Raw genomic sequence first — 115,343 nt, 5'->3', positions numbered from 1 at the left:
GGGCCGCCACGGGGCCAGTTCCGGCGCACTCTTCAGCAGATCGTCGACCCTCACATAGAGTGCGGTTGCGAGGGTGTCCAGTTCGGTCGTCACAACCCGAGAATGGGCATCCTCGCCCTATCTCCGCAGCTATGCCTTGGACTCATTCATCTAGTCGGGGGAGCGCAGCAGCATTGCCTCCACCTCGGAACCGGCGTCGGCCGTGCAGACGTACGTGGGCTTGCCGGTCGCCGGATCGACGCAGTACAGGGTCGCCCGCTTGCCGCACTTCGAGCACCAGGCGTCAGGCCCGCCACCGAGCTCGGCCAGGCCGACCTTGATCTCTGGGATAACAAAAGCCATGCGGGCAGCGTAGGTCGGCCTGGTCAGGACTTCCGTGGTGACAGCGCGTCTTGCGGAATCCATGCCCGTAGATTGTTCGACGCGGGGGTGACGGGCGCGGTGGTGGTGAGGAGGAACCGGCCTGTGGGCCCGCCGTAGGCGCGGGCGCCCCCTGCCGGCGAGCGTCGCGGGTTCCAGGGTGCGTCCGGCGTTCAACGGGGGCGCTGACGGTCCGCCGGAGGTCGGTCGCGTCGGGTGGGTCCGATTCAGCGGCGGCGCCTCCTCATGGCCACTCGCCTGCTCCTGCTTGCTTCTGCCGTCGTCAGCAATACTCGGCGATTGTCTGCTGCCGGAATTCTTTTTCCGAGATCTTCGCCCCACTGGGGGCTGCCACCAGATCCGTGCCGCTCATTTCCGTTGGCGCCGCACCGAACAGGAAACCCTGCCCGATCGGGGCGCCGCTCGTCACCTGCACGTCAACGCTGATATTGGCCGGCAGGGGCGACAACAACGGCGACTCTTCCGTCGTGAACCCTTGCGCGTCACCCAAGGTGATCGATCCTTCGCGTTCTGCCGATCGGGTCGGCTGCGAAACCTGCCACACGAGCTGTTCGGTCTGATGATCCTGCACCTCGAACGAGAGGACGTTCTCTCCCCCGCAGAGCGGCACGACGAACCTGAACCGGCCGTCGTCGGTGCGCCCGATGGCCAAGGGGCGAGGCGCGGAATCACCGTGCGGCGCCAGGTTGCAGCCGGAGAGCGCGAACATGACGATCACGGCGAGGATCGAAGGAGAGCATAGGTGGCGTCGGCGACGGTACGTGACTCTGTTCATCACAGGCCTCTCGGCAACGGTGGAGATCGCCCTGCTGGTCCGCCTTCTGCTCGGAGACGCCATCGCACGGAGCCTCACGTGCCGGCCTCCGGTCGGGAAGTGGACGCCCGGCTTGAGCCCGTCGCAAATCATGAATCCAGCCGGACCATTCAAGCCACACCAGCCGCGCCCGGATGAGGATCCCATGGGGAGGGACGTGAAGCCATCGCTGAGTAATGACGTGGACGGATGATTCAGAGTTGGATTTTGGCGCGGCGATCCGATTCTCGCAAGCCCGGAAACCCGTGGATGGGCTTCGCGCCCGGCCCACTCGGGAGGCAAAGAGATGCGGTGTTGGTCCCAGGTCTTGACGATTGCTCTTGGCCGGTGCTCACCTGAGTGTGTTCTCCTTCCCGAGTGTGAGGAGTTTCCCGCGATGAAGATCCGCCGATTACCTTCCGTTGCACTCGCCCTGGCGCTGAGCGCCGGCGTCCTGGCTGGTGCCGCACCCGCGTCCGCCGCAACCCAGACCAGTGCATCCGTGGCCACCGCGGGCTGGCCGACACCGGACTGGTACCTGCAGGGCCCGTACTCGACCCTGGCCGCCTGCGACGTCGCCTACGAGGACGCGGCGCAGAACGGCCAATACACCGGGCTCGTCTACTGCCACTGGTTCCGCGGCGGCGGCCCTTACCTGCCGGGCTTCTACTACGAGGTGTACATTCCCTGATCAACGGACGTAGTGGGCGGCGATCCGCACGTTGCGTTAGGCGCAGCCGAGCGACCCGCGGCGCGGCCCCCTGCAACGCGCCGCTCAGCATGCCCGCCGGGACGGTGTGGCACGGAGAAGGGCGCGGCATGGCCGGTAGCGGGTGCGGCTTGGCGGCGCTGATCGCCGCCCATTCATCTCTACCGGCCCCGACAACCCGATCGCCGTCCAGGCATGCGAAAGTTCCGCTCGCGACGGCTTCAGGTGCCGGGGCCGGTCAACGGTGGGTTCTTGTCAGAGGTAGGTGCCGTACAGGTCTACGGTGGGCCAGGTTGTCACCGCGTTGGCGGCCTTGTGGAGGGCCGGGTCGATGTCGGCGTAGTTCAGGCCGGAGGCGTCGTCGCGCTGGTTGAAGAGGGCGGCCCAGGTCAGCCCGTCATACCGCCGCACCAGGATGGTGTAGGTGCCGGGGAGGCTGCCGGTGTGCCAGGTGTTGCGGCCGCCGGTGACGTTGCGGACCGACCAGCCGCAGCCGTACCACCAGCCGTCGCCGTTGACGCCGGTCTCGGGTTGGGCGAAGGCCCGGGAGATCGACGTCGAGGTGAGCACTGAGCCGGCGGCGTCGAAGATCCCGGCGAAGCGCACCAGGTCGACCGCCGTTCCCAGCCAGCCGCCGTGCGCGTCCATGTTCTCCAGGTTGAACGAACCGTACGGAGCCGGTACGGAGGTGCCGGAGGCGTCGAACACCGTCTTTCCCGTGTACTTCGAGGCGTACGGCACCTCGCCGGTCACGGCGTTGGCCTTGAGCGTGCGTCCGAGCCTCGTCCGGGTGATCCCGCGCGGCCCGAGGATCTTCTGCTGCACGTACGCGCCGTACGGCATGCCGCTGACCTTCTCGATGATCCGGCCGAGCAGCAGGTAGTCGTAGTTGGCGTAGGCGTAGGTGCTGCCGGGGTCGTGGTCCAGGGGGAGGCCGCTGGCGTACCGCATGATGTCGGCCTGGCGGACGGGCAGCGCCGAGCCGAGCGCCCTGGAGATCGCCAGGTCGCTGAACATCGGATCGGCGGTGATGGACGAGTCCCAGCCGCCCAGGTGCTGCAGCAACCTGAGGACGGTCACGTCCTTCAGCCGCGGATCCACCGTCTTGCCGGACGGCGGCGTCAGGGGGAGCAGGTCGGGCAGCCGGTCGGTGAGCTTCAGCTTGCCGTCCTGCACCAGCTTGAGTATGGCCGCGCCGGTGATGGGCTTGCTCAGGCTGGCGATCCGGAACAGCGAGGTCGGCTGGGTCTTCAGGGTGGTGCTGGTCGTCCACGTGTAGCCGCGGGCCAGTACGAGCTTGCCCTTGCGGGCCACGGCGAGCGATCCGCAGGACAGGTTCCGGGCCTGCATGAAAGCCTTCATCGTGCTGTCGAAACTGCCCAGCCCGGCTGGCAGGGTGCCGGTGGTCTTCCACGTCGCGGCGGCGGCGTGTGCCCGGCCCGGCTGACCGGCGACGAGCCCGGCGCCGGCCAATCCGAGCCCGGCCAGGCCCATCGTCCGGCCGAAATCGCGTCGGGTCAGCCTGTCAGGCATCTGTCGTCCTCCTTGATCGAACAAAACATCACGGGGCAAACTATCTGAAACTTCGTCGCTGGTGGCGCAGACCGCCCGAGCTTGCGGGGGCACGGCAGTCCGCGCTTCGTGCCGTGGTCAGGAAGTTCGGGGCTCGGTAGGGCAGTCCCCACCAGCCGGAGACCGGGCGGCATGATCGATTCCGGCGGTCGGCAGCCACAGGATGGGCACATCACCTCGTCCAAGGGAGTCGCCGGAAACATGCGTAGGTATCTTGCCGCAGCTGCGGCCGCCGTCGTCCTGCTGGGTGCCGCGTCGCCGGCTCTGGCCGCGGCCAAGCCGTCGGCACCCACTCCGCAACAGCAGGTTGACCGGCTGACCCAGCAGGACGGGTTGGCAGGTGCGTTGGTGTCTACTCCAACACTAACTACCTGGTGGCCGGCATGCTCATCCAGAAGGTCACCGGCAAGGACTTCAGGACGGTCACCCGACAGGGCGTCCTGAAGAACCTGCGGCACACGTACTGGCCGCGTCAGCACGAGCTGGACATCCGCGGCAGGCACGCCCACACCTACGGCGTGAACCCGTTCGATCCGAAGAGCCAGGGCAAGGTGGTCGACACGACCCTGGAGCCCGGCCGCCTCTTCGGCGCCTCGGGCGGCCTGATCTCCACCCCCGACGACCTGAACCGCTTCTGGCAGTCCCTCGCCACCTCCACGATCAAGGCCATGCTCGCCCGGACCGTCCCCGCCAACGACCCGCCGAAGGCCGACTACGGCCTGGGCGTCTACTCCTACCCGTTCGCCTGCGGCCCCGCCTGGATGCACGACGGCGGCCTGCCCGGCACCCGCGTCCTCAGCGGCCGAGACCGCTCCGGCCGCGCGGTCACCCTCTACGTGACCGGCACCCCGAAGAACGACGCCCACATCTTCGAGGCCTTCGGCACCGTCCTGTGCGGTGAACAGCCAGGCCCATCGGGGGAGCCGTCACGGCACGGGAGCCTGAGGCTCAGTTCGGGTCGGCTGCCTCCTCCACCCCGCACCACCGGCGTCAACGGCGCAGCAGCAGGCGCAGCAGGCGGAGCGCTCGGGACCGGCGCCCTGAGTCGGCCGAGAACATGTAGATCATGGCGGGCAGTGTCACCAACGCGGCGCCTGCCACGGCCAGTGCGGCGAGGTGGGGCAGCATCATCATGGAGCTTCCCTTCGGGAGTTCGGCAGCACCTCGACCGATGCCGAGGGCGCGATATCAGGATGTGGCGCGCCGAAGGGCCGTTGACGATCTGCGCCAAGGTCTTACGCGATCCGATGAACCCGTACGTCGGCTGACAGAAACTGACAGCGCCCGGCCCGGATGGCGATGTGAACAGATCCGTCACAGGTGGGTTTTGCGTGCTCCGGGATTCTGGAATCCTGACATCACCATGTCTCCGCGAGCCCCCATGCCGGAGGATCCCCTTGCCGTTCTCCGTGAACGCCTGCGGGACCTGCATCTCCACGCGGGCGAGCCCAGCAGCCGGGCTCTGGCCAAGCAGACGGGAGCGATGAGCCACTCCACCGCGCACGGGGTGATCCGCTGCGTCAGCCTGCCTCGATGGGGCAACCTGGAGCTCGTGGTGGAGGCGTTGAAGGGCGACGTCATGGAGTTCAAGGCTCTGTGGATCGCCGCCCACAACATGCGCTCGCAGCGCGGCCGCCCGCCGGATTCCGAGACCCGGCTCATGGTCCAGGACGCTCAAAAGCTTGATCCACTGCCGGAGCAAGAGGAACTGTACCGGCCGGTGGATGAGGCGAAGGCGGAAGGCCACTCCGGCGCCGTCTGGTCGGTGGCCTTCCATCCGGACGGACGCATCCTGGCCAGCGGCGGCGGCGACGGGACCGTGCGGCTGTGGGACGCGGTGACGGGGCAGCCGTGGCGGGAGCCTCTGCTGGGCCATGCGGGTGCCGTCGTGGCGGTGGCCTTCCACCCCGACGGGGATCTGGTGGCCAGTGGCGGCAGCGACAAGACGGTACGCCTGTGGACGATCGACGGGCTGCAACCGGTGGGGGAACCGTTGCACGGCCATGCCGGCACCGTCTGGTCGGTGGCCTTCCATCCGAACGGACACATTCTGGCCAGCGGCGGCATAGACGGGACCGTGAGGTTGTGGGACACCAGTACGGGAAGGCCGTTGAGGGGTCCGCTGACCGACCTCGACGGCGCCGGCTGGGCCCTAGCCTTCAACCTCGACGGACACCTGCTGGCCAACGGCGGGGACGACGGCATGGTGCGGTTGTGGAACACGACGTCCGGGCAGCCGGTCAGTGAGCCGTTGGCGGGTCACAGCGGCGCGGTCGTCACGGTGGCCTTCCATCCCGACGGGCACATCCTGGCCAGCGGCGGCGACGACGAAACGGTGCGGTTGTGGGACCCCGTATCGGGACGCGCCACGGCGGACCCCTTCGTCGGCCACATCGGCCCAGTCCGGTCGGTGGCCTTCCACCCGGGAGCGGACCTGGTGGCCAGCGCCGGTGATGACGGGTTGGTCCGGTTGTGGCATCTCGATTCCGGAGAACAGGCGGGGCGGCCTCTCGACGGCCACACCGGTCCCGTCCGGGCCATCGCCTTCCACCCGCACGGCCATCTGCTGGCTACCGCAGGCGCCGACAGGAAGGTGCGGTTGTGGAGGAGCACTCAACCGCCCGACCACCAGGTGCTGTACCGGCGCATCGACAACCTGCACGCCCGATTACGCGGGTCGAATCCATGGAGGCGGTCGCTGTCCACGTCGCCGGACGAGCCGGGCGGCTGGGGGTGATCATTCGTCTCTGATCACGGCGGCGAGGAATCGCATGTCCAGCATGCTCCGGGAGAAGGCGACGCCGGTGACCTTCTTCGCCAGCGCGAATGATCGCTGGAAGGGGGCGTGGAGGCCCGGACCCTCCCAGTCGTGGTTGGGATCCAGCCCTACCTCCCACATCTCGAGAAACAATCGGTCGGGCTCACTGCCCATGCGTGCGTGAGGAGAGAGTTGGTTGAAGTGGGTGATCAGTTCGCCGTCGATCGCATAGGTGAAGTAGTCGTCGGCGTGGCGGTTACGGTAGATCGACACGACTTCGGTCCCCTCGGAGAGACTCGGGAGCAGGCGGTCGAAGCCGCCTGCTCCCGTCCAGAGCCGGACGAGCACCGTCCAGCCCGCCGTCTCGAGTGCGCCCACGTAGTCACTGCGCAGGTTGTCGACGTCGATGCACTCCATCGTTCGTTCCTGGAGACCGTCGAAGGTCACTTGCTCGATGTCGTCGGGCCCTGCGCCGAGGCGGGTCAGCGCTTCGCGAGGGGTGAGGGATCGGGCGAAGGACACACACGAGACGTCATAGAACGGGCCGTACGTGGCCAGCCAGTCGAACTCCTTGCAGGCGTCTGTCACTTCAACACTCCCGTGATCATCTGAGTCGCTCCGTACGGTCCGGCCTCGCCCCCAAGCCGCAGAAGAATCGCCCCACCGTCAGCAGACCCTCGACGTCGAGGAGCACCCGACGCGCCGCCCTGCTGCGGGGAGCTGGGAGCAGGTACAGAAAGGGCCGTTGCGGGTGACAGGTGGCGGCATCGGTGCGACTGTGAAGGCAGGGCGACCTGCTGGAGGAGATCGTGGAACACCCCCAACTGACCACGGACATGGTTCTCGCCGCCGTCCGGGACCACGGATTCGCGGCCTACGACGTCCTGGTCAAGGACTTTCCGTCGGACGTGGTGGTCGCGGAGTTCACGAAGGCGGCCAGGTCGGGATTCACCAGCTTCGGCGTGGGAGTGCACCTGGCGTCGTTGACGGACAAGGGGCGGGAGCGTCTCGGTTAGGCATAGTTCGCGGAGTTCTCCGGGGCGCCGGATACCGGGTCGACGGCACAGCGGAGCATCGGGAGGGGGAGTACTTACGCGGGGCGTGATGGCGGCGCTCGCGGGCGCCGCCATCACGGCCGTCACGCGCCCCCGGCCGTCGAGAGCACCCGCGTCAGGCGGGGGCGCGACGGCGGAAGAGCGTGATCACGTGCTCCGGGCCAGTGGCTCCTGACCGGTCTCCGTGACGATCGCGACGTTGCCGCCGGAGAGGACCGCGACGACGGGTCCCGGCGGCAGGTGCGCCCGGTGGGTGAGGTAGGCGGCGGTGGCCACCGCGCCGCTGGGTTCGGCGCGTTCCCCCAGCTCCCGCTGGAGCAGGCCGGCGGCGGCGTCGATGGCGTCCTCGGTCACGGTCACCATGTCGTCCACGTACCGGTGGATGTGCTCCCAGGCCAGGGCGCCCAGCACCGGCGCGCGCAGTCCGTCGGCCCGCGTGCGGTAGGTCAGTTCCACCGGCCACGCCGTGCGCGTGCCCGACCGGAAGCTGGCCGTCCCGTCGGCGGCCAGCTCGGGCTCGACGCCGATCACCCGGATCGCCGGGTCGGCGGCCTTGACCGCCACCGCGATCCCGGCCAGCAGGCCGCCGTTGCAGACGGGCACCAGGACGGCCCCCGCGTCCGGCAGGTCCAGGCAGATCTCGGTCCCGGCGCTGCCGTGCCCGGCGATGACGTCGAACGCGTCGGAGCCGATCACCGTCGCGCCGAACCGGTCGGCCAGCGCCAGGCACGCCTCCTCCCGCAGTGCGGGCGGGACGATCACCACCTCGGCGCCGAGCCGGCGCGCGGCGCGGACCTTCAGCTCCGGCGCCGTGTCCGGCAGGACGACGGTCGCCCGCACCCCGTGTTCGGCGGCGGCGTAGGCGATGGCCTGGGCGTGGTTGCCCGACGACTGCGCGACCACGTGCCGGACGCCGCGCCCGGCCAGCCGGCCCACGGCGTTGGCCGCGCCGCGTACCTTGAACGAGCGGGTGGGCTGCCGGTTCTCCGGTTTGACCCAGAGCCGTTCGCCGGGCAGCCGCAGCAGCGGCGTGCGCCGGACGTACGGCGCGATGCGCTCACCGGCCGCCCGGACGTCGGCGGCGGTGACAAGCCGCGCCCCCGCCACCCCCTCCGCGCCCAGACGCCCAGCGCCGTCGTCCATGAGTTCAGCACTCTCGTTCATGCGCTCAGCACCCTCTCCTGGATGGCGTCCAGGTCGGCCGCGGCCTCCGAGGGCGGGGCGGCGTCGGGGACGAGGTCCTCCAGGTGATGCAGCGGCCGGTGCCGCAGCCCCAGCAGCCCCCACAGCACCAGGAACACGCCGCTGGCGAGCAGCACCAACCCCGCGCCCCCGCCGGGCCCGCCGGCGAACCGTCCGGCCCAGTCCGCCAGCGGGCCGGCGGAGAGGAAGCCGATCGGCTGCATGGCCGTGGCGATCATGATGTTCACCGCGAGCACCCGCCCCTGCAGCTCCGGACCCACCTTGACCTGGATGATCGACAGCCAGTGGGCGTTGCCGATGCTCATGCACGCCAGCCGGACGAACAACCCGGCCGCGACCAGCCACACGACCGGCCACACGCCCATCAGCACCACGCCGAGCCCGGACCCGACGACGAAGCCGATCATGCCGGTGGCCCGCCGCCGGGTGCCGCCCCACACCAGCACCACGCCGGTGCCCACGGCCGCGCCGACGCCGCCGACGGCGGTCACCGCGCCGAGGTCCGCCGAGTCGCCGATGGCCAGCACGACCGGGGTGACCAGCACCCACATCAGCGCGGTGCAGAAGTTCACCACCGCGAAGTAGAGCGCCATCACCAGCAGCGGACGCCGCCGGCGCAGGAACCGCCACCCGCCGGTGAGCGCCGCCATGAACGTCTCCTCGCGCCGGTGGAACAGCCGGTCGGGGAAGCGCACCAGCACCAGCGTCAGGACGCCGACCGCGAACGTGGCCACGTCCACGGCCACCACCGCCGACAGCCCGAACAGGCCGATCAGCGCGCCGCCCGCGAGCGGCGCGACCACGTTGCCCGCGCCGAAGCCCACGTTGGCCAGCGCGTTCGCCTGCGGCAGGTACGGTTTGGGCACCAGCTGTGCGATGGCCGCCAGCCAGGCGGGCTGCTGGAACGCCGACACGACCGAGGTCACGCCCACGATGAGGCAGACGTTCCAGAACTCCAGCCGATCGGTGGTCAGCAGCAGCACCAGCGCCACCATGGCCAGCCCGGACAGCGCGTCGCAGGCCAGCATGATCTTGCGCCGGTCCACCCGGTCGGCCAGCGCGCCGCCCAGCGGGGTGAGCAGCACGGCCGGGATCTGCGCCAGCATCGTGACCAGCGCCAGATCCAGGATCTCGCCGCTGCGCTGGTAGGCCCACACGCCGAGCGCGAACGAGCTGAGCGCCGTGCCCAGCGCCGAGACGATCTGCCCGCCCGCGACGGTGTAGAAGGACCCCAGCTTCGTGCGTTCGGGCGGGCGCACCGGATCGGGCAGCGTTCCGGCCGCCCAGCGGGTCAGGTGCGCCAGCACGACGGCGGCCAGCGGCTCGGCCTGGTGGCGCAGGAAGTAGTGGCCGGCCCTGGGCAGCACGGCCCGCTCCACCCGCGGCGCGAACGCCGCCCACTCGGTGTAGCGCTCCTCGTGCAGCTCGGTGGCGCGGTCGCGTTCCCCGACCAGGCTCAGGATCGGGGCGCGCAGCGGCGTGCCGTCGCCGGCCAGCTCCTGGCCGAACCACTCCTGCGCCTGGTCGGCGTCGTGCCGCATGGCGCGTACGGCGGTGCGCTTGGCGGCCTCGTCCATGTCGTCGAGCAGCCCGCCGGAGGCGCGCAGCGCGTCGCGGAACATCCGGTCGGACACCCAGCGGTCGCCGCCGAACAGCCGCCTGACCATTCCGGGCAGCTGTGCGGCAGGGAAGCTGGCGGCGGCGATCACGCCCAGCACGGGCACGCCGTCCGCCTCCAGCCGCCGGGCCAGCGCGACGGCGGGCGCGGAGCCCACGCAGTGGCCGTAGATCGCCACCGGGCCCGACGCGGTCGCCGCCACCTCGGCGGCCAGCACGTCCACCAGCTCCTCCAGCGGCAGCGGCAGCTCGTCGGGGCGGGCGGGGTCGTGGCCGGGCAGCTCGGCGGAGAGCACCTCCACCCGGTCGCCCAGCGCCTGGGCCAGCGGCTGGTACACCGCCGCCGACCCGCCGCCGTACGGCACGCACACCAGCGTGAACTCGGCGGCCCGGCCGCCGCCCAGGCGGTGCAGCAGCCCGCCGCCGTCCTCGCGGCCCAGGTACGCGGCCAGCTCGGCCACGGCGGGCCGGGTGAACAGGTCGATCACCCGCAGCCCGCGGCCGATCTCCTTGACCGCGCGCACCGCGGCGAACGAGTCGCCGCCGAGGGCGAAGAAGTCGTCGCCCGCCCCGACCCGCTCCACACCGAGCACCCGGGCGAAGGCCCCGGCGACCAGCTCCTCGTTCGGCGTCGAGGGCGCCGCGTACGCGGCCTGCTCGGCCACCGGCTCGGGCAGGGCGGCCCGGTCGATCTTCCCGTTCGGGTTGAGTGGAAGCCGGTCGAGGGCCACGACGTGCGCCGGGACCATGTAGTCGGGCAGCCGCTCACGCAGCGCCGAGCGCACGGCCGCGGCCTCCACGGTCGCGGGCGTCACCCACGCGGCGAGCTGCCTGGCCTTGCCCTCGCCGACGGGCAGCACCACGGCCTCGGCGACCTGTGGCAGCGCCCGCAGCGCGGTGGTGACCTCGCCCAGCTCCACGCGGTAGCCGCGCACCTTGACCTGGTCGTCCACCCGGCCGCGGAACTCGATCCGCCCGTCGGAGGTGACGCGCAGCAGGTCGCCGCTGCGGTAGCAGCGTCCCTGCCCGGTCAGCGGGTCGGGGACGAACCGCTCGGCGGTCAGCTCGGGCCGGCCGATGTAGCCGCGGGTGACCCCGGGGCCGCCGACCACCAGTTCGCCGGGCACGCCGGGCGGCACCGGCCGCAGCTCGGCGTCCACCAGGTGCCCGTACACGCCGGGCAGCGGACGGCCCAGCGGCACGATGCCGGTCCGCCGGTCGGCGGGGATCTCCTCGGTGTCGCACACCAGGCAGATCATCGTGGACTCGGTGTGGCCGTAGTGGCTCTGGATCCTGAGCGCGGGCCGGGCGGCCCGCGCTCGCTCCACCAGGTCCCACGGGCACGCCTCGCCCGCCAGGATCAGCAGCGCGCGCGGCAGCACGGCGGCCAGGTCGCCGCCCGAGGCCAGCAGCTCCAGGTGGCTCGGGACGCACTTGACGACGTCCACCCGGTGCTCGGCCAGGTATCCGGCGAACGCGGCCGGGTCCATCGCGGTCTCGCGCGGCACCAGGTGCACCGTCCCGCCGGTGGTCAGCGCGCCGAACACGCAGGTCAGGCCGAAGTCGGCGGCGGGCGTGGAGACCACCGCGAACGACCCGCCGGGCACGCCGATGCGCGGCAGCATGCCGCCCAGGTAGTTCAGGACGCCACGGTGCTCGGCGGCCACCGCCTTGGGCGTGCCGGTGGACCCCGACGTGAAGATCACGTGGTGCAGGTGCTCCGGCAGCACCTCGACCCGGGGCCGGGTGTCCGGCAGGGACGGCGGCCGGTCCAGCGCCAGCACCCGCCTGCCGTCCCCGATCAGGGGCGCGAACTCGCTCACCGTGACCACGGCGCGCACCCCGGCGGCCTCCAGCATCGCGGCGATCCGCGCCGCCGGGTACGCGGGGTCCATCGGCAGGTAGCCGCCGCCCGACTTCTGGATGCCGAACAACGCGCACGCCAGGTCCGCGCCCGGCTCCAGCAGCACGCCGACCGGCTCGTCGGCGCTCACCCCCGCCTCCAGCAGCCAGTGGGCGATCCGGTTCGCGGCCGCCTCCAGCTCCGCGTAGGTCAGGGCACGGTCGGCGCCCACCACGGCCGGCGCGCCGGGAGTCTGGTCCACCCAGCGTTCGATCAGGTGGTGCACCGCCCCGGCGGGCGGCTCCGGCGGCGGCCCGCCGGCCACCGCCGGGCCGGTCACCGGCTCCAGCGGCACCGCGCCCACCGGCGCGTCCAGGTCGGTGAGCAGCCCGTCGAGCAGGGCGGCGTACCAGCGGGTCAGCTTGGCCGCGGTGCCCGGTTCGAACAGGTCCGTCCGGTAGGCGAGCCCGCCGCGCAGCGGCGCGCCCGGCCCGTCGTCCACGACGTGCCAGCTCAGGTCGAACTTGGTGGTCAGCTCCGGCAGGTGGATCTCGGACGCCTCCAGGCCGGGCAGCTCCGCCCCGGCCACGCCGGGGACGTAGTTGAGCATCACCTGGAACAGCGGCGTGGCCGCCAGGTTCCGTTCCGGCCGCAGCCGGTCCACCACCCGGTCGAACGGCGTGCCCGCGTGCGCGAGCGCGCCCAGCGCGGACTCCCGAGCGCGGGCCAGCAGGTCGCGCCCGGTCGGGTCGCCGCCCACGTCGGTCCGCACCACCACGGTGTTGAGGAAGCAGCCCACCACGCCTTCGGTGTCCGGGTGGTCGCGTCCGGAGACCGGCACGCCGACCGCGATGTCCGCGCTCGCCGACAGCCGGGCCAGCAGCGCCTGCAACCCGGCCAGCAGCACGATGAACGGCGTGGACCGGTAGGCGGCGGCCACCGCCCTGACCCGCTCGCTCAGCTCCGCCGGGAGCTCCAGGTCGAGCGCGGCTCCGCCCGGGTCGGGCATCGCGGGGCGCGGCCGGTCGGTGGGCAGGTCGAGCACCGGCGGCAGGCCGTCCAGGTGCCCGGCCCACCAGTCCAGGTCGGCCGGGTCGGGGACCGGCGACACCTCGGCGTACTGCGCCGGGGGCGGGTCGAGCGGCGGGCGCAGGCCGAGGCGGGCGGCGTACAGGCCGGACAGCTCCGACAGCAGCAGGCCGCGCGTCCAGGCGTCGGTGGCGATGTGGTGGAAGGTGAGCGAGAGCACGTGCTCGTCGTCGTCCCCAGGATCGCCGACGGCGAGCAGCACCGCCCGCATCGGCGGCTCGCGGTCCAGTGCGAACGGCGTCGCCAGGTGCCCGGCCAGCACGTTCTCGACCTCGGACCGGTCAACGCGCGCGGTGGAGACGGGCACCTCGGCGGCGTCCCGCACCACCATCACCGGCTCGGGGCCGGAGTCGTCGACCACGCCGCGCAGCACGTGGTGCCGTCCGGCCAGGTCACGTACCGCGTCCAGCAGCGCCTCCGCGCGCAGCGGGCCGCGCAGCCGCAGCGCCACCGGCACGTTGTAGGCGCTGCTGTCCGGTTCGAGCTGCGCCAGGAACCACAGCCTGGCCTGCACCCCGGACAGCGGCACCGGCCCGTCCACCGGCGCGCGCCGCACGCGCGCGGCGGCGGCCGGACGGGGGAGCGCGGCGGCCAGGTCGGCCAGCACCGGGTGCTCGAACAGCAGCCGCACCGGCACCGCCGCGCCCAGCCGCTCCCGCAGCCGCCCGGCCACCCGGGTCGCCGCGAACGAGTGCCCACCCAGGGCGAAGAAGTCGTCGTCCGCCCACACCTCCGCGAGTTCGAGCACGTCGGCCCAGACCTCGCCGACCAGGCGCTCGGCGGGTGTCCCGAGCGGCACCCGGACCGCGGGCCCCGCCTCGGGCACCGGCAGCGCCGCCCGGTCCACCTTGCCGTTCGGGGTCAGCGGCAACGCCTCCAGCACGCCGATCGCGGCCGGCACCATGTAGTCGGGCAGCCGCTCGCGCAGCGCCGACCGCACCTGCGCCACGTCCACCGTCGCGGGCGTCACCCAGGCGGCCAGGCGGCGCTCCAGGCCGTCGCCGACCGGCTGCACGTACGCCTCCGCGACCTGCGGCAGGGCCCGCAACGCTGCGGCGACCTCGCCCAGCTCGACGCGGAAGCCGCGCACCTTCACCTGGTCGTCGATCCGCCCCAGGAACTCGATCAGCCCGTCCGCGGTCACCCGGACCCGGTCGCCGGTGCGGTACCAGCCGCCGGTGAAACGTTCTGCGGTGAGGTCGGGACGGCCCAGGTAGCCGCGGGCCACGCTCGGCCCGCCGATCCACAGCTCACCGGGCACGCCTGGTGGCAGCGCCCGTCCGGACGGGTCGGCCACCCGGCACACCACGTCGGCCAGCGGCCGGCCCAGCGGCGCCCGGCCCGGTCCGAGCTCGGCCAGGGCCTCGCCCGCGTCGCAGGCCAGCACCGACACCGTGGTCTCGGTGGGGCCGTAGTGGATCTGCACCTCCAGGTCCGGCCGTGCCGCCCGGACCCGCGCCACCAGGTCCGCCGGCACCGCCTCGCCGGCCAGGATCAGCAGCTTGCCGGGCAGCGCGGCCGTGCCGAGGAGTTCGAGCTGGCTGGGCACCATCTTGATCGCGTCCACCGGGTGCGCCGCCAGGCGGGCGGCGAACGCGGCCGGGTCGGTGGCCGTCTCGTGGTCGATCAGGTGCAGGGTGGCGCCCGTGGTCAGCGCGCACCACACGTTCGTCATGCCCAGGTCGGCGGCGGCGGTGGAGACCAGCGCGAACGACGTCATCCCCGCGGGGACGACCTCGGCCACCGCGCCGAGGTAGTGCGTGATGTGCCGGTGCTCGACCGCGACGCCCTTCGGCCGCCCGGTCGAGCCCGAGGTGTAGATCACGTACGCCAGGTGCTCCGGCCGCACCGCCACGCCGGGACGCTCGCCGGACGCCTCCGCCGCGGCGGCGAGCTCGGTGCCCGTGACCACGATCCGCGCTCCGGCGTCGGCCACCACCGCCTGGTTGCGCCGCTCCGGGTAGACCGGGTCGAGCGGCAGGTAGGCGGCGCCCGCCTTGAGCACGCCGAGCATGGCGACCACCAGCTCGGGCCGCCGCTCCAGCAGCACGCCGACCGGCTCCTGCGGCCGCACCCCGCTCTCCAGCAGCCAGTGGGCCACCTGGTTGGCGCGGCGGTCCAGCTCCGCGTAGCTGAGCGAGCCGACCGCGACCGCGTCCGGGCGGGCGTCGGCCATCCGCTCGACCAGCGTGTGCAGCGGCACGTCCACGGGCAGGGCGGCGTCCGGACCGCGCAGGTCGTCGCCGGCCGGCAGCCGCACCGGCGCGCCGGGGTCGGTGAGCATGCCGTCCAGCAGCTCCAGGTACCAGCCGGCGAGCCGGCGCACGGTGGCCTCGTCGAACAGGTCCGTGCGGAAGCGCAACTCGCCCGAGAAGCGGGTGCCGTCGTCGCCCAGCTCCAGGTTCAGGTCGAACTTGGCGGTCGGCGCGGGCGGCGACCCGGCCTCGACCTCCAGCCCCGGCAGCGACAGCGGCGCGCCGGTGTCGTAGACGTTGAGCATCACCTGGAACAGCGGCGTGACCGCGAGGTTCCGCTCCGGTTGCAGGCGCTCCACGACCCGCTCGAACGGCGTGCCGGCGTGCGCGAACGCGTCCAGCGCCGCCGTGCGCGCCCGTGCCAGCAGTTCGGCGCCGGTCGGGTCGCCCGCGGTGTCGCCGCGCACCACCAGCGTGTTGATGAAACAGCCGACGACCCGCTCGGCGTCGGGGTGGTGGCGGCCCGCGTGCGGCACGCCGACGGCGATGTCGTCGACGCCGGACAGGCGGCTCAGCAGCGCCTGCAGCCCGGCCAGGAACACCATGAACGGCGACGTCCCGGCCACCGCGCGCACCTTCGCCGACAGCGCCTCGGGCACCTCCACCGCGACCGCCGCCCCCTCCCACGTGGGGACGGCCGGGCGCGGGCGGGCGAGCGGCAGGTCGAGCACCGGCGGCAGGCCCGCCAGCTGACCGGCCCACCAGTCGAGGTCGGCGTCGGGCCGCCCGGCCTCCCACGCGGCCACGTCCGCGTACTGCAGGGCGGGGGGAGCGGGGGGCGGCTCCAGGCCGAGGCGGGCGGCGTACAGGTGGGCGAGATCGTCCAGCAGCACGCGTTCCGACCAGGCGTCGGTGGCGATGTGGTGCAGGGCGAGCGCGAGCACGCACTCCTCGTCGCCGAGCCGGAACACCGTGGCCCGCAGGGGCGGCTCGGCGTCCAGCCGGAACGGCCGCCAGGCGTGTTCGGCCAGCTCCCGCTCCAGCTCCGCCGGGCCGGCGGCCGCCATGTCGACCACCGGCACCGGCACGGCGGCGACCGGCCGCACGCGTCCGTCGTCGATGACGCCGCGCAGGATCCAGTGCCGCTCCGCCAGGTCCGCCACCGCGCCGGTGAGGGCGGCGACGTCCACCGGGCCGCGCAGCCGCAGCGTCAGCGGCACGTTGTAGGTGGGCGTGCCGGGCTCCAGCTGGGCCAGGAACCACAGCCGCTCCTGCGCCGGCGACAGCGGCATGTCCGCGGCCGACGTCGCCGGGATCCGCGGGACGGCGGCCTGCTCCTTCTGCTTCAGGGCGGCGGCGAGCCTGGACCGGACGAGTTCGGCGATCCGGTCCTCACGTACCTCGGTCATCCCTCGATCCCCTCCATCAGGTCGGCGGCCAGCAGTTCCTCCAGCGCGGCGGCGAAGTCGGCCAGCACCGGCCGGTCGAACACCAACCGCACGGGCACGGTGACCTGCAACATCTCGCGCAGGCGGGCGGCCACCCTGGTCGCGGCGAACGAGGCTCCGCCGAGGGCGAAGAAGTCGTCACCGGCCCAGACCTCGGGCCGTTCGAGCACCTCGGCCCAGACGGCGGCCACCAGGAGCTCGGCCTCGGTGGCCGGTTCGACCCGCGCCGGGGCCGGGCCGGTGTCCGGCTCGGGCAGCGCGTGGCGGTCGACCTTGCCGCTGGGCAGCATGGGCAGGGCAGGCAGCGCGACCCAGCGGCGCGGCACCATGTGGCCGGGCAGCCGGGACCGGGCGTGCCGCTCGACCGCGGCCAGGTCCGCCGTCTCCGGCGCGACGTAGCCGACCAGGTGGGCCTGCGCGTCCGTGCCCGCCACGGTCACCGCGGCCTCGGCGATCTCGCGCAGCACGGCCTCGATCTCGCCCAGCTCGATCCGGTAACCGCGGACCTTCACCTGGTGGTCGCGGCGGCCGTGGAACTCCAGCGTCCCGTCCGGCCGCCAGCGCGCCAGGTCACCGGTGCGGTAGCAGCGGCCGTCCGGCGTGAACGGGTCGGCCACGAAGGCGGTCGCGGTCAGGTCAGGACGGCCCCGGTAGCCGCGGGCCACCCCGGCGCCGCCCAGCAGCAGCTCGCCGACCGCGCCCGGCGGCACCAGCCGCAGCCGCGCGTCGACCACGTACGCCCGCTCGCCCGGCATCGGCGACCCGATCGGCACCCGGTCGCCCTCGTGCGCGCGCACCCGGTGCAGCGTCGAGGTGACGGTGGTCTCGGTGGGCCCGTAGGCGTTCCACAACTCGCCGACGCGCAGCAGGATCTGCTCGGCCAGCGCCGGGTCCAGCGCCTCCCCGCCGGCGACGGCGCGCAGCGCCGGGTCACCCGCCCACCCGGCCGCGACCAGCATCCGGTACGCGGTCGGCACCAGGTCGATCACCGTGGCCGCGCTCGTGCTGATCAGCTCCGCCAGCGCGTGCCCGTCGGTGGCCGTGGCCCTGTCCACCACCACCGACGTGCCGCCGGCGGCCAGGACGCTCCACAGCTCGGAGGCCGAGGCGTCGAAGCTCAGCGGCGCGACCGCGGGCTGCACGTCGGCCGGGCCGAGACGGAGCGTCGAGATCATCCCGGCCACGAGGGCGGCCAGGGCGCCGTGGGTGACCTCGACCCCCTTGGGGGCGCCGGTGGAGCCGGAGGTGTAGGTGACGTACGCCAGGTCCGCGGCGTGCACCTCGGGCAGGTCCGCGCGAGGGCCCGCGGCGAGCCGGTCCGCGTCGAGCGTCACCGGCCCGTCCTTGCCGGGTGCCGTCTCCAGGGGCGTCCCGCCGCGGGTGAGGACCACGCGGGCGCCCGCGTCCACGGCCAGCAGGCGCAGCCGCCCGGCCGGGTGTTCCGGGTCCAGCGGCAGGTATGCCGCCCCCGCCCGCCACACGCCCAGCAGCACCACGGGCAACATCTCGTCCCGCGGCACGTGGACGCCGACCACGTCGCCGCGCGACACCCCGTGCGCCAGCAGGCCGGCCGCGATCCGGTCGGCGCGGTCGTTCAGCTCGGCGTGGCTCAGGGCGGTGCCGTCCGGGCCGACCACCGCGGTGCCCGCCGTGCCACCCGCGTTCGCCGCGAGCGACAGCGGCACCGGCGGCAGGTCGTCCGGCAGCCGCGGTCCGGCCGCGCGGGCCAGCAGCGCGGCGCGCTCGTCCGGGGTGATCGGCTCGAACGTGGCGATCGCCAGGTCCGGCTCGGCCACCACGCGGCGCAGCAGCCACAGCAGCCGGTCCAGGTACGCCCCGGCCGCCTCCCGGCCGAGCAGCGCGACCGCGTACTCCAGGTGCAGCTCGGCGCCGGCGGCCGTGCGGTTGACGAGCACGCTGAACTCGTGCACCGCCGCGCCGGGGCCGATCTCGGTCAGCAGTTCGAGGCAGCCGGCGCGCACCGGCACCTCGGCGTGCTGCATGGCCAGCAGCACCGGGGCGCGGGGCACGTCGGCGGGCGGGACCTCCTGGTGGACCAGCGCCCGCGTGGCGGCCTGCCCGGCCTGCCGGACCAGGTCGCGGAAGGTCGGCGCGGCGTCCGGCCGCAGCCGTACCGGCACCGTGTCGATCAGCGGCCCGACGACCCGGGCCAGCTCCGGCCGGGCGCGCCGCGCCGCGACCATGCCGACCAGCGTGTCCGGCTCCCCGGCGGCCAGGGCGAGCGCGGCCAGGTACACCGCGAACGGGGTCGCCCCGCACGCGCGGGCCAGCGCGGCCACGCCGTCCGTGAGCTCCTCGGTCAGCGGCCTGATCACCCGGCACGTCGTCAGGTCGCCGGGCGGCGGCCCCGCCACCGGCGCGCCCGCCAGCTCGCCGCGCCAGAACTCCCGCAGCCGCGCGAGGTCGGGCCGGTCCTCCTGCTCGCGCACCGCGACGTCGCCGAGCTGCACCGCCGGCTCGGGGACGGGCTCACCCGCCAGCTCGGCGGCCAGCTCGTCCATCAGCACGCCGGTCGAACCGCCGTCGAAGGCGATGTGGTCCGTCACGAGCACCAGCTCTGCCACGCCCTCTCCGACGGGGCACAGGCTCGCGCGCAGCAACGGCACCTCGGTCGTCACGTCGAACACGTGCTCCACCGCGGCGCGGGCCACCTTCACCGGGTCCGCGCCCGCCGGATGCTCGACCAGGGGGACGGCGACGGGCGGGTGCACGACCGCGTAAGGGACGCCGTCCTCGCCGGCGGAGATCGTGCTGCGCAGGGCCTCGTGCCGGCGCAGGACCGCGTCCAGCGCCCGGCGCAGCGGCGCGCTCCCGCTCAGGCCGCGCACGCGCAGCCGGATCGACACGGTGGTGACCGGGCTGTGCGGGTGGAGCTGGCGCAACGTCCAGAACTCGCGTTGCGCGGCGGTGAGCGGGTGCCGGGTCCGGCCGGTCCGCCGCACCGGGGCCGATCCCGGCTCACGCAGGTGCGCCGCCAGCCCGGCGGCGGTCGGCTCGGTCAGGAACGTCGCCAGGGGCACGGTGTGCCCGAGCCGCCGGGACAGTTCGGTCACCACCCGGGCGGCGGCCAGCGAGTGCCCGCCCAGGTCGGCGAACCGGTCGTGCACGCCCACCTCCGGCAGGCCCAGCACGTCCGCGATCACCTCGGCCACCTGGCGCTCGTCGTCCGTCCGGGGCGCGACGGGCGCCGCGCTCCCCGTCCGGGCGGCGCCCAGCTTGGGCAGGGCCGCGCGGTCCACCTTGCCGGTGGGGGCGATCGGCAGGTCGCCGGTCACGCCGATCCTGGCCGGGACCAGGTGGTCGGGCAGCCGGTCACGCAGCCAGTCGCGCAGCTCGGGCTCGGTCACGCCGGAGGCGGCCACGTGCGCGACGAGGTAGGCGATGCCGTCGTCGTCGGTGTGCGCCAGGACGACGGCGCGGCGCACCGCGGGATGGCGGTCCAGCGCCGACTCGACCTCGCCCAGCTCCACCCGGTAGCCGCGGATCTTGACCTGGTCGTCGGCGCGGCCCACGTAGCGCAGCTCGCCGTCCACCCAGCGGACCAGGTCGCCGGTGCGGTAGACGCGGGTGCCGTCCGGGTCGGTGCCGAACGCCTGCGAGTCGTGGCCCAGGTAGCCGCGGGTCACGTTGGGCCCGCCGATCCACAACTCGCCGACCTCTCCGTCCGGGACCGGGCCGCCGGCGGCGTCGCGCACGCTGAGCAGCGCGCCCGCCATCGGCCCGCCCAGCGGCGGGTCGCCCTGGTGGTCGCGGCTCACCTCGAACAGGGTGGAGCCGGTGGTGCACTCGGTGGGGCCGTACATGTTGAGCACGCGGCGCACGCCCGGGTTGGCGTACACCCGCGCCACCAGCGCGGCGGTCAGCCGCTCGCCGCCGGACAGCACCATGCGCACGCCGTCCGGCAGCGGCTCGCGCAGCAGCACCGACAGCGCGGACGGGACCCCGAAGACCGTGCGCACCTCGTCGCGGGCCGGCAGCGTCGGCAGCGCCAGCACGTTGTCCGCCATGATCACGGTCCCGCCCGCGAACAGCGGCGTGAAGATCTGGGTGATCGAGGCGTCGAAGCAGATGGAGGAGCCGGCGAGCATGCCGCTCAGCTCCTCGGCGGTGTAGGCGGACGCCTCCCAGCGCACCAGGTTCAGGGTGTTGCGGTGCTCCACGACCACGCCCTTGGGACGGCCGGTGGAGCCGGAGGTGTAGATCAGGTACGCGGCGTCGCCCGGCTCGCCGGGCACCTCGGGCCCGTGCGCGGCGGGCGTCACGTCGTCGACGAGCACGGAGTCCGCGCCGGTCGGCGCCGCGGTCTGGCGCCGCGCCGCCGAGGTGACCACCGCGCTCATGGCGGCGTCCTCGGCCATGAAACGTAAGCGTTCCGCCGGATAGGCCGGGTCCAGCGGCACGTAGGCCGCGCCCGCCTTGAGCACCCCGATCAGCGCGGGCACCAGCCACTCGTCGCGGTCGAGGCAGATCCCCACCAGGTCGCCGCGTCCCACACCCCGCGCGGCCAGGGCGTTGGCGATCCCGTTGGCCCTGCGGTGGAGCTCGGCGTAGGTCATCCGGCTCGTGCCCGCGACGACGGCGAGGCGATCGGGCGTCCGCCGGCACTGCGCCTCCAGGGCCTCGTGGAGGCGGCCCGGCGAGTCGGTGAGAGGGCGGTTCGCGCCCGTCACATCCGTATTCATGTGTCCTCTTTCCAGCAAAGGTCAAACGTGCCCGGGTGGGCGGTCGGGAACAGCCCGTTCCTCGGGGACGGCACGCGGGCCCGGGCGAGGTCGTCGCTGGGCGCGTGGGGTCGTGCGGGGTCGTGCGGGCGGTTCAGTGTCGCGCGGTCGGCGGGTGTGGCGGGGGGCGTTCGCGGCACATGTCATGTTCTGCGGTTACGTGCTCCTTTCGCCCACAGTCGTCCGCACAACAGCATCGGCGACCCGGCTTGCCGCTGACTTGGAACCTGCCATGATCTTGCTTGCAGGAGGGCGCGTCATCGGCCGATCGGCGCGGGACGGCTTGGCAGGCGGTCAGCGACGTCCCGGCGCCCAGCGTCGGCCGGAGCGCGCGAACCTCCTGGACCGGCGACAGGCAAACCCCGGGCTCCGGACGTGGGCGAGGAGTGCGGCCTCGCCACTGCTCCGGAACGCCACGCTGACATGATCCTCTTCGCCGGGGCCGTCTCGCAAACGGGGTCGAGAGGCGCAAAAGGGGGCGGAACGTAGGGGAGTCGCTCGTCAACCCAGCGCAACGGAAAGCGCGGACGGGCAAGCACATCCGGCGCGGGACGGTGACGTCGGGAGCGCGACGGGAAAGGCCCGGTCCTCGGACGTCGGCGCAGAGGATGGCTCGTAAAAAAGAAGCCCCCGCCGGGGTCGGACCCCGGCGGGGGAGGGGCGGCGTCACGGACGCCGTGCCGTGCGTGGTCAGGGACGGCGTCGCCGCCCCGCTCGCCGCCCGCACGTGGCACCGCGGCGTCCGGGCCCTGCTCCTGCCGGCGATGGCCAGGCCGCTGACGCGACCGGCGGGCGGGAGAGGAGGGACGTCACGCGGCGGCGACGTGTCGTGATCAGCCGGTGTAGCGCGGCTTGACGGCGACCGGCTCCTTCGGCCCCGCCGTCCGCTCGACCGTGGGCCGGCCTTCCGCGGGCACCGGGGAGGGCGCCGCGGAGGGGACCGCGGCGGGCACTGCGGCGGGCACTGCGGCGGGCTTCTTGGGCTCGGCCGCGGCCGTCCCCGAGAACCCGGCGAGGCCGGCCGCGAGGGCCAGCGCCGCGCCGGCGCCGACGAGCATGGTTCTGATCTTCATAGGGTTCCTCTCATCCTTCGAGCAGGGCCTCAGCCCTTGACGACGACCGGAGTGCCGATCGCCAGGTTCTTCGCCATCCAGGTGATGTCGTCGTTGCCGACCCGGACGCAGCCGTGGCTGGCCCGCGTGCCGATGGCGGAAGGCTTGTTCGTCCCGTGGATCGCCAGCTGGCCGGGGCCGCCGGCGAAGCTCTTCAGCACCGGCGAGAAGCCGCTCAGCCCGAAGGCGTAGGCGCCGTAGGCCCCGCCGTCACCGGTGGGCCTCACCAGTTCGGTGAAGAAGTAGCGGCCCGGAGGCGTCGGCGTCCCGGCCTCGCCGGTCGCGACCTTGCCCGTCCTGACGGGCCGGTCGCCGTCGTAGACCGTGAAGCGGAACGCCCCGCGGTCGATCTCCACGCGGTGGGAGGTCTCGGCGAGCGTCACGTCGGCGGCCTTGATCCAGCCCTTGCTGCCGTTCGGCCGGATCGGCAGCAGCACCTGGAGCCAGTCGCCCTCGTCGCGTTCCACCAGGAAGACGCGCGTCGTGCCGTAGTCGTTGGGACTGGTGATCGTCCTCTGGGCCGCGCCCTGCCTGTCCCGGTAGATCGTGATCCGGGCCCCCTTGACGCTCGCGATCTTCGATCTGGCGGTGCCCGCCGGGGTGTTCGACCGGGTGTTCGCCGGGTCGGGGCGTACGGCACCGTCTGCGCTGCCCGCGCAGCCCGCCAGCAGGAGGGCGAGTGCCGTCGCCGCGGCCGTACGAAGCAGGTTGGTTCTCACCCGGCGCAGCCTGGCGGCAGAATGTGTGGAACCTGTTTGCCTGTCATGCGGATCCCGTATGCACTCGTGGAGTGCGCATAACCTCGGGCCATGTGCGCGTACGTACTGGTCGCCGAGGACGACCCCAAGCAGGCCGAACTGCTCAGGCGCTACCTGGAGCGGGAGGGCCACGAGGTCCGCGTCGTGCACGACGGACGTTCGGCGATCGATGAGGCCCGGCAGGGAGATCCCGGCCTGGTGCTGCTCGACGTGATGATGCCGAAGGTCGACGGACTGGACGTCTGCCGGGTGCTGCGCGCCGAGTCCGACCTGCCGATCCTGATGCTGACGGCCAGGTCCACCGAGGACGACCTGCTGCTCGGGCTCGACCTCGGCGCCGACGACTACATGACCAAGCCGTACAGCCCGCGTGAGCTGATGGCCCGCGTGCGGACGCTGCTGCGCCGTACGGGCAGGTCGCCGGAGGCGGGCCGGCTGTTCCGGGCGGGCGACCTCGTCGTCGACCCGGTCAGGCACACCGTCACCGTGGCGGGCACGCCGGCCGACTGCACGCTCGCCGAGTTCCGGATCATCGAGACGCTGGCCGCCGAGCCGGAACGGGTGTTCACCAGGAAGCAGCTGCTGGAGCGCATCCACGGCTTCGACCGGTTCATCACCGAACGCACGGTCGACGTGCACGTGATGAACCTGCGCAAGAAGATCGAGCCCGACCCGCGCCGCCCGTCCCGGCTGTTGACCGTGTACGGCGTCGGCTACAAGCTGACCCAGGCATGAGATCGCTGTTCGTCAGGCTGCTCACGAGCTCGGCCGTCGTGGCGGTCTGCTCGATCACGGCGACGGCGTGGCTGGCCGCCAACAGCACCTCCGGTGCGATCCAGCGCGAGCAGGGCCAGACGCTGGCCAGCGACGCCCAGATCAACAACAGCCTGCTCGGTTACGCCTCCCGCCACCCCGACTGGTCCGGCGTCGCCGCCACCGTACGTGACCTCGCCGCCGCCAACAGCCGCCGCATCGCGCTGACCACCGAGAAGGGCGCCCTCATCGCGGACTCGGCGGCCGCCGGGACCCCGCTGCCCGCCAGGGTGTCGGCCGTCGTCGATCCGCTGGCCGTGGACGTGACCCTGGTGCCGGGGGCGGCCGAGGACCGCATCGATCCGCGCGCGGTGGGCCCCTTCCTGCTGCCCGACCGTGATCGTGTCCGGCTGGGGAAGGCCGCCGACGCCTACGCCGTCTGCATGAGACGTACCGGGCAGGCCGTACGGACGACGGTCTCCCACACCGGCAGGCCCTTCGTGACGACGACCGGCGAGGGTGTCCCGCAGGAGCCGAGCCCGGCACCGGCGGTGACGGCCCCCTGCGACGCCGTCACCTTCAACACGCCGACGCGCACCGAGAAGTCCGCGTTGAAGCAGCTCAACCTCCTGGTCGCCAGATGCCTGAAGGGCAAGAGCACGGAACGCGGCTCGGTCGGCCTCGACTTCACCTGGATCTCCAAGGAGAAGCGGCCGGTGTCGTCGGCCGCCGAACCCGGCCAGACGATCTCCTCCTGCATCGTCACCGCCCGCAAGGAACAGCTCGATCCCTACGTCGCCCCCGCCGCCTACCTGTACATCGGATCGCCCGCCGAGGCCACCGGCCCGCGCATCCCGCTGCCCTCGATCGCCGGCGCCGCCCTCCTCGTGCTCGTGCTGACCGTCGGCGTCAGCGTCATGGCGGCCCGACGCCTGGTCGGCCCGGTCAACGCGCTCACCCACGCCGCCCGGCGGATGCGCGACGGGGACAGCTCCGCCCGCGTCCAGGTCAGGACGACCGGCGAGATCAGCGAGCTCGCCACGGCGTTCAACGAGATGTCCGAGCACCTCCAGCGCATGGAGGAGCAGCGCAAGGCCATGGTCAGCGACGTCTCCCACGAGTTGCGCACCCCGCTGAGCAACCTCAGAGGCTGGCTGGAGGCGGCACAGGACGGCGTCGCCGAGCTGGACCCCGCGCTGATCGCCTCCCTGGTCGAGGAGCTCCTGCTGCTGCAGCACATCGTGGACGACCTCCAGGACCTCGCCCTCGCCGACGCGGGCAAGCTCCGCCTGCACCTCGAACCCGTGCACCTCGGCGACCTCCTCGACCAGGTGGCCACCGCCCACCGAGGCCGCGCCGAGGCCGCCGGGCTCACCCTGACCACCGGCATCACCGGCGCCCCCACCCTGACCGCCGACCCCGTACGACTCCGCCAGGCCATCGGCAACCTCGTCACCAACTCCCTGCGCTACACGCCGACCGGCGGGCACATCACGCTGGGCGCCCGCCAGGACGGCGACCACGTGGTCATCGAGGTGACCGACACGGGGATCGGCATCCGCGCCGAGCACCTTCCGCACGTCTTCGACCGGTTCTGGCGGGCGGAGAAATCCCGCAACCGCCGCACCGGCGGCAGCGGCCTCGGCCTCGCCATCGTCCGCGACCTGGCCGAGGCGCACGGCGGCATCGCCACGGCCGCCAGCACCCCGGGCGTCCGCACCACCTTCGCCTTGCGCCTTCCGGCACGGCCGTGATCGGGTGAGGGCACGTCCTGAGGGGTGACGGGGATGACGGGATCGGCGGTGGGCGTGCGGACGCAGGAGCGGATGCGGCAGCGGAACCTGAGCGAGGTGCTGCGGCGCGTCCACAACGACGGGGCGGTGTCACGGGCCGCGCTCGGCCGCCGGATGGGGCTCAACCGCAGCACCATCATGGACCTGACCGCCGAACTCGCCGCCGCCGGGCTGGTCCGCGAGGGCGTGCCCGCCGGGCGGGGCCGGGCGGGGCGGCCGTCCATCGTCGTCATGCCCGAGCAGGGGACGGTGTACGGGCTCGCGTTCGACGTCGCCGTGGACCGGCTGATCGCGGCCCGTGTCGGGCTGGGCGGCCGGGTCCTCGACCGCAGGGAGGGCGTCCGCGCCCGCGCGGGGGTCGACCTGGAGGACGTCGTCGGGGTCCTGGCCGCCTTCGGCCGCGAGCTGGTCGCCGGGGCCGGGCCGGGCTCGTTGTGCGTGGGGGTCGGCGCCTCGTACTGCGGGTTGATCAGGCGGGCCGACGGCACCGTGCGGTACGGGCCGCACCTCGGCTGGGTGGACCAGGCGTTCGGCGCGGAACTCGGCGCCGGGCTCGGCCTCGGGCTGCCCGTCGAGGTGGGCAACGAGGCGCACCTGGGTGCGATCGCCGAGCACGTGCGCGGCGCGGGACGAGACGCCGACAACCTCGTCTACCTGCACGGGGACGTCGGCGTCGGCGGCGGGATCATCGTCGGCGGCGAACTCCTGGACGGCGACACGGGCTACGGCTGCGAACTCGGGCACATGCTGGTCAACCCGTTCGACGGGCGGCCCTGCCTGTGCGGGTCGCGCGGCTGCCTGGAGGCCGAGGTGGGGGAGGAGGCGCTGCTCGACTACGCGGGACGGTCCGGCGACCTCGTCGGCCGCGACGGCATCCGGTCCGTCGTGGCCCTCGCCGGGGCCGGTGACGCCAGGGCGCGGGACGCCCTCGACCGCGTCGGCGACTGGCTCGGCGTCGGCGTCGTCAACCTCATCAACCTGTTCAACCCGGCGCTCGTGGTCTTCGGCGGGATGTTGCGCGATGTCTACCCGGGCGCCGAGTCACGCGTGCGTGCCCGGATCGACGCGCATGTGCTGCCGGTGTCGCGGGAACGGGTCCGCCTGGCCGTGACGGCCCTGGGCGACGACACCACGCTCGCCGGAGCCGCCGAACTCGCCTTCGCCGGCCTCCTGGACAACCCCCTCACCACCCTGGCCGCCCTTCGCTGAGACGGCCTGCCGGCTCCGGAAGAACCGGCCGGGCAGCGACTCCTTTCCGCGGCGAGTGGTGTCTGACCATTCGAGAGGGACCCACGAAAGGAGCCGACATGCGAGGGACCCCGTCGTCCTGGGGGACCGGCAACCCGGATCATGACCGGCGCACGGCCGGGGACCTGCTGGCGTCGGCCCGCGCCGGGGACGGGGAGGCGTTCCGCGGCCTGGTCGAGCCGTACCGTCATGAGCTCCAGGTGCACTGCTACCGCATCCTCGGCTCCGTGCACGACGCCGAGGATCTGCTGCAGGAGACACTGCTGGCGGCCTGGCGCGGGATCGGCGGCTTCGAGGAGCGTGCGTCGTTACGCACGTGGCTCTACCGGATCGCCACCAACCGTTGCCTCAACGCACTGCGTGCCGGCGCCCGCCGTCCGCACGAGCACGCGGCCTACCGAGCGGAGATCCCGATGCCCGAGCCGTCGCGTCGCCGCGAGGAACCGAGCTGGCTGGAGCCGTACCCCGACGCGCTGCTCGCCGAGATCCCCGACGACGTGCCGGGGCCGGAAGCCCGGTACGAGGCCAGGGAGTCGGTGTCGCTGGCCTTCCTCGCGGCGCTGCAACGACTGCCGCCCAGGCAGCGTGCCGTGCTGGTGCTGCGGGACGTCCTGGGATTCCGGGCCGCCGAGGTGGCGACCGTCCTCGGCGCGACCGGGAACGCCGTGACCACGGCGCTGAGACGCGCACGGGCCGCGCTGGCACGCGATCTTCCCGGTCCCGGCCGGGAGAGTGCTCCGCTGCCGGACTCACCGCGGGAACGCCGGATCGCGGCCGACTTCAGCCGCGCGTTCGAGGCCGGGGACGTCGCCGCGATCGTGGCCGTCCTGACGGACGACGCGTGGCTGACCATGCCGCCGCTGCCGCTCGAATACCAGGGCCCGGACGCGATCGGGCACTTCCTGACCACGGTCGCGCTGCGTGACGGGCGCCGGTACGTGCTGGTCCCGACGCGGGCGAACGGCCAGCCGGCCTTCGGCTGCTACCTGCGCGACCCGCGGACGCCGATCCTGCACGCACACGGGTTGCTCGTCCTGACCCTGACCGGGGAGCGCGTCTCCGCGCTGACCCGGTTCCACGACAACTCCCTCCTGCCGGGGTTCGGGCTCCCGCGCTCGCTGCGGCCCTGATCGCCCGTGCGGGAGAAGACACGCGTAGAAGGAGAACGATGAGCACCGACGAGGGAAGGATGACGTCCGGCCAGGCATGGGTGCTGGCGCTCGCGTCACTGGCGTCGTTCATGATGGCCCTGGACAGCCTGGTCGTCACGACGGCGCTGAGCACGATCCGGCGCGACCTGACGGCCTCGATCGAAGCACTTGAGTGGACCGTCAACGCCTACAACTTGACGTTCGCGGTGCTGCTGCTGACCGGGGCGGCGCTGGGTGACCGGTTCGGCCGCCGCCGGATGTTCACGGCCGGGCTGGCGGTCTTCACGGTCGCGTCGGCCGCCTGCGCGTCCTCCCCGGACATCGGCACGCTGATCGTGTCGCGGGCGTTGCAGGGCGCCGGTGCCGCGATGGTGCTGCCGCTGTCGCTCACTCTCATCAGCACGGCGTTCCCGCCGCACCAGCGGGGCCGGGCGATGGGGCTGTACCTGGGCATCACCGGGCTGGCGACGTTCACCGGCCCGTTCGTCGGCGGCGCCGTCGCCGAGGGGCTGGCCTGGCAGTGGATCTTCTGGCTGAACCTGCCGATCGGCCTGGTCGCGATCCTGCTCACGGCGCGGCGCGTCGGCGAGAGCCATGGCCCTGGCAACCGGTTCGACCTGGGCGGGGTCGTGCTCGTGACCGCGGGCGCGCTGGGCCTCGTCTGGGGTCTGGTCCGCGGGAACGCGGCGGGCTGGGGCAGTGTGGAGGTGCTGGGCGCGCTGGTGCTCGGCGTCGCTCTGGTGACCGCCTTCGTGCTCTGGGAGCGACGTGCGAAGGCGCCGATGCTCCCCATGCGGTTCTTCCGGTCGAGGGTGTTCGCCACCGCCAACCCGGCGAACTTCCTCGTGTTCGCCTCGCTGTACGGCACGATGTTCTTCCTCGCCCAGTACTTCCAGGTCGTGCGCGGTGACGGGCCGCTCATGGCCGGCCTGCGGCTGATGCCGTGGACAGGGACGTTGATGGTGTGCGCGCCGATCGCCGGCCGGTTGGTCGACAGAGTCGGCGAGCGGACGTTCGTCGCGGGCGGACTGCTGCTCCAGACCGTCGGCATGGGCTGGATCGCCCTGGTCGCCGGCCCCGGCACCGGCTATCTCGAACTGCTGCCCGCGCTGGTCATCGGGTCGGCCGGGGTCACCATGGCCATGCCGGCGGCGCAGAAGGCGGTGGTCGGCGCCGTGCGGCCGCAGGAGATCGGCCAGGCGTCCGGCGTCTTCATGATGTTGCGCATCTTCGGCGGGGTGTTCGGCGTCGCGGTCACGGTCGCGGTGTTCGGCGCCGCCGGGGGCTACGCGTCCGCCGAGGAGTTCAGTGCGGGTTTTGCGGCGGGCATGGGCGCGGTCGCCGTGTTCGCGTTCGTCGGCGTGCTGGTCGCGCTCGGCATGCCGGGCGGACGACGGACCTCCGTGACCGCGCCTCCGCAGGCGAGCGCCGCCTCGCCGCGGACCGGAACCCCGACGACGCGCTCATGACCCGGTAGGCGCACGCGCCCCCGGTTCGTTTCGCGGGCCCGGGGGCGCGTGCGTCTCACGGGGTCACGCGTAGAGGAAGTAGTAGCTGTACTTGCTCTCCCACTGGCATGAATAGTCGTCCCACCAGTTCTGGTCGATGCCCTTGGTGCCGATCCGCTCGCACTCCGCGTGCTCCTTGAAGACGCCGGCCAGTTTCTCGGCGTTCGCCGGGGCGGCGCCGATCGTCAGCGACACTCCAAGGACCATGACGGCCGAGACGAGAACAGCGCGTGCCTTTCGCATTCGTCCTCCTGCGACTGGGGAGATCATGTCGGTGGACATTATCACTCACGGCACCGGCGGGATTGTCGCGGCGGAATCGGCGGCCGCCAGGTCATGAAACTTTCATCGGCGTGAAAGACGCCGTCGGGGTGTATCCGACCGCCTGTGCATGCCATGGATGATCTGGGGCCGTCTCCGTGCCTTACGCCCCCAAAGTACGATTTATGCCGCTTTCCCGTTTTACTGGAAACGAAACTACGAAAACTTTGACCATCGTCGCGTAGGTGTCATATCGTCTCCCCGCCCATATCGATGTGAGCCGCGACACTCGAACAGGACGTTGTTCTCACAGGCGCTACAGGTCGGCGTGCTCATCACGGCCGCCCTGCCATCGAACGAGACACGGACGGCCACCCGGGGAAGCGGCGACCATCCGACCAACCGGAGTCGCACCATGCAAGCTCGAATCCGCACGGCCGCCGTCGGCTTGGCGATGACCGTGCTGGCCGCCGTCGGTGTGCCGGCGGCCTTCGCGCCGCCGGCACACGCGACGCAGACGATCACCGACATCGCCTACGCGCCCGCACAACCGGCCGGCAGCAGAGGGCATCTGCTGGATCTCCACCTGCCCGCCACCGGCATCACGCCCCGCCCCCTGATCATCTGGCACACCGGCTCGGCGTGGAGCAGCGACGACGGCAAGGCCGGCGCGGACGCCATCGCCGCGATCTTCAATCCCCTGGGCTTCGCCGTGGCCGGCGTCAGCGTCCGCTCCAGCGCCCAGGCGATCTTCCCGGCCCAGGTGCACGACATCAAGGCGGCGATCCGCTGGCTGCGCGCGAACGCCGCCACGTACCAGCTCGACCCCAACCGATTCGCGATCATGGGCGACTCCTCGGGCGGCTGGCTGACGGAGATGGCCACACTGTCCGGCGGCGTGTCGGCGCTGGAGGGCACCCTCGGCACGACCGGCGTCTCCAGCGCCGTGCAGACCGGGCTCGCCTTCTACAGCCCGACCGACTTCCTGCAGATGAACGCCCAGAACCTGCCGACCGGCGGCCTGGACCACAACTCGCCGGCCTCGCCGGAGTCCCTCCTGGTCGGCTGTCCCATCCAGACCTGCCCGGCCACGGTGGCCCAGGCCAACCCGATGACGTACGTCGACGGCAACGACCCGCCGCTGATGTTCCTGCACGGCCAGGCCGACTTCCTGGTGCCGCACGGGCAGAGCGTCCTGCTCTACAACAAGATCAAGGCCCAGTGCGGGTCCGCCACCTTCGTCTCGGTGCCCGGCGCCGACCACATGATGCCCCAGATCATGGACCCCGCCCATTACGGCACGCAGACCGTCCGCACCACCAAGAACTGCGGCGAGACCGTCGGCACCGGCACCCTGGACCCCACCTGGCCCAACTTCACGACCTTCCTGCGCGGCGGGCTCAAGATGGGCACCTCCTGCGAGGTCACCTACGCCACCGAGGTCTGGAGCGGCGCGTTCAACGGCCATCTGACCATCAGGAACACCGGCACGACCCCCATCTACGGCTGGACCGCCACGTGGGCCTGGTCGGGCAACCAGCAGATCACCTACGCCTGGGACACCGCGGTGACCCAGACCGGCACGCAGGTGACCGCCCGCGACGCCGGCACCAACTCCTACATCGGCCCGGGCTCCAGCCAGAGCCTGGGCTTCTCGGCGACCGTCACCGGGACGAACGACATTCCCGCCCAGTTCAAGCTCAACAACCTCGTCTGCACGAGAGTGCCCTGAGACGACGCGCGCCGGGACGGAACCGAATGGCGACGGCCCGGCGCGGTTCTCCCCGCCGCCGGATCCCAGAATTTTATTCGGCAATCCGGGCGGATTCCCGAATGTTATTCGGCGAATCCTCGGCGGTGAGCTGAATAGCGGCTTTCCCTTATTGCGACACGTTCCGTCGAACGTCGGTCACGGAAGGTCGCGGACCGCGATATTGCTTTATTCGGCGGGCCGCCCCTATCCTTACCCGGGACGGCCCGCCGGCTCATTTCACGTCGTTTCTCCCGACCGGCCGGGGGCCACATGACTCCTGGCCTGAAATAAATCGGATAAGCGCTTTTCCCTGTCGAAGGCCGTTGTCCGGGATTCGTCGATGAGTTAGGAGGCGTGTGCGTACACCCAACATGTTCGTCAGGAGCCTGGGCGTTTACGTGCCTGACAGCGTGAGCGTCGAGCAGGCCGTCCGCGAGGGCTGGTACCCGGCCGCGGACGCCGAGAAGTTCCGGCAGATCGGCGCGGCGGTGGCCGGCGACATGCCGGCGCCGGAGATGGCGCGGCTCGCGGTCCTGGACGCGTACGAGCGGTGGGGCGAGTCCTCCCCGCGCGATCTCGACCTGCTGCTCTACCCGTCGGTCTGGCACCAGGGCCCCAACGGCTGGCAGCCCCAGCACTACCTGCAGATGCACCTCCTCGGCGGCGGCGTGCCGGCGTTCGAGATCCGCAGCGGCTGCGTGGGGATGATCAGCTCCCTGGAGCTGGCGGCGAGCTACCTCCAGGCCACCGCGGACCGGGAGACGGCCATGGTGGTCTCCTCCGACAACCACGGCACGCCGCTGGTGGACCGCTGGCGGATGACGCCCGGGGCGCTGATCGGCGACGCCGCGGCCGCGCTCGTCCTCGGCAAGGACTACGGCATGGCCGAGCTGCTGTCGGTGAACATGACGGTGATCCCGGAGGCCGACGCGGTCAACGACGGCGCCTACCCGCTCTTCCCCCCGGACGCCACCGTCGGCAGGGGGCTGAGCTTCGGGGACCGGCACGAGGAGTTCCGCCAGCGGCTGCTCAAGGCGCAGGGCACCGGCATCCACCTGACGATCCAGAAGACGATGATGCAGCAGGTCGAGCAGACCCTGGACGAGGCCGGCATCGGCTTCGCCGACATCACCCGGGTGGCGTTCCCGCACGGCCGCCGCGAGGACCTGGACGGGCAGATGTCCTGGCTGGGCATCGACGAGGACCAGACGACCTGGGACTACGGCCGGCGCGTCGGCCACTGCGGCGCGGTCGACCAGTTCATCGCCTTCGAGCACCTGATCGCGACCGGCGGGCTCGTGCCCGGCGACCACCTGCTCATGGTCGGCTTCGGCTCCGGCACGTCGGTCGCCGCGGCGGCGTTCCGCGTCCTGTCCACCGCTCCCGTCACGAGAGGGGCACAGGCGTGAGCGACGACATCACGCGGCGGCTGGTCGACTTCATCCAGGACAACCTCGTCCTGGACGGCGACGACGTCAAGGTCGACGAGACCACCCCGCTCCTCGTGTCGGGCCTCCTGGACTCCCTGCGCACGGCGCGGCTGGTGAACTTCCTCCGCAAGGACGTCGGCGTCCGGATCACCGCCGCCATGCTCGACCCCGAGAACTTCAGGGACGTCGCGACCATCGTGACGATGGTCAGACAACTCCAATCCGCATAGCCGGGACGAGGACAGAAGTCATGCGGTACGCGGACACCTACATCAGCGGCGTCGGAACCTACCTGCCCCGGACCGTCGTCAGCGTCGGGAAGGCCGTCGCCAAGGGCTGGTACCCGGCGGAGGAAGCGGAGCTGCACAACCTGGCCGGGACGGTGGTCGCCGGCGACGTGCCGGCCCCGGAGATGGCCCTGCACGCGGCGCGCAGCGCGATCAAGCGCAGCGGCCGGGCGCCGGACGACCTCGATCTGCTCCTGTACGCCTCGACCTGGCACCAGGGCCCGGACGGCTGGCCTCCGCACTCCTACCTGCAACGTCATCTCGTCGGCGGGGACGTCCTGGCCACCGAGATCCGGCAGGGCTGCAACGGGATGTTCATCGCCCTGGAACTGGCGGCCGGTCACCTGGCCGCCGCTCCCGCCAGGCAGGCCGCCCTGCTGGTCGCCGCCGACAACTACGGCACCCCGCTGATGGACCGGTGGCGGATGGGCCCCGGCTACATCGGCGGGGACGCCGCCGCCGCGCTCGTCCTCACCAAGGACCACGGATTCGCCCGCCTGGCGTCGGTCTGCACGACGACGGTGGCCGAGGCCGAGGAACTGCACCGGGGCAGCGAACCGCTGTTCCCGCCGGGCGTCACGGTCGGGCGCCGGATGAGCTTCGCGGCCCGCAACGAGCAGTTCCGGCAGCAGGTCATGCCCAAGGGCGAGACCACCGCGGCGTTGTTCAACATCCAGCGGGCGCTGGTGGAGATCGTCGAGCGCGTGCTGGACGAGAGCGGGATCGAGGCCCGCGACCTCACCCGGGTGGCGTTCATGAACTACTCCGAGGAGATCGTCGAACAGCGGTGCATGGCCGTGGTCGACCTGCCCATGTCCCGCTCCACCTGGGACTACGGCCGCACCATCGGCCACTGCGGGGCCGGCGACCAGGTTCTCTCCCTCGACCACCTGCTCGCGACCGGGCAGCTGGGCCCCGGCGACCACCTGCTCATGCTCGGCACCGGGCCCGGGGTGACCGTCTCCGGCGCCGTGCTCGAAATCCTCGAAACTCCTCATTGGGCCTGACATCGAAGGGAAACGAACGCAGATGGTCGACACTCCGCGCGGAGCCCGGGTGGAACCAGTCGCGGTGGTCGGGATCGGATGCCGTCTTCCCGGCGACGTCCACTCACCGGACGAGTTCTGGGACCTGCTGTGCGCCGGCCGCAACACGACCGGGCCGCTGCCCGCCGAACGCTGGCGCCGGTACGAGACCCGGAGCCCCGAAGACGCCGCCGCGCTGCGCGACGCCGTACGGCACGGCAGTTTCCTGAGCGACATCGAAGGCTTCGACGCGGAGTTCTTCGGCCTGTCGCCCCGCGAGGCCGAGCTGATGGACCCGCAGCAGCGGATCCTGATGGAGACCGCGTGGGAGGCCCTGGAGCACGCCGGCCTGCCGCCGCACGAGCTGGCCGGGACCGACGCCGGGGTGTTCGTCGGCGTCTGCACGGCCGACTACGGCGGCCGGCTGCTGGAGGACCTGCCCCGGATCGAGGCCTGGACCGGGATCGGCGCCGCGACCTGCGCCGTGGCCAACCGCATCTCCTACTCCCTCGACCTGCGCGGCCCCAGCATGGCGATCGACACCGCCTGCTCGGCGTCGCTGGTCGCGCTGCACCTGGCCGCGCAGAGCCTGCGGCTCGGCGAGAGCGACGTCGCCCTCGCCGGCGGCGTCAACCTGCTGGTCACCCCCGGCCAGACCCTCACGCTCGGCACCGCCGGAGCCCTGGCGCCCGACGGCCGGTCGAAGTCGTTCGACGCGGCGGCCGACGGGTACGGCCGCGGCGAGGGATGCGGCGTGGTCGTGCTCAAGCGCCTGTCCGACGCGCAGCGCGACGGCGACCGCGTGCTCGCGCTGGTCATCGGCAGCGCCGTGAACCAGGACGGGCACACCAACGGCATCATGGCGCCGTGCGGCGAGGCCCAGGAACACGTGATGGCGCGGGCCTGCAGGCAGGCGGGCGTCGCGCCGTCCACCGTCGACTACGTCGAGGCGCACGGCACCGGGACCCGGCTGGGCGACCCGCTGGAGGCGGGCGCGCTGTCCTCGGTGTACGGCGCGGGGCGGCCCTCCGGAGACCCGTGCCTGATCGGCTCGGTCAAGTCCAACATCGGCCACCTCGAAGGCGCCGCCGGCATCGCCGGCGTCATCAAGGCGGTGCTCGCCCTCGACCGCGGGGAGATCCCGCCGAGCGTGCTGTCCGCCCTCAACCCGGCCGTCCCGTGGGAGTCCTCGGGCCTGCGGGTGGTGACGCGGCCGTCGGCCTGGCCGGAGCGCGACCACCCGCGCCGGGCGGGGGTCTCCAGCTTCGGGTACGGGGGCACGGTCGCGCACATCGTGCTCGAACAGGCCCCTCCGGCCCGGCACGCGCCCGCGGAAGAGGAGAGGCCCCCTCGGGCGGAGCGGCTGTTCCCGCTGTCGGCCGCGTCGGAGCAGGCCCTTCGGCAGTACGCGGGCCGGCTCGCCGATCACCTCGGGACGGGCGTCGACCCGGCGTCGGCGGGGCACACGCTGGCGCTGCGGCGCACCCATCTGGCCCGTCGCGCCGTCGTGATCGGGACGGACTGCGACGAGCTGGCGGCCCACCTGCGCAGGCTCGCCGAGGACGTGTCGGCCGAGGCGGTCCTCACCGGCGACGTGCTGCCCGAGCTCGGCCCCGGGCCGGTCTGGGTCTTCTCGGGGCAGGGCTGCCAGTGGCGCGGGATGGGACGGGAGCTGCTCGCCGTGCCGGACTTCGCGTCCCTGGTCGACGAGGTGGAGCCGATCTTCGCCGCGGAGATCGGCTTCTCGCCGCGGCAGGTCCTGGCCGACGGCGAGCTCGACACGATCGACCGCGTGCAGACCATGATCTTCGTGATGCAGCTGGGCCTCGCCCGGCTCTGGAACGCGTACGGGGTCGCTCCGCGGGCCGTCATCGGCCACTCCGTCGGCGAGATCGCGGCGGCGGTGACGGCCGGCGCGATGACCGTCGCCGACGGCGCCCGCCTGATCTGCCGCCGCTCGCGGCTGCTGCGGCAGGCCGAGGGCAAGGGGGCCATGGTGATGGTCGGCCTGTCCTTCGAGGAGGCGGCGGAGCGGCTGTCCGGCCGGACCGACCTGGTGGCCGCGATCTCGTCGTCGCCGGTCTCCACCGTGCTGTCCGGCGACGTCGCCGCGGTCGAGGCGGTGGTCGAGGACTGGCCGGCCGAGGGCATCGTGGTGCGGCGGGTGGCCTCGGACGTCGCCTTCCACAGCCCGCACATGGAAGCGCCGGCCGTCGAGCTGGCCGCCGCCACCGCCGACCTGTCGTTCGGCGCGCCCCGCATCCCCATGTACTCGACCGCGCTGGCCGACCCCCGGGCGACGCCCGTGCTGGACAGCGCGTACTGGGCGGCGAACCTCCGGGACCCCGTCCGGCTGACCGCGGCGACGACGGCCGCGGCCGAGGACGGCCACCGCGTGTTCCTGGAGATCTCCCCCCACCCGGTGGTCGCGCACTCCGTCACCGAGACGCTGTCGGAGAACGGGTTCGAGGACGTGTTCGTCGGCACCTCGCTGCGCCGGAACCAGCCGGAGCTGCCGGCCTTCCTCGCCGCGGTGGGCGCGGCGCACTGTCACGGCGTCGAGGTGGACTGGAACCGGCTGCAGCCGTACGGCGGCCTCACCGAGCTGCCGCCGTACGCCTGGCAGCACCGCCGCCACTGGCGCGAGGACTCCGGCGACGACGACAACCGCGGGCACGACGTGCGCTCCCACACCCTGCTCGGAGCCGGGACCAGCCTGGCGGGCAGCCGGACCCGCGTGTGGCGGACCAGCCTGGAGGACGCCAACCGGCCCTACCCGGGCAGCCACACCCTCAACGGGATCGAGATCGTGCCCGCCGCCGTGCTGGTCAACACGTTCCTGCACGCGGCCGAGGACGAGGACACCACGCTCACCGGCGTGGAGATGACGCATCCGCTGATGACCGCGGAACGCCGGCAGGTCCAGGTCGTGCACGAACCTCCGACGGTCCGGCTCGCGGCCCGTACGCCGGCCGGCCCCGGCGAGCCGGAACCGGCCTGGCTGGTGCACGTCACCGCGGACGTGGCCGCTCCCGGCCAGGTCAAGCCCGACGTGCTGCCGGACGCCGGCGCTCTGACCGCGATCGACCCCGGGTTCGTGCACCGGCGGCTGGCCGCCGTGGGCGTGCCCTCGACGGGCTTCGACTGGACGATCGAGACGCTGCTGGGCGGCGACGGCGCGCTGCGCGCCACCGTCCGCACCGGGGACGTCGAGAGCTGGGCCCCGGCGCTGGACGCGGCGATGTCCGTGGCGCCCTGCGTGTTCCCCGGCGATCCGGTGCTGCGCATGGTCGTGCACATCGACGAGGTCGTGCTGACCGGCGCCCCACCCGCGACGGTGGTCATCGACGCGGCCGTGGACCGGGCCGCCGCCGACACCGTGCGGGCGCTCCTGGCCGACCTGGACGGCCGGGTGGTGGGACACCTCACGGGGCTGCGCTACCCGGTGATCGACGCGCCCGTCCCGGCCGAGGAGGAGCTGCGCGGGCCCGCGGGGTCGTTCGCCGGCCTGACGGCGGAGGACCTGCGCGACCGCGTCCTGCCCGAGGTGCGGGCGGAGATCGCGGCCGTGATGCGGCTGGCCCCCGAGGACCTGGCGGTCCGCCGTCCCCTGGTCGAGCAGGGGCTGGACTCGGTGATGACGGTCATGGTCCGGCGGCGTCTGGACAAGCGCTTCGGCTGCCGTCTTCCCGCGACCCTGCTGTGGCAGCAGCCCACCATCTCCGCGATCGCGGACCGGCTGGTGGAGCTGCTCGCGGCGGTCAGGCCGGACGCGGCGGCGGAGGCCGTACCGGAGGGCATGCCCGCGATCGGAGGGTGAGAGCGCCGCGGGCGGCCCGGAGAAGGATCTCCCCGGGCCGCCCGCGGCGTTCCGTCAGGAGCCCGCCGGTCGGCCGAGCCGGCGGAGCTGGTGGTCGAGGACCGCGGTCGCCTCCGCGATGTCCAGGTCCCCGACCAGCACCCCGTCGGCCAGCCCGCGCGCGAGCCCGAGCAGCACGTGCGCCTCGGCGCCCGCCTCGACGCCGGGGTCCGCGGCGGTGGCGGCCACGAGCGCGGCGATCTCGCGGTGCACCGCGTCGCCGCCCGCGCGGTACAGCTCGCGTACGTCGGGATCGGCGACGGCCCTGGCCAGGAACGCGTGTCCGGCGAGCAGCAGCACGGGAGCGCGCGAGCCCAGCTCGACGACGGCGAGCAGCGTGCGCCGCAGCGTGTCGGCCGGCCCGGCGGCCTCCCGCAGCGCCGCGCGGACATGGCCTTCGATCTCCTGCCTGAGCAGCTGCGCGCTCGCGCGCAGCAGGTCGGCCTTCGCCCCGAAATAGTGCTGCACCAGCCCCTTGGAGACGCCGGCCTCCTGGGCGACCCCTCCGATGCTCACACCGGCCAGGCCGTCACGAGCGCACAGCCTGAGCGCGGCATGGGCGATCTCGGCCCGCCGCGCCGCGTGGTCCACCTGTTTCGGCACGGCCCCCCTTTCGTTGCGATACGAGTGTATCGTGACGTTGTTGCGATACGATCGTATCGCGAACGGCGAACGAAGGATCCCGCACGTGAACGACCTTGTCGAACCCAACATCGGAGCCGCGTTCCGCGCGCGGCGGCTCGGCCACTTCCGCGACGCGCCCGCCTTCGCGCGCTACCGCGGCGCCTACGACGACGCCATGGCCCGCCTGCCCGAACCCGGCCAGACCCACGACGTGGTGACCGGCTTCGGATCCGTCCGGGTCTACCGATTCGGCGACGGCGACGGCGTGCCGCTGCTCGTGCTGCCGGGGCGCACCTCGGCCACCCCGATGTGGGAGGCGAACCTGGCCGGTCTCGTCGCCCGGCGGCCGGTCTACACCGTCGACCTGCTCGGCGAGCCCGGCCTGTCGGTGCAGACCCGGGCGTTCACCGGCGCGGACGACCAAGTGGCCTGGCTGGCCGAACTGCTGGACCGGCTCGGCCTCGACCGGGTGCACCTCCTCGGGGTGTCCATCGGCGGGTGGAGCGCCTTCCATCTGGCCCTGCGGGTGCCGGAGCGGATCGCCTCGGTGAGCGTGCTCGATCCCGCCAACCTCTTCGGCCGGATCACCTGGAAGGTCGTCGTCTTCTCGCTGGGCTCGGTGGTGCCGTTCTTCCCCGAGTCGTGGCGCCGGAAGCTGCTGAGCTGGATCTCCGGCGGGGCCGACGCCTCCGACGACGAACCCGTCGCCAACCTGATCTCGGCCGGGATGCGGGACTTCACCGCCTTCCTGCCGCCGCCCACGTACCCCACGGACGACCAGGTGGCCGGGCTCGGCGTGCCGGTGCTCGCCCTGATCGCCGGGCGCAGCATCATCCACAACCCGCGCAAGGCCGCCCTGCGCGCCCGCCGGCTGCTCGCCCGGGGCGTCGTCGAGTTGTGGCCGGACGCCTCCCACGCCCTCAACGGCGAGTTCCCCGGCCGCGTCAACGCCCGGGTGCTCGCCTTCGTCGACGAGGTCGACCGCGCCGGCGACACGTCCTGACGCCGCGACCCGGCCCGCCGGGCGCCTCAGCCGGACTGCTCGCGTATCTCCCTGGTGGCCGAGCGGTAGGCGCGGGCGACGCCGGCGAGGATGCCCAGCATCAACGGCACCTGCTCCTGCGTGTACTGCCCGCGGATCCGCCCCAGGTGCCGCTCGGAGGTGACGCGGGTGGCGTGGTACTCGGCCATGCCACCTTCCAGCAGTTCCACCGTGACCATGCGCCGGTCGCGCTCGCCGCGTACCCGCCGCACGTAGCCGGCCTTCTCCAGGCGGTCGATGAGCCGGGTCGCGGACGCGGACGGAAGCCCCAGTTCCTCGGAGATCGCCCCCACGGGGAGGGGGCCGCGCATCTCCAGCAGGATGAGCGCGGCCACGTCCACATGGTGCACCCCGAGCCGATCGGCGATCGCCTCGATGTGCAGCATGACCGCGATCAGGAACTCGCGGTAGACGTCCTCTTCTGGGTGGTTGTCGGTCACTCGCCCCAATGTACTTCACAGCGATGTATCTTTGAATCGAAGTAACTTCGTTTTGGAGATAAAATGGACGTTGTTGTCATCGGCGCCGGAGTGGGCGGTCTGGCCGTCGCGCGCAGCCTGCTCGCCGCCGGGCACCAGGTGCGGATCTACGAACAGGCCCCCGCCATGCGGACGGGCGGCGCCGGGCTGAGCATCTTCAGCAACGGCGCCGCGGTGCTGCACGACCTCGGTGTCAGCCTCGACGGCGTCGGCGGCCGGTTCGACCGGATCGACGCGCTGACGGCGGACGGCCGGCTGCGGCTCACCTCCGACATGGCCCACGCGGCCACGCTCTACGGTTTCCCGAACAAGTCGATCTCCCGCCGCATCCTGCTGGAACGGCTGGCCGACGGGCTGCCTGACGACCTGATCCGCTACGGCACGGCCTGCCGGACCGTGACCCAGGACGGCGACCGGGTGACGGTGACCTTCGACGACGGCTCGACGGCCACCGGTGACCTGCTGATCGGCGCCGACGGCCACCACTCGGTCGTCCGGCGCGAGTTGTGGGGCGACGTCCCCATCCGGACGGCCACGTTCGGCACCTGGCAGGCACTGAGCCGGATCGACATCGACCTCGCCCGCACCCATCTGCACCTCATGATCACCGGGAAGGAGGGGGCGTGCGGGATCATCCCCGCCGGTGACGGCAAGCTCCAGTGGTGGTTCGACGTGCGCTGGGCCCCCGGCGAGCCGCGCCCGGCCGCGCCCCTCGCCGAGCTCCGGCGCCGCTTCGGCCACTGGGCGTCGCCCGTCCCCGAGCTGCTCGCCCAGGCGTCGGAGGCCGACCTCGACTTCTTCGGCCACCACTGGCAGAAGGTGCGCCGGGAGTGGGGCAAGGGCCGCGTCACCCTGATCGGCGACGCCGCCCACCTCATGCCGCCCACCCTCGGACAGGGCGCCAACCAGACCCTGGAGGACGTGTGGGTGCTCGGCCGCGAGCTGGCCAAGGGCGGTGACCCGGCGCAACGGCTGCGCGCCTACGAGCGGGCCCGCTACCCGCACGTTAACCTGGTGTCCAGGCTGGCCAGGCGCAGCCCCGCCAACTGGCGCATCCCCCCGTTCGTCGGCCGGATGGTCTCCGAGACGTCCCAGAGCGGGTTGCTCGCCCGCTTCAGCAACCGGCTCACCGCCGCCCTGTCCCACTGAGAGCGGGCGCGCCGGGTCGTGGGTTCCGGCGCCGGTGGTGGGCGTAGGTGACGGCGGCGAGCCCGGCCCCCCAGCCGCCTGCCCGGCTGGAGAAGTCCGGCGGAATCGGCTCGCCGCGCAGGGTCACCCAGGCGAGCTCGGGCTCGTCGGCCTGACCGAGGAGTGATCCCTCTCGGGAGGGAGGTGAGGTCCCGCATCCCACTCAAGAGCGAGACGGGACTTCGCCCGTCCCGGCGATGTCCGTAAGGCCGCGGAAAACCAGGATTGGGGAGGTCATCACCGCTAAGGAGCCAACGAGATGAACCCCCGTATCGCCTTCGTCGCCGCCCCCGTCCTCACCTTCACCTACGGCGTCATCCGCATCCTGGACGGCCTGGACGGCAGCCGCGGTCCCGGCCTCGCCTGGACGGCCGGGCACCTGGCCTTCATCGGCGCCCTGGCGTTCTTCGCCGTGACCTTCCACGAGATGCGCAGGCTGGCCGGTCGTGGCCGCCTGGCGACCGGGCTGGCCGTCGCCGGATATGTCGGCATCACTACGTTGATCGCCCAGTTCGCCATCGACATCGTCGTGGGGTTCCGCTCGGCCGACCACGCCGCGATGGGCGTGCTCTTCGACCAGGTCCAGTCGGTTCCCGGCGTGCAGCAGGCGGTCTACGACTTCGGGCCGATGTTGTTCTTCGTCGCCCAGATCGGCCTGGTTCTCCAGCTCGCGATCCAGCGCCGCGTCAAGGCGTGGACGCCCGTCCTGGTGGTCGCCGACGTCATGGTGCCGTTCGTGGAGAAGGACCTCATGCCGCTGGGCGCCGCCTGCCTGCTGGTCTCCTTCCTGGCGATGGCCCGGGTGTCGCGCGCGTCCCGTGCGGCCGACGGCCGGCACCGCGTGGCCGAGCCCGCCGTACCGGCCGCCGTGTGACGCCTGGGGTCGCGCCCGCCGGGCATATAGTTCAAGATCTGAAACAGTGTGGGCAGCGGGGGAGCCGTGGCGGAGCTGGAGATCGATTGGCCGGACCCCGAGGGCCAGGAGATCGTGGAACGCCTGTTCGCCGCGGACGCCGCCCTGCGGGCACACTTCGACGAGACGGCCGCCGCGGTCGGTCTCACCGTGCCACAGGCCCACACCCTGCTTCAGCTCGGACAACCGCTGCGCATGGGCCAGATGGCCGGCCAGCTGCACTGCGAGCCCTCCCACGTGACCGGAATCACGGTGGGCGAGGTCACGTCGCGTTCGGCGTAGCCGATCTCAGCCCGGGGGTAGTCGTCGCCGTTCTCCGGCCACAGCAGCGGCACCGCGTGGTATGTGCCGCCGCTGAGAAGGCGCGGTCGCGATCTAGGCGGGTGGCCCGGGGCATTGGTCCGGGGTCCCGCCGGCGGCGACCCGGTGCACCTTGACACTGGCCAACACGGTTCCGGACTTCACCAGGGCCTGAACCTCGCCGACCGTGAGTTGCGTGTCGTGGAAGCGTACGGCGCGCTCCAGCTTCACCGCGATCAACTCGATGCGGAAAACCTGTCCCACGCCGCCCTCGTTTTCCCCGCCGAAATACTGGGCGCCTTTCCAGGTGGCCAGCGCACTGGGATTCCGGTAACCGAAGACGACCTCGACGTATTTGGTGGGGTCGCCGTTGACGACATTCTGCTTCGCCAGGATCAAGGTGGTGCCGGGCGGCAGCGAGGCGGTGCCCGAGAAGTAGGAGCAATATTTCACGCCCGCACCGTCGGCCGGCGAAGTGATGGCTCCGGTGGCTTTCACCGCGTCGCCGGTGGTGCGGCTCGGCGTGGGGCGCGTCGGCGCCGTACCGGTGCCGCCGGTGAGGGAGGGCGGGGCGGTCTGACCGGGGCTGCCGGTCCCGGGGGTACGCGTCAGCAGCCCCGGCAGGAACGCCCCGCCCGCGGCGACGACCAGGCTCGCCGCGGCCACCACGAAGGGTGGCCATCGCCGGCGTGGCCGCGTCGGGGAAGTCGGGTGGCTGACCGGCTCGCCGTCGACCGGTGCACCGCCGTCCGGCTCGCCGGAGTCGCCGGCCGCCGGCTCGGCACCGGTGAGAACGGCCGCCTCCAGCAGGCCGCGGCTCCAGCTTCGCAGGTCGGCCGGGCGGCGGGACGCGTCGCCGTCCAGAGCGGTCAGGATGTGCGACGTGAGGCGTCCGGGATCGGTCACGCCGGCCCCCTCGGCCACGGCCTCCAGCTCCCGCTCGATGTGCGCCAAGGCGCCGGCGGCGTCAGCGACCGGCGGGTCCTGGCCCGTGAGGCAGAAACAGGCGAGTGCGCCGAGCGAGTAGACGTCCGCCGCCACGGCCCGGGGCAGCCGCGGTGCGGCCAGGACCTCGGGCGCGGTGTAGGCGGGCGTGTGCCATCCGGCGAGGTCGTGCCCGTCGTCGATGAGCCGCAGGGTGCTCACGTCGATGAGCACCAGGCCGCGTTCCGGGTGCACGATGCAGTTGGTGGGCTTCACGTCCCGGTGCAGGCTCGGGTTCCCGCCGGAGCGCGTCACGGAGGCGAGGCCGGCAAGTGCCTCGCCGGCCTCGGCCACGTACTCCAGGCGCCGGCGGATCGTGTCGCCGCTCGCCGGGACGCCGGCCAGCAGCGCGTGCAGCGTCGGGCCCTCGACCCACTCCATGACCAGGTACGCCATCGACTCGGCCGAGGGGGCGTCCCCCCCTCGCGCGCTTCCGGCGGGGTGGGGAGCGGTGCCCAGGAACACCTCGTCGAGCCGGACCACATGGTCCAGCTTCAGGTGTCGCAGCAGTACGGCATGGTCGCGCCAGCGCTGCAGATCACGCGCTGAGGGCCAACCGGGCTCGGCGTCGCGTGGTGGGCTGAGCAGCTTGATCGCCAGCGGGAGTGGTGAGGTCAGCTCACCCTGATAGCGGGCCTTCCAGGTGATCCCCTCACCACCCGGAATTCCGTCGCCCAGCAACTCGTGCCGGTCGGGTGCTTCCGGCGGGCCGACGAACAACCCGTTGGGCTCGTCGGCCGGAACGCCGATGCTGCTCGGCGCGCCGCCTCGGATGCCGCCAAGGGGCGGGGGCCGCGGCGGATCCGGCGCGCCGCGGGTGACCGGCTCGTCGTCCGGCCGGGCGTGGTCAGGATCCATCGTTCTGGCCGGCCTCGGGTTCGGGCGGCAGGGCGTGCAGATCCTCCACCCTGACGACACCGGTGCGCACGGCCCAACGTGCCAGCGCCCACCGGAAGTCGTCGTGCGGGATCTCCTTGTCGTCCGTGGTCAGGCCCGGGATGCCGTGCCCGGACAGGCTCTCCCGCAGCGACTTGACGACATTGCGGATGTACTGGGGCTGTCGGCCCAGCCGCCTTCCCATCTGCGCGTACGTCGCCGGGACCGCCTGTGGTCCGGCCCTGGCCAGCAACGGCTCGCACAGTGCGGCGAGCACGAGCCGCTGCCCCCTGGTCAGCGCCATCGGCGAGGTGACGGTCCTGGGCGCGCGGCTCACCGCCGCGTCCCCGCGCCGGTCCGCGCCCGGCGTCAGCGAACGGGCGTCCACCCGCACAGTCACCGTCGAGCCGGTACGGCCGGTGAAGACGACGCTGAAGGTCGGGAACGGGAGTGACGTGACCGCCGCCCCCGGCTCGACCAGCCGGTCCTCACCGACCGGTGGCCGGACGACGAGCGGTTTGTGGTGTGAGTCATTGCGTATCAGGACGCAGTCGTTGAGGACGATCAGCGAACCCGCTCGCCGCGACAGGTGATCATCGTCCGGGAGACGCACATTGCATGCCCGGCTCCGGCCCAACGTCAGCAACTGTCCGCGAGATATTCGCCATTGTTCGCCGTTGAACGTCACGAGTACGGGCTCGGCCGGCGCCGGTGACTCGCCGGTCTGCGCATTCTCCATGTTGCAGGGCCGCCTTTCGGCGATTGATCGCCAATCCTGTCGACCACCGGCCATCCAGAGAATAGCGCCCGGTATACGCCGCCGAGTTGCGGAACAACGAAAAAACTTCCACGCGGAAGCCGGCCGGGATTCGGCTGGGCTGCGCGATAAATTCCGGTCGGCATCACGTGGCAGGCCTCCCTGCCGGACGGGTGCGGGGCCGCACCCGCGGCCAACAGTCCGCCCGGCGATGCCACGAACGTGATCCGGTCCGCCGCATGGAGCCCCTGGCCACGCTGCCAGGGGCTCTTGACCAGCCCCGGGCAGGATGCTCACCGTCCGGGCGTGGCGGCGGGGAGGGTGAGGATCATGGTGAGACCGCCTCCGGGGGTCTCGTCGGGCACGAGTGTGCCGCCCATGGCCTCGGCGAGTCCGCGGGACAGGGCGAGCCCCAGCCCGACGCCGGAGTGGTTGTCGCGGTCGCCGAGCCGCTGGAACGGCTGGAAGACGCGGTCGTGCGCCTCCGGCGGGATGCCGGGGCCACGATCCATCACCCGGATCTCGACGTGGTCGCCGTGCCCGCTCGCGGTGATCAGCACGGTCCGGCCGGGCGGGCTGAAGCGCACGGCGTTGGACATGAGGTTGACCAGGACGCGTTCCAGCAGCGCGGGATCGGCCAGCACGTCGGGCAGCTCGACGGAGACGTCGCCTTCGACGCGGTCCCGCAGCGGGCCGAGGTCGTCGATGGCGCGCGGCACGATCTCCTCGATCGCCAGCGGCTGCGCGCTCACCCCGAGCACGCCCGCCTGCAGGCGGCTCATGTCCAGCAGGTTCGCCACCAGCCGGTCCAGCTTGTCCAGCGACTCCTTGGCGGTGGCGAGCAGCTCGGACCGGTCCCGCTGCGACCAGGTGACCTCGGTGCTGCCCAGGCTCTCGACGGCGGCCTTGGCGGAGGCGAGCGGCGTGCGCAGGTCGTGGCTGACGGCGGCCAGCAGCGCGGTGCGCATGCGGTCGGCCTCGGCGAGCGGGCGGGCGCGTTCGGCCTCCTGCTGCAGGCGTTCCTGGCGCAGCGCGACGGCGGTCTCGGCGGCGAACGCCTCCAGCACCGTGCGGTCGGCGGCCTCCAGCGGCTCGCCCCTGGCGGCCAGGACCAGTTCCTCGTCGATGACGACGTCGGTGTCGGACCGTCCTGGGCAGGTGGCGGGTGCGCCGCCGGAGGTGGCCACGATCCGCCAGGCGTCCGGGTCGGACTGCTGGTCGGGCACGCGCGCGGCCTCGGGCCGCCGTTCCAGCAGGGTGACGGAGGTCAGGCCGAAGGTCTCGCGCATACGTTCCAGCAGCGAGGACACCGCGGCCTCGCCGCGCAGCACGTGGCCGGCCATGGTGGACAGCAGCTCGGCGTCGGCGCCGGCCCGCGCGGCCTCTCTCGTCCGGCGGGCGGCGATGTCCACGATCGTGCTCACCGCCGCCGCCACCAGCACGAACACGACCAGCGCGAACAGGTTCTCCGGGGCGGCGATGGTGAACTCGCCGACCGGTGCGGTGAAGAACCAGTTGAGCAGCAGCGAACCGCCGACGGCCGCGGTGATGGCCGGCCACATGCCGCCCACCAGGGCCACCCCGACGGTCAGGCACAGGAAGAACAGGATCTCGCTGGGCAGCGACAACATGTCGCGGAACGGCGCCAGCGCGGCCGTCAGCAGCGGCATCCCGGCCACCGCCAGCGCCCAGCCGCTCGCCCGCCGGGTGCGGGTGAGCGCGGCCCGCGTGCGGGCGGGCCGGCGGCGTCCCTGCTCGGCCTCCTCGTGCGTGATCATGTGGACGTCGATCGAGCCGGACCGGGCGGTGGTCTCCACGCCGACGCCCCGGGAGAGGACCTGCGCGAACCGCCCCCTGCGCGAGGCGCCGAGGACGAGCTGGGTGGCGTTGACGCCGCGCGCGAAGTCGAGCAGCGCCCGCGGGACGTCGTCGCCGACGACCTGGTGGTAGGTGCCGCCCATGTCCTCCACCAGCGTGCGCTGGCGGGCCAGGCTGGCCGGGTCGGCGCCGGCCAGCCCGTCGGCGCTGGTGACGTGCACCGCCAGCAGGTCGGCGCCCTTGGTGCGGGCGGCGATGCGGGCGGCCCGCCGGACCAGTGTGTCGCCCTCCGGTCCGCCGGTCAGGGCGACCACCACCCGCTCGCGGGTCTCCCAGGTGGTGGCGATGCCGTGGTCGGCGCGGTAGCGGTCGAGCTGGTCGTCCACCTTGCCGGCCACCCACAGCAGCGCGAGTTCGCGCAGTGCGGTGAGGTTGCCGACGCGGAAGTAGTTGGACATGGCGGCGCTGACCTTCTCCGGCGCGTACACGTTGCCGTGTGCCATGCGGCGGCGCAGCGCCTCCGGTGACATGTCCACCAGCTCGATCTGGTCGGCGCGGCGCACGACCTCGTCGGGCACGGTCTCGCGCTGCGGCACGCCGGTGATCTCCTGGACGACGTCGTTGACCGACTCCAGGTGCTGGACGTTCACCGTGGAGACGACGTCGATGCCGGCGTCCAGGATCTCGTCGACGTCCTGCCAGCGCTTGACGTTCTTCGAGCCGGGCACGTTGGTGTGGGCCAGCTCGTCGATCAGCGCCACCTTCGGCCGGCGCGCGATGACGGCGTCCACGTCGAGCTCGGTGAAGGTGGCCCCGCGGTGGACGACGGTCCTGCGCGGGATGATCTCCAGGCCCTCCAGGAGGGCGGCGGTGCGGGGACGGCCGTGGGTCTCGACCAGGCCCACGACCACGTCCCGGCCGCGTTCCCGCGCGCGGCGGCCCTCGCCGAGCATCGCGTACGTCTTGCCGACCCCGGGCGCCGCCCCGAGGTAGACCCGAAGGCGGCCCCTGCTCATGAGCGGTCGAGCGCCAGGTTGAGTTCGAGCACGTTGACGGCCGGTTCGCCCATGAAGCCGACGGCGCGGCCGGTGGTGTGCTCCTTGATGAGCTGCTCGACCCTGGCCTGGCCGAGGCCGCGTTCCCTGGCCACCCGCGGCGCCTGGAGCTCGGCGTAGGCCACGGAGATGTGCGGGTCGAGCCCGGAGCCACTGGCAGTGACCGCGTCGGCCGGGACCTTCGCCTCGGCCTCCCCCCGGACCGGGACCGTGCGCCCGGCCGCGTAGTTCTCACCCGGCTCGGCACACTCCACCCGCCTGCCCTGATAGGTCGCGACGAACGGAGTGGCCGGGCACGCCTGGTTGACGCTGACGGCCCGGTCGGGGAAGACCTTGAGCACCGCGCCGACCCCGTCCGGGGTGCAGTACGGGCGGGCGCCGCTGACGCCCTCCAACTCGCCGGCCGCCTTGGAGCGGGCGCAGACCTGGGTGAGCAGCGACTGCCGGCCCTCCTCACCCGCGCCCGGCAGCGTGTCCACGACGTCCTCGGGCCCCAGGTTGCTCGCGCCGGACGAGGTCGGGTCGTAGCCGTCGCCCGCCGCCGACGGACGGGACTGGAAGTACGTCCTGATCGGCTCGCCGTCGGCGTCGGTGAAGGACTGGCCGATGAGCGCGCTTCCCACGGCCCTGCCGTCCTTCTCCACGATCGAGCCGTTGGCGTGCCCGTTGAACAGGGCCTGGGCGACCCCGGTGGTGACCAGCGGGTAGATGATGCCGAGCAGCGCGGTCAGGACGGCGACGGCGCGCAGGGCGGCGAGGTGCCGGCGGAGCCGGCTTGGCAGGCGTTCCATTTATGACATCCCCGGAAGGAACTGGATCAGCAGGTCGATGATCTTGATGCCGATGAAGGGGGCGACGATGCCGCCCAGGCCGTAGACGTACAGGTTGCGCGAGAGCAGCTTGGACGCGCTGGACGGCCGGTACCGGACGCCTCTGAGCGCCAGCGGGATCAGCGCGACGATGACCAGCGCGTTGAAGATCACCGCGGCCAGGATCGCGGACTGGGGGCTGGCCAGGCGCATGACGTTGAGCGCGTCCAGGCCGGGGTAGACGGCCGCGAACATGGCCGGGATGATCGCGAAGTACTTCGCGATGTCGTTGGCGATCGAGAACGTGGTCAGCGCGCCCCGCGTGATCAGCAACTGCTTGCCGATCTCCACGATCTCGATGAGCTTGGTCGGGTTGGAGTCCAGGTCGACCATGTTCCCGGCCTCCTTGGCGGCCGAGGTGCCGGTGTTCATGGCCACGCCGACGTCCGACTGGGCCAGGGCGGGGGCGTCGTTGGTGCCGTCGCCGGTCATCGCGACCAGCCGGCCGCCCTCCTGCTCCTTCCTGATCAGGGCGAGCTTGTCCTCGGGGGTGGCCTCGGCCAGGAAGTCGTCCACGCCGGCCTCGTCGGCGATGGCCTTGGCGGTGAGCGGGTTGTCGCCGGTGATCATGACGGTGCGGATGCCCATGCGGCGCATCTCGTCGAAACGTTCGCGCATGCCCTGCTTGACGACGTCCTTGAGGTGGATGACGCCGAGCACGCGGCCCCGCTCGGCCACGACCAGCGGGGTGCCGCCGGAGGCGGAGATGCCGTCCACGATGTGGCCGACGTCGTCGGTGGGGTGGCCGCCGTTGTCGCGCACCCACTTCATGACCGCGGTGGCCGCGCCCTTGCGGACCTCGCGGCCGTCCAGGTTGACGCCGGACATGCGGGTCTGGGCGGTGAACTGCACCCATTCGGCGCCGTGGATCTCGCGCTCGCGCAGGCCGTACCGCTCCTTGGCGAACACCACGACCGAGCGGCCCTCGGGGGTCTCGTCGGCGAGGCTGGAGAGCTGGGCGGCCTCGGCGAGCTCCCGCTCGCCGACCCCGTCCACAGGGACGAACTCGGCCGCCTGCCGGTTGCCCAGCGTGATCGTGCCGGTCTTGTCCAGCAGCAGCGTGGACACGTCACCGGCCGCCTCGACCGCGCGGCCGGACATGGCCAGGACGTTGCGCTGCACCAGACGGTCCATGCCGGCGATGCCGATGGCCGACAGCAGCGCCCCGATCGTGGTGGGGATCAGGCAGACCAGCAGCGAGACCAGGACGATGCCGGTGACGCCGTCCGCGTCGAGCGCGAGCGAGTCGGGGACGCCGGGGTTGATCTGCTTGGAGTGGACGGCCAGCGGCTGCATGGTGACGGTGGCGACCAGGAAGACGACCGTCAGGGCGGCCAGCAGGATGTTGAGCGCGATCTCGTTGGGCGTCTTCTGCCGGTCGGCGCCCTCGACCAGGGCGATCATGCGGTCGACGAAGCTCTCGCCGGGCTTCTGGGTGATCCTGACGACGATCCGGTCGGAGAGCACCTTCGTGCCGCCGGTCACCGCCGAGCGGTCGCCGCCCGACTCGCGGATGACGGGCGCGGACTCGCCGGTGATGGCCGACTCGTCCACCGAGGCGATGCCCTCGACCACGTCGCCGTCGCCGGGGATGACCTCGCCGGCCTCGACCACCACCAGGTCGCCCTGGCGCAGCTCGGGCGCGCCGACCGTGTCCCATCCGCCCTCGGCGTCGCCGCGCAGGCGGCGGGCCCGGGTGTCGGTCTTGGCCCTGCGCAGCGTCGCCGCCTGCGCCTTGCCGCGCCCTTCCGCGACGGCCTCGGCCAGGTTGGCGAAGATCACCGTCAGCCACAGCCACACGACGGTCGCCCAGGCGAAGAACGACGGCTCGACGATCGCCAGGACGGTGGTGAACACGGCGCCGACCTCGACGATCAGCATGACGGGATTGCGCCACAGCGTGGCCGGGTTCAGCTTTCTGACCGCGTCGGGGAGGGACCTGACGAGCTGCCGGGGATCCAGCAGGCCGCCGCCCACGCGGCCGTCCCGCCGCGCGGGGGAGGGTTTGTCCAGTACGGGGGTCGACATGTCAGGACAGTCCTTCTGCGATCGGGCCGAGCGCGAGTGCCGGGAGGAAGGTGAGGGCGACGAGGACCACCGTCACGCCGACGACCAGGCCGACGAACAGCGGCCGGTGCGTGGGCAGCGTGCCGGCGCCCTCGGGGACGGGCGACTGCGCCGCCAGCGAACCGGCCAGGGCCAGCACCAGGATGATCGGCAGGAACCGGCCGAAGGCCATGCACAGGCCGAGCGCCACGTCGTACCAGGGGGTGTTGACGGTGAGGCCGGCGAAGGCGGAGCCGTTGTTGTTGGAGGCGCTGGTGAAGGCGTACAGGACCTCCGACAGGCCGTGCGGGCCGCCGTTCAGCATGCTCGCGCGCCGCTCCGCCGAGCCCATCGCGCAGGCCGTGCCGACCAGCACCAGGGCCGGGGTGACCAGGAAGTACAGGGAGGCGAGCTTGATCTCGCGGGCGCCGATGCGCTTGCCCAGGTACTCGGGGGTGCGGCCGACCATCAGGCCCGCCACGAACACCGTGATCACGGCGAGGATCAGCATGCCGTACAGGCCCGAGCCGACGCCGCCGGGCGCGACCTCGCCGAGCATCATGTTCAGCAGCGTCATCATGCCGCCGAACGGCGTGTAGGAGTCGTGGAAGGAGTTCACCGCTCCGGTGCTCGTGAGGGTGGTCGAGGCGGCGAAGGTGGCCGAGTTCGAGACGCCGAAGCGCAGCTCCTTGCCCTCCAGCGCCGCGCCGGCCGCCTGCGGCACGGTGGCGTTCCCGGACAGCTCGAAGACGTTGGTGAGCAGGACGCTCGCCAGGGCCAGCACGCTCATCACCGCGAGGATCGCGTACCCCTGCCGGACCTGGCCGACCAGCCGGCCGAAGGTGCGGGTGAGCGAGAACGGGATCAGCAGGATCAGGAAGATCTCGAACCAGTTCGTCCAGCTCGTGGCGTTCTCGAACGGGTGGGCCGAGTTGGCGTTGTAGAAGCCGCCGCCGTTGGTGCCCAGCTCCTTGATGACCTCCTGGGAGGCGACCGGGCCGCCGGTGATGACCTGTGTGCCGCCGGTCAGCGTGGTCAGCTCGTGCACGCCCGAGAAGTTCTGCACCAGGCCGCCCGCCACCAGCACCAGCGCGCCGACGAAGGCGATCGGCAGCAGGATGCGCAGGGTGCCGCGGACCAGGTCCACCCAGAAGTTGCCGATCGTGCCGGACCTGCGGCGGGCGAACCCGCGGACCAGGGCCACCGCGACCGCCATGCCGACGGCCGCGGAGACGAAGTTCTGCACGGCCAGGGCGGTCATCTGGGTCAGGTGGCCCATCGTGGACTCGCCCGAGTACGCCTGCCAGTTGGTGTTGGTGACGAAGCTGATCGCGGTGTTCCAGGCGATGTGGCCGGTGACCGGCTCCATGCCCTGGCTGAGCGGCAGCTTGTCCTGGAGGCGCTGGAGGCCGTACACGACCAGGACCGAGATCACCGAGAAGGCCAGCACGCTGCGGGCGTAGACGGGCCAGCTCTGCTCGGCGTCGGCCCGCACGCCGAGCAGCCGGTAGACGACCCGTTCGACGCGGTTGTGCCGGGGTGTCGAGTAGACGCGGTACATGTGGTCGCCGAACGGCTTGTGCACGAGGGCCAGCGCCGCGATCAGGGAGACGATGAAGATCATCCCGGCCGGGGCCGTACTCATCAGAACCGCTCCGGGAACAGCAGGGCCGCGACCATGAAGATCACCAGACCGGCGACCACGATGAGACCGGTGGCGTTGACGGCGCTCACAGCCGCTCCACCGCCCGCACGACCAGCCCGAAGATCACGAAGATCGCGATCGTCAGGGCGACGAAGATGACGTCGGCCATCCCCACTCCTCAGTTCGATGATGAGATCGCCGCCGCCCCTTGACGGGCGGCCGCAGGTTCAGCAAACGCCGGAAAATGGGGTGATTTGCCGTTCTTGACGCCTTTCATACGGCCACGGCCCGAATCTTGACGGCCTCCCTACGCGGCCCGCGCCTCCGTGTGCCGGCCTGGTGCGGGCCGCGCTCCGGTCACGGCAAGAGGTGGCGCCAGCGTTCGGCCGACGCCAGGGCGTCCAGGCTGATCCGTTCCAGGAACGCGCCGCCCCTGGCCAGGCGCCGCCCCGCGGGCGTGTCGAGCCCGAGCGTCTGCCCCGCCGCCTTCGCGACCTCCGCCGCCGCGAGCGTCTGCCGCGCGCCGATCATCGTCGAGTGGTACCAGGCGTCGTCGTCGACCACGTAGATGTCGCGCCGCCGCTGCGGATCGCGTTCGCGCCTGATCAGGCCCTGCCGGGTCAGGTAGCCCACCGCCGTGGAGATCGAGGCGGGGCTCACCTTCAACCCTCGGGCCAGCTCGGCCGCGGTGAGCCGGCCGTCCTCGCTCAGCCACAGGCCGATGAGCACGCGCGCCACCATTTTCGGCAGGCCCATCGCGACCGCCATCTCGACGGCTCCCTCTTCCACCTCGAAGACCTCGCCGTTCCGGGGTGCGGCCGAACGTGCCGGGGCGCCGCGCCGCGCCCGCCGCGCCGTCGCCTGGTGCGCCCGCTCGGGACGGTAGTCGCCGGGGCCGCCGTTGCGGCCGACCTCGCGGCTGATCGTCGACGTCGGCCGGTCGAGCCGCCTGGCGATCTCGGCGTCGGGTGGCATGCGCCGCCGGCTCGACCTCGCCATGACCATGGTCGGCACGCCCGGGCTCATCTTCCTCGACGAACCCACCACGGGCCTGGACCCGCGCAGCCGCCGCACGATGTGGCAGATCGTCCGGGACCTCGTCCAGCAGGACGGCGTGACCATCTTCCTGACCACCCAGTACCTGGAGGAGGCCGACGAACTCGCCGACCGCATCGCGCTGCTCAGCCAGGGCCGGCTGGTGGCCGAGGGCACCCCTGAAGAGCTCAAGCGCATGGTCCCCGGCGGCCACGTCGTCGTGCGCTTCGCCGATCTCGACGGGTACCGCAGGGCGGCCTCCCTGGTGGGGGCGAGCGCGCGCGACGAGGAGTCCCTCACGGTGCAGATCCCCGACACCGGCGTCCGGGCGCTGCGCGAGCTCCTGGAACTGCTGGACGCGCAGGCCGTCGACGTCGCCGAACTGTCGATGCACACGCCCGACCTGGACGACGTCTTCCTGACCCTGACCGAGGAGTCCACCCGATGAGAGCGATCACCGACTCGGCGACCATGTTGCGCCGCCAGATCAGGCACATGTGGCGGTACCCCACGCTGATCCTCACCTACGCGGGCGTCCCGGTGGTGTTCCTGCTGCTGTTCGTCTACGTCCTCGGCGGCATCATGGGCGCCGGGATCGGCGGCGACCGCGCCGCCTACGTCGGGTACGTCACTCCCGGCATCCTGATCATGACGATCGCGAGCGCCGCGCAGGGGACCGCGATCGCGGTGGCGATGGACATGACCGAGGGCATCGTCGCCAGGTTCAAGACCATGGCCATCGCCCGCGTCTCTGTCCTGACCGGGCACGTGCTCGGCGCGCTCGTGCAGAACTTCACCGCGATCGCGGCCGTGACGCTGACGGCCCTGCTGATCGGCTTCCGCCCAGCCGCCTCGGCGCTGGACTGGCTCGGGGTGGTGGGGGTGCTGGCCATGTTCACCTTCGCCATCACCTGGCTGTCGGCCGCGCTGGGCATGGTCACCAGGAACGTGGCCACGGCCAGCAACCTGCCGATGCCGCTGATGCTGCTGCCGTTCCTGGGCAGCGGCGTGGTGCCGCCGGAGTCGATGCCGGGCCCGTTGCGCTGGTTCGCCGAACACCAGCCGTTCACACCGGTCATCGAAACCCTGCGCGCGCTGCTGGCCGGGCGGCCCGCGGGACCCGGCCTCGCGGCGGCGGCACTCTGGAGCGCGGTCATCGCGCTGGGCGGGTACCTGTGGGCCCGCAGGCTCTACGACCGGTGAGGTTTCCCGGCCGTGCCCGGTCTTCCGGTGACGGACTCCTGATAGAGGTCCGCGTAGGTGCGCGAGTCCTTGATCAGGCCGTCGGCGAAGGCGGCGACGTCGTCGCCGATGAGTTCCAGGACTCCCTGGCCGGCCGCGACGCCCTCCTCGAAGAAATCGACGATCCCCGGCAGCAGGGGCCCGTCGGTGAGCCCGACCGGCCCGACCTTGAAGAAGTACCGCTGCATCTCCTTGTAGACGATCTGGTAGTCGGGCGGCAGCGCCTTGACCCGCGCCATGTGTGCCCGCCACTGCTTCTTGCCCTCGATGATGTCCTGGATGCCCACGTCAGCCTCCCAGCCGGCCCAGTTTCCTCGCGACGTTCCTGTTCAGCTGCTCGCGCCACCGGTCGCGGAAGCTGCGGCCCCCTGACTCGCCGGCCAGTGCCGCGCAGAAGCCCGGGATGTCGTCGCCCAGCACTTCGTAAATGTTCTGCCCGTCGGCCGCCGTCTCCTCCAGCAGCCCCAGAACGCCGTCGAAGATCGGCATCAGGTTCCGCCCGGTGAAGTCCGAGTAGTGAAAGAGATGACCCTTGATCTCGTCCCATGCCGCCCGGTGGTCGGCCGGCAGTGCCGCGGCCCGGGCTTCGAACGCCTTGTACTCCCTGGTGAGATCGCTGCCGGTGATGGTCTCCCAGAAATTCATCTCCCGCCCTCCTTGAGCTTGTCGATCCGGGATGTGATGTACGCCCATTTCGCCCAGAACGTCGCCAGTTCCGCGCGTCCCGCGTCGTTGAGCGCGTAGAACTTGCGCGGCGGGCCCTGTTCGGACGGTCGTTTCGTCACCTGGACGAGCCCGTTCTTCTCCAGTCGCAGCAGGATGGTGTAGACCGTCCCCTCGACGACGTCGGCGAAGCCCAGGTCGTTCAGCCGGCGCGTGATGGCGTACCCGTAGGTCTCTTCGCTGCCGATGATTTCGAGCACGCAGCCTTCAAGCGTGCCCTTCAGCATCTCCGTCAGATTGTCCATCGCGGCTCTTCTTCCGCCCCTTCCGAAGTACTCGGTGTTACCGAGTACTGCTACACAGTACCACAGAGTAGTAGGTCTGGTGAGGGTTGTCGGATCAGTGGCGCGGCAGGCTGCGTACCAGGTCGATCGTCAGACCGGCAGCGGGCCCTGGGCGAAGGTGGCGGCGGCGAGGTCGCGCGGCCCGCCGCCGTCGCCGCGGGCCGCCGAAATCCGCCGCGTCACCGCCGCGGCGTCTGCCGGCGGACGGCGAGCCGGCCGTGCCGCATGCGGCCGGTCAGTCGGACGCGCAACACCTCCGGTGTGTCGTCGTCGGGTTCCCTGCTGATCGCCAGCGTGCCGTGCCGCACCGAGAGCTCGTCGCTCTCCAGCACCATGCCCGGCGCGAGGACCAGCTCCACGCTGCCGCCGCTCACCCGCAGCTCGATGACCAGCTCGGGCGCGCCGCGCACCGCGCTGGTCAGGTCCAGCAGGACGTCGCTCCACGAGGTGCGCAGCGCCAGCCGGTGCGGCAGCCTCCAGCGGCCGTCGCGGCGCACCGAGCCGTGCTTCTCCTTGATGGTGAGCAGTTCGGCGGCCGGAGCCGCGGCGAGCGGCAGCGCGAGCGCGCCGGCGCTGCCCGCCCCCGCGATGAGGTCGGTGACGAGCGGGGCCAGCGCGTCGACGGTGCGGGCGGACAACGCCACCTCCAGCCGCTCCTCGAACTCGGCCAGGTCGAGCCGGCCGTCGGCGACGGCCGTCCGCAGCAGCTCGGTGACCCGGTCGCGGTCCGCGTCGGAGGCCCGCAGCGCCGGTGCGGAGGGCTTCCCGTGACCCGCCGGGAGCTCTGCCATGGGGTGGTTCCTCTCTGGAGCTCAGGGATCCGGCGCTTCCGGGCCGTGGTCACGCGTCCCAGGTGACGGGGAGGCTCTTGACGCCGTAGATGTCGGCGATCTCCGGCCGCAGGGCGACCTGGTCGGCCGGTACCGCCAGGCGCAGGGTGGGGAAGCGGTTGAGCAGCGCGGGGAAGGCGACGCGCATCTCGACGCGGGCGAGCTGCTGGCCCAGGCACTGGTGGATGCCGTGGCTGAAGGCCAGGTGGCCGCCGTCCTGCCGGCGCAGGTCGAGGGTGTGGGGGTCGGGGAAACGTTCGGGGTCGCGGTTGGCGGTGTTGAGGGACAGGATGACCATCGTGCCGGCCTTGACGGTCTGGCCGGCCAGCTCGACGTCCTCCAGGGCGACCCGGTAGAACTGCTTGGCGACGGACAGGTACCGCAGCAGCTCTTCGACGGCCTGGTCGGCGAGCGTGGGGTCGGCGCGCAGCGCGGCGAGCTGGTCCGGGTTCTGCAGCAGGGCGAAGGTGCCGAGGGCCAGCATGTTGGCGGTGGTGTCGAAGCCGGCCGACAGCAGGATCAGGGCCATGCCCTGGAGCTCCTCGTCGGTCAGGTCGCTGTCGAGCAGGTCGCTGAGCACGTCGTCGGTCGGGGCGGCGCGCTTGGCGGCCACGAGTTCGGCCAGGTACTGCTGGGTGGCGAGGTAGGCGGCGATCAGTTCCTCGTCACTGGCCTCGCCGCCGAGGAACTTGTCGATGTTCTCCTGGAAGCGGCCCCGGTCCTCGTACGGCACGCCCAGCAGTTCGCAGATGACGATGGCGGGGATGGGCTTGGCGAACGCGGTCACCAGGTCGGCGGTGGGGCCGGCCTTCTCCATGGCGTCCAGGTGTTCGGCGGTGATCTGCTCGACGCGCTCGGTGAGCAGCCGCATCCGGCGGACGGTGAACTTGCCGACGAGCGGCTTGCGGTAGCGGCTGTGCTGCGGCTCGTCCATGAGCAGGAACTCGCCGGGCGGGGCCGGGGGAACCTCGATGTCGCCGTAGTCGATGGTCGGGTGGTGGGCCATGAGCTCCTTGCGGGAGCTGAAGCGGGGGTCGGCCAGGATCGAGCGGGCCAGGTCGTAGCCGGTGACCAGCCAGCCCTGGTGTCCGTCGGGGAAGGGGAAGTGGCTGATGGGGCCGTGCTCGCGGGCCTCGACGAGCTCCTTGGGCGGGTCGAACGGGCAGCCGGAGCGGCGTTCGGCGGGCATCGGCGTGACGGTGTGGAGGGAGTCGGTCATGATCGTCCTTTACGGCCTAGGAAATCTTGCGGCGGTAGGTGTTCATGGCGAAGGTGTAGGCGACGACCAGGATGCCGACGCACCAGGCGAGGGCGATCCAGATGTCGTTGCCGACGGGCTGCTCGGCGAACAGGGCGCGGATGGCGTTGACGATGGAGGTCACCGGCTGGTTCTCGGCGAAGACGCGTACCACGGTGGGCATGGTGTCGGTGGGCACGAACGCCGAGCTGAGGAACGGCAGGAAGATGAGCGGGTAGGAGAACGCGCTCGCGCCTTCCATGGTCTTGGCCGACAGGCCGGGGATGACGGCGATCCAGGTCAGCGCCAGGGTGAACAGGATCAGGATGCCCGCGACCGACAGCCAGGCCGACAGGCCCGCGCTCGAGCGGAAGCCCATGAGCAGGGCGACGAGCATCACGACCACCAGCGAGACCAGGTTGGCGACCAGCGAGGTCAGCACGTGCGCCCACAACACGGACGAGCGCGCGGTCGGCATGGACTGGAAACGCTCGAAGATGCCGCCCTTCATGTCCATGAACAGCCGGTAGGCGGTGTAGGCGATGCCGGAGGCGACCGTGATGAGCAGGATGCCGGGCAGCATGTAGTTCACATACGAGTCCGACCCCGTTCTGATCGCGCCGCCGAACACGTAGACGAACATCAGCATCATGGCGATCGGCATGATCGCGGTCGTGACGATGGTGTCCGGGCTGCGGGAGATGTGGCGCAGGGACCGTCCCAGCAGGACGGTGGTGTCACCGAAGAAGTGCTTGCTCATCGTGGTGGTCCTTAGGCTTTCGTGCCGATGAGGGTGAGGAAGACGTCCTCCAGGGTCGGTTGCTTCTCGACGTACTCGACCTTGGCGGGCGGGAGGAGTTGCTTGAGCTCGGCGAGGGTGCCGTTGACGATGATCCGGCCCTCGTGCAGGATCGCGATCCGGTCCGCGAGCTGCTCGGCCTCGTCCAGGTACTGGGTGGTGAGCAGCACGGTGGTGCCCTGAGCGGCGAGCTCCCTGACGGCCTGCCACACCTCGATGCGCGCCTGGGGGTCGAGGCCGGTGGTCGGCTCGTCGAGGAAGATGACCGGCGGGTCGCCGATGAGGCTCATCGCGATGTCGAGGCGGCGTCGCATGCCGCCCGAGTACGTCGCGGCCTTGCGGCCGCCCGCGTCGGTCAGCGAGAACCGCTCCAGCAGGTCGTCGGCGATCTTGCCGGGGTTCTTCAGGTGCCGCAGCCGGGCGACCAGCACGAGGTTCTCCCGCCCGCTGAGGATCTCGTCCACGGCGGCGAACTGGCCGGTGAGGCTGATGGACTCGCGCACCCGGGCGGCCTGCCCGGCGACGTCGAGGCCGTTGACCCTGGCGGTGCCGGCGTCGGCCTTGAGCAGCGTGGACAGGATCTTCACGAGCGTGGTCTTGCCCGCGCCGTTCGAGCCGAGCAGTGCGAAGATGCTGCCCCGCGCCACCTCGAAGTCCACGCCGCGCAGCACGTTGAGTTCCTTGTACGACTTCTTCAGGCCGTGCACCTGGATCGCCGGAGCTTGTTGTGTCGTCATCACTCGGTCCTGTCTTCTCTTCCGGGGGGCTCGCCGTCGGCGCAACTACTCGGTGGTGCTGACTACCGGCTATATAGTGCCACGATGTACCGGTACCTAGCAACACCGAATAGTTGCCGTGATCGCCGAGGTGTTCACGGCGTCCACCTTCGCGGGCCGCGCTGACACCGCGCGGACGCCGTGCTGACACGGCGGCGCCGCGTCCTGACGCCGTCAGGGGCGGCGGAATGAACCTTTCATCGCCTACGGGACGTTCGCGCTGGTCGCCAGGGCCGCGCGAGGGCCGATCTCGCGATGCGGACGAGCCCTGTCGTGCAATTCACGGTGATCGCTTCTCGCACAATCCGACCCTTCATGAGCGGACGCCACGTCCACGCTCCAGGTCGTCTACACCAACCTGCCGTACGCGACGCCTTCTTCAGCTGGATATCCGGTCAAAAGTTGCGTACATGGGTAACCAGGCCCGAACCTATGATCTCGGGGGACGTACCACATAGAGATCATGAGGGCGGATGGGCACCAAACGGGGCGCGGGGGCAGCCATCGGCTGGGCAGCGCTGTCGATCGTGATTCCGGGCGCTGCCCATCTGCGGGCCGGGTACCGCCTGCTCGGGCTGGCGCTGCTGGGGCTGTTCCTGGCGGCGGGCGTGGCGGTGGCCGTCGTGGTGGCCTCGGCGGGTGGCGTCGCCATGGCGACCCAGGCCACCTGGGCCAAGGCGATCAGCGGTGGCGCCGTCGGCGTCGGCGTCGCGTGGGGGCTGCTGGTGGTCGCCTCCTACACCGTGCTGCGGCCGCGGCGGCGGCTGGTCTGGTCGGACGGCGTGGCGCTGCTGCTGGTCGCGGCCGTCGTGTCGCCGTTCGTGGTGGCCTCGCAGACGGTGTCGGAGGTCGACGCCACGCTGACCGACGTGTTCAACGCCCCCGAGCCCACGCCCATCGACCACGCCGACCCGTGGGCCGGCCGGACGAGGGTGAACATCCTGCTGCTCGGCGGCGACGGCGCGCGCGGCCGCAACGGGACGAGCATCCGCACCGACAGCGTCAACGTCGCCAGCATCGACGTCAGGACCGGCGACACCGTGCTGTTCGCGCTGCCCAGGGAGATGGAGAACGCGCCCTTCCCCAGGGGGAGCGTGATGGGCCGGCTGTTCCCGCCGCCCAAGGGCTTCTACATCGCGGGAGCCGGACGGGAGTCGGAGGACCTGCTGAACGGCGTCTGGGCCTACGCCGACACCCACCCCGCGCCGTTCCGCAACGCGCCCACCCGGGCGCCGGAGGCCGTCAAGGGCGCGGTGGGCGAGATCCTCGGCCTCAAGATCGACTACTACGTGCTGGTCAACATGTGGGGCGTGGCCCGGCTGATCGACGCGCTCGGCGGCGTGCGCATCCACGTCGAGCAGGACATCTGCTACGGCGTGGGCCGCAGCGACGGCGGCGTGATCAAGGCGGGCACCCGCCGGCTGAACGGCAACGACGCGCTCTGGTACGGCAGGGCCCGCGACCACGACGGCTCCAACTGCGCCGGGGGCGACAACCACACCCGGATGCGCCGCCAGCACTGCGTCATCTCCGCCATGCTCGACCAGCTCGACCCGGCCAACGTGCTGCTGAAGTTCAAGCAGCTGGCCGGCGCGGCCCGGCAGACGTTCCGGACCGACATCCCGCGCGGGCTGCTGCAGGACCTGGTGCCGCTGGCCGACAAGGTCAAGGGCGCCAAGGTGGGGACGTTGTCGATCGTCCCGCCGCGCTACAACCCGGCGTATCCGGACTTCCCGCGCATCCGTGCCGACGTCCGCAAGGCCATCGTCCGCTCGCACCGCGCGCCCGTCGCCGCGGGCACGCCGTCCGCCCGGCCCTCCCTCTCGCCGTCCGCCCGGCCGTCGGTCACGCCCACCAGGACGGCGATGGCGTCGTCGGGGAAGCTGGCCGACTCCTGCGTGGCCTGATCGCGCCCACCGGCGCCCGCGGGCGGCTTCCCCCGTCGCGGTCAGCCGGGCGATGCCGAGCCCGTACGGCGAGTCGGCCTTGACGCTCTGCGGGCGCTGCGCAGCGTCGCCGGGCTCTTGAGGAGCTTGCCCTCGAACAGGCCGCGCATGAACCGGTTGAGGTCGGCCCCGGTCGAGGGCGGATGACAAATGGGCAAGCTCGGCCAGCAGGTATTAGGAGATGCGAATTTTCGCAATTCGTTTAACACTTATCTCGTCAAGGCAGGCGTGAAGGCGAGGGACAGTGTGAGCGAGGCGTTCGCTGCGGCCATCCGGCGCCGGGTGGATGAGGCGGCCGGCGCGCTGCGCGCGGCCGAGGAGGACGGCGACGCCGACGCCGCGCTGGCCGCCGCCGGCGGACTGGACGAGGTGCTGCGGATGGCCCGCGCACACGGCGTGACCACCGGCCGCAGCCCCGGCCCGGCCCGCGAGGCCCCGGAGGGAGGGGAAACGCCCTGATGTCCGTCCCCCTGTACGAGGCCAAGGCCGAGCTGTTCCGGCTGCTCGGACATCCGGTGCGGATCCGCGTGCTGGAGCTGCTCCAGGACGGCCCGATGCCGGTGCGCGACCTGCTGGCCGAGATCGAGGTGGAGCCGACCGGCCTGTCGCAACATCTGGCCGTGCTGCGCCGCTCCGAGCTGGTCACCGCCCGCCGCGACGGATCGACCGTCGTGTACGCGCTGTCCGGCGGCGACGTGGCGGAGCTGCTGCGCGCCGCCCGCCACCTGCTGCAGGCCAAGCTCTCCGGCCGGCACGCATTGCTGAACGAGCTGCTCGAGTCGGAGGCCGGCGAACGGTGACCTCAGTGCTCCGGGCGGGCTGGGCCCGTCTGCGCCCCGTCCTGCCCGGCCGGGCCGATCTGGCCGCGTTCGGCCGTCATCCGCGCCGCGACCTGCTGGCCGGGCTGACGGTGGCCATCGTGGCGCTGCCGCTGGCGCTCGGCTTCGGCATCTCCAGCGGGCTGGGCGCGCAGGCGGGGCTGGCCACCGCGGTGGTGGCCGGCGCGCTGGCCGCCGTCTTCGGCGGCTCGGCCCTGCAGGTGTCCGGGCCGACCGGGGCGATGACGGTGGTGCTCGTCCCGATCATGCACGCGCACGGCGCCACCGGCGTGCTGACGGTGGGGGTGCTGGCCGGGCTGCTGCTGCTCGGCCTGGCCCTGGCCCGGGCGGGCCGGTTCATGATGCTGGTGCCCGCGCCGGTGGTGGAGGGGTTCACCCTGGGCATCGCCTGTGTGATCGGCATGCAGCAGGTGCCCGCCGCGCTCGGCGTGCCCACGCCTGAGGGTGACAAGGTGCTGGCCGTGGCCTGGCAGGCGGTACGCGACTTCGCCGCCCGGCCCAACTGGGCCGCCCTCGCCATGGCCGCGGCGGTCGCGGCGCTGATCCTGGTCGGCGGACGCCGGCGGCCCGCCGTGCCGTTCTCGCTGCTGGCCGTCGCCGCCGCCACGCTCGTCGCGGAGCTGGCGAGGTTGCCGGTGACGCGCATCGACGCCCTGCCCGCGGGGCTGCCCGCCCCGTCCCTGGAGTTCCTGGACGCCGCCGCGCTGAGCTCCCTGGTCGCCCCCGCGTTCGCCGTGGCCGCGCTGGCCGCGCTGGAATCGTTGTTGTCGGCCGCCGTCGCCGACGGCATGAGCGTCAACCATCGGCACGACCCCGACCGCGAACTGTTCGGCCAGGGCATCGCCAACCTGGTCGCCCCGCTGTTCGGCGGCGTCCCGGCCACCGGCGCGATCGCCCGTACCGCCGTCAACGTGCGCGCGGGCGCGTCCTCCCGGCTGGCCGCGCTCGCGCACGCCGCGATCCTCGGCGTCATCGTGTTCACCGCCGCCGACCTGGTCGCCCGCATCCCGCTGGCGGCCCTGGCGGGGGTGCTGCTGGCCACCGCGGCGCGGATGGTCGAGGTCGGCTCGGTGACGTCGATGCTGCGCTCCACCCGGGCCGACGCCGTCGTCCTGGCCTCGACCGCGATCGCCACCCTCGTCCTGGACCTGGTCACCGCCGTCATCCTCGGCCTGATCGTGGCCGGGGCGCTCGCGCTGCGCGCCATCGCCAGGAACGTGCGCCTGGACACCGTGCCCCTGCAGGCCGACCTGCCCGGCGACCACGACGCCGAGGAGCACGAGCTGCTGGCCGAGCACATCGTCGCCTACCGGCTGGACGGGCCGCTGTTCTTCGCCGCGGCGCACCGCTTCCTGCTGGAGCTGTCGGAGGTCGCCGACGTCTCGGTGGTGATCCTGCGCATGTCCCGCATCACCACGATCGACGCCAGCGGCGCCCTGGTGCTCGGCGACGCCATCGCCCGCCTGGAACGACGCGGCATCACCGTGTACGTCTCCGGCATCCGGGACGGCCACCACCGGCCGCTGCGCGCCCTGGGCGCGATCGCCCGCCTGGACGAGGCCGGTCAGGTGTTCGCCTCGACGCCGGAGGCGATCGCGGCGGCCCGCCGCCATCTCCACCGCACCGGCGTCCTGCCCGCCCCCATCGGCTGACCACCGACGAAGGCGGGCGGGCCGGTGTGGTGCCGCGATCAGTAGCAGTACCAGGAGAAGGCGTTGTGCTCGTCGTGGAAGGCGGCGTGGGACAGGCCCGCGCCGTGCTGCCAGCGGCACGCGTCGTGCATGTTGATGCCGTGCATGGTGCCGTCCACGCCGACGCAGCGCCAGCTCCAGACCGACTTCGGATTCTGGGCCACCGAGTTGAGGTGGCCCAGGCTCTGGCAGTACGCGTGCAGGCGGTCCAGGCCCGGCTGGCCGGTCGCGGGGCCGGCCGCGCGGGCCGCCTGGGCGGGCGACGCGGTCGTGGCGAGAGCGGCCAGGCCGAGCCCGGCGGCGAGCGCGGTGGCGGCGAGGGCCGCCGTGACCTTACTGGTCCTGGGGCGCGGTGCGCTGGATGCGTTCACGGGTCTCTCCTTCGCTGCGGGCGGCCCGGTCGGCCGCCTCGCACCCCACGCAACCGGCCTGGCCGGGGTGTCCAACAGCAGGTCGGACGGACCCGGACGGACTCGTCTGGCACGCCGCCCACCCCCGCCTGTCCGGCCTCAATCGGTGGTCTGGTCCAGCAGGCCCTGGGCCAGCCGGCGGACGGCGGCGCGCAGCTCCGGCGGCGACAGGATCGTGAACGGGAAGCCGAGCCCGGCGAGCATGGCGGCCATGCCGTCCAGGGACTCGGCGCGCATCCGCAGCAGGACTCCGTCCGGGGTCTCGGTGAGCGTGGCCACCGACGGCGGGACGCGACGGGCCGCCTCGGCGTGGGGCACCCGCAGCACGACCTCGACGGGGTGCGCGTACGGCACCCGGGCCAGCGACGCGGTGACCTGCCGCACCGGGTCGGACTCCGCGGGGATCTCGTAGGAGGCCGTCCCGGGGACGACGGAGGAGATCCGGTCGAGGCGGAAGGTGCGCAGCTCGCCGGACAGGTGGTCGAGGCCGGTCACGTACCAGCGGCCGGAGTGGAAGACCAGGCCGTGGCCGTCCAGTTCGCGTTCGGTGCTGGAGCCCTTCCAGGAGCGGTAGCCCAGCGTGACCCGGCGGCGGTCGCGGATCGCGGCGGCCAGGGTCAGCACGGCCCGGCTCGCGGGGGTCCGCGCGGCGCGGGCGGCGAGGGTGAAGTCGAGGGTCTCCTCCAGCGCGCCGGCCTGCTGCCGCAGCGTGGCCGGCAGCACCCGCCGGATCTTGGCCAGGGCGGCCTCGGTGGCCTCGGCGGCCAGGCCCAGGCGGCGTCCGGCGAGCAGGCCGAGGACCACGGCGGTGGCCTCGTCGTCGGTGAGCATCAGCGGCGGCAGCTTGTAGCCGGGCATCAGCCGGTAGCCGCCGTACCGGCCGCGCTCGGCGGCGACCGGGATGCCCAGGTCGGCGAGCCGGGCGGCGTAACGGCGGACGGTCCGTTCGTCCACGCCGAGCCGCTGGGCGAGGTCGCGGCCGCCCAGCCCGTGGTGGGCCTGGAGCAGTTCGAGCATCGCCAGCATCCGGGTCGCCGGATATGACACAGGTCACCCTCTTAATCCGGGCGGGTTCTGTCCGCTTTCGGCTTTAGCGTAGCGACATCGGCTCACTTGGAAGGACGACGAGATGGCGAACTACGTGCTGGTGCCCGGATTCTGGCTCGGCGCCTGGGCCTGGGACGAGGTGGCGCACGAACTGCGCGCCGCCGGGCACCAGGTGCGGGCGGTCACCCTGACGGGGGTGGCGGAGCGGGCCGCCGAGCTGTCGCCGGAGGTCGGCGTGGAGACACATGTCGCCGACATCCTGGCGGCGATGGCCGGATGGGACGAGGTCGTCCTGGTCGGGCACAGCGGGGCGAACGTCCCGGTGACCGCGGTCGCCGACCGGCATCCCGAGCGGCTCAGCCGGGTCGTCTACGTGGACACCGCGCCGCTGCCGTCCGGGGCGGCGGTGATCGACTTCAACGACGAGGACACCCACAAGGCCTGGCGCGCCCAGGTCGGGGACGGCCACGCGCTCGACGTGCCCTCCTACGAGCAAGGGGAGGGCAGGTTCGCGGGCCTGACCGAGGAACGCTGGGAGCAGATCCGCGCGAAGGCGACGCCCCAGCCGTGGGGCGCGGCCGTGCAGCCGGCGCAGCGGCCGGAGCGGATCCCGGCGACGCCGAAGACCATGGTCGCCTCGACGATGCCGGTGGCGCTGATCCGCGAGCTGATCGCCTCGGGGAACCCGGCGTTCGCCCCGCTCGGCGCGCCCGAGTGGACGTTCGCCGAGCTGCCGACCGGCCACTGGCCGATGTTCTCGCGCCCGGCCGAGCTCGCCGCGCTGCTCTGACGTCCGCGAGCCGCCGGGGGAGGCCGGGTCAGCGCGGCTTCCCGCGGACGGGGCCCGGCTCGGGCGGGCGCGGCGTGCCGTCCAGGTAGGCGAGCACGGCGCGGACGCGGCGGTGGCCGGAGTCGTCCGGCGCCAGGCCGAGCTTGGCGAAGATGTTGCCGATGTGCTTGTGGACGGCGTTGTCGGAGATGCGCATGCGCTCGGCGATGGTGGCGTTGTCGTGCCCCTGCGCCATGAGGGCCAGGGACTCCCGCTCGCGGGCGGTGAGGGCGGCGAGGGGGTCGTCGGCGCGGCGGGCGAAGAGCTGGGCGACCACTTCCGGGTCCATCGCGGTGCCGCCGGCCGCGACCCGCCGCAGGGCGTCGACGAACTCGGCCACCCGGCCGATGCGGTCCTTGAGCAGGTAGCCGATGCCGCCGCGGCCGTCGGCGAGCAGCTCGCCGGCGTACTCGCGCTCGACGTACTGCGAGAGCACCAGGATCGGCAGCGCGCCGTGCTCGCGGCGGGCCCGCAGCGCGGCGTGGATGCCCTCGTCGCGGAACGACGGCGGCAGCCGCACGTCGACGATGGCGATGTCGGGGCGGTGCTCGGCGACGGCGAGCAGGAACGCCTCGCCGTCGCCGACGACCGCGACGACCTCGCAGCCCTTGGCCGCCAGCAGCAGCTTCAGCCCGCCGGCCAGCAGGACGTTGTCCTCGGCGATCACGACCCGCACGGGACCTCCTTCGACGGTCACGATGCGCACGGCATCCGGACGGTGAGCGTGGTCGGGCCGCCCGGCGGGCTGTCGAGCCGCAGCGTGCCGTCGAGGGCGGCGACCCGCCGGCGTATCCCGGGGATCCCGGTGCCGCGCACCTCGTCGGCGCCGCCCCTGCCGTCGTCGGTGACCTCGATGGACAGCACGTCGCCGGTGCGCTCGATCCGCAGGGACGCCCGCGTGGCGGCGGCGTGCTTGGTCACGTTCGTCAGCGCCTCGGCGATCACGTAGTAGGCCACCGTCTCGACGGACGGCGGCAGCGCGCCCAGGCCGGCGAGCTCGATGTGGACCGGCACGCTCGACCGGGCGGCCAGCGCCGTCAGCGCGCCGTCGAGCCCGCGGTCGGCCAGGATCGGCGGGTAGATCGTCTGGAGCACCGCGCGCAGCTCGGCCATCGCCTCCTCCGTCGTCTCGTGCGCCTCCTGGAGCAGCAGGGCGACCGTGTCCGGGTCGTCGGCGAGCGACTCGCGGGCCAGGCCCAGATGCATGGCGATGGTCACCAGGCGGGCCTGCGTCCCGTCGTGCAGGTCGCGTTCGATGCGCTGGAGCTCCGCGCCGTGGGCGTCGACCACGCCGACCCGGCTCCTGGTCAGCACGTCGACCCGCTCGGTGAGCCGCTCGCGGGCCGACGGCGCGAGCAGCGCCAGGCACAGCCGCGCGTGCAGCCGCGCCAGCGCGGGCAGCCCCCACCAGGCCGCCGCGCCGAGGACGGCGATCTGGGCCGACCCTCCGGCCAGCGCGGTCACCCAGTCGTCCACGGGGACGTCGAAGAACGAGAACAGCGTGGGACGCGCGTCCGCCGGGAACGCCTGCCACAGAACCATCGCCACCGCGGCGACCACGATGTTGCCCAGGCACAGCAGGGTGGCCAGCCCGAGCGGGAACCCGGTGGCGACGTGCGCGAGCGCCCAGGCGAGATCCCGCCGCCCGCCCGGCACCCCGACGGCCGGGACGCCGAGCAGCCGGCCGGCCCGCCGGCGGTGCCAGGCCGCCCAGCCCCGCCCCGCCGCCGGCGCGAGCAGCACCGGGAGCACGAGCGCCGTGGCCACGGCGGTGGCCAGCGTGCCCAGCAGGTAGACCGAGCCGGACAACGAGCGGGAGACCGAGACCGACGACAGCAGGGAGGTCGAGCCGGAGAACAGCCGGGCGATCGAGCCGGGGAAGGCACGGTCACGCATGCGCACCTCCTCCCGACCTGCGTACCGGGGCACCAGTATCCCGGCACCGTCCGCGGCCGGACACTACAGCGGGCTGTACCAAGGGCGTGCGGCCGGCTGTATCGTGCCGGGCGTCCGGCCGGAATAGCGTCCCCGGCCATGAAACCGACACGTGTGCGGCCGCTCGGCCGTCTGGCCCCGGCCCTCGCCCTGATCGCCCTGTCCGTCGCCGTCGCGCCGCCGGCCGGGGCCGACGCCGGCGCGCCCGTGGCGGCCGGCCGGAAGCCCCCGGCGCTCGACTGGAAACGCTGCTCCCAGGGCCCGGACGACGCCGTCGGCGGGCAGCTCGACCAGGCGGGCGCGCGCTGCGCGGAGCTCGCCGTCCCGCTCGACCACTCCAGGCCGGGCGGCCGCACCATCAAGCTCGCGCTGTCCCGCATCCCCGCCACCGACCGCGCCCATCGCATCGGCACCCTGGTGCTCAACAGCGGCGGCCCCGGCGAGAGCACGCTCGGCATGCCCCTGCGGACGCGCGCGGCCATGCAGGACGTCGCCGCCCGGTACGACATCATCGGCCTGGACCCGCGTTTCGTCGGGCGCAGCACGCCGCTCGACTGCGGCTGGCCCATCGGCCTGTGGCTGCGCTCGGCCGGCTCGACCCGCGCCCGGTTCGACCACCAGGTGGCGGTGCAGCGCGACCTGGCCGAACGCTGCGCCCGGCGGCACGCCGACGTGCTCCCGTACGCCAACACCCGCGACACGGCCCGCGACATCGACCTCGTGCGCCGGGCCCTGGGGGAGCGCCGGATCTCCTTCCTCGGCTACTCCTACGGCAGCTACCTGGGCGCGGTCTACACCCAGATGTTCCCCGGCCGCACCGACCGGGTGGTCCTGGACAGCGCGGGCGACCCGGACAAGTGGGGCCCCCGGGCGATGCGCGGCAGTGAGGACGAGGCGGACCGCGCGCTGCGCGCCTGGGCAGCCTGGGCCGCCGGGCACCATGGCACCTACGGGCTCGGCGCGACCCCTGCCCGCGTGCTCGCCACCGTGGACACGATCGTCGCCGCCGCGGCGGAGCGCCCGCTGCGCGTCGGCGCGTACGAGGTGGACGACCAGGCGGTTCCGTACCTGCTCTCCGTCGGCTCCGCCAGTGACCGTCCCGAGGCCCGCGCCGAGTTCGCCGCCACCGTCCGGACCCTGAACGAGGCCGCGCACCGCCGCCCGGCCGAACCCGGCGCCGAGCTCGCCGGATTCCTCGCGTTCGTCCTGACCGGCGCAGGTTCGCCGCTCGCGAGCCCGGCCGCCGCGATCACCTGCGGCGACCGGGCCGCGCCGGGCGACCCCGACGTCTACTGGGACGACGTCCAGCGCAGCCGGGCGCGCCACCCGCTCTTCGGCCCGGTCAAGAACAACATCTGGCCCTGCGCCTTCTGGCCGGACCCGCCGCGCGAGCGGCTCACGCAGGTCGCCAACCCCACCCCCGCGCTGATCGTGTCCGCCACCGGCGACACCGCCACCACCTACGAGGGCAGCAAGGCCATGCACCGGGCGCTGACCGGCTCCCGCCTGCTCACCCTGCGCGGCGCCATCGCCCACGGGATCTACGGCGAGTACCGCAACGCCTGCGTGGACGCCAAGGTCAACGCCTACCTGGCCACCGGCGCGCTCCCCGCCGCCGACCAGACCTGCCGCCCCTGACCGTCCCGGCCTGCCCGCCGGTGGGCAGGCCGGGATCGGCGCCGGGCGGTTCGCCGCCCGCGCTAGCGGCCTCTCACCCGTACCTCCGCCAGGGCGAGCGGGTCGGTGCCGGAGGAGAGCTGGATGCGCACGTGCCGGCCGGTGGTGCCGGTGGGCAGCTTGACCGTGCTGGGCCGGCCGGCCTGTTCCTGGACGTGCACGGCGGTCACGCCCGGCGTCGTGCGGGCCGCCTCCAGGCCGTCGGCGGTGATCGGCTGCTCGGCGGACATCACCCAGTAGTCCCGCAACCGGTCGGCGCAGCAGTCGGTGCGGTTCCAGATCTCCACGCTGTCCAGGGCGGCCGAGGCCCCCAGATCGACCTGCCACCAGGCTTCCCTGGCCGGTTCCTGGGTGTGGGTGACCGAGCCGTTCCAGAAGCCGCCGTCGGTGTTGCCGTCCACGGCCCGCGCGGCCGGGGCGTCGTAGCCGGTGCTCTGCTGGGTGGCCGGTTTGCCCTCGGCCAGGTTCGGCAGGACCACCGAGACGGGGATCCGGTACGGCGCGCGCAGCCGTCCGGACTTGAGCGTCGCCTGGATCCCCAGCGCGGCGGGCTCGGCCCCGGGCGGCACGGTCACGGTGACGGGCACCTCGGCGCTCGCCCCGGCGGCCAGGTGGCCGATCCGGGTGCTCGCCGGGGTCACTGTCCAGCCGGCGGGCGCGGTGAGGGTCAGCGAGGCCGCGCGCAGCGGCGTGGAGCCGGGGTTGGTGACGGTCACCTTGCCGGTGAGGCTCTCACCGGCCTGCACGTGCTCGGGCAGGTCGGTGCCGAAGCGCGGCAGGGCCGACACGCCGGGCGTCTCGATCTTGAACGAGTAGGCGTACTGCCCGGTCTCGGCGGGCGTGGTGACGACCACCCGGCCCTGCTCGTCGCGCTGCCACGGCAGCGGGCCGGCGTCGGAGCCGAGCAGCGTGATCCGCGTCCCGGGGCCCGCCGGCACGTCCGCGCCCAGCGTGAGCCGCTCGCCCGGCCACTTCAGCGCGGTCGCGTAGAGGACGCCGTCCTTGGCGGTGTACCGGACGTCGTCCGGGCCGCCCTTCTCCTCGGCGCGGGTCCAGTACGTGGTGCCGTACATGGCCTCGCCGTTGGCCTTCAGCCAGGAGCCCATGTCCAGCAGCCGTTCCCGCTGCACGTCGGGGATGGTGCCGTCGGCCTTCGGGCCCACGTCCAGCAGCAGGTTGCCGTTCTTGCTGACGATGTCCACGAAGGAGTCCACGAGCTGGTCGGAGGTCAGGTAGTCCTCGATGGGCTCGTTCTGGTTGTAGCCGTAGGAGTGCGCGATGCCGCGGCTGGCCTCCCACTTGACGGGGTCGATGTCCGGCTTGACGGAGTACTCGGGGGTCTGGAAGTCCAGTTCGTGGCTCTCCAGCGCGCCGCTCTCGATCTTGCACCGGTTGGCGACCGCCACCTCCTTGCCCTTCTTGGCCGCCTGGTTGTAGTAGTCGGCGATCACCCCCGCGGTCTGCCACTGGGCGGCCGAGCGGTCCCACTGGCCGTCGCACCACAGGATGTCGGGGTCGTAGCCGTCGATCAGCTCGCGCATCTGCGGGAGCATGTAGTCCTTGACGTAGTCGCCGCTCTGCGGAGCCCCGGTGTAGGGCACCGGCTGACCGGTGTACGGGTTGGTCGCCGGACGGCCGGTGAACAGCGGGTTGTACCACTCCATGAGCGAGTAGTAGAAGCCCGCGCGCAGCTTCCCGTCGGCGCGGGCCGCGGTGAACAGCTCCTTGGCCAGGTCACGCTTCGGGCCCAGCGCCATGGTGTCGCGCTCGCTCACCTTGCTGTCCCACAGGGCGACGCCCTCGTGGTGCTTGGAGGTGAGGACGAAGTACTTGGCCCCGGCGTCGTTGAAGAGCTTGACCCAGTCGGCGGCGTCGAACTTCTCGGCCTTCCACTGCTCGGCGAAGCGGTCGTAGGCGAAGTCCGGCCCGTAGGTGTCCCGGTGGTAGCTGTTGGTCGCGTTACCGGGGGAGTTCATGTAGTACCAGTACCACTCGGCGTAACTGCCGCGCGGGCCCCAGGCCGGGACGGAGTACGCCCCCCAGTGGAGGAAGATGCCGAACTTGTCGTTGTTGAACCACTCAGGGGTCGGGTGACTGTTCAGGGATTCGACGGTCGGCTGGTAGGGGCCGTCCGTCGCGGCCTGAGCAGGAGCGGGAAGACATCCGATGACACTCAGCAGGGAGACGGCAAGAAGGCGACGTAAGCGGGCCATGTCCACTCCAAGACGGGGGAGAGATTGGAGGAAAGGTAGCCCGATCTCTGTTCCGTCGGCAAGGGGTGTGCGACGATTCATCCGATGTCTGTTCCGGAAGGGTGGGAAGGCGCTACGCCTGGGCCGCGCCCGCCGCCGCGCTCCAGCGCCACGGCGGGACGTCGGTGCTGGACAAAGTCTGCCCCCCGGAGGCCGCCGCGTAGAGCTGCTCCAGGACGGTGTTGGCGGCGAGCCCGGCCGCGCCGGTGATCGATCCGCGTTCCTTCAGCGCCGAGGTGACGATCGGCGGCGCCGGGCGTACCGTGCACAGGGCCTCGACGTGCCGGCGGAGCGGCTCCAGGAAGGTGTCGCCGGCGCGCGCGTTGCCGCCGCCGACCACCACGATCTCGGGGTCGATCGCGAGCACGAGCGCGGCGATGCCGATCGCGATCTCCCCGCTGAACCGGTCGACCGCCTGTACGGCCGCCGCCTCGCCCTCGGCCGCGGCGGCGAACACCTCCTCGCGGTTGAGCCGCCGCCCGTCGGCGAGCCGCACGTCGTGCAGGAACTCCTGGGCGTGCTCCCAGCCGACGTGCGGCAGCGCGCCGATCTCGCCGGCCGCGCCGTTCGCGCCGCGGACGACCATGCCGTTCAGCACGAGCCCCGCCCCCGTGCGGTTGCCCGAGTGCACGTAGATCATCGACGTCGCGTCGGTGGCGCTGCCCTTCCATGCCTCGGCGAACGCGGCGAGGTTCGAGTCGTTCTCCACCGCGATCGGGCACTCGAAGTGCGGTTCCAGCGCCGCGCGCACGCTGAAGCCGGCCCAGCCGTGCGCGCCCTTGGTGATGACGTCCTGGTAGACCACGGCGGGCACGGCCACGCCGATCGCCCACACCTCGGCCCGCCCGCGGCCCTGCTCGGCCAGCAGCCGGTCGACGACCTGCACGGCGGCGGCGACGAGGTCGCCAGGGGCCTCGGAGACGGACGAGGCGACCGACCCGGCGGTCAGCACCTCGCCGTTCAGGTCGGCGATCTCGGCCCTGGTGGTGTGCTGGCCGATGTCGATGCCGACCACCACCGCCGCCTCGGCGCGGAAGCGGTAGCGGCTGGCCGGCCGCCCGGCGCCGGTGGGGGCCAGCGGCTCGACCGGGGCGGCCCAGCCGAGCGTGACGAGGTTGGCGACGACGGAGTCCGCGGCGGTCTTCGAGAGCCCCGTGGCCTGGGCGACCATCTGGATGGTGAGCGGCTCCCGCCGGATCGCCTCGATCACGGCCAGGGAGTTCAGGCGCCGCAGCCGCGACTGGTCTCCGGCGCGGCGCAGCGGGCCCTGCTCACGTCCGATCAGCACACTCATCCACAACCCTCTCGATTCCCGTGGCGCCGGATGACGCACGAAGTACGGTCAAGGCTCTTCCATTAATACAGAAACTGTCTTTATTATTGCGCAGCGCAGCCCCGTCTCGCGTCGCACGGCACTCCGTAGACGCCTGCCCCCAGAAGGGAACAGCAATGCGCAACGGCATCCGTGTCACGGCCGTCGTCGGCGCGCTCCTCGTCCTGAGCGCGTGCGGCACGAAGCTCCAAGGCGGCGAGTCCTCCGCCGCCCCGTCCGGTTCGGCCGCGAAACCCCTGGTCTACTGGGGGAAGTGGGCCAAGGGCACCCCGCAGGCCACGCTCTTCGAGAGCGTCATCGCCGACTACGCCAAGCAGACCGGCGTCAAGGTCGACGTGCAGTGGCTCGGCAAGGCCCAGGAAGAGCAGATCAAGAACGCGATCGCGACCGGCGAGGGGCCCGACTTCTTCGACACGGCGATCGACCACACCGCCGAGTTCCGCGCCGCCGGCGCGCTCGGCGACATGTCGGACGTCTTCCGGACCAGGATCCCCGGCGAGAACGCCACGATCGAGGAGGTCCTGCCCAAGAGCGTGCTGAAGGCGATCAGCGACGACAAGGGGTACGGGTTCGTGCCCCACAGCGTCTTCTCCGTGGGCCTGTGGTACGACGCCGCCCGCTACCCGGACTTCGCCACCACGCCGCCCAGGACCCTCGCGGACTTCCTCGCCCTCGCGGGCAAGGAGAAGGCCGCGGGACGCCGGCCGATCGCCCTCGACGGCACGGTCAACTCCTACAACGCGTTCTGGCTCTACCAGCTGCTGCTCTCGACGGCGGGCCCCGGCACGCTGCGTCAGCTCGCCGAGGACCCCGCCGCCTGGGACCGTCCGGACGTCAAGCGGGCCGTGACGGAGCTCGAATCGCTGGTCAAGGCCGGGCTCTTCCAGCCCGACCACATGGCCACGAAGTTCCCCGACGCGCAGAACGCCTGGGCGGCCGGCGACCACACCTTCAACCTCAACGGCACCTGGCTCGGCAGCGAGACGGCCTCGCTGCGCGCCCCGGCGGTCAAGGTGCGGATCATCGCGTTGCCGCCGGTCGACGCCTCGAAAGGCGCGGCGGTCACGATCGGCGCGCTCGGCTGGGGCGTGAACCCGAAGTCGGCGAACCGGCGGGCGGTCTCCGACTTCCTGGCGTTCGCGATGCAGAAGAAGTACATCGACCGGATCGCGACCGACGCCGACAACATCCCTTCGCGCTCCGACTCCCCGGCCCCCGAGGAGCTCACCTCGATCCAGGAGTCGATCCGCACCGCGACGGCGGTCAGCCTCGACTTCGACGGCGTCGCCACGGTGGCGCCCAAGTGGTTCAACGACGTCTTCCTCCCGCTCGACGACAAGCTCGTCGGCGGGTCGATCAACGCCGGGAAGTTCCTGGCCGAGGGCAAGGCGCAGACCGCCGAGCTGGGCGACTGATGGTCGCGGACACCGTGGCGCGGCCCGCGGCACGGCCGGGGCGGGTGCGGACCGCCGGTGGCGCCCTGCACGTCGAGCGCCGCCGGTTGTACCTCCCGTTGCTGCTGCCGGCACTGGTCGCCTACCTGATCTTCTTCGTCGTGCCGTCGATCTTCGGTGTCGTGCTCAGTTTCGCCGAATGGTCGGGGCTGGGCACCGAGTTCTCCTGGGCCGGCCTGGCCAATTACGCCGAACTCCTGTCGAGCCGGATGTTCCTGTCGTCGTTCCTGAACACCGTCCTGCTGACGCTGGTCGTCGGGGTGGCGCTCTTCCTCATCGCGGTCGCCGCGATGGTCGCGCTGCGCACCGCCCGCGCCGGCGCCTTCATCCGGTCGGCCGTCTTCCTGCCGTTCATGATCTCACCGATCGCCGTCGGTCTCGCGGTCTCGTTCCTGTTCAACCCGAACGGCATGGTCAACAGCGTCCTCGGGCTGGCCGGGCTGGACGCGCTGCGCCAGCCGTGGCTCGGACCCGAGCTCATCTTCCGGGTGATCATGGCCGGGGTCGTGTGGAGCGCCGCCGGCTTCTACGTCGTCCTGGTGATGTCCGCGGTGGACGGGATCCCGCCGAGCCTGTACGAGGTGGCCCGCATCGAGGGCGCCGGCCTGATCCAGCAGTTCAGGTACGTCACCCTGCCGCTGACCCGTGACATGATCGCGACCGCCGCGGCCCTCTGGGCGATCGCCGGAATCAAGACGTTCGAGATCGTCATCGCCTTCGTCGGCACGGCCGGCACCCCGCCGCCGGAGGCCAGGACCCTCGCGGTCGAGCAGTACCTGCGGGTCACGGGCGGACGCGTCGGCGGCCTGGCCCAGCTCGGCGAGGCGGCCGCCATCGGGGTGGTCATGACGGTCGTCACCGTCGGGCTGATCGTGCTGTCCCGCCGCATCCAGCGGCGCGACCGGCTGGAGTGGTCATGACCGGCACCGCGGGCCGCCGCCCGGCCGACGCCTTCGGCTCTGCGGCGATCCTCCTGGTCAGGGCCGGCTTCTGGCTCTGGGTGCTGCTCAACCTCGCCATGGTCCTGTGGGTCATGCTGAACTCGGTCAAGACCTCGCGGTCGATCTTCGCCGACCCCGTGGGGCTGCCCGGCACCTGGATGTGGGAGAACTTCGCCACCGCCTGGTCGACCTCGGGGCTCGGGGCCGCCACGCTCAACTCGGTGATCCTGGTGGCCGTCTCGGTCGCGCTCATCATGGGGCTCGGCATCCCGGCCGCGTACGCGGTGGCCCGGCTGGGCGGGCGGTCGAGCGGGCCGGTCGCGACGTTCTTCGCCGTCGGCATGAGCATCCCGTTCCAGGCGTTCGCCGTTCCGATGGTGCTGATCAGCGCCGGCCTGTCGCGGTTCATGATCGACTGGATCACGGGGGCCTGGGACCCGCGCATCACCGTGGCGCTCTTCTACGTCGTGCTGAGCCTGCCGTTCAGCGTCTTCGTGCTCATCGGCTACTTCCGGTCGCTGCCCGGCGAACTGGAGGAGGCCGCGGCCCTGGACGGCGCGACGCCGTTCAGGACGTTCTGGCAGATCATGGTCCCGCTCGCCAGGCCCGGCATCACGACCGTGGCCGTGCTGAACGTGCTCAGCCTGTGGAACGAGACCGTGATCGTGCTGATGCTGGTGCCCGACCAGCGCATGCAGACGCTGAACGTCGCGCTGCTCAACTTCTACTCCAACATGCAATACACCTCGAACTGGGGCGGGCTCTTCGCCGGCGTCGTCATCGTCGTGCTCCCCATGATCGCGATCTACCTCTGGTTCGGCCGCCGCATCGTCAACGGCATGACGCAAGGCATCGGCAAATGACCGGCAATCACGCGGAAACGGATGGTCACCACATGCACGGAACGGTCGGACTCATCGGCGCGGGCGGCATCGCCAACGCGCATCTACCGGCCTGGCTCGACCTCGGCTACGACGTCGTGGTCTTCTCCGTCGCCGACGACGCGGAGCAGCTCATCGCCCGGCACGGCGGCGGCCGGCCCGTGGCCGACCTGGCGGCGCTGTTCGGCGCGGCCGACGTCGTCGACATCTGCACGCCCACGCACACCCACCGCGAGCTGGCCCTCGCCGCCCTGGAGCACCGCCTCCCGACCGTGTGCGAGAAACCCCTGACCCGCACCCTGGCGGAGGCGGAGGATCTCGTCGCGCGGTTCGCCGAGGCCGGGGTGCCGCTCTTCCCGGCGCACGTCGTCCGGTACTTCGCCGAGTACGAGGAGCTGTGGAACGCGGTGCGGCGCGGCGACGTGGGCCGGGTCGGCGTGCAACGCCACACCCGGCAGGGACGCAGCCCGCGCAGCGGCTGGTACCTGGACGAGCACCGCTCCGGCGGCGTGCTCCTCGACCTCATGATCCACGACATCGACATCGCCCGCTGGATCGGCGGCGACGTCGAGCGGGTGTTCGCCCGGACGAACGTCGTGGACGGCAGCCAGAGCACCCAGGCGTTCCTGACGCATGCCGGGGGCGCGATCTCGCTGCTCACCGCGACCTGGACCACGGCTCCCATCGAGTTCCGCACGCAGTTCGAGGTCGCGGGCTCCGACGGCGTCGTGCACGGCGACTCCGCCGAGCGCCGCGCCTTCCGCTACCAGGGAAGCGCCGAGCCCGGCGCGGACCTCCTTCCCGACTTCTCCCCGCTGACCAGCCCCTACCGCGCCGAGCTGGCAGATTTCCTGCACTCCGTCACGAGCGGCGCCGCGCCGAGGGTCACCGCCCTCGACGGCCTTGAGGCCATGCGCATCGCCGACGCCGTGGCCCGCTCGGCCGCCAGTGGCCTGCCCGTCGACCTTCAGCCCGCCACGGAAGAGGTTTCTGCCGCATGAGGATCGGACTCCTCTCCTTCGCCCACCTGCACGCGACCGAATACGCCGCCGCCCTGCGACGTGCCGGCGACATCGAGATCGCGGCGTGCGACCCCGGCCACGCCGACCGCCCCGCCGGCGAGCTCGGCGGCCGGGCGCTCGCCGACGCGCTCGGCGTCGGCTACTTCGAGACCGAGGAGGACCTCTGGGCGTGGCGGCCGGACGGCGTGGTGATCTGCGCCGAGAACGTCCGGCACCGCGAGCTGGCGGTGCGCGCGGCGGCCGAGGGCGTGGCCGTGCTGTGCGAGAAGCCGCTGGCGACGTCGCTCGCGGACGCGGCCGAGATGCTCGACGCCGCGCGGGCCGCGGGCACCTTGCTGATGACGGCGTTCCCGGTCAGGTTCGCCCCCGCCTACGCCGAACTGCGCGCGGCGGTACGACGCGGAGACCTCGGCCGGATCGTCTCCGTCGCGGCCACGAACTGCGGCGGCGTGCCCACCACCCGGGACTGGTTCGTCGACCCGGCGCGCAGCGGCGGCGGCGCCCTGACCGACCACGTCGTGCACGTGGCCGACCTGCTCGCCGACCTCCTGGACGAGGACCCCGTCGAGGTGTACGCGATCGCCAACACGATCCCGAACCCGGGCCGCGACGGCGCCGCCGCACCGGTCGAGACGGCCGGGCTCGTCTCGCTGCGTTACCGCGACGGCGCCATCGCCTCGATCGACTGCTCCTGGTCGCGGCCGCCCGGCCGGCCCAACGCCGGTGACCTGGTCACGCTGACCGTCGTCGGCACCGAGGGCGTGGCCGAGATCGCGCCCTTCGCCGGCGTCCTCACCGGCTGGAACAGCCAGGGCGCGGTCGCCTCCGGTTACGGCGCGCCGCTGGACGACCTGCTGATCCGCGCCTTCCTCGACGCGGTCCGCACCGGTGAGGCCCGCCAGCCCGACGCGCGGGCGGGCTACCGCACCGTCGCGCTGGTCGAGGCGGCGTACCGGTCGCTGACCGGGGCGGTCCCCGTGCGTCTTGAGATGGGGAACCGATGAGCCGCGGCCTGGCCGGCATCGCCCTGTCCGTCGCGGTCGCCGCGGCCCTGGCCGTCGTGCCCGGCCACGCCGCCACTGCCGCCGCCACTGCCGCCGCCGCTGCCGCCACCGCTGCCGCCGAGACGCCGGCCTCCCGTACGACGGTGACCTTCACCGACACGCACGAGGTGCTGCACGGCAACCCGTACACCGGCACCGCCTTCGACATCAACTCGCCCAAGCCCGCCGGCAAGCGCGGCTACGTCTTCACCGACGATCCCGCGATCACCGCGTTCGTCGACGGCGAGGAGAAGATCCCCGACGACGCGGACATCGTCCGGCTGCAGATCGCGTGGGCCGACTTCGAGCCCGAGGACGACGCCTTCACCTGGGACCGCCTGGACGCGTTCATGAAGCGCGTCGTCGAGCAGGGCAAGACCGTCGAGTTCCAGCTCCTCATGTCCGAGGCGCCCGACATCGATAACGACCCCAGCGTCTTCGCCTACGAGTACCCGCCCGCCTGGCTGTTCGACAAGCTCGGCGCGGGGTTCCGGCTCGCGCCGTACAACACGGTCTACAAGTCGCGGCAGCCCATCTACCACGACCCGATCTACCTCGCCGAGCTCAAGGAGGCGGTCGGCGCCTTCGCCGCCCGCTACGACAGGAACCCGGGGATGGCCTGGGTCGACCTGCGCGCCTTCGCGCTGTTCGGCGAATGGTCGGGCTGGAACGACGCGATGAACTTCCCGTGGCCCGACAACGCCACCCGCTCGGCGACGCTGCGCGCGATCATCGACATCTACGCCGACGCCTTCACCGAGACGATGGTCATGATGCCGAACCCCGGCGCGGACGTGATCGCGTCCGACCCCGACGCCGACACGCAGGCCAAGCGGTACGTCGCGTTCGGCTACGACCAGGCCGCCCGCAACGAGAACTGGGGCCTGCGGTCCGACACCGTGAACAGCGCGTTCCCGTGGATGCAGTACGGCACCGGCAGCGAGAACGTGTGGATCAACCGCAAGCTCCGCCGTGACCTCATCCAGGTCTCGGAGGGAGCGGGCTGGGACAGCGGGATCATGCTGAACAACCCGCGGCTCGTGGTCAAGAACGCGCTGGAGGGCTACCACTCGAACCTCCAGGGCATCAACAACACGAGCTTCGCGCAGTGGCAGGCGATGAAGGACGCCTACGGCGAGTGGTTCACGACGCTCGGGCGTTACTCCGGCTACCGCTTCCTCATGCCGCGGGCGACGTACGACTCGCGGGTCACGCCCGGTGGCCGCTTCACGCTCGCCCACACCTGGACCAACAACGGCGTCGGCTTCAGCCCGCGCAGGTACCCGCTGGAGGTGCGCTTCACCGACCGCGCCACGGGCGAGGTGGTGTGGCGCGGCACCGACGACTCGCTCGACCAGACGAAGTGGTTCAAGGGGGACGTGCGCGAGCTGCGATCGGCGTTCACGCTGCCCGCCGGCGTCCCGGCCGGGACCTACGACGTCGCGGTGGCCATGCTCGGCGCCGACGGCGAACCGCGCATCGAGCTGGCCATGCCGGACGGCGCCGGCAAGGTGTACCCGATCGGCACGGTCGAGGTCGTGCCCGGGGTCACGCCGCCGGCCGCGCTCGCGGCGCCGCTCGTCCAGTTCAAGGTCGAGAACGAGGACTACACCGAGGCCAGGGGCGCGTACGGCGTCGAGGCGCCGCCCGAGGGCGGCTTCGGCTCGGTCTACCTGGACGAGGCCGGCGAATGGGCCGAGTACGACAACGTCGTGGTGCCCGCGAGCGGGACCTACCGGGCCGAGTTCCGCGTGTCGTCCGAGCAGGGCAACCGGTTCCGGGTCGAGGTGGACGGCCGGGACGCGCTCGGGACGGTCACCGTGCCGGACTCCGGCGGCTACAACGTCTACCGGACGGTCGAGCGCGACCTCACCCTCTCCGAGGGCCGCCACACGATCCGGATCATCCGCGAGGACGGCCGCTGGTTCTTCATGAACTGGATGCGGTTCACCCGCGAGCGGCCCGAGTCGATCACGATCCAGGCCGAGAAGCCCACCGCGCAGGAGGGCGTCTGGCTCGCCGCCGAGGACGCGGTCAACGACGACGGAACCCCCGGCGTCTCCGTCGTCGACACCGGCGACTGGCTGCGGTACGACGACGTCGAGATCCCCGCGAACGGCGACTACCTGCTGCAGTTCCAGTACTCGACGGTCAACGCCGACCCGCTGAGGTTCCGGGTCGAGGTCGACGGGGCCGACGTCTCGGGCGTGCTGAGCCTGCGCGACACGGGCGGGGTCAACCGGATCAGGACCGAGGACTTCGTCGTCGGGCTGACCGCCGGCAGGCATGCGATCAAGGTGGTGTGGACGGAGGCCCACTCCAACATCGTGTGGAACCGGATGCGTCTCGACCTGCAGGGCGCCGCCTCGCAGACGATCGAGGCGGAGCACTACACCATGCAGTGGAACCTGGGCCAGGAATGGGCCTGGAAGGGGGCCGACACCGGCGTGGTGGTGGGCGCGTACCAGGGCGCCGACGGCCCCGTGCGGGCGGTCGGCCACGTGGACGAGGGCGACTACCTGCGCTACGAGAACGTCTTCGCGCCGCACACCGGGCTCTACCGGGTCGGGTTCACCGCCGCGTCCGGCAAGGGCACCTCCTTCCGCTTCGAGGTGGACGGCGACCGGTACCCGGTGCACGTGCCGGACACCGGCGGCGACGGCCACTTCACCACCGTCGGCACCTGGGTGAAGCTCACCGCGGGCGCGCACACGTTCCGGATCGTCGCCGAGGGGAGCGGCCTGCTGCTCGACGCGTTCACCGTCACCGCGGGCACCGCCGCGACCAAGGCGCTCGTCGTGACCGGCGCGACCGCGCTCAAGGCGGGCGAGAGCGCCACGCTCACCGTCGAGGCCGTGCGCGCCGACGGCAGCCGCATCCCGGTCTCCGACGGCGTCACCTACGTCAGCTCGGACCCGTCGGTCGCGACGGTGGACGCGCACGGCGTGGTGAAGGCGGTGTCCTGGGGCTCGACGACCATCACGGCGATCCACGACGGCCTCTCGGACGGCTACCCGCTGACCGTCACCGACCCCGCGCTGATCCTCACCCACGTCAACGACGACGACCAGCGGGTGAGATACTCCGGCGCCTTCGGCGTGGACCGGAACCGCGGCCTCGGCGACTACGGCGACGACGTGCACTACTCCACCGAGAAGGGCGACTACGCCGAGCTCACCTTCACCGGCACCGGCATCAGCTTCCTCACCGAGCGCTACACCGACATGGGGGTCGTCGACCTCTACGTGGACGGCGAGCTGCGCGCCTCGGCCGACTGCTACGGCCCCGTCCGTCAGGGACAGCAGCGGGTGTTCCGGGCGAGCGGCCTGAAACTGGGCGAGCACACGATCCGCGTCGTGAACAGGCAGAGCGCCGCCGACACCGGACGGATCGCCATCGTGGACGCCTTCGTCGTGGAGGTGCCGCGCCCGTGGGCCGACGGCGCCGAGCTGACCGCCGAGACGAAGAAGACGTCGGTGCGGCTGGCCTGGCCCAGGTCGCCGATCGCGACCGGCTACGCCGTCTTCGACGGTGACACCGAGGTCGCCCGCGTCCCGGCGAACCGGACCAAGGCGAAGATCGGCCCACTCGTGCCGGGCCCGGCCCACACGTTCACGGTGCGGCCCGTCCTGCCGGGCGGCACGGTGCTGTCGTTCGGGCTGACGGCCGAGGTCACGCCATGACCGTCCTGCGCGAGGGACGGCTCCGCATCGAGGGAGCCGCCGACCCGGTCTCCGGGACGCTGCCGATCCTGTCCGGCGTGCGCCCTGCCACCGGGGACGGCGTGGGCGTGGACGACGAGATGCGCCGGAACCTGGTCTACGGCCGGCCGCGCTCACTCCTGCCGTACACCCGGCAGTGGGGGTACGGCCGGGACCGCGCCGAACGCGAGCTGCCCACGGTGGTCCTGGAGAACGACGTGCTCACCGCGACGTTCCTGCCGGGCTACGGCGGGCGCCTGTGGTCACTCGTGCACCGGCCCAGCGGCCGGGAACTGCTGCACCGCAACCCGATCCTGCAGCCCGCCAACCTCGCGCTGCGGGACGCGTGGGTCGCCGGCGGGGTGGAGTGGAACCTGGGCACGACCGGGCACTGGCCGCTGACCTGCGAGCCGCTGCACGCGGTCCGGGCGACCGCCGCCGACGGGACGCCGGTGCTGCGCATGTTCGAGTTCGAGCGGCTCCGGCGGCTGGTCGTGCGGATCGACGCCTGGCTGCCCGCCGGGTCGCCGGTGCTCTACGTGCACGTCTCCCTGCACAACCCCGCCGACCAGGTGACGCCGGTCTACTGGTGGTCCAACATCGCCGTGCCGGAGAGCGAGAGGGTCCGGGTGCTCTCCCCGGCCGAGCACGCCTTCCACTTCGACTACGTGAGCGATCTGCGGCACGTGGACTTCCCCGGGACGGACGGCGCCGACCGCAGCTACCCGGCGCGGGCCGTCCGGGCGGCCGATTACTTCCTGGACCTGCCCGAGGGGGCGCGCCGCTGGATCGCGGCCCTGGACGAGGGCGGGTCGGGGCTCGTCCAGACCTCCACCGGCAGGCTGCGCGGCCGCAAGCTGTTCTGCTGGGGGGCCACGACCGGCGGCCGTCAGTGGCAGGAGTGGCTGTCCGGCCCCGGCGCGCCGTACCTGGAGATCCAGGCCGGGCTCGCCAGGACCCAGCTGGAACACCTGCCGATGCCCGGCGGCGCGACCTGGTCCTGGGTCGAGGCGTACGGCCGGCTCGACGTCGACGCGGCGGCCGTGCACGGGAGCTGGCGGGAGGCGTGCGCGGCGACGGCCGAGGCCCTGGAACGGCTCGTCACTCCGGCGCGGCTGGAGGAGGCGCTGGGGCAGGCGGCGGCGTTCGGGCCGCAGGAGGAGTGGCTGGCCGAGGGCTCCGGCTGGGGCGGCCTGGAGGGGCTCGCCGGCTTCCCGCCGCCGGGCCCCGAACAGTCGCCCTGGCAGGAGTTGCGGGCCACCGGCCGCCTGCCGGTCTGCGACCCGCCCGCGTCCCCGATCACCGGACGGCGCTGGCGGGAGTCGCTGGAGAGGAGCGCGGACGACTGGCATGCGTACTACCACCTGGCTCTGATGCGCCTGGCGGACGGCGAGGACGACGCGGCCCGCGACGCCTGCGAGCGGTCGGCCGGGGCGCGCAGGACCCCGTGGGCGTTGCGCGTCCTGGCCTTCCTCGCCGCGTCGCCGGAGGAGGCGGCCGACCTCCTGCTGGAGGCGCACCGGCTGCGCCCGGACCTGCGGGAACTGGCCGTCGAGACCCTTGACGCGCTGCTCGTGGCCGGGCGGTCCGCGGCGGCGCTCGCCCTGATCGAGGCGCTGCCGTACCGCGACCACGGCCGCGTCCGGCTGGCCGAGGCCAGGGCCGCGCACGCGACCGGCGACCTCGGCCGCCTGCGCCGCCTGCTGGCGGACGGGATCCGCGTGGACGACCTGAGAGAGGGGGAGGTCTCGCTCGACCGCCTCTGGCTGGCCGTCCACCCCGGCGAACCCGTCCCGCCCCGGTACGACTTCCGCATGTCCGAACCCGGCTAGAAGTAGTCCGCCGACCAGTGGGCGGCGTTCGCCGCGCCGGTCACGGGGGCCGGGTCGCCCAGGATCGCGCGGGCCATCCCGGTGCGGTCCCGCTCCCGGACGACGCTCGCGAACAGGTGCGGCAGGGCCGGCTCGGCCCAGGTCAGCCTGGCCCTGCCGGTACGGACGCCCCTGGCCGCCGCCTCGGCGGCCAGCGCGGAGAGCACCTCGGGCAGGTCTCCGGCCACCTCCAGCACGTCCAGGACGCCGCCGTCCCATCGCACGGCGGCGTACCCGGCGTCCCCGGCCAGCAGCTCGACCGGGTCGCCGTACCAGATCGGCAGCCGGTCCCGCCAGTGCGCCTCGTCGCGCACGGCGGTCAGCGGACGCCGCGCGTTGTGCCGCTCGTACACCTCCCGCAGGATCGCCGCCTCGCCCACGGGGATCCGGCGCAGCCCCCGCCCGGCCGGGCCGGTAGGCCGCAACGGGCCGGACACCGTCCGCAGCTCGAAGCCGGTCCACTCCTTGTAGACCCCCGGCGTGCCGGTGAACAGCAGCGACCAGGCACAGCCGTCGGCCGCCATCGCCTCGGCCGCCATCGCCAGCAGCCGCCGGACGTGCCCGCGCCCGCGGACCGACGGATGGGCGGCGACGTTGGCCACGCCGCCTGCCCGCACCTCGCCGCCCTGGCCGTCGTGGAGGCGGCGCGGCAGGTAGTACACGCAGGCCGACACGTCGCCGGTCACGAACGTCCTGCCGTACCGGCCGGGGTCGGTCTCGTACAGGGGCACCACGTGCGGGGCGTCGAAACAGGCGGCCCACAGCGCGTGGAGCGCCTCCCGGTCGCCGGGACGGGCGGTGCGCAGGGACGTCATCCCATCCTCCCGAGCAGCTCCGGCGTCACCTCGTGCGCCAGCGGGACGCCGCGGGCGTACCGGGCGATCTCCTCGACCACCAGCCGGCCCTGGCGGGCCCGGCCCGAATCGGTGCCGGCCGCCTGGTGCGGGGTGAGCAGCACGTTCGGCAGCGCGCGGAACGGGTGCCCGACCGGCAGCGGCTCCTCGTCGAAGACGTCGATCGCCGCGTCCAGCCGTCCCGAACGCAGCTCGGCCAGCAGGGCGGCCTCGTCCACCAGCCACGACCTGGCGGTGTTGACCAGCCCGGCGCCGTCGGGCATCAATGCCAGCTCCCGCGCCCCGAGCAGGTGGCGCGTCTCCGGCAGCGCCGGGGCGTGCACGGCCACGATCCGGCTGGTGGACAGCAGCTCGTCCAGCTCCACGGCGCCCTCGTGGTAGGGGTCGGCGACGGTGACCTCGGCGCCGAGCGCGCGGACGAGGTCGAGGTAGGCCCGGCCGGTCCGGGAGGCGCCGATGACGCCGATCGGGCAGCCGAGGATCTCCCGCCTGGCCGGCGCCCGCTCGGCCGCCTCCCACGGCCGGCCGCCGCGCAGGGCGTGGTCGAAGCGGTGCACCTGGTGCAGCAGCGCCAGCGTGAACGTCAGCGCCACCTCGGCGACCGACCGGGCCATGGCCGCGCCCGCCTGCGTCACCCGGACGCCCCGCGCCCACAGCTCGCCGGTGACGAACGGCTTGACCGTCGCTCCGGTGTGCGCGACCAGCCGCAGCGCCGGCGCCCGGTCGAGCAGCTCGGCGGTCAGCGGCGGCACCCCCCACGAGGTCACCAGCACCTCGGTGCCGGGCAGCGCCTCGGGCAGCGCGCGGTGGTCGTCGAGCAGCCGCACGTCCCCCAGGGCCGACAGGGCGGCGGGGTCGGGGAAGAACTGCGCACGCAGCGGCGGCGGAACGCTGACCAGGACGCGCACGGCGGAGTCAGCCGAGCCAGGCATCGCGGTGCTCCGCCACGAAGTCGTCGTCGGTCAGCCACGGGTAGGCGGCGCTGACGCGGGTCAGCTCCTCGGCCTGGCCGGGGGAGAGGCCCTCGGCCGGGTCGAGGCACCAGGTGCCCGCCAGCAGGCCCTGCCTGCGCAGCACCTCGTGCACGCCGGCGATGCAACCGGCGAAGGCGTTGGCGCTGTCGAAGACGGCGGCGTTGGCGTCGGTGAGCGCCGTGGCCCGTCCCCACCACGGCGCCGGGTCGTCGCGCAGGCCGTCGACCATCTCCACCGCCGCCCGGGTCCACACCGCCCACTGGCCGAGCAGCCCGCCGGCGAAGCGCAGGCCACCGGGCAGCTCGGCCAGCAGATCGCCGATGATGTGGTCGTCGTTGCCCGTGTAGAGCGTGACCTGGTCGGCCCGGTCGGAGGCGGCCACGCCGTGCGCCACGTCCAGCGAGCGGTAGCGGTCGAACGCCGCCACCTTCACCGCGACCGTGGAGGGCTGGTCGGCCAGGGCCCGCCAGAAGCCGCGCGACAACACCGGCCCGCCGATCGCCGCCTGGAGGTAGAAGCCGACGACCGGCAGCACCTCGCCCACGGCCCGCGCCCGCGCCAGCAGGTCGTCCTCGGAGGCACCCGGCACGACCGGCGAGAGCAGCACGGCGTCGTACCCGAGCGAGGCGGCCAGCTCGGCCTCGGCCACCGCCTGCGCGGTCGGCCCGCACGTCCCGGCGACCAGCACCGGCCGCTCCCCGGCGGGCTCCCGGGCGGACTCGCGGGCGACGTCGGCGGCCAGCCGGAGGACCGGCTCCAGCAGCCCGGCCCCGCGGATCTCGAACTGGGTCGTGTGCACGCCCACGGCCAGGCCGCCGGCCCCCGCCGCCAGGTAGTACCGGGTGAGCGCGGCCTGGCGGCGCTCGTCCAGCGTCCGGTCCGCGGTCAGCGCCAGCGGGTGGGCGGGGATGACGGTCCCCGCCCGCAGGCGCGACAGCGCGGGGTTCGGCGTGGGCATCAGAATCTCCCGTCTCGTACGGCGAACTTGGTGGGTTTGCCCGACGTCGGCAGCCCGGCGGCCAGCCAGTCGGCCTGCCAGTCGACCAGCGTGCCCAGCGGCACGTGCGGGTAGCCGAAGAGGCGGTGGCAGAGCGTGGCGTCGTTCAGCAGCGCCGTCCCGGCCTCCGAACCCTCGAAGGACACCGGCGTGCCGAGGCGCGCGCCGAAGGCGGCGGCCACCCGGCGCACCGAGGCGGTCTCGGGGCCGGTCAGGTTCAGCGTGAACGGCGTGCCCGCCGTCGCGTGGGCCAGCGAGCGCAGCACGACCTCGTTGGCGTAGCCCTGCCAGACCACGTTGACGTGCCCGGTCCTCACGTCCACCGCGGCGCCGGACAGCACCCGCTGCCCGATGTCGGCCAGGACGCCGTACCGCAGGTCCACGGCGTAGTTGAGGCGGACGATCGTCACGGCCGTGCCGCGGGTGGCGGCCGCGTGCTCGAAGACGCGCTCGCGGCCGAGGCAGCTCATCGCGTACTCGCCCACCGGCCCGACCGGGTCGCCCTCGACGCTGCCGCCGGACGACAGGGGCACCAGCGGGTAGACGTTGCCCGTGGACAGCGCGGCGACGCGCGCCCCGCCGTACCGCTCGGCGACGCGGGCGGGCAGGGCCGCGTTGACGACCCAGGCCAGGTACGGCGCGGCGGACGTGCCGAACTTCGCCCCGACCATGAAGACCACGTCCGCGGCGTCGGGCAGCGTGCCCAGGTCGCCGTCGAGCAGGTCGAAGGGGACGACGTCCACGCCGTGCCCGGCCAGCGCGCCGGCCGCCGCGCGGTCGGACCAGCGGGAGACGGCGAAGACGCGGTCGGCGCCGCGCCCGGCGGCGTCCAGGCCGCGCCGGGCCAGGCGGCACAACGTGGGCCCCATCTTGCCCCCGGCGCCCAGCACGACCAGGTCGCCGGAGCCGGCGGCGAGGTCGGCGACGAGCGACTCGGACGGGCGGGTGAGGTGCTCTTCCAGATCGTCGACGGAGGTGAACATCAACCCTTGATCCCCGACATCGTGACTCCTTCGGTGAAATAACGCTGGCCGACCAGGTAGGCGGCGAAGATCGGTACGAACGCGACCGTGGCCCCGGCCAGCACGACGCTGAGCGGGACGTTCTCCGTCTGCAGGGAGGCGATGCCCACGGTAAGGGTCCGCATGTCGGCGCCGCCGCCGATGATGAGCGGCCAGAGCAGGTCGTTCCAGTGCCACAGGAAGACGAAGACGCCCAGCGTGGCCAGGATCGGCTTGCACAGCGGCAGGACGATCCTGATGAAGATCCGCCATTCGGAGGCGCCGTCGAGCCGGGCCGCCTCGAACAGCTCGTCCGGCAGGCCCATGATGAACTGCCGCATGAGGAAGACCGCCTGCGCGTTGGCGAGCGTCGGCAGGATCAGCCCCCAGTACGTGTCCACCCCGCCCAGCTCGGCGATGAGCATGAAGGTCGGGATGAGCGTCACGTGGTAGGGCACCATGACCATGGCCAGGAACGACCAGAACATGGGCTCGCGGCCGGGGAAACGTTTCTTGGCGAAGGCGTATCCGGCCAGCGAGGCCAGCAGCAGCACGGCCACCACGCTGACCACGGAGTAGATCAGCGTGTTGACCGTCCAGGTGACCAGGTCGCGCCCGCCCAGCACCTCGCCGTAGGCGCTGAAGTCGACCGGCCAGGGCAGCATGCTCTCCGGGAACGTCACGGCCGTGCCCGGCTTCAGCGACAGCACGACCATCGCGTAGAACGGGAACAGCGTGACCGGCGTGGCGACGGCCAGCAGGACGAACCTGGCGACCTTCCCGGCCCTGGTCGGCTCCAGCGCCTTGTACGGGCGGTATGTCGTCACTTCGACCTCCCGATCATCAGGCGCTGGATCAGCGCGACCACGAGGGTCATGACGAACAGCGCGACGCCGATGGCGCTGGCGTAGCCGAAGTCGAAGTTCTTGAACGCCTGCTCGTACAGGGCCATGACCAGCGTGAAGCTGCCGTGCGCCGGGCCGCCGCCGGTCATCACGTAGACCAGGTCGAACACCTGGAAGGAGTTCGTCGTCTCGATCACGGCGACGAAGAACAGCGCGGGGCGCAGCTGCGGGGCCACGATGTAGCGGAACCGCTGCCAGGTGGAGGCGCCGTCGGTGAGCGCGGCCTCCTCCAGCTCCCGCGGCAGGTCCTGCAGCCGGGCCAGGACGATCAGCATGCCGTAGCCGAACCTGGACCAGACCGAGACGATCACCAGGGCCGGGATGACCAGCGTGGTGGAGGCCAGCCAGGACTGCCCGGTGAGCTTGGTGATCGGCCCCTCGGAGGAGAACAGCCAGGTGAAGACCGTCCCGGCCAGGACCAGGCTGGTGACGACGGGCAGGAAGAAGACCGAGCGGAAGAAGGCGGCCCCGCGGAAGGCGCGGCGCACCAGCAGCGCCATGCCCACCGAGGCGGCCATCGACGCCGGCACGTACAGGATCGTGTAGATCAGCGTGATGCGCAGCGACTCCCAGAAGACGGGGTCGGCGGCCATCCGCCGGTAGTTGTCCACGCCGGTCCACTCCGGGCTGGCGCCGATGGAGGAGTCGAAGAACCCCAGCAGCACCCCGGCGACGGACGGGCCGAACCGGAAGAGCAGGAAGAGCAGGAGGCACGGCAGGACGAACAGCAGTCCGGTCCGCGCCTCCCACCGCCTGACGTCGATCGCCGCCATCAGCCACCCAGCAGCGCGTCCGCGGCCTTGGCCGCGTCGGCGAGCGCCTGCTCGGGCGTCTTCTTGCCGATCAGCGCGGCCTGGATCTCGGGAGCCAGGACGCCCATCACGTCACGCGCCTTCTCGTGCAGCGGCCCGGCCGTGGTCAGGTCGAGCGCCTTCTCCACCTCGGCCTGCACCGGGTCGGCCGCGTACAGCGAGCCGGTGGACTTGCGCGGGGAGAAGTAGCCCGAGGCCAGGTCGTAGGCCTTGCTCGGGGCGGCCCCGGTGGCGAAGCCGATCCACTTGCCCGCCGCCTCCTTGTGGTCGGACGCCTTGAGCAGGGCCAGCGAGCCGACCGTGCCGTAGGCGACCTGCTTGGCGTCGGTCAGCGGAGGCAGGACCTTGATGTTCTCCTTGCCCCAGAACGACTCGACGTCGGCGGGCAGCTGCTGCCAGGTGCAGGCCACCTTGTTCTGCGCTGTCCTGGTCTGCTCGAACTTGGGCAGCCCGGTCAGCAGGTCCTTCTCCACGTAGCCGCCGTCGGCCAGCTTCTTCAGGAAGGTCAGCGCCTTGACGCCCTCGGCGCCGCCGAAGGCCGCCGACTTGCCGTCGGGGCTGAACACGTCGCCGCCCGCCTGCCACAGCAGCGGGTAGAACGACTGGTTGAGGGTGGCGGCGGGGTCGGCCCAGTAGTTGGTGACGTCGACGTCCTTGGCCTTGAACCTCGGGGCCAGGGCGAGCACGTCGTCCCAGGTCTTGGGGAACTCGGTGACGCCGGCGGCGTCGAAGGCCTTCTGGTTGCAGACCAGCGGGTTGGCCGACATGAGGATCGGCGCGCCCATGACCTTGCCGTCGATGGTGACCGACTTCAGGGCGTTGTCCCGGTAGTCGGCCTTGTCGGCGAGGTAGGCGTCCACCGGCTCCAGCGTCCTGGCGTACTTGGGGAGCTGGTCGGGGATGAGGTAGACCACGTCGGGCGCCTTGTTGCCGGCGATCGCCGTGGACAGCGCCTCGTCGCGCTTGGCCCACGGGTAGATCTCGACCTTGACGTCGATGTTCGGGTTGGCCGCCTCGAACGCCTTGGTCTGCTCGTCCCAGAACGCCTGGTGCTTGGGCTGGTCGGCGATGTTCGGGTAGATCCACATGGTCACGGTCTGCTTCTCGTCGCCTCCGGAGCCGCCGCCGCAGGCGGTCAGCGTGCCGAGGGCGGCCGCAGCGGCGGCCAGCGCGCGCAGTCGCATGATGGTTCCTTCCTAGGATGCGGGCACGGTGACGACCGTGCCGCTGTGCCGGGCCTTCTCGGCGGCGAAGACCGCGAGGTGGCTGTGGAGCGACTCGGTGGGGCCCGAGCGCACGTGTGCGGGGTCGCCGGTGGCCAGCGCGGTGACGAAGGCGTCCATCACGCCGTCGTCGCCGCCGCCGTGGCCGTCGCCGGCGTTCGAGCCGGTCTCGGCGACGCTGCGCCGGCTGCTGCGGCCGTCGCGGAAGTCGAGGACCTCGACCGACTCGCCGTCGCCGATCAGCCGGCCGTGGGTGCCGAAGATCCTGGTCTGGCGGTGGGTCTGCTCGGTGAAGGCGGTCATGGTGAACGTCGCGGTCGCGCCGCCGGTCAGCTGCATGGCGAGCACCTGGTGGTCGACCACGTCGTTGTCGCAGGCGTAGACGCACCTGCCGTACGGGCCGGTGCGCAGGGCGTCCATGACCTGCTCCTCGTTCTCGCCGAGGACGCTGGTCGGCCAGTCGTAGCCGCGGTTCAGATACAGGCGGGGAGCCGAGTACGGGCACCCGGGCTCAAGGACGCAGTCGAGGCAGCGGTCGGCGGCCTGCTCCGGGCGCCGCTCGGGCCTGAAGTGGCCGAGCGAGCCGAAGCTGGCGACCTGCTCGATCCTGAGCCCGGTGACGTAGGTCAGCCAGTCGAGGTCGTGGGAGGACTTGGCCAGCAGCATCGGGCTGGCCAGGCGCTCGCTGCGCCAGGGGCCGCGCACGTACGAGTGCGCCTGGTGCCACCAGCCGACCGGCTCCAGGTGCTCGACGCTCATGACCTCGCCGAGCACGCCGCTGTCCACGGTCTGCTTCACCAGCGCGGTGTAGGGCGTGTAGCGCAGCACGTGGCAGACGGCGAGGAGCACGCCGGTCTCGCCGACGGCCGACACGATCTCGCGGCACTCCTCCTCGGTCGGCGCCATGGGCTTCTCGACGAGCAGCGCGTAGCCCGCCCGCGCCAGGGCGATGGCGGGCTCGACGTGCAGGCGGTCCTGGGTGGCCAGGACGACGGCGTCGGCCACCCGCTCGCGCAGCAGGTCGCGCCAGTCGCCGAACTCGCGCACGCCGGGGCCGGCCAGCCTGGCCCGGCGGGCGGGGTCGGGGTCGGCCACTGCGACCAGCTCCGCGCGATCGGGGTGCGCGGCGATCCAGGAGGCGTAGGTCTGCCCCCGGTTGCCCGCTCCCGCGACCGCCAGCGTTATCTTTCGCACCTAAATCACCAGATTTCCTGATGTGAGGACCTTCGGGCCGTCGGCCGGCAGCTCCCTGGCGACGCCCTCCTCGACGTTGCCCGTGTGCTGGACCACCTCGAAGGTCTTGATCGACAGGCGGCCGCCGCCGAACTGGCAGCCGGTCGCCGCGTAGCGGTTCCTGCCGGCGTCGAGCTGGACGTGGGCCCCGGCGTTCTGGCTGCGGACCCCGGCCAGCTGCCAGGAGACCAGCCCGGCGGCCTCCACCCGCGACAGCCCGGCCTCGGCCAGCTCGGTGCCGCCGTCGAGGCGGATGCGCTGGTCGGCCTTGCCGGCGGCGGCCAGGCCCACGTTCCTGACCGTGCAGCCGGTCAGCGACACCGAACCGGCGAAGACCAGCGGGGCCGCGCCCTCGGCGCCGTTCAGCGTCGAGCCGGACAGGCGCAGGTCGGCGCCGTTGAAGGCGTTGCCGCTCAGGCCGTGGAACGTGGTGCGGCTGACGTGCAGCGGCGCGGTCACGTTCGCCTGGACGATCTCGCTCTTGGCCGGGACGGTGAAGACGCAGCCCTCGATCAGGTTGGGCCGGCGCGACAACTTCGACTGCTGGGAGACGATCAGCGTGTGGCTGGCCGAGCAGCCGCGCATCTGCAGGCCGTCGGCGTTGACCCAGATCATGCCCGAGCCCTCCAGCGACGGCTTGCCGATGACCTGGAGGTCCTCCAGCGTCAGGTCGGTGACCTTCACCCGGGCCACGAACCACGAGCAGACGTGCTTGCGCACCGTGATGCGCTTGGCCGCCGAGCCCCAGGCCGCGCCGGAGTTGGCGAAGGTCATCAGGCCGGAGTTGCCGGTGTAGGTCAGGTCGTGCTCGTACTGGCCGTGGGTGACGAACGGGCCCTGGTCGTCGCCGTCGCCGTGGCAGTTCTCCACGTAGCAGTAGGCGCTGGCGGTGAAGTCGTTCAGGTGGCGGGCGTTGGCCGTGTGGCAGTCGCGGACGTGGCCGTACAGGCAGTAGATCTGCTGGGTCAGGTAGCCGGCCCCGCCCCAGGTCACGCTGGCGGGGTTTGTCAGGGTGCAGCGCTCGGTGCGGAAGTGGGTGGCCCAGCGCCGCATGACCAGCGGCCAGAACGTGCCCGTGCCGTGGATGCCCTCGACGTCGCAGTGGACGGCGTACTCGTAGGCCAGCGGGTGCGAGCCGGTGTACTGGTCGCCGTCCGCGACGCCCTCGAAGCGCAGGTTGCGCACGTGCACGCGCTCGACCGGCTCGACCAGGGTCCAGGTGATCGTCCGGCCGGCGGCCAGCTCCCAGCCGTTCTTGTAGTTGACCCTGATGTGCGTGCCGTCGACGATCTGGGTGACCTCGACCAGCTTCTGCAGCTCGCGCTCCCAGCGGCCGGACAGCGCGTTGACCTCGGCGCTCCACCACTGCCCGACCTTGAAGGCGGCGGAGTCGGCGACCTCGAAGACGTCCGACAGGTCGGGCACCGCGGCGCTCAGCTTGTGGCTGACCGTGGTGGCGGTGACCTTGCCGCGGAAGAACATGACTGCCGCGAACGGGTCGTCCTGGCCCGCCTTCTCGATGCCGACGGTGCGCATCGTGTGGCCGCCGAAGTCCAGCACCAGGCCGGAGCGCTGGAACTTGTGGCGCTTGACGAAGTTGAGGTCGGTGTGGGCCTCGATCCTGGCGACGGCCGGGTCGCCGACCATGGCCTCCAGCGCGGCGTCGGCGGGCGTCTTGTCGTCGAAGACGCCGAAGGCGCGGAAGTCGAGGCAGCCGTCGTGCAGCTGGATCCAGCGGCCCTTGGGCGCGGAGCCGAGCACGGTGCCGCCGTTGGCGGGCGTGGTCGAGGCCGCGTCCCAGCGGACGAGCTTGCCGCCGCCGTCGCCCGGCTTGAGATAGCCCGCGACCTGCGCCAGCGTGCCGTCCGCCAGTTTGGCGGCCTCGAAGGCGAGCAGCTCGGCGACGGTGGCGACCGCGTGCACCTCGTCCTTGGGCTTCTTGTCCGGCTCGGCGAGCGCGGGCTTGGCCATCAGGACGGTGCCGACAGCCGCTAAACCGGTGACGCGCAGGATGTCACGACGTTCCATGGGGGTGGTTCCTTACAGTACGAGGGTGTCGGCGATGAGGACGCGGGGGCCGGCGGGCGGGAAGGCGCGCTCGACGCCCTCCTCGGTGCAGCCGGTGTGCACCAGGACGGTGGCGGCGGTCAGGTCGAGCCGGCCGCCGGTGAACCGGGAGCCGGTGGCGCGGAAGCGGTTGTCGCCCGTGGCCGGCTCGACGCGGGTGGCGGTGGCCGTGCAGGCGGCCAGTTCCCAGGTCAGGACGCCCGGACCGGCGGCCCGGCCGAGGGCGGAGTTGTCCAGCGTGACGCCCTCCAGGCGCAGCCGCTGGTCGCGTACGGCGCTCAGCTCGATCTGCACGCCGTCGAGCCGGCCGCCGCTGATCACGACGTCGGCCGAGCCCACCGAGACCTTGCCCGGCCCGCTCAGGACGCAGCCGGTGAAGCGCAGGGCGCCGGAGCCGCGCAGGGTGGCGCCGTCGAGACCGGTGACGACGCACTCCTTGAAGTGCAGCGTGTTGCTCACCGGCGTCTGCACCAGCACCTGGTCCTTCGGCATGTCGAAGGAACAGCCCTCGATGACGTTGGGCCGTCCGGAGCGGTTGGATCGCTGGCCGATCGCGACGGTCTTCGCCGAGCAGCCGCGCATGTGCAGGCCGTCGGCGTTCACCTGGAGCGTTCCCGCCGGGTCGAACGTCGAGCGCGGGATCACCCGGACGTCCTCCAGCGTCAGGTCGGTGATCTTCGTCCCGGCGACGAACCACGAGCACAGGTGCTTGCGCACGGTGATCCGCTTGGCGCTGGTGCCCCAGAGGGCGCCGCTGTTGGCGATGTCCATGAGGCCGGAGTTGCCGGTGAAGACCAGGTCGTGCTCGTACTGGCCGTGGGTGGTGAAGGGGTTGCCGCCCTCGTCGTCGCCGTCGCCGTGGCAGTTCTCGACCGTGCAGTAGGCGCTGGCGGTGAAGTCGTTGAGATGGCGGACGTTGGAGGTGGTGCAGTCGGCGACGTGGCCGTACAGGCAGTAGATCTGCTGGGTCAGGTAGCCGGCTCCGCCGTACATGACGGTCGGGGGGTTCTTCAGGCTGCAGCGCTCGGTGCGGAAGTGGGTGCACCAGCGTCGCATGATCACCGGCCAGAAGCTGCCGGTGGCGTGCACGTCCTCGACGTCGCAGTGGACGGCGTACTCGTAGGCGACCGGGTGCGAGCCGGTGTACTCGTCGCCGCCGGGGGCCGCCTCGAAGCGCAGGTCGCGCACGTCGACGCGCTCGACCGGGTCGACCAGCGTCCAGGTCAGCGCACGGCCGGCGGCCAGCTCCCAGCCGTTCTTGTAGTTGACCCGGACGTGCCGGCCGTCGACGACCTGGGTGATCTGGACCAGGCGCTGGAGCTCGCGTTCGTACGTGCCGGCCAGCGCGTTGACCTCCACGGCCCACCACTGGCCGACCCGGAACCGCCGGGAGTCGACCTCGAAGACGTCGGCCAGGTCGGGGATCGTGGCCGTGAGCGTGCCGGTGACGGTGGTCTGAGTCCGCTCGCCCTGGAAGAACAGGACCGCGCCGAAGGGGTTGTCGTGGGAGTTCTTCTCGATGCCGACGGTGGTCATGGTGTGGCCGCCGAAGTCGAGCACCAGGTCGGAGCGCCGGAAGGTGTGGCGCTTGACGAAGTTGAGGTCGGTGTGGGCCTCGATCCTGGCGACGGCCGGGTCGTTGACCATGGCCTCCAGCGCGGCGTCGGCGGGCGTCCTGGTGTCGAAGACGCCGAACGCGCGGAAATCGAGGCAGCCGTCGTGCAGCTGGATCCAGCGGCCCTTGGGCGCGGAGCCGAGCACGGTGCCGCCGTTGGCGGGCGCGGTGGAGGCCGCGTCCCAGCGGACGAGCTTGCCGCCGCCGTCACCGGCGCGGTGATGGCCCGCGACACGCAGCAGCGTGCCGTCGGCGAGTCGGGAGGCGTCGAGCGCGAGAAGGCGCGCGACGTCGGCTACATGGTTCATGGGGGGAGGCCTTCGGGAACGGGGTGATGGGAAGGCCGGGCGACGTGCGAAGGCGGGCAGGCGGCGGTGCTGCGGCCCAGACGTCCGGCGCCGGGGGCCGCGGCGCTCGGAGTCGGATCTTCGCCCGAAACGATTGGCGAGGACGCTAGACAGTGGATGAGGCATCTGTCAAGCCGTCACGTGGCATGCCCGAGCTGCTGGGAGATCATCGCCGCCGTCTCTCTCACCTCCCGGCCGAGCTCCTGGTAGCGCCAGGCGGGCAGGTCGCGCTTGAGCGAGGTGATGCTGATCGCGCCGACGCAGGCGCCGGTGTGGTCGCGCAGCGCGCTGCCGATGCAGAAGATGCCGTCGGCGTCCTCCTCGTCGTCGACCGCGTAGCCGAGCTCCCTGACCGTCTTCAGGTGGGCCAGCAGCAACGGCAGCTCGGTGATCGTGTTGCCGGTCCGGCGTGGCAGGCCGACGTGGCCGACGACCCTGGCGACCTCCTCGTCGCCCATCTCGGCCAGCAGCGCCTTGCCCAGCCCGGTGCAGTGGGGCAGCTCCCTGGTGCCCATCCGCAGGTCGACCTGGATGCGCTCGCCGTTGCTCACCTGGTCGACCACGACGGCCTGGCCGGCCTCGGGCACCGCGAGCCTGGAGTTCATCCCGGTGCGTTCGGTGAGCTGGACCAGCGCGGGGCGGGCCACGTCGCGCAGCGAGAGCTGTTCCTGGGCCCTGGCGCCCAGCCTGGCCAGCGCCATGCCCAGCCGGTAGCGGCGGTTCATGCCCTCGCCGTCGTCGGCGACCAGGCTGTGGCCGCGCAGCGTGTAGAGGGTGGCGAAGGCGGCGCTCTTGCTCAGCCCGCAGGCCGCGGCGACCTCGGTCACGCTCATGCCGCCACCCGGCCCCACGCGGGACAGGACCTCCAGCACCTCGGCGGCGCGGGCGACGCTGCGGACCCAATATCGCGATTCCTCAGCAGCAGTGTTCGTCACAGCCGAACAGCTTAGCGGAATTCATCGTTGACCCTCACCCATTCTCGTGTTTCAATCTCCCTCATCTGTTCGGTATTGCCAAACACTGTTCGGAATTTGCGGCGGATGATCAGCGCTTCCCTGGCCGGGCCGGGCCGGGAGGCGCATCGGAGGAGAGAGATTTGAAGCACCTAGCCGAGCGCGCACGCCAGGTCATCCCCGGCGGCGTGAACAGCGGGCAGCGCAGCATCCCCGGGCTCACCGACCTGGTGATCACCCATGCCGCCGGCGCCCGCTTCCGCGACTCGCAAGGGCGGGAGTTCGTCGACTACCACGCCGCCTTCGGCCCGCCGCTGCTCGGCCACAACGACCCCGACGTCGGCGCGGCCGTCGCCGAGGCCGGCCGTACGGTGGACCTGTGCGGCGTCGGCGTCACCGCCGGCGAGGTCGAGCTCGCCGAGACGCTGGCCGAGCTCGTGCCGAGCGTGGAGAAGGTGCTCCTGACCAGCACCGGCAGCGAGGCCACCTTCCACGCCCTGCGCGTGGCCAGGGCCGCGACCGGCCGCCGGCTCGTGGTCAAGTTCCAGGGTTGCTACCACGGCTGGCACGACGCGGTCAGCCTCAACGTGATCTCCGCGCCGGAGAAGGTCGGCACGCACGACCCGATCTCGACCGGCATCCTGCCCGAGGTGCTGCAGGCCACGCTGGTCCTGCCGTTCAACGACCCCGAGGCGGTACGCCGGGCGTTCGCCGAGCACGGCGACGACATCGCCGCCGTCATCCTGGAGCCGGTGCCGCACAACGTCGGCTGCCTGCTGCCCGAGCAGGAGTTCCTGCAGACGCTGCGCGACGAGTGCACCAGGGCGGGCAGCGTGCTGATCTTCGACGAGGTCATCACCGGCTTCCGCCACCACCTGGGCGGCTGGCAGGCGATCTCCGGGATCACCCCCGACCTCACCACCATGGGCAAGGCGATCGCGAACGGCTACCCGGTGGGCGCGCTCGGAGGCCGCGCCGATCTCATGGAGCTGTTCAGCTCGCGGCCCGGCGGCCCCGCCTTCTTCGCCGGCACCTACAACGGCCACCCCGCCGTCGTGGCGGCCGCCCTGGCCACGCTGCGCAAGCTGCGCGAGGAGCCGGTGCACGAGCACGTCTTCCGCCTCGGCGAGCGGATCAGGACCGGCCTGGCCGAGGTCTTCGCCTCGCTGGACATCCCGGCGCTGGTCAGCGGGTACGGCTCGGTCTTCGTCGGCTACTTCATGACCGGACCCGCCCGCACCTACGACGACCTGCTGCGCAATGATGCCAACATGTTCATCGGGTACCGCCGCCGGCTGCTGGAGCACGGCATCTTCGAGCTGCCACTGAACCTCAAGCGCAGCCACGTCTCCTACGCCCACACCGACGCCGACGCCGACCACCTGCTGGAGGCGGCCGCCACCGCGGCCAGGCTCGCCCGCGGCGACGTGCTCGACCTGACCGACGTCAGCACCATGGGCGGCGCCGATGCTCACCGTTGACACCAGCCGCCCGGCCGGTCCCGCCGGCCGGATCAGCCGCGTCGAGACCCTCTCGCTGGGCACCGCCTGGCGCGACTTCTCCTACGTGCGCATCCACACCGACGAGGGGCTGAGCGGCATCGGCGAGATCACCCACCCCTACCGGGGCCGGGAGACCTGCTCGCTGACCGAGGCCATGGCGCAGCGCCACCTGATCGGCGCCGATCCCTTCGACGTCGAGGAGATCTGGCTGCGGATGTACCAGGGCGACTTCCTGCGCGGCGGCGACGTCGGCGGCATCGTCGTCTCCGGCGTCGACCAGGCGCTCCACGACATCATGGGCAAGGCGCTGGGCGTGCCCGTCTACCGGCTGACCGGCGGCGCCTGCCGCGACCGGGTGCGGGTCTACGCCAACGGCTGGTACACCGGCGAGCGGGACCCGCAGGTGTTCGCGGCCAAGGCCAAGGAGGTCGCCGCCCGCGGCTACACCGGGCTGAAGTTCGACCCGTTCGGCGCAGGGCTGGGCGAGTTGTCCCGGGCCGAGCTGCGGCTCTCGGTCGACATCGTCGCGGCGGTCCGCGAGGCCGTGCCCGACCTCGACCTGTTCGTCGAGGGGCACGCCCGGTTCGCGATGCCGACCGCCGTCCGGCTCGTGCGCGAGCTGGAGCCGTTCGACCTCGGCTGGTTCGAGGAGCCGCTGCCGTGGACGCACATCGAGCGCTACGCCGAGCTGCGGGCCCGCGCCGCCATGCCCATCTCCGGCGGCGAGCACTTCCACAACCGCTACGAGTACGCCCGGCTGTTCGCCACCGGCGCGGTCGACATCATCCAGCCCGACCTGTCGATGGCCGGCGGGTTCACCGAGATCAGGAAGCTGGCCGCGCAGGCCGACGTGCACGCCATGCTCGTCGCCCCGCACAACTCCAACTCCCCGCTGTGCACCACGGCCTCCGTGCACGCCGTGCTCGGCATGCCGAACCTGCTCGTCCTGGAGACGTTCGACGGCATGCTGGAGCCGTACGTCTTCGACGCGCTGAAGGGCGCCCTGCCGGTGATCGACGGCCACGTCGGGCTGCCGGAGCGGCCGGGGCTCGGCGTCGAGCTGGCCGACGAGGTCTTCGCCGAGCACCCGCCGTCCCACCGGTTCTGGAACATGTTCAAGGAGGGCTGGGAGAAGCGTGATCGTTGACGTCCACTCCCATCTGTTCACCTGCCCGGACGACGTCGGCGACCCGTTCGCGGCCGAGTCCGCCCGCGCGCACGGCGGTCATGTCGACCTGACCGTGCGCTGGGCGGACTACGCCGCCACCTCGCCCGCCGGCACCCGTACCGTCGTGGTGGGCGGCAAGGCCAGGCGCTCGGGCCTGTGGGTGGACGACGCCGCCGTGGCCGCCTACGCCGGCGAGCACCCCGACCGGCTCATCGGCTACCTGTCGCTCGACCCCACCCAGCCCGGCTGGCGCGACGAGCTGGAACACGGCCACCGCGACCTGGGGTTGCGCGGCATCAAGCTCATGCCGATGTACGCCGGTTTCGACCCGGCCGCGCCCGAGCTGGACGACCTGTACGCCTACGCCGCCCGTCACGGCCTGCCGCTGCTCGTGCACACCGGGACCACGTTCGTCTCGGCCGCGCCCCTGCGCTACGCGCTGCCGGTGCACCTGGACGAGGTCGCCATCAGGCATCCGGAGCTGCGCATGGTCCTGGCCCACCTCGGCCACCCGTACGAGGGCGAGTGCATCGCGGTGATCCGCAAGCACCGCCACGTCTACGCCGACGTCTCGGCCCTGCACTACCGCCCCTTCCAGCTCTGGCACAGCCTGCGCCTGGCCCAGGACTACGGGGTGTGGGGCAAGCTCCTGTTCGGCAGCGACTACCCCTTCACCACGGTGGACGCCTCGGTGGCGGGGCTGCGGGCCGTCGGCGCCGTCCCCGGCATCCCCGGCCTGCCGCCCCTGGACCGGGAGGAGATCGAGAAGCTGATCCACCGCCCGTCACTCGACCTGCTGGGGCTGTCATGACCGGACTGGCCGTGGTCACCGGGGCCGCCAGGGGCCTCGGCCAGGCCATCGCCGCACGCCTGACGGCCGACGGCTACCGGGTGATCACCGTCGACCGGCCGGGCGCGGGCTGCGCCTACGGCTTCGACCTGGCCGACACCGAGGGCCTGGCGGGGCTGGCCGACGCGGTCCGCCGCGACCACGGGCCGATCCACGTCCTGGTCAACAATGCCGGGGTGGCCCGGCTCGAACACTTCAACGAGATCACCGTGGCCGGCTGGCAGGCCGTCATGCGGGTCAACTGCGACGCGCCGTTCTTCCTGGCGCAGCGGGTGGCCGAGCACATGATCGCGGACGGCGTGCGGGGGCGGATCGTCAACGTCTCCTCCAAGAACGGGCTCATGGCCGAAGCCGGGCTGGCCCACTACAACGCCTCCAAGGGCGCCCTGGAGCTGATCACCCGCTCGCTCGCCGCGGAGCTGGGCGCCCACGGCATCACCGTCAACGCCGTGGCGCCCGGCATGATCGCCACCCCGATCGACGGCGACTTCCCCTTCGACCGCGCGGCCTTCGAGGCGGCGTGGGAGGAGCGCATCCCGCTGCGCGGCGGGTACGGCAGGCCGGACGACGTGGCCGGCGCGGTCGCGTACCTGGCCTCGGAGTCGGCCCGCTACGTCACCGGCGCCACCCTGGTCGTGGACGGCGGCGTGCTGGCCGACCAGATGCCGAGGACGCGGTTCATGCCGCCGTACCGGAACTCGTTGCGGCCCGGTTCCTGACCTGCGGCGTCGCCGGGACTCGGGTCAGGCGCCGGGGCTCGGGTCAGGCGCCGTCCAGAGGGTTGGCGGCGATCCGCCCCGCGACGTCGTTCCGGACCGACGCCGCGGCGGCGCTGTCCGGCTTGCGCCTGGCCTGGTCCTCGAAGCACGCCAGGAACTCGGCGCCGAAGCCCAGCCTGGGGTAGCGGGCGAGCAGCTCCGCCCTGGCGTCGGGCGCGAACTCCGCCGGCCGCCGCCCGACCACGTCCCAACTCGTGGCGACCTGCAGCAGGTGGGACTCGGGGTCCGCGGCGGCGGACACGTCGGCGCGCATGTGCAGCCTGATGATCTCGGTGGCCCGCTCGGCCCGCTCCGCCGGCCAGCCGGCCGCCGTGCCGAACACCCAGGCGAGCTGTCCGCCCGCCTCCTCGAACGGCAGCCGGTGGCTGTCGAAGGGCTCGGTCAGCCCCATGTCGTGGAGCAGCGCCGAGACGTAGTAGAGCTCGTCGTCGAAGGCGATGCCGTGGGCCGCGCCGTACATCGCTCCCCACAGGTAGGCGCGGACGCAGTGGTTGAGCAGCGCGGGCGAGCAGTAACGGCCGGCCACCGAAAGCGCCGCCGCGGCGGCGGGAGTCTCCGGGAACATGCCGTCAGCCTTTCATCCGGCCGCCGGATCTCGTCGCAAGGGCCGCCACTTGCCTCCTGGATACCATAGGGGGGTATAGTGTCTTCAACGGCAACGAGCCGAGGGAGGGCTGGCATGGCTGGACACGGCGGTAACAAGCAGGATCAAGGGATGCGGTTGCGCCGCATCGAGGGGCAGGTCCGCGGCCTGCAGCGCATGGTCGAGGACGACAAGTACTGCATCGACATCCTGACCCAGGTGTCGGCCGCGACCAGCGCCTTGAAGTCGTTCTCCCTGTCGTTGCTGGAGGACCACCTGGCCCACTGCGTCGCCGAGGCCACCTCGAAGGGCGGCCCGGAGGCCGAGGCCAAGGTCAAGGAAGCCTCCGAGGCCATCGCCAGACTTGTTCGTTCCTGACCGGATTGAAGGAGAGACCGATATGAGCACCACCACCTACACCGTCAAGGGCATGACCTGCGGCCACTGCGTCAGTTCGGTCAAGGAAGAGGTCGGCGAGGTCGCCGGAGTGACCGGCGTCGAGGTCGATCTGGCCTCCGGCCTGCTGACCGTCGAGAGTGACAGCCCGATCGACGCGGCGAAGATCGTCGCCGCCGTCGAGGAGGCCGGGTACGAAGTGGCGAACCCGTCGTGAACACCGTAGCCAAGCTCGGCTCCTACGCCCTGGGGCTGGCCGTCGTCTTCGGCGGCGCGCTGGGCGTCGGCAAGGCCGTGGGCCCGGTGGGGGCCGCTCCCGCCGCCGACCACAGCGCCATGGCGGCCACCACGGAGACCGCGCAGAGCGCGGGCCACAACCAGCACACAACCCAGCAGCAGACGACGACGAAGACGAACGATACCCCCGGGGGGCTCCAAGTGTCCGAGAACGGTTACACCCTCAACCCGCTCACCACGTCGATCAAGCCCGGTGAGCCCGCCGACTTCCGCTTCTCCGTGACCGGCCCCGACGGCCGCCCGGTCACCGACTACCAGGTCCAGCACGACAAGAAGCTGCACTTCATCGTGGTCTCCCGCGACCTGGGCAGCTTCCAGCACGTCCACCCGGAGATGTCGGCCGACGGCATCTGGTCGGTCAAGGTCACCTTCCCCGAGGCGGGCGGCTACCGGGCCTTCGCCGACTTCGCGCCGACCGGCGGCGAGGCCCTGACGCTGGGCGCCGACCTGGCCGTGGCGGGCGACTACCAGCCCAAGCCGCTCCCGGAGACCGGCCGCACGTCGAAGGTCGACGGCTACGAGGTCACCCTCGACGGCGACCTGACGCCGGGCCAGGCCGGCAAGCTCACCCTCAAGGTCAGCAAGGACGGCAAGCCGGTCACCGACCTGCAGCCCTACCTCGGCGCCTTCGGCCACCTGGTCGCCCTCCGCGCCCGTGACCTGGCCTACCTGCACGTCCACCCCGACGGCGAGCCGGGCGACGGCAAGACGCAGCCGGGCCCCGAGATCGTCTTCTACGCCGAGGTGCCGAGCGGCGGCGACTACCGCCTCTTCCTGGACTTCCAGCACGAGGGCGAGGTCCGTACCGCCGACTTCACGCTCGCCGCCGGGCCGAGGCCCGCCACCCCCGACGCGTCGCCGACGCCCGCCGGGCACGGCAACCACAGCCACTGAGAAAAGCCACTGGGAAAGGGGAACGGTGATGACCTCTGTCACCGATGACCGGCAGAACGCGGTCGAACTCTCGATCGGCGGCATGACCTGCGCCTCGTGCGCCAACCGCATCGAGCGCAAGCTCAACAAGATGGACGGCGTGACCGCCACGGTCAACTACGCCACCGAGAAGGCGAAGGTCACCTTCCCCGAAGGCGTCGATCCGCAGCAGCTGATCGCCCAGGTGGAGGCGGCCGGCTACACCGCCGCCCTGCCCGCGCCGCCCAGGACCGAGGGCGAGCCGGGCGAGCAGGAGCCGGAGGACGAGCTGCGGCCGTTGCGCAGCCGGCTGATCACTTCGGTGGTGCTGGCGGTGCCGGTGATCGCGATGGCGATGATCCCGCCGTTGCAGTTCACGAACTGGCAGTGGATGTCGCTGGTGCTCACCGCGCCGGTCGTGGTCTACGCCGGCTGGCCCTTCCACAAGGCCGCCTGGACGAACCTGCGCCACGGCGCCGCCACGATGGACACGCTGATCTCGGTCGGCACCATCGCCGCGCTCGGCTGGTCGTTGTGGGCGCTGTTCTTCGGCACGGCGGGCACCCCGGGCATGACCCACCCGTTCGCGTTCACGATCGAGCGCACCGACGGCTCGGGCAACATCTACCTGGAGGCCGCGGCGGGGGTGACCGCGTTCATCCTGGCCGGCCGCTACTTCGAGGCCCGTTCCAAGCGCCGGGCGGGCGCCGCCCTGCGCGCCCTGCTCGAACTGGGCGCCAAGGACGTCGCGGTGCTGCGCGACGGCGTGGAGACCCGCATCCCCAGCGACCGGCTGGCCGTGGGCGACCGGTTCGTCGTGCGGCCCGGCGAGAAGATCGCCACGGACGGTGTGATCGAGGAGGGCACTTCCGCGGTCGACGCCTCGATGCTGACCGGCGAGTCCGTGCCCGTCGAGGTGCAGCCCGGCGACACCGTCACCGGCGCGACCGTGAACGCCGGCGGCCGGCTGGTCGTCCGCGCCACCCGGGTCGGGGCCGACACGCAGCTCGCCCAGATGGCCAAGCTGGTCGAGGACGCCCAGACGGGCAAGGCGCAGGTGCAGCGGCTGGCCGACCGCGTGTCGGGCATCTTCGTGCCGATCGTGATCGCGCTGGCCCTGGGCACGCTGGGCTTCTGGCTCGGCACCGGCGACGGCGTCGGCGCGGCCTTCACCGCCGCGGTGGCCGTGCTGATCATCGCCTGCCCGTGCGCGCTCGGCCTGGCCACCCCGACGGCGCTGCTGGTCGGCACCGGCCGGGGCGCGCAGCTCGGCATCCTGATCAAGGGCCCCGAGGTGCTGGAGTCCACCCGCCGCATCGACACGGTGGTGCTCGACAAGACGGGCACCGTCACCGAGGGCCGGATGACGCTCACCGGCGTGCACCTGGCCGAGGGCGAGGACGAGGCCGAGGTGCTGCGCCTGGCGGGCGCTCTGGAGCACGCCTCCGAGCACCCGATCGCCCAGGCCATCGCCAAGGGCGCCGCCGCCCGCGTCGGCGACCTGCCCACCCCCGAGGACTTCGCGAACGTCGAGGGCCTCGGCGTCCAGGGCATCGTCGAGGGGCACGCGGTCCTGGTCGGCCGGCCGAGGCTGCTGGAGGAGTGGTCCCAGCACCTGTCGTCCGACCTGGAACGCGCTCTGCACGCCGCCCAGGCGGGCGGCAGGACCGCCGTGGCGGTCGGCTGGGACGGCAAGGCCCGCGCGGTGCTGGTGGTCGCCGACGTGATCAAGCCCACCAGCAAGGAGGCCATCCAGCAGCTCCGGGCGCTCGGTCTCACCCCGGTCCTGCTGACCGGCGACAACGAGGCCGTGGCGAAGACGGTGGCCGCCGAGGTCGGCATCGACGAGGTGATCGCCGAGGTGCTGCCCGCCGACAAGGTCGACGTCGTCAAGGAGCTCCAGGGCGAGGGCAAGGTCGTGGCGATGGTCGGCGACGGCGTCAACGACGCGGCCGCGCTCGCCCAGGCCGACCTGGGCCTGGCCATGGGCACCGGCACCGACGCCGCCATCGAGGCGTCCGACCTTACCCTGGTGCGCGGTGACCTGAGGGTGGCCGCCGACGCGATCAGGCTCTCCCGCCGGACGCTCGGCACGATCAAGGGCAACCTGTTCTGGGCCTTCGCCTACAACGTGGCCGCCCTGCCGCTGGCCGCGCTCGGCCTGCTCAACCCGATGATCGCGGGGGCCGCGATGGCCTTCTCCAGCGTGTTCGTGGTCAGCAACAGCCTGCGGCTACGCCGCTTCAAGTGAACAACCGCTACAAGTAGAACAACCGCTACAGGTGAACGACCGCTTCAAGTGAACAGCCGCGAAGAGGGCTTCGAGCGCGACGCTCGGAGCCCCTTTCGCGTCTCCGGCCGGAGCCGCTCACCACTGAGGAGCCGGATCATCACCGGACCCGGTGACCGCGTCGTCGTCAACACCTCCGGCCACCCGCCCGCCTTCTCCTGGCTCGAACGCATCGGCCGCCGGGTGGTCACCAGCCCGGCCCACGGGCCCGGCGGGCACCGCCTCGACCTGGACCGGCTGGAGCCCGACTTCGCCTCGGGCGCGCGGGCGTACCTGCTGGGCAACCCGCACAACCCCACCGGCCTGGTCCTCGGCCGCGAGGAGCTGACCCGGGTCGCCGTGCCGGCCGACCGCCATGACGTACGCGTCGTCACCGACGAGATCCTCGCGCCCCTCACCTGTCCAGGCCATCGGCACGTGCCGTTCCCGTCCCCGGACCACCCGGCGGCGGCGCGTTCCGTCGCCTTCGTCTCGGCGTCCAAGGACGGGAACGTGGCCGGGCTCAAGGCCGCGCCGGCGGTCCCAGGGCCGGACGCCCGCGCCGACGTGGCGGCGATCCACGAGACGGTCAGCGAGGGGGCCGGGCTGTTCGGCGTGCTCGCCTCCGAGGCCGCCTTCACCCACGGCCTTCCCTGGCTCGACCACGTGATCACCGCCCTCGACGGCAACCGGCGGCTGCTCGCCGACCGGCCGGCCGGCCTGCTGCCCGGCGTCGGCCACCACCCGCCGCAGGGTGGCTGTGTCGCCTGGCTCGACTGCCGTTCGCTGGGCCTGGGCGACGACCCCGCCCAGGTGTTTCCTGGACGAGGGCAGGGTCGGCCTGTCGTCGGGGCTGCGGTTCGGGCCGGAGGGACGCGGGTGCGTCCGGCTCAACTTCGCCACCTCACCGGCCCGGGTCGCCGAGGCCGTCGAGCGTATGGCTGCCGCCGTCGCCGGTCAGGGGCGGACCGCCCCGAGCAGCCGGGTGCGCCAGTAGTCGTCGAGGTCGACCACCTTGACGACGTCCCCGGTCTGGGGCGCGTGGACCATCTTTCCGTTGCCGGCGTACATGCCCATGTGCCCGAGCCCCTTGCTGAAGAGCAGGTCGCCGGGCTGCAACGCGTCGAGCGAAACGCGTCTGCTCGCGCCCCAGGCCCATTGCGTCCAGGTGGTGCGGGGCAGCTCGACCCCGGCGGTGCGCCAGGCGGCCTGGGTGAGGCCGGAGCAGTCGAAGGAGTTCGGGCCCTCGGCGCCGTACTGGTAGGGCTTGCCGACCTGAGCGAAGGCGAACTGCAACGCCAGGCGGGCGTTTCCGGAGGCCGAGCCGGTGTACCTGATGCCGGCGCTGTTCGGATCGCCGGCCCGGAAGGCGCCCAGCCTGCGCAGGAGCTTCGTCTGCGCCTTGACCAGCTTGTCGACCTTCGCCTTCTCCGCCCGCACCTTGTCGCGCGCCGCGTCGGCCTCGGCGAGGACGGTCCGGGCCTCGTCGCGCCGGGCGCGCAGGTCCTTGGTCGTCGCCTGGAACGCGGCCAGTTTCGCCGCCCTGGCCCGGGAGATCTGTTCCAGGGCGGCCATGCCGCTCAGGACCTCGTCGGGGGTGCCGTCGGCGACGAAGCGGCCCCAGGTCGTGAGCGGGCCCGACTGGTAGTCGCTGACCACCGCCGAGACGAGTTCCTTGCGTAACCCGTCCGCCTGGGCGTTCTTGCGCGCGACCTCGGCGTTGAGCGCGTCGTACTTCTGCTTGGCCTTCTTGTGCGCCTCGGTCGCCTGGTTGTACTGCTCGACCACCTCGTCGGCCCGCTCGTTCAGCTTCACCAGCCTGGCCTTGGCCTTGGCGGGCGACGGATCGGCCGAGGCCACGCCCGCGATGGAGACCGCCGCGACCGCCGCAAGTGTCACGGCCACTGCCGCTCGCCCCAGCCTCGTCGCCACGACCACTACGATGCCTCCTCGTACGTCTCCATGCCTGAGGCGGAATAGTACAGAAGTTTGCCCTGCTTGTTGGCATTTCGCCGGTACTATCCGGCATAACAGGCCGTCGTACCGGCTCGTTCGGGGATACGCACGCCGCGGTCGGCGCGTTCACCGGAACGCCGAAACGCCCGGCTCCGGTGGGAGCCGGGCGTTTCCCGACGACCTCAGCGGGCCGCGCGGTGCTCGGCGGCACGACGGGCGTCGGCCAGCGGCTTGGACGGGACGATCAGCGTGGGCCGCGCGGTGGCGTGCATGACGTGGGTGGACGTGCTGCCCGACAGCAGCGCCCGCAGCCCCTGCCGCCCGCGGGAGCCCAGGACGATCAGCGAGGCGTCGACCTCCTCGGCGGCGTCGACGATGGCGGCGGCGACGACCTCCTCCGGGACCGAGGCGACCCGCGGCTCGGCCCGCAGCCCGAGGGAGCGGGCGAGGTCGGCGCCCTCGGCGGCCAGCCGTTCCGAGGCGTCCATGGTCCTGGCGTCGATGTCCCGCAGGTCCTCCAGGGCGGGATGCCCTTCGAGGTGGGCGGCGAGGCTCTCCAGAGGCTGACGGGCGTACAGCACCACCGCGGACGCGCCGGGGAACAGCCGGGCGGCCTCCTCGACGGCGTGGCGGGCGTCGGGTGAACCGTCGTAGGCGATGAGGATGGACATGGGGATCTCCTTCGGAGCTGTGAGCGTCGAGGTCAGCCGCGGGTGGCGGCGGTGGTCTCGGCGGTGTCGGCGGCCTCGGCGGGTGCGGCGCCCCGCGAGCGGAGCGTCAGCGCGGCGATCAGGGCGCCGGCGACCGCGATCCCGGCGGCTCCCACGAAGGCCGAGGAGAAGCCGTCGGTCAGCGCGGGCAGGTTCCCGAGCTGGGCGGCGCCGTTGGCGGCGGCGACGGCCGTCATGGCGGCCAGTCCGAGTGCCGAGCCGACCTGGTAGCTGGTGTTGACGATGCCGGAGGCCAGGCCGCCCTCCTCGGGACGGGCGGAGGAGATGGCGGTGCCGAGCGAGGGGATGAAGGCCAGCGACATGCCGAGCGCGGCCACCAGGCTGGCGGGCAGGACGTCGACCGCGAAGCTGCCCTCGGGGCTGATCAGCGACAGCCAGCCCATCCCGACGGCGAGCAGGACGAGGCCCGCCACCGTGACGGCCTTGGGACCGAACCGGTTGATGGCACGCGGCGCCAGGACGATCATGCCGAGCATGATGAGGACGGTCATCGGCACCAGGGCCGCGCCGCTGGGGAAGGCGCTGTAGCCGAGGACCTGCTGCAGGTACAGGTTCAGGAAGAACCACATCGGGATCCAGGCCCCGCCGAGCAGGAGCTGGGTCAGGTTGGCGGCGGCGAGGTTCGGCGTACGGAAGATCGACAGCCTCATCAGCGGCTCGCGGCGGCGGGCCTGGATCGCGAGGAAGGCGATGAGCAGCGCGATCGCGGCGGCCAGCACGCCCCAGGTCTGGGCGGAGCCCCAGCCGACCTCGGGCGCCCGGACGATGGCGTAGACGGCCGCGCCCAGGCCGGCGGTGACGGTCAGCGCGCCGAGGATGTCGATGGAGCCGCGCTGGGACTGGCCGGCGGGCATCAGCGGGCGGGTGGCGAAGAGCGCGACGAGCGCGATCGGGATGTTGATGTAGAAGACCCAGGGCCAGCTCAGGTACTCGGTGATGACGCCGCCGAGGAACACACCCGCGGTGCCGCCCGCCGGGGCGGCCGCGCCGTACAGGGCGAGGGCCTTGGTGAGCTCCTTGGGGTCGTGGCCGAACAGCATCATCAGCAGGGTCAGCGCGGACGGGGCGATCAGGGCCGCGCCGACGCCCTGGACGGCACGTCCGGTGAGCTCGACCCACACCTCGGGGGCGATGCCGGCGACGAGCGAGCCGGCGAGCAGGATGAGCCAGCCGGCGCTGAACAGCTTGCGTGCGCCGAACAGGTCCGAGAGCCGGCCGCCGAGCAGCAGGAGCCCGCCGAAGGCGACGACGTAGGCGTTGAAGACCCACGACAGGTTCTCCTGCGAGAAGCCGAGGTCTTCCTGGATGCGGGGGAGGGCCACGCCGATGATCGACGTGTCCATGATGACGATGAACTGGGCCGTGGCGATCAGGGCCAGGGCGGTCCATCGCCGGGGGGATGGTGCGGACATGAGCATTCTCCAGCACTACGCCGTACCCCGGTGGGGGATGCGGGCGGGTCTTTGGGTTCCTCGGAAATACCGGTAGGGGGTATCTGGCGATGAACATATATACACCGGGGGGGTATCTGTCAAGTCCGCGCGCCCGGAGATCGCGTCGGCGGCACTGTGGGGCGGCCGGACCGCGTGCGCCGGCGATTCGCCCCGGCAGCCGGACGGCAGCGGCATTCCCGCAGCTCAGGGAGCTATGGCGACGCATCCGGGGGCCGGGCGTGACGCGTCACGGGGCAAGGGGGGCGCGGGTGACACATCGCGGCAGGGGTGCGCGGGGTCGTGCCGGGGGCGGGGATGCGGGATGGGGCACGCGGTATGCGGGGCGGGGGTATGTGGGACAGGTCGAGGGCGCGGGCGTGCGGGACGTGTCGGAGGTGTGCGCGGTGCGGGTGTGCGGGGTGCGGGTGTGCGGGGCGGGGGTGTGCGGGACCCGTCAGGGGCGGGGTGTGCGGGCTCTGTGTAGCGGGGAGCTGGTGTGCGGGGTGTGCGTCGTGAGGAGCGGGTGTCGCGCTGGGCGGGATCGCCGCGCTCTCCTGGTCTGGCGGCGGGGGCGGCCCGTGGTGGCGCCAGGGAAATCCCGCTCATGGCGGCGAGCCGGGGGCGTTGTGCTCCGGGCTCGGCGTCGGGAGCCGGCCCTTGCGGTGGCCGGAGGTGACCGCTCATGGCGGCGGGACGGGTGCCTGCGAGCGGGCCCGCCTCTCGTCCGGGATCCCTGGGTGATCGCGGACGGCGGCGGGTCGGCTCATGTCGTGCCTGGGGCGGCGTCCTGTCAGTGGCCCTGGTGGCCGTGGTGGTCCTCGTGACCTTGGTGACCTCGGGGGGCGCCGTGGTCGCCGTGGTCGCCGTGGCCCTGGTGGTACTGGTGGATCACGGCGTGACCCTTGCCGCGGGAGATCAGCCACTTGTTCACCGGCGTCGTCAGCAGGAAAGCCACCAGCAGCGACCCGGCCAGTGCCACCCAGAACAGCCAGTTGGCCAGCCCGGCGTCCATCGCGCCCGGCACGGTCACCATCACGGTGTTGTCCAGCACCTCCATCACCGCGATCGAGATGGTGTCGGCGGCCAGCGCCACCTTCAGCGCCGCCTTGAAGTCCAGCCCGGCGCGCAGGACGCCGCGCATGGTCAGCGCGTAACCGAACACGAAGGCCAGCGCCACCGAGAGGATCACGGTGGCGAGGTTGGACAGGCCGACCGCGGTGCCGATCACCATGCCGAGCACTTCGCCGATCGCGCACCCGGTCAGGCAGTGCAGGGTCGCCTGGGCGGCCATGGCCCACGTGGCGGCGGGCGGAGCGGCGTGATGTTGCTCCGACGAGGAGGAGGGAGGGTGATGTCCACTATGGTCCATGGTGATACTCCTTAGGTGGGGTGACCGATTTTAGGGGTATGGGGTATGCCGGTAAAGATGGAGGTGAGCCTCCTGCCGGCGGCATGTGGACGAAGGGAGAGGTCGGGGATCGGCTTCGCAGGGATGGTCGCTCTACTATTCTGCATAGTAGCTTCCCGTCGGCGTGCGGGGCGCGGGCATGGCCCTGGCGTCGTCCCGTCCTCACGGCCTGCGTGGATCCGTCTCGGGAACAGCCCGCCCGCCGCCCCCGCTCGGGCGGGCATGAACAGGCGAGGGCGCGGCGGCGCGGTGTGGCTGCGCTGGACCGTGCCCTGCGGCTCCACGGAGGTCCGGCCCGGCCCCGCGCGCTGAGTGCGGGGGCGGACGCGCCGGGGCGTCGCCGGACGCCGTCCGGCCACCCGGCTACTAACAGTAGTAGTAGGTCAGAGTGACAGTAGTGAGTGGCAGTGGTGGGCCAGGAACGAGCCGACCCCCGGCGCCAGCGCCACCGCCGCGGGCCCGCCGAGCAGCGCGCTGACCGCCAGCAGCCCGGTCAGCCGTTCGCGGCGGCCGAGCGGCTCCTCGGGGCCGAGGAGCCGGCGTACGCGGCTGAGCGCCGTCTCCCCGCCCGCCCCGAGCGTGAACGCGGGCGCGCGCCCGGTGGCCAGGCTCACCAGCGCCGCGGCGATCTGGGCGCGCGGGTGGCGGCGGGCGGCGACGTCGTCGGCGAGCAGCTCGACCAGCCGGGCGATCTCGGTCCTGGCCCGCTCGAACAGCGGCACCCTGGGGAACGCCCGGACCAGGGCCTCGGCCCCGGCCAGCACCAGGTGATGACGGCCGCGCAGGTGTGCCCGCTCGTGCTCCAGCACGGCGGCGATCTGCTCCGGGGTCAGGGCCCGCAGCGCACTCGTGGTGATGACCGTCTGCGCGCGCCGGCCCGGCACGCAGTACGCCAGCCGCTCGTCGTAGTCGATCACCACCACGCCCAGCTCGGCGTCGCGCCGCCCGAGCAGCCGCAACATGGCGGCGTGCCGGCGACGCTCCACGGCGGCTTTCACCAGCACCGTCCCGCCGCACCAGAGCACCCTGGCCAGGACCGCGCCGGCCGCCAGCATGGCCGCGAACCCCACCCGGGACACGCCGGAGCCGTCGCCCAGCATGTCGGCGCACGCCTCGAACAACCCCGCCAGCCCGTGGCCCACGATCTCGGCCGGCACGGCGAAGGCCAGCGCGGCGAGCACGGCCGAGGCGACCACGGACGCCGCCCCCGCCTGCCACAGCGCGATCGCCAGCCGCGGCGCCCGGTCGGACCACTTCGCGGCCCGCTGCCCCAGCACGGGCAGCCAGAGGGCCGCCACCACCGTGTAACAGGCCAGGACGACGGCGGCGATCATGCGGGCCGGCCCCGGTGCGGGTAGACCTGCAGGGCCGCCTCCAGCGCCGCGGCCTCCTCGGGGGTGAGCCGTTCGAGGAAGTGCACGAGGGTGGCGGCCTGGTTGCCGCTGCCCGCGAGCGCGCGGCGCATCAGGTCGGCGGTGTAGGCCTCCTTGGAGGCGACCGGTTCGTAGACGTAGGCGCGGCCGACGGCCTCGCGCCGGAGCATGCCCTTGGTGTGCAGCTTGTCCATCACGGTCATCACCGTGGTGTAGGCGATGGTCCGCCGCTGCTTGAGGTCTTCGAAGACGTCGCGGACCGAGGCGGGACGCCGCCTGGCCCACATCCAGTCCATGATCGTGGATTCGAGCTCGCCAAGGCCACGCATCATGCCGGTCATGCTACCCGCGGTCGTAGTCAGAGCGCCTCGCCCGCGGCGATGGACCGCTTGAGCCTGATCAGGTCCTTCGGCGCGTTGACGGCGACCGCGCCGACCAGCACGCCCTCACGGGCGAAGGCCACGGCGAAGCGGTCCTCCTCCGGGTGGCCGGCGACGACGCGCGCCTCGTCGGCCAGGTGGGGCAGCCCGGCCGTCTGGATGCGGGCGCCGTGCACGTGGGTGGCGAAGTTGGGCACGTCCGCGAACGGCTGCGCCTCGTCGGGGCCGGCCAGCAGGTTGCGGGCGGCCACCGCGCCCTGCTCGTTGGCGTTGGACCAGTGCTCGACGCGGATCAGGGCGTCGCCGTACAGGCGGTGCGGCCAGCGGGCCACGTCGCCCGCCGCGACGACGTTCACCGAGCCGGCGGCGTACAGGGTCGGCTCGCACAGCACGCCGTCGTCCACGGTCAGGCCGCTGCCCACCAGCCATTCGGTGTTGGGCGTCACGCCCATGCCGCCGACGACCAGGTCGGCGGAGAGTACGCGGCCGTCGCCGAGCCGCACCTGGCCGCCGGTCACGTCGGTGACGCGGACGCCGGTGACGAGTTCGACGCCGTTGCGTTCGTGGTGCCCGGCCAGCCAGCGCGCCGCCTCGGTGCCGAGGCCCGCGTGCATGGGGTACGGCCCGGAGTCGACCAGGGTGACCTTGCGGCCGAGCTGTCTGGCCGTGGTCGCCACCTCGCCGCCGATGAACCCACCGCCGATGACCAGCACGTGCTCGTGGCCGGACTCCAGCTCGGCGCGCAGGACCAGGGCGTCCTCGAGGGTGCGCAGGGTGTGCACGCCGTCGAGCCGCCTGGGACGGGCGCCGCTCGCGACGACCAGGCCGTCGTAGCCGAGCTCGGCGCCGTCGTCGAGGACGACCGTGCGGCTCCTGGCGTCCAGGCGTACGGCCTGCCTGCCGCGCAGCCAGTCGTCACCGAGCTCTTCCGCGCCGGGGAGCGTGACGTCCTCGTCGCCGCGCAGGACACTCTTGGACAGCGGCGGCCGGTTGTACGGCACGTGCGCCTCCGCGCCGACCAGCGTGAGCTCGCCGTCGAAGCCCTCCCGGCGCAGGGTCTGGACGGCCCGCAGCCCCGCCAGCGAGGCGCCGACCACAACGATCTTGTCAAGTGTTCTCATGCGAGGCAACGATACCGGGTGGGGGTATGGCCGAGGCAATGTGACCCGCGTCTCACATACCCCACCGTCGTATGGCTTGCCATTCCGGAAGATCGGGCGTACGTTCTCTTCGACATACCCGGCCGGGGTATCACGAGAGGAGCGAGGCGAAGACCTACACGGTGTCCGGCATGACCTGCGGCGGCTGCGCGGGCACCGTCAAGACCGAGATCGGCAAGGTCGCCGGGGTCTCCTCGGTCGACGTCGAGCTGGCCACGGGGCAGGTGACCGTCACCTCGACCGACGCCCTCGACGACGCGAAGATCAGGGACGTCGTCGAAGAGGCGGGCTACGAGCTGGTGGCCGGCTGAGCCGGCGAGACCACCGAAGCGGCGCCGGGCCGACCCCGGCGCCGCTTCGGCATGTCCGGCACTGATCCCGGCGCCGCTTCGGCTTGGTCGGCGTTGATCCCGGCGCCGCTTCGGCTT

At 72.4% G+C, this 115,343-nt stretch carries 94 protein-coding genes and 3 pseudogenes (1 of these 97 running past the window's edge); 44 read left to right on the top strand and 53 right to left on the bottom strand.

What is annotated here, in order from left to right; genetic code table 11:
• From ABZ444_RS27935 to ABZ444_RS27925, 3 genes and pseudogenes are all read right to left on the bottom strand, one after another.
• Positions 1-93 (bottom strand): annotated as a pseudogene (locus ABZ444_RS27935) (IS982 family transposase); its annotated part reaches 92 nt to the left of the window's first position; the annotation flags it as partial.
• A 57-nt stretch (positions 94-150) separates the two neighbouring features.
• Positions 151-342 (bottom strand): hypothetical protein, encoded by a 192-nt coding sequence (locus ABZ444_RS27930; protein WP_357972669.1) that lies wholly within the window; start codon positions 340-342, stop codon positions 151-153.
• 301 nt (positions 343-643) lie between these two features.
• Complete coding sequence (locus ABZ444_RS27925; RefSeq protein ID WP_358002836.1) at positions 644-1,099, bottom strand: hypothetical protein; 456 nt, start codon at positions 1,097-1,099, stop codon at positions 644-646.
• 472 nt (positions 1,100-1,571) lie between these two features.
• On the opposite strand from ABZ444_RS27925, the gene ABZ444_RS27920 reads away from it, so the two are divergent.
• Complete coding sequence (locus ABZ444_RS27920) at positions 1,572-1,865, top strand: hypothetical protein (protein ID WP_358002833.1); 294 nt, start codon at positions 1,572-1,574, stop codon at positions 1,863-1,865.
• Positions 1,866-2,138: 273 nt separating this feature from the next.
• Here the strand turns inward: ABZ444_RS27920 and ABZ444_RS27915 are convergent, their stop codons facing one another.
• Positions 2,139-3,416, bottom strand: a complete 1,278-nt coding sequence (locus ABZ444_RS27915; RefSeq protein WP_358002830.1) for a serine hydrolase domain-containing protein — start codon at positions 3,414-3,416, stop codon at positions 2,139-2,141.
• Between the two features lie 398 nt (positions 3,417-3,814).
• Here ABZ444_RS27915 and ABZ444_RS27910 point away from each other — a divergent pair.
• Both ABZ444_RS27910 and ABZ444_RS27905 read left to right on the top strand, forming a co-directional pair.
• Positions 3,815-4,723, top strand: a pseudogene (locus tag ABZ444_RS27910) (serine hydrolase domain-containing protein); the annotation flags it as partial.
• A 284-nt stretch (positions 4,724-5,007) separates the two neighbouring features.
• Positions 5,008-6,192: a WD40 repeat domain-containing protein gene (locus tag ABZ444_RS27905; protein ID WP_358002827.1), complete on the top strand. Its 1,185-nt coding sequence runs from the start codon at positions 5,008-5,010 to the stop codon at positions 6,190-6,192.
• On the opposite strand, the gene ABZ444_RS27900 is transcribed toward ABZ444_RS27905, so the two are convergent.
• A complete protein-coding gene (locus tag ABZ444_RS27900; RefSeq protein WP_358002824.1) occupies positions 6,193-6,801 on the bottom strand; it encodes a DUF6461 domain-containing protein in 609 nt (202 codons plus the stop codon).
• A 221-nt stretch (positions 6,802-7,022) separates the two neighbouring features.
• Here ABZ444_RS27900 and ABZ444_RS27895 point away from each other — a divergent pair, with 221 nt between their 5' ends.
• Positions 7,023-7,229, top strand: a complete 207-nt coding sequence (locus tag ABZ444_RS27895) for a hypothetical protein (protein ID WP_358002821.1) — start codon at positions 7,023-7,025, stop codon at positions 7,227-7,229.
• A 186-nt stretch (positions 7,230-7,415) separates the two neighbouring features.
• On the opposite strand, the gene ABZ444_RS27890 is transcribed toward ABZ444_RS27895, so the two are convergent.
• Genes ABZ444_RS27890 through ABZ444_RS27880 form a run of 3 tightly spaced genes read right to left on the bottom strand, consistent with a single transcriptional unit; the run spans position 7,416 to position 21,366 of the window.
• Positions 7,416-8,432 (bottom strand): pyridoxal-phosphate dependent enzyme, encoded by a 1,017-nt coding sequence (locus tag ABZ444_RS27890; RefSeq protein ID WP_358002818.1) that lies wholly within the window; start codon positions 8,430-8,432, stop codon positions 7,416-7,418.
• A complete protein-coding gene (locus tag ABZ444_RS27885) occupies positions 8,429-16,624 on the bottom strand; it encodes an amino acid adenylation domain-containing protein (RefSeq protein WP_358002815.1) in 8,196 nt (2,731 codons plus the stop codon). The genes ABZ444_RS27890 and ABZ444_RS27885 overlap by 4 nt, the downstream gene beginning before the upstream one ends.
• Positions 16,621-21,366 (bottom strand): amino acid adenylation domain-containing protein, encoded by a 4,746-nt coding sequence (locus ABZ444_RS27880; protein ID WP_358002812.1) that lies wholly within the window; start codon positions 21,364-21,366, stop codon positions 16,621-16,623. The genes ABZ444_RS27885 and ABZ444_RS27880 overlap by 4 nt, the downstream gene beginning before the upstream one ends.
• A gap of 725 nt (positions 21,367-22,091) precedes the next feature.
• Between ABZ444_RS27880 and ABZ444_RS27875 the strand changes: the two genes are divergently transcribed.
• Positions 22,092-22,238 (top strand): hypothetical protein, encoded by a 147-nt coding sequence (locus ABZ444_RS27875; RefSeq protein WP_358002809.1) that lies wholly within the window; start codon positions 22,092-22,094, stop codon positions 22,236-22,238.
• Here ABZ444_RS27875 and ABZ444_RS27870 read toward each other — a convergent pair whose 3' ends face one another.
• Both ABZ444_RS27870 and ABZ444_RS27865 read right to left on the bottom strand, forming a co-directional pair.
• Positions 22,239-22,478 carry a hypothetical protein gene (locus ABZ444_RS27870; RefSeq protein WP_358002806.1) on the bottom strand — a complete coding sequence of 80 codons (240 nt, stop codon included), beginning with the start codon at positions 22,476-22,478 and terminating at the stop codon, positions 22,239-22,241.
• 29 nt (positions 22,479-22,507) lie between these two features.
• On the bottom strand, positions 22,508-23,236 hold the full coding sequence (locus tag ABZ444_RS27865) for a L,D-transpeptidase (RefSeq protein WP_358002803.1): 729 nt from the start codon (positions 23,234-23,236) through the stop codon (positions 22,508-22,510).
• Between the two features lie 90 nt (positions 23,237-23,326).
• Between ABZ444_RS27865 and ABZ444_RS27860 the strand changes: the two genes are divergently transcribed.
• From ABZ444_RS27860 to ABZ444_RS27840, 5 genes are all read left to right on the top strand, one after another.
• A complete protein-coding gene (locus tag ABZ444_RS27860; protein WP_358002800.1) occupies positions 23,327-24,010 on the top strand; it encodes a response regulator transcription factor in 684 nt (227 codons plus the stop codon).
• Positions 24,007-25,782: an ATP-binding protein gene (locus ABZ444_RS27855; protein ID WP_358002797.1), complete on the top strand. Its 1,776-nt coding sequence runs from the start codon at positions 24,007-24,009 to the stop codon at positions 25,780-25,782. The genes ABZ444_RS27860 and ABZ444_RS27855 overlap by 4 nt, the downstream gene beginning before the upstream one ends.
• A gap of 33 nt (positions 25,783-25,815) precedes the next feature.
• Positions 25,816-27,030, top strand: coding sequence for an ROK family transcriptional regulator (locus ABZ444_RS27850; RefSeq protein WP_358002794.1), 1,215 nt, complete (start codon positions 25,816-25,818; stop codon positions 27,028-27,030).
• 98 nt (positions 27,031-27,128) lie between these two features.
• Complete coding sequence (locus tag ABZ444_RS27845) at positions 27,129-28,199, top strand: sigma-70 family RNA polymerase sigma factor (RefSeq protein WP_358002791.1); 1,071 nt, start codon at positions 27,129-27,131, stop codon at positions 28,197-28,199.
• Between the two features lie 38 nt (positions 28,200-28,237).
• Positions 28,238-29,689, top strand: coding sequence for an MFS transporter (locus ABZ444_RS27840; protein WP_358002788.1), 1,452 nt, complete (start codon positions 28,238-28,240; stop codon positions 29,687-29,689).
• Between the two features lie 63 nt (positions 29,690-29,752).
• Here ABZ444_RS27840 and ABZ444_RS27835 read toward each other — a convergent pair whose 3' ends face one another.
• Positions 29,753-29,971, bottom strand: coding sequence for a hypothetical protein (locus tag ABZ444_RS27835; RefSeq protein WP_358002785.1), 219 nt, complete (start codon positions 29,969-29,971; stop codon positions 29,753-29,755).
• Between the two features lie 433 nt (positions 29,972-30,404).
• On the opposite strand from ABZ444_RS27835, the gene ABZ444_RS27830 reads away from it, so the two are divergent.
• The 5 genes from ABZ444_RS27830 to ABZ444_RS27810 all read left to right on the top strand — a co-directional run bounded on the left by ABZ444_RS27830 (position 30,405) and on the right by ABZ444_RS27810 (position 38,304).
• The gene (locus ABZ444_RS27830) at positions 30,405-31,721 is read left to right on the top strand and encodes a cellulose binding domain-containing protein (RefSeq protein WP_358002782.1); all 1,317 of its coding nucleotides are present in this window, start codon (positions 30,405-30,407) and stop codon (positions 31,719-31,721) included.
• Between the two features lie 377 nt (positions 31,722-32,098).
• A complete protein-coding gene (locus ABZ444_RS27825; protein WP_358002779.1) occupies positions 32,099-33,151 on the top strand; it encodes a ketoacyl-ACP synthase III family protein in 1,053 nt (350 codons plus the stop codon).
• Positions 33,148-33,402 carry a phosphopantetheine-binding protein gene (locus ABZ444_RS27820; RefSeq protein WP_358002776.1) on the top strand — a complete coding sequence of 85 codons (255 nt, stop codon included), beginning with the start codon at positions 33,148-33,150 and terminating at the stop codon, positions 33,400-33,402. The genes ABZ444_RS27825 and ABZ444_RS27820 overlap by 4 nt, the downstream gene beginning before the upstream one ends.
• Before the next feature lie 20 nt (positions 33,403-33,422).
• A complete protein-coding gene (locus ABZ444_RS27815; protein WP_358002773.1) occupies positions 33,423-34,466 on the top strand; it encodes a ketoacyl-ACP synthase III family protein in 1,044 nt (347 codons plus the stop codon).
• Between the two features lie 49 nt (positions 34,467-34,515).
• Positions 34,516-38,304, top strand: coding sequence for a beta-ketoacyl synthase N-terminal-like domain-containing protein (locus ABZ444_RS27810; RefSeq protein WP_358002770.1), 3,789 nt, complete (start codon positions 34,516-34,518; stop codon positions 38,302-38,304).
• 54 nt (positions 38,305-38,358) lie between these two features.
• Here ABZ444_RS27810 and ABZ444_RS27805 read toward each other — a convergent pair whose 3' ends face one another.
• Positions 38,359-38,946 (bottom strand): TetR family transcriptional regulator, encoded by a 588-nt coding sequence (locus ABZ444_RS27805; protein ID WP_358002767.1) that lies wholly within the window; start codon positions 38,944-38,946, stop codon positions 38,359-38,361.
• An 85-nt stretch (positions 38,947-39,031) separates the two neighbouring features.
• Here ABZ444_RS27805 and ABZ444_RS27800 point away from each other — a divergent pair, with 85 nt between their 5' ends.
• On the top strand, positions 39,032-39,970 hold the full coding sequence (locus ABZ444_RS27800; RefSeq protein ID WP_358002764.1) for an alpha/beta fold hydrolase: 939 nt from the start codon (positions 39,032-39,034) through the stop codon (positions 39,968-39,970).
• Between the two features lie 26 nt (positions 39,971-39,996).
• Here ABZ444_RS27800 and ABZ444_RS27795 read toward each other — a convergent pair whose 3' ends face one another.
• A complete protein-coding gene (locus ABZ444_RS27795) occupies positions 39,997-40,449 on the bottom strand; it encodes a MarR family transcriptional regulator (RefSeq protein ID WP_358002761.1) in 453 nt (150 codons plus the stop codon).
• Positions 40,450-40,512: 63 nt separating this feature from the next.
• Between ABZ444_RS27795 and ABZ444_RS27790 the strand changes: the two genes are divergently transcribed.
• The 3 genes from ABZ444_RS27790 (at position 40,513) to ABZ444_RS27780 (ending at position 42,871) form a co-directional block, all read left to right on the top strand.
• Positions 40,513-41,637, top strand: coding sequence for an FAD-dependent monooxygenase (locus ABZ444_RS27790; RefSeq protein WP_358002758.1), 1,125 nt, complete (start codon positions 40,513-40,515; stop codon positions 41,635-41,637).
• 298 nt (positions 41,638-41,935) lie between these two features.
• Positions 41,936-42,550: a hypothetical protein gene (locus ABZ444_RS27785; protein ID WP_358002755.1), complete on the top strand. Its 615-nt coding sequence runs from the start codon at positions 41,936-41,938 to the stop codon at positions 42,548-42,550.
• 66 nt (positions 42,551-42,616) lie between these two features.
• The gene (locus ABZ444_RS27780) at positions 42,617-42,871 is read left to right on the top strand and encodes a hypothetical protein (protein WP_358002752.1); all 255 of its coding nucleotides are present in this window, start codon (positions 42,617-42,619) and stop codon (positions 42,869-42,871) included.
• A gap of 93 nt (positions 42,872-42,964) precedes the next feature.
• On the opposite strand, the gene ABZ444_RS27775 is transcribed toward ABZ444_RS27780, so the two are convergent.
• The 8 genes from ABZ444_RS27775 to ABZ444_RS27740 all read right to left on the bottom strand — a co-directional run bounded on the left by ABZ444_RS27775 (position 42,965) and on the right by ABZ444_RS27740 (position 53,914).
• A complete protein-coding gene (locus ABZ444_RS27775; RefSeq protein WP_358002749.1) occupies positions 42,965-44,731 on the bottom strand; it encodes a hypothetical protein in 1,767 nt (588 codons plus the stop codon).
• The gene (locus ABZ444_RS27770) at positions 44,721-45,488 is read right to left on the bottom strand and encodes a hypothetical protein (RefSeq protein WP_358002746.1); all 768 of its coding nucleotides are present in this window, start codon (positions 45,486-45,488) and stop codon (positions 44,721-44,723) included. The genes ABZ444_RS27775 and ABZ444_RS27770 overlap by 11 nt, the downstream gene beginning before the upstream one ends.
• Positions 45,489-45,799: 311 nt before the next feature.
• Positions 45,800-48,340 (bottom strand): ATP-binding protein, encoded by a 2,541-nt coding sequence (locus ABZ444_RS27765; protein ID WP_358002743.1) that lies wholly within the window; start codon positions 48,338-48,340, stop codon positions 45,800-45,802.
• A complete protein-coding gene (locus ABZ444_RS27760) occupies positions 48,337-49,170 on the bottom strand; it encodes a potassium-transporting ATPase subunit C (protein ID WP_358002740.1) in 834 nt (277 codons plus the stop codon). The genes ABZ444_RS27765 and ABZ444_RS27760 overlap by 4 nt, the downstream gene beginning before the upstream one ends.
• Entirely contained in the window at positions 49,171-51,276 is a 2,106-nt protein-coding gene (kdpB, locus tag ABZ444_RS27755) for a potassium-transporting ATPase subunit KdpB (protein WP_358002737.1), read from the bottom strand.
• A gap of 1 nt (position 51,277) precedes the next feature.
• On the bottom strand, positions 51,278-52,939 hold the full coding sequence (gene kdpA, locus ABZ444_RS27750) for a potassium-transporting ATPase subunit KdpA (RefSeq protein WP_358002734.1): 1,662 nt from the start codon (positions 52,937-52,939) through the stop codon (positions 51,278-51,280).
• On the bottom strand, positions 52,939-53,028 hold the full coding sequence (kdpF, locus tag ABZ444_RS27745; RefSeq protein ID WP_357972546.1) for a K(+)-transporting ATPase subunit F: 90 nt from the start codon (positions 53,026-53,028) through the stop codon (positions 52,939-52,941). The genes kdpA and kdpF overlap by 1 nt, the downstream gene beginning before the upstream one ends.
• A 268-nt stretch (positions 53,029-53,296) precedes the next feature.
• The gene (locus ABZ444_RS27740; protein ID WP_358002731.1) at positions 53,297-53,914 is read right to left on the bottom strand and encodes a MarR family transcriptional regulator; all 618 of its coding nucleotides are present in this window, start codon (positions 53,912-53,914) and stop codon (positions 53,297-53,299) included.
• Here ABZ444_RS27740 and ABZ444_RS27735 point away from each other — a divergent pair.
• Positions 53,913-54,422 carry a DUF4162 domain-containing protein gene (locus ABZ444_RS27735; protein WP_358002728.1) on the top strand — a complete coding sequence of 170 codons (510 nt, stop codon included), beginning with the start codon at positions 53,913-53,915 and terminating at the stop codon, positions 54,420-54,422. The genes ABZ444_RS27740 and ABZ444_RS27735 overlap by 2 nt on opposite strands.
• A complete protein-coding gene (locus tag ABZ444_RS27730) occupies positions 54,419-55,177 on the top strand; it encodes an ABC transporter permease (RefSeq protein ID WP_358002725.1) in 759 nt (252 codons plus the stop codon). The genes ABZ444_RS27735 and ABZ444_RS27730 overlap by 4 nt, the downstream gene beginning before the upstream one ends.
• On the opposite strand, the gene ABZ444_RS27725 is transcribed toward ABZ444_RS27730, so the two are convergent.
• The 7 genes from ABZ444_RS27725 to ABZ444_RS27695 all read right to left on the bottom strand — a co-directional run bounded on the left by ABZ444_RS27725 (position 55,165) and on the right by ABZ444_RS27695 (position 59,826).
• Complete coding sequence (locus ABZ444_RS27725) at positions 55,165-55,503, bottom strand: DUF1048 domain-containing protein (RefSeq protein WP_358002722.1); 339 nt, start codon at positions 55,501-55,503, stop codon at positions 55,165-55,167. The genes ABZ444_RS27730 and ABZ444_RS27725 overlap by 13 nt on opposite strands.
• Before the next feature lies 1 nt (position 55,504).
• Positions 55,505-55,861: a DUF1048 domain-containing protein gene (locus tag ABZ444_RS27720; protein ID WP_358002719.1), complete on the bottom strand. Its 357-nt coding sequence runs from the start codon at positions 55,859-55,861 to the stop codon at positions 55,505-55,507.
• Positions 55,858-56,184 (bottom strand): PadR family transcriptional regulator, encoded by a 327-nt coding sequence (locus tag ABZ444_RS27715; RefSeq protein ID WP_357972529.1) that lies wholly within the window; start codon positions 56,182-56,184, stop codon positions 55,858-55,860. The genes ABZ444_RS27720 and ABZ444_RS27715 overlap by 4 nt, the downstream gene beginning before the upstream one ends.
• A gap of 218 nt (positions 56,185-56,402) precedes the next feature.
• Entirely contained in the window at positions 56,403-57,014 is a 612-nt protein-coding gene (locus ABZ444_RS27710; RefSeq protein WP_358002716.1) for a DUF1707 domain-containing protein, read from the bottom strand.
• Between the two features lie 49 nt (positions 57,015-57,063).
• Complete coding sequence (locus ABZ444_RS27705) at positions 57,064-58,272, bottom strand: cytochrome P450 (protein WP_358002713.1); 1,209 nt, start codon at positions 58,270-58,272, stop codon at positions 57,064-57,066.
• Positions 58,273-58,288: 16 nt separating this feature from the next.
• Positions 58,289-59,050, bottom strand: coding sequence for an ABC transporter permease (locus ABZ444_RS27700; RefSeq protein WP_358002710.1), 762 nt, complete (start codon positions 59,048-59,050; stop codon positions 58,289-58,291).
• A gap of 11 nt (positions 59,051-59,061) precedes the next feature.
• Positions 59,062-59,826 (bottom strand): ATP-binding cassette domain-containing protein, encoded by a 765-nt coding sequence (locus ABZ444_RS27695; RefSeq protein WP_358002707.1) that lies wholly within the window; start codon positions 59,824-59,826, stop codon positions 59,062-59,064.
• 512 nt (positions 59,827-60,338) lie between these two features.
• On the opposite strand from ABZ444_RS27695, the gene ABZ444_RS27690 reads away from it, so the two are divergent.
• The 4 genes from ABZ444_RS27690 to ABZ444_RS27675 all read left to right on the top strand — a co-directional run bounded on the left by ABZ444_RS27690 (position 60,339) and on the right by ABZ444_RS27675 (position 64,302).
• Positions 60,339-61,772 (top strand): LCP family protein, encoded by a 1,434-nt coding sequence (locus tag ABZ444_RS27690; protein ID WP_358002704.1) that lies wholly within the window; start codon positions 60,339-60,341, stop codon positions 61,770-61,772.
• A 189-nt stretch (positions 61,773-61,961) separates the two neighbouring features.
• Positions 61,962-62,270 carry a hypothetical protein gene (locus tag ABZ444_RS27685; protein ID WP_358002701.1) on the top strand — a complete coding sequence of 103 codons (309 nt, stop codon included), beginning with the start codon at positions 61,962-61,964 and terminating at the stop codon, positions 62,268-62,270.
• The gene (locus tag ABZ444_RS27680) at positions 62,270-62,611 is read left to right on the top strand and encodes a metalloregulator ArsR/SmtB family transcription factor (protein WP_352327141.1); all 342 of its coding nucleotides are present in this window, start codon (positions 62,270-62,272) and stop codon (positions 62,609-62,611) included. The genes ABZ444_RS27685 and ABZ444_RS27680 overlap by 1 nt, the downstream gene beginning before the upstream one ends.
• Complete coding sequence (locus tag ABZ444_RS27675; protein ID WP_358002698.1) at positions 62,608-64,302, top strand: SulP family inorganic anion transporter; 1,695 nt, start codon at positions 62,608-62,610, stop codon at positions 64,300-64,302. Before ABZ444_RS27680 ends, ABZ444_RS27675 begins: the two co-directional genes overlap by 4 nt.
• Before the next feature lie 38 nt (positions 64,303-64,340).
• Here ABZ444_RS27675 and ABZ444_RS27670 read toward each other — a convergent pair whose 3' ends face one another.
• Both ABZ444_RS27670 and ABZ444_RS27665 read right to left on the bottom strand, forming a co-directional pair.
• Positions 64,341-64,712 carry a hypothetical protein gene (locus tag ABZ444_RS27670; protein WP_358002695.1) on the bottom strand — a complete coding sequence of 124 codons (372 nt, stop codon included), beginning with the start codon at positions 64,710-64,712 and terminating at the stop codon, positions 64,341-64,343.
• Positions 64,713-64,850: 138 nt separating this feature from the next.
• Positions 64,851-65,798: a YafY family protein gene (locus ABZ444_RS27665; RefSeq protein ID WP_358002692.1), complete on the bottom strand. Its 948-nt coding sequence runs from the start codon at positions 65,796-65,798 to the stop codon at positions 64,851-64,853.
• Between the two features lie 82 nt (positions 65,799-65,880).
• Here ABZ444_RS27665 and ABZ444_RS27660 point away from each other — a divergent pair, with 82 nt between their 5' ends.
• Complete coding sequence (locus tag ABZ444_RS27660) at positions 65,881-66,588, top strand: alpha/beta fold hydrolase (RefSeq protein ID WP_358002689.1); 708 nt, start codon at positions 65,881-65,883, stop codon at positions 66,586-66,588.
• A gap of 28 nt (positions 66,589-66,616) precedes the next feature.
• Here the strand turns inward: ABZ444_RS27660 and ABZ444_RS27655 are convergent, their stop codons facing one another.
• The gene (locus tag ABZ444_RS27655; RefSeq protein WP_358002686.1) at positions 66,617-67,303 is read right to left on the bottom strand and encodes a response regulator transcription factor; all 687 of its coding nucleotides are present in this window, start codon (positions 67,301-67,303) and stop codon (positions 66,617-66,619) included.
• A gap of 17 nt (positions 67,304-67,320) precedes the next feature.
• Complete coding sequence (locus ABZ444_RS27650; protein WP_358002683.1) at positions 67,321-68,523, bottom strand: histidine kinase; 1,203 nt, start codon at positions 68,521-68,523, stop codon at positions 67,321-67,323.
• Positions 68,524-68,661: 138 nt separating this feature from the next.
• Here ABZ444_RS27650 and ABZ444_RS27645 point away from each other — a divergent pair, with 138 nt between their 5' ends.
• A complete protein-coding gene (locus ABZ444_RS27645) occupies positions 68,662-70,200 on the top strand; it encodes an alpha/beta hydrolase (RefSeq protein WP_358002680.1) in 1,539 nt (512 codons plus the stop codon).
• Between the two features lie 62 nt (positions 70,201-70,262).
• Here ABZ444_RS27645 and ABZ444_RS27640 read toward each other — a convergent pair whose 3' ends face one another.
• Together ABZ444_RS27640 and ABZ444_RS27635 are read right to left on the bottom strand one after the other, a co-directional pair.
• On the bottom strand, positions 70,263-72,452 hold the full coding sequence (locus ABZ444_RS27640) for an alpha-L-fucosidase (protein ID WP_358002677.1): 2,190 nt from the start codon (positions 72,450-72,452) through the stop codon (positions 70,263-70,265).
• A gap of 112 nt (positions 72,453-72,564) precedes the next feature.
• A complete protein-coding gene (locus ABZ444_RS27635) occupies positions 72,565-73,785 on the bottom strand; it encodes an ROK family protein (RefSeq protein ID WP_358002674.1) in 1,221 nt (406 codons plus the stop codon).
• 155 nt (positions 73,786-73,940) lie between these two features.
• Here ABZ444_RS27635 and ABZ444_RS27630 point away from each other — a divergent pair, with 155 nt between their 5' ends.
• From ABZ444_RS27630 to ABZ444_RS27600, 7 genes are read left to right on the top strand one after another with little or no spacing between them, the layout of a single operon-like run.
• Complete coding sequence (locus ABZ444_RS27630) at positions 73,941-75,239, top strand: ABC transporter substrate-binding protein (RefSeq protein WP_358002671.1); 1,299 nt, start codon at positions 73,941-73,943, stop codon at positions 75,237-75,239.
• The gene (locus ABZ444_RS27625; RefSeq protein WP_358002668.1) at positions 75,239-76,198 is read left to right on the top strand and encodes a sugar ABC transporter permease; all 960 of its coding nucleotides are present in this window, start codon (positions 75,239-75,241) and stop codon (positions 76,196-76,198) included. Before ABZ444_RS27630 ends, ABZ444_RS27625 begins: the two co-directional genes overlap by 1 nt.
• Positions 76,195-77,082, top strand: a complete 888-nt coding sequence (locus ABZ444_RS27620; protein ID WP_358002665.1) for a carbohydrate ABC transporter permease — start codon at positions 76,195-76,197, stop codon at positions 77,080-77,082. The genes ABZ444_RS27625 and ABZ444_RS27620 overlap by 4 nt, the downstream gene beginning before the upstream one ends.
• Before the next feature lie 32 nt (positions 77,083-77,114).
• Positions 77,115-78,101 carry a Gfo/Idh/MocA family oxidoreductase gene (locus ABZ444_RS27615; protein ID WP_358002662.1) on the top strand — a complete coding sequence of 329 codons (987 nt, stop codon included), beginning with the start codon at positions 77,115-77,117 and terminating at the stop codon, positions 78,099-78,101.
• On the top strand, positions 78,098-79,126 hold the full coding sequence (locus ABZ444_RS27610) for a Gfo/Idh/MocA family oxidoreductase (protein ID WP_358002659.1): 1,029 nt from the start codon (positions 78,098-78,100) through the stop codon (positions 79,124-79,126). Before ABZ444_RS27615 ends, ABZ444_RS27610 begins: the two co-directional genes overlap by 4 nt.
• Entirely contained in the window at positions 79,123-82,848 is a 3,726-nt protein-coding gene (locus tag ABZ444_RS27605) for a carbohydrate-binding protein (RefSeq protein WP_358002657.1), read from the top strand. The genes ABZ444_RS27610 and ABZ444_RS27605 overlap by 4 nt, the downstream gene beginning before the upstream one ends.
• Complete coding sequence (locus ABZ444_RS27600) at positions 82,845-84,698, top strand: DUF5107 domain-containing protein (protein ID WP_358002654.1); 1,854 nt, start codon at positions 82,845-82,847, stop codon at positions 84,696-84,698. The genes ABZ444_RS27605 and ABZ444_RS27600 overlap by 4 nt, the downstream gene beginning before the upstream one ends.
• Here ABZ444_RS27600 and ABZ444_RS27595 read toward each other — a convergent pair.
• The 11 genes from ABZ444_RS27595 to ABZ444_RS27545 form a co-directional block, all read right to left on the bottom strand.
• Positions 84,695-85,552, bottom strand: coding sequence for a GNAT family N-acetyltransferase (locus tag ABZ444_RS27595; RefSeq protein ID WP_358002651.1), 858 nt, complete (start codon positions 85,550-85,552; stop codon positions 84,695-84,697). The two genes, ABZ444_RS27600 and ABZ444_RS27595, sit on opposite strands and share 4 nt — an antisense overlap.
• A complete protein-coding gene (locus tag ABZ444_RS27590) occupies positions 85,549-86,523 on the bottom strand; it encodes a hydroxyacid dehydrogenase (protein WP_358002648.1) in 975 nt (324 codons plus the stop codon). The genes ABZ444_RS27595 and ABZ444_RS27590 overlap by 4 nt, the downstream gene beginning before the upstream one ends.
• Complete coding sequence (locus tag ABZ444_RS27585; RefSeq protein WP_358002645.1) at positions 86,507-87,523, bottom strand: dihydrodipicolinate synthase family protein; 1,017 nt, start codon at positions 87,521-87,523, stop codon at positions 86,507-86,509. The genes ABZ444_RS27590 and ABZ444_RS27585 overlap by 17 nt, the downstream gene beginning before the upstream one ends.
• Entirely contained in the window at positions 87,523-88,545 is a 1,023-nt protein-coding gene (locus ABZ444_RS27580) for an NAD-dependent epimerase/dehydratase family protein (RefSeq protein ID WP_358002642.1), read from the bottom strand. Before ABZ444_RS27580 ends, ABZ444_RS27585 begins: the two co-directional genes overlap by 1 nt.
• Complete coding sequence (locus ABZ444_RS27575; protein WP_344207377.1) at positions 88,545-89,390, bottom strand: carbohydrate ABC transporter permease; 846 nt, start codon at positions 89,388-89,390, stop codon at positions 88,545-88,547. Before ABZ444_RS27575 ends, ABZ444_RS27580 begins: the two co-directional genes overlap by 1 nt.
• The gene (locus ABZ444_RS27570) at positions 89,387-90,241 is read right to left on the bottom strand and encodes a sugar ABC transporter permease (RefSeq protein ID WP_352328753.1); all 855 of its coding nucleotides are present in this window, start codon (positions 90,239-90,241) and stop codon (positions 89,387-89,389) included. Before ABZ444_RS27570 ends, ABZ444_RS27575 begins: the two co-directional genes overlap by 4 nt.
• A complete protein-coding gene (locus tag ABZ444_RS27565; RefSeq protein ID WP_358002639.1) occupies positions 90,241-91,464 on the bottom strand; it encodes a sugar ABC transporter substrate-binding protein in 1,224 nt (407 codons plus the stop codon). Before ABZ444_RS27565 ends, ABZ444_RS27570 begins: the two co-directional genes overlap by 1 nt.
• 12 nt (positions 91,465-91,476) lie before the next feature.
• Positions 91,477-92,697 carry a Gfo/Idh/MocA family oxidoreductase gene (locus tag ABZ444_RS27560; protein ID WP_358002636.1) on the bottom strand — a complete coding sequence of 407 codons (1,221 nt, stop codon included), beginning with the start codon at positions 92,695-92,697 and terminating at the stop codon, positions 91,477-91,479.
• Positions 92,698-94,764, bottom strand: a complete 2,067-nt coding sequence (locus tag ABZ444_RS27555; RefSeq protein WP_358002633.1) for a hypothetical protein — start codon at positions 94,762-94,764, stop codon at positions 92,698-92,700.
• Positions 94,765-94,776: 12 nt separating this feature from the next.
• Positions 94,777-96,726, bottom strand: a complete 1,950-nt coding sequence (locus ABZ444_RS27550) for a hypothetical protein (protein WP_358002630.1) — start codon at positions 96,724-96,726, stop codon at positions 94,777-94,779.
• A 176-nt stretch (positions 96,727-96,902) separates the two neighbouring features.
• Positions 96,903-97,700 (bottom strand): IclR family transcriptional regulator, encoded by a 798-nt coding sequence (locus tag ABZ444_RS27545; protein WP_358002627.1) that lies wholly within the window; start codon positions 97,698-97,700, stop codon positions 96,903-96,905.
• 161 nt (positions 97,701-97,861) lie between these two features.
• Here ABZ444_RS27545 and ABZ444_RS27540 point away from each other — a divergent pair, with 161 nt between their 5' ends.
• The 4 genes from ABZ444_RS27540 to ABZ444_RS27525 are packed head-to-tail and all read left to right on the top strand — an operon-like array spanning position 97,862 to position 101,957.
• A complete protein-coding gene (locus ABZ444_RS27540; RefSeq protein WP_358002624.1) occupies positions 97,862-99,199 on the top strand; it encodes an aspartate aminotransferase family protein in 1,338 nt (445 codons plus the stop codon).
• Entirely contained in the window at positions 99,186-100,367 is a 1,182-nt protein-coding gene (locus tag ABZ444_RS27535; protein ID WP_358002621.1) for a mandelate racemase/muconate lactonizing enzyme family protein, read from the top strand. The genes ABZ444_RS27540 and ABZ444_RS27535 overlap by 14 nt, the downstream gene beginning before the upstream one ends.
• Positions 100,357-101,199 carry an amidohydrolase family protein gene (locus ABZ444_RS27530; RefSeq protein ID WP_358002618.1) on the top strand — a complete coding sequence of 281 codons (843 nt, stop codon included), beginning with the start codon at positions 100,357-100,359 and terminating at the stop codon, positions 101,197-101,199. The genes ABZ444_RS27535 and ABZ444_RS27530 overlap by 11 nt, the downstream gene beginning before the upstream one ends.
• A complete protein-coding gene (locus ABZ444_RS27525; RefSeq protein WP_358002615.1) occupies positions 101,196-101,957 on the top strand; it encodes an SDR family oxidoreductase in 762 nt (253 codons plus the stop codon). Before ABZ444_RS27530 ends, ABZ444_RS27525 begins: the two co-directional genes overlap by 4 nt.
• Positions 101,958-102,000: 43 nt before the next feature.
• Here the strand turns inward: ABZ444_RS27525 and ABZ444_RS27520 are convergent, their stop codons facing one another.
• Positions 102,001-102,582, bottom strand: a complete 582-nt coding sequence (locus ABZ444_RS27520; RefSeq protein ID WP_358002612.1) for an HD domain-containing protein — start codon at positions 102,580-102,582, stop codon at positions 102,001-102,003.
• Positions 102,583-102,696: 114 nt separating this feature from the next.
• On the opposite strand from ABZ444_RS27520, the gene ABZ444_RS27515 reads away from it, so the two are divergent.
• From ABZ444_RS27515 to ABZ444_RS27495, 5 genes and pseudogenes are all read left to right on the top strand, one after another.
• Complete coding sequence (locus ABZ444_RS27515) at positions 102,697-102,978, top strand: metal-sensitive transcriptional regulator (RefSeq protein WP_358002609.1); 282 nt, start codon at positions 102,697-102,699, stop codon at positions 102,976-102,978.
• 22 nt (positions 102,979-103,000) lie between these two features.
• Positions 103,001-103,213 carry a copper ion binding protein gene (locus ABZ444_RS27510; protein ID WP_358002606.1) on the top strand — a complete coding sequence of 71 codons (213 nt, stop codon included), beginning with the start codon at positions 103,001-103,003 and terminating at the stop codon, positions 103,211-103,213.
• Entirely contained in the window at positions 103,210-104,187 is a 978-nt protein-coding gene (locus ABZ444_RS27505; RefSeq protein WP_358002603.1) for a hypothetical protein, read from the top strand. The genes ABZ444_RS27510 and ABZ444_RS27505 overlap by 4 nt, the downstream gene beginning before the upstream one ends.
• 28 nt (positions 104,188-104,215) lie before the next feature.
• Positions 104,216-106,456: a heavy metal translocating P-type ATPase gene (locus tag ABZ444_RS27500; protein WP_358002600.1), complete on the top strand. Its 2,241-nt coding sequence runs from the start codon at positions 104,216-104,218 to the stop codon at positions 106,454-106,456.
• A gap of 48 nt (positions 106,457-106,504) precedes the next feature.
• Positions 106,505-107,200, top strand: a pseudogene (locus ABZ444_RS27495) (aminotransferase class I/II-fold pyridoxal phosphate-dependent enzyme); the annotation flags it as partial.
• 231 nt (positions 107,201-107,431) lie between these two features.
• Here the strand turns inward: ABZ444_RS27495 and ABZ444_RS27490 are convergent.
• The 7 genes from ABZ444_RS27490 to ABZ444_RS27460 all read right to left on the bottom strand — a co-directional run bounded on the left by ABZ444_RS27490 (position 107,432) and on the right by ABZ444_RS27460 (position 114,876).
• Positions 107,432-108,379 carry an NlpC/P60 family protein gene (locus ABZ444_RS27490; protein WP_358002597.1) on the bottom strand — a complete coding sequence of 316 codons (948 nt, stop codon included), beginning with the start codon at positions 108,377-108,379 and terminating at the stop codon, positions 107,432-107,434.
• A gap of 233 nt (positions 108,380-108,612) precedes the next feature.
• The gene (locus tag ABZ444_RS27485; protein WP_352356013.1) at positions 108,613-109,101 is read right to left on the bottom strand and encodes a universal stress protein; all 489 of its coding nucleotides are present in this window, start codon (positions 109,099-109,101) and stop codon (positions 108,613-108,615) included.
• Between the two features lie 32 nt (positions 109,102-109,133).
• Positions 109,134-110,573 (bottom strand): MFS transporter, encoded by a 1,440-nt coding sequence (locus ABZ444_RS27480; RefSeq protein WP_358002594.1) that lies wholly within the window; start codon positions 110,571-110,573, stop codon positions 109,134-109,136.
• Positions 110,574-111,384: 811 nt separating this feature from the next.
• Positions 111,385-111,963 (bottom strand): DUF4396 domain-containing protein, encoded by a 579-nt coding sequence (locus tag ABZ444_RS27475; protein WP_358002591.1) that lies wholly within the window; start codon positions 111,961-111,963, stop codon positions 111,385-111,387.
• Between the two features lie 422 nt (positions 111,964-112,385).
• Entirely contained in the window at positions 112,386-113,336 is a 951-nt protein-coding gene (locus ABZ444_RS27470; RefSeq protein WP_358002588.1) for a M56 family metallopeptidase, read from the bottom strand.
• Positions 113,333-113,707, bottom strand: a complete 375-nt coding sequence (locus tag ABZ444_RS27465; RefSeq protein WP_357972372.1) for a BlaI/MecI/CopY family transcriptional regulator — start codon at positions 113,705-113,707, stop codon at positions 113,333-113,335. The genes ABZ444_RS27470 and ABZ444_RS27465 overlap by 4 nt, the downstream gene beginning before the upstream one ends.
• Positions 113,708-113,733: 26 nt before the next feature.
• On the bottom strand, positions 113,734-114,876 hold the full coding sequence (locus tag ABZ444_RS27460; RefSeq protein WP_358002585.1) for an FAD-dependent oxidoreductase: 1,143 nt from the start codon (positions 114,874-114,876) through the stop codon (positions 113,734-113,736).
• 161 nt (positions 114,877-115,037) lie between these two features.
• Between ABZ444_RS27460 and ABZ444_RS27455 the strand changes: the two genes are divergently transcribed.
• Positions 115,038-115,226 carry a heavy metal-associated domain-containing protein gene (locus tag ABZ444_RS27455; protein ID WP_358002582.1) on the top strand — a complete coding sequence of 63 codons (189 nt, stop codon included), beginning with the start codon at positions 115,038-115,040 and terminating at the stop codon, positions 115,224-115,226.
• The last annotated feature ends 117 nt before the right edge of the window (positions 115,227-115,343 follow it).

The sequence above is a fragment of the Nonomuraea sp. NPDC005730 genome, from assembly GCF_040630865.1.
Taxonomy (GTDB): domain Bacteria; phylum Actinomycetota; class Actinomycetes; order Streptosporangiales; family Streptosporangiaceae; genus Nonomuraea.
This window is presented reverse-complemented; position numbering and strand designations above follow the sequence as displayed.

Coding starts and splice junctions, on each gene's coding strand:
- ABZ444_RS27890 (WP_358002818.1), bottom strand. CDS start 8,432: ATGAACGAGAGTGCTGAACTCATGGACGACGGCGCTGGGCGTCTGGGC.
- ABZ444_RS27535 (WP_358002621.1), top strand. CDS start 99,186: ATGCTCACCGTTGACACCAGCCGCCCGGCCGGTCCCGCCGGCCGGATC.
- ABZ444_RS27860 (WP_358002800.1), top strand. CDS start 23,327: ATGTGCGCGTACGTACTGGTCGCCGAGGACGACCCCAAGCAGGCCGAA.
- ABZ444_RS27500 (WP_358002600.1), top strand. CDS start 104,216: ATGACCTCTGTCACCGATGACCGGCAGAACGCGGTCGAACTCTCGATC.
- ABZ444_RS27520 (WP_358002612.1), bottom strand. CDS start 102,582: ATGTTCCCGGAGACTCCCGCCGCCGCGGCGGCGCTTTCGGTGGCCGGC.
- ABZ444_RS27835 (WP_358002785.1), bottom strand. CDS start 29,971: ATGCGAAAGGCACGCGCTGTTCTCGTCTCGGCCGTCATGGTCCTTGGA.
- ABZ444_RS27525 (WP_358002615.1), top strand. CDS start 101,196: ATGACCGGACTGGCCGTGGTCACCGGGGCCGCCAGGGGCCTCGGCCAG.
- ABZ444_RS27845 (WP_358002791.1), top strand. CDS start 27,129: ATGCGAGGGACCCCGTCGTCCTGGGGGACCGGCAACCCGGATCATGAC.
- ABZ444_RS27600 (WP_358002654.1), top strand. CDS start 82,845: ATGACCGTCCTGCGCGAGGGACGGCTCCGCATCGAGGGAGCCGCCGAC.
- ABZ444_RS27620 (WP_358002665.1), top strand. CDS start 76,195: ATGACCGGCACCGCGGGCCGCCGCCCGGCCGACGCCTTCGGCTCTGCG.
- ABZ444_RS27840 (WP_358002788.1), top strand. CDS start 28,238: ATGAGCACCGACGAGGGAAGGATGACGTCCGGCCAGGCATGGGTGCTG.
- ABZ444_RS27640 (WP_358002677.1), bottom strand. CDS start 72,452: ATGGCCCGCTTACGTCGCCTTCTTGCCGTCTCCCTGCTGAGTGTCATC.
- ABZ444_RS27770 (WP_358002746.1), bottom strand. CDS start 45,488: ATGGAGAATGCGCAGACCGGCGAGTCACCGGCGCCGGCCGAGCCCGTA.
- ABZ444_RS27705 (WP_358002713.1), bottom strand. CDS start 58,272: ATGACCGACTCCCTCCACACCGTCACGCCGATGCCCGCCGAACGCCGC.
- ABZ444_RS27510 (WP_358002606.1), top strand. CDS start 103,001: ATGAGCACCACCACCTACACCGTCAAGGGCATGACCTGCGGCCACTGC.
- ABZ444_RS27915 (WP_358002830.1), bottom strand. CDS start 3,416: ATGCCTGACAGGCTGACCCGACGCGATTTCGGCCGGACGATGGGCCTG.
- ABZ444_RS27790 (WP_358002758.1), top strand. CDS start 40,513: ATGGACGTTGTTGTCATCGGCGCCGGAGTGGGCGGTCTGGCCGTCGCG.
- ABZ444_RS27730 (WP_358002725.1), top strand. CDS start 54,419: ATGAGAGCGATCACCGACTCGGCGACCATGTTGCGCCGCCAGATCAGG.
- ABZ444_RS27775 (WP_358002749.1), bottom strand. CDS start 44,731: ATGGATCCTGACCACGCCCGGCCGGACGACGAGCCGGTCACCCGCGGC.
- ABZ444_RS27880 (WP_358002812.1), bottom strand. CDS start 21,366: ATGAATACGGATGTGACGGGCGCGAACCGCCCTCTCACCGACTCGCCG.
- ABZ444_RS27815 (WP_358002773.1), top strand. CDS start 33,423: ATGCGGTACGCGGACACCTACATCAGCGGCGTCGGAACCTACCTGCCC.
- ABZ444_RS27885 (WP_358002815.1), bottom strand. CDS start 16,624: ATGACCGAGGTACGTGAGGACCGGATCGCCGAACTCGTCCGGTCCAGG.
- ABZ444_RS27855 (WP_358002797.1), top strand. CDS start 24,007: ATGAGATCGCTGTTCGTCAGGCTGCTCACGAGCTCGGCCGTCGTGGCG.
- ABZ444_RS27680 (WP_352327141.1), top strand. CDS start 62,270: ATGTCCGTCCCCCTGTACGAGGCCAAGGCCGAGCTGTTCCGGCTGCTC.
- ABZ444_RS27760 (WP_358002740.1), bottom strand. CDS start 49,170: ATGGAACGCCTGCCAAGCCGGCTCCGCCGGCACCTCGCCGCCCTGCGC.
- ABZ444_RS27650 (WP_358002683.1), bottom strand. CDS start 68,523: ATGCGTGACCGTGCCTTCCCCGGCTCGATCGCCCGGCTGTTCTCCGGC.
- ABZ444_RS27570 (WP_352328753.1), bottom strand. CDS start 90,241: ATGGCGGCGATCGACGTCAGGCGGTGGGAGGCGCGGACCGGACTGCTG.
- ABZ444_RS27685 (WP_358002701.1), top strand. CDS start 61,962: ATGGGCAAGCTCGGCCAGCAGGTATTAGGAGATGCGAATTTTCGCAAT.
- ABZ444_RS27930 (WP_357972669.1), bottom strand. CDS start 342: ATGGCTTTTGTTATCCCAGAGATCAAGGTCGGCCTGGCCGAGCTCGGT.
- ABZ444_RS27515 (WP_358002609.1), top strand. CDS start 102,697: ATGGCTGGACACGGCGGTAACAAGCAGGATCAAGGGATGCGGTTGCGC.
- ABZ444_RS27460 (WP_358002585.1), bottom strand. CDS start 114,876: ATGAGAACACTTGACAAGATCGTTGTGGTCGGCGCCTCGCTGGCGGGG.
- ABZ444_RS27715 (WP_357972529.1), bottom strand. CDS start 56,184: ATGGACAATCTGACGGAGATGCTGAAGGGCACGCTTGAAGGCTGCGTG.
- ABZ444_RS27920 (WP_358002833.1), top strand. CDS start 1,572: ATGAAGATCCGCCGATTACCTTCCGTTGCACTCGCCCTGGCGCTGAGC.
- ABZ444_RS27630 (WP_358002671.1), top strand. CDS start 73,941: ATGCGCAACGGCATCCGTGTCACGGCCGTCGTCGGCGCGCTCCTCGTC.
- ABZ444_RS27645 (WP_358002680.1), top strand. CDS start 68,662: ATGAAACCGACACGTGTGCGGCCGCTCGGCCGTCTGGCCCCGGCCCTC.
- ABZ444_RS27710 (WP_358002716.1), bottom strand. CDS start 57,014: ATGGCAGAGCTCCCGGCGGGTCACGGGAAGCCCTCCGCACCGGCGCTG.
- ABZ444_RS27690 (WP_358002704.1), top strand. CDS start 60,339: ATGGGCACCAAACGGGGCGCGGGGGCAGCCATCGGCTGGGCAGCGCTG.
- ABZ444_RS27660 (WP_358002689.1), top strand. CDS start 65,881: ATGGCGAACTACGTGCTGGTGCCCGGATTCTGGCTCGGCGCCTGGGCC.
- ABZ444_RS27595 (WP_358002651.1), bottom strand. CDS start 85,552: ATGACGTCCCTGCGCACCGCCCGTCCCGGCGACCGGGAGGCGCTCCAC.
- ABZ444_RS27695 (WP_358002707.1), bottom strand. CDS start 59,826: ATGACGACACAACAAGCTCCGGCGATCCAGGTGCACGGCCTGAAGAAG.
- ABZ444_RS27465 (WP_357972372.1), bottom strand. CDS start 113,707: ATGATGCGTGGCCTTGGCGAGCTCGAATCCACGATCATGGACTGGATG.
- ABZ444_RS27785 (WP_358002755.1), top strand. CDS start 41,936: ATGAACCCCCGTATCGCCTTCGTCGCCGCCCCCGTCCTCACCTTCACC.
- ABZ444_RS27735 (WP_358002728.1), top strand. CDS start 53,913: ATGCGCCGCCGGCTCGACCTCGCCATGACCATGGTCGGCACGCCCGGG.
- ABZ444_RS27550 (WP_358002630.1), bottom strand. CDS start 96,726: ATGAACCATGTAGCCGACGTCGCGCGCCTTCTCGCGCTCGACGCCTCC.
- ABZ444_RS27765 (WP_358002743.1), bottom strand. CDS start 48,340: ATGAGCAGGGGCCGCCTTCGGGTCTACCTCGGGGCGGCGCCCGGGGTC.
- kdpA (WP_358002734.1), bottom strand. CDS start 52,939: ATGAGTACGGCCCCGGCCGGGATGATCTTCATCGTCTCCCTGATCGCG.
- ABZ444_RS27475 (WP_358002591.1), bottom strand. CDS start 111,963: ATGGACCATAGTGGACATCACCCTCCCTCCTCCTCGTCGGAGCAACAT.
- ABZ444_RS27605 (WP_358002657.1), top strand. CDS start 79,123: ATGAGCCGCGGCCTGGCCGGCATCGCCCTGTCCGTCGCGGTCGCCGCG.
- ABZ444_RS27625 (WP_358002668.1), top strand. CDS start 75,239: ATGGTCGCGGACACCGTGGCGCGGCCCGCGGCACGGCCGGGGCGGGTG.
- ABZ444_RS27470 (WP_358002588.1), bottom strand. CDS start 113,336: ATGATCGCCGCCGTCGTCCTGGCCTGTTACACGGTGGTGGCGGCCCTC.
- ABZ444_RS27740 (WP_358002731.1), bottom strand. CDS start 53,914: ATGCCACCCGACGCCGAGATCGCCAGGCGGCTCGACCGGCCGACGTCG.
- kdpB (WP_358002737.1), bottom strand. CDS start 51,276: ATGTCGACCCCCGTACTGGACAAACCCTCCCCCGCGCGGCGGGACGGC.
- ABZ444_RS27635 (WP_358002674.1), bottom strand. CDS start 73,785: ATGAGTGTGCTGATCGGACGTGAGCAGGGCCCGCTGCGCCGCGCCGGA.
- ABZ444_RS27615 (WP_358002662.1), top strand. CDS start 77,115: ATGCACGGAACGGTCGGACTCATCGGCGCGGGCGGCATCGCCAACGCG.
- ABZ444_RS27585 (WP_358002645.1), bottom strand. CDS start 87,523: ATGCCCACGCCGAACCCCGCGCTGTCGCGCCTGCGGGCGGGGACCGTC.
- ABZ444_RS27830 (WP_358002782.1), top strand. CDS start 30,405: ATGCAAGCTCGAATCCGCACGGCCGCCGTCGGCTTGGCGATGACCGTG.
- ABZ444_RS27485 (WP_352356013.1), bottom strand. CDS start 109,101: ATGTCCATCCTCATCGCCTACGACGGTTCACCCGACGCCCGCCACGCC.
- ABZ444_RS27480 (WP_358002594.1), bottom strand. CDS start 110,573: ATGTCCGCACCATCCCCCCGGCGATGGACCGCCCTGGCCCTGATCGCC.
- ABZ444_RS27610 (WP_358002659.1), top strand. CDS start 78,098: ATGAGGATCGGACTCCTCTCCTTCGCCCACCTGCACGCGACCGAATAC.
- ABZ444_RS27850 (WP_358002794.1), top strand. CDS start 25,816: ATGACGGGATCGGCGGTGGGCGTGCGGACGCAGGAGCGGATGCGGCAG.
- ABZ444_RS27555 (WP_358002633.1), bottom strand. CDS start 94,764: ATGGAACGTCGTGACATCCTGCGCGTCACCGGTTTAGCGGCTGTCGGC.
- ABZ444_RS27700 (WP_358002710.1), bottom strand. CDS start 59,050: ATGAGCAAGCACTTCTTCGGTGACACCACCGTCCTGCTGGGACGGTCC.
- ABZ444_RS27590 (WP_358002648.1), bottom strand. CDS start 86,523: ATGCCTGGCTCGGCTGACTCCGCCGTGCGCGTCCTGGTCAGCGTTCCG.
- ABZ444_RS27565 (WP_358002639.1), bottom strand. CDS start 91,464: ATGCGACTGCGCGCGCTGGCCGCCGCTGCGGCCGCCCTCGGCACGCTG.
- ABZ444_RS27870 (WP_358002806.1), bottom strand. CDS start 22,478: ATGAAGATCAGAACCATGCTCGTCGGCGCCGGCGCGGCGCTGGCCCTC.
- ABZ444_RS27580 (WP_358002642.1), bottom strand. CDS start 88,545: ATGTTCACCTCCGTCGACGATCTGGAAGAGCACCTCACCCGCCCGTCC.
- ABZ444_RS27720 (WP_358002719.1), bottom strand. CDS start 55,861: ATGAATTTCTGGGAGACCATCACCGGCAGCGATCTCACCAGGGAGTAC.